The organism is Actinomycetospora sp. C-140 (assembly GCF_054796175.1).
In genome coordinates this window covers 56777-169042 of record NZ_JBTWNF010000012.1, presented here as the reverse complement: position 1 = coordinate 169042, position 112266 = coordinate 56777, and the positions used below count along the sequence as shown (strand labels likewise).

The following is a 112266-nucleotide window of genomic DNA, read 5'->3' as shown; positions in this document are numbered from 1 at the left end:
CGCCCGCAGGGCGGCGTCGCACCGGCGGAAGTACTCGTCGATGCTCTCCTCGATCAACGCGGCCAGCAGCTCCTGCTTGCCCGCGTGCCAGTGGTAGAGCGCCGAGAGCGACAGCCCCGCGCGGCGGGCGATGTCGCGGATCGACGTGCCGTGGTAGCCGCGCTCGGCGAAGCTCTCCCGGGCTGCCCGCGTGATGGCCTCCCGGCCACCGCCCCGCGGGACGGACGGCCCGACCTGCTCGGACGCCTCGGCAGGCTCGTCGTCGAGGGGCCCCGGGGACACGGGCTCAGCATAGGGCCGGTTGGCCGCCGAACGGACGATCGATAGGTTTCGAGGGCCGGTATCTCGGCCCCTCGACGCCCCGGGAGAGGACCCATGGACTCCGACGTCCTGCTCAGCAGCCACTCCGACGGCGTGCTCACCCTCACGCTCAACCGGCCGCAGCGGCGCAACGCGCTCGACGCCGCGTCGTGGCGGGAGCTGCACGCCGCGCTCTCCGCCGCGAGCCACGACACCGCCGTGCGCGCGCTGGTGATCACCGGCGCGGGCGGCGCGTTCTGCGCGGGCGCCGACGTCTCCGAGGCCCGTGCGGGCCACCCGCTGGAGCGCATGGCGTTCATCAACGAGATCGCGCTGATGCTCCACGAGCTGCCGATCCCGACGGTCGCCAAGGTCGACGGCGTCGCGGTGGGCGCCGGCTGGAACCTCGCGCTGGGCTGCGACCTCGTCGTCGCCACCCCGACCTCGCGGTTCTCGCAGATCTTCGCCAAGCGCGGGCTGTCGCTCGACTTCGGCGGCTCGTGGCTGCTGCCCCGCCTGGTCGGGATGCAGCAGGCCAAGCGGCTGGCCCTGCTCGCCGAGATGATCGACGCCGCGGAGGCCGAGCGGCTCGGGCTCGTGACGTGGGTGGTGGCGCCCGAGGAGCTCGACGGCTTCGTCGACGACCTCACCACCCGCCTCGTCGGCGCCGCGCCCGTCGCGGTCCGGCAGTCCAAGGCGCTGCTGCACGAGAACGCGGACCGCCCGCTGCGCGACGCGCTCGCGAGCGAGGCCCGCACGCAGGCGGTCAACTTCGCGACCGCCGACGCCCCCGAGGCGTTCCGGGCCTTCACCGAGAAGCGCGAGCCGGGCTTCACCGGCGAGTGGGCGGTCCGGTGAGCGGTCTGTTCGACCTCTCCGGGCACGTCGCGCTGGTCACCGGCGGGAACTCCGGGATCGGCCTCGGGATGGCCCGGGGCCTCGCGCGCTGCGGTGCCGACGTCGCGATCTGGGGGACCAACGCCGAGCGCAACGCGGAGGCCGCCGCCTCGCTGGCCGAGCACGGGACGCGGGTGCGGGCCTGGCGCTGCGACGTCGGCGACGAGGACGCCGTCACCGGGAGCTTCGCCGCGACGCTCGAGCACTTCGGCCGCGTCGACTCGTGCTTCGCCAACGCCGGCGTCGCCGGGTCGGGGGCGGCGTTCGTCGACACCACGCTCGACGACTGGCGGCGCGTCACGCGCGTCAACCTGGACGGGGCGTTCCTGACGCTGCGGGCCGCGGCGCGGCACATGGTCGCCCGGGGCGGGGGAGGGGTGCTCGTCGGCACCTCGAGCGTGTCCACCGTGCACGGGGCGCCGCGCAACGAGGCGTACGCGGCGAGCAAGGCCGGTCTCACCGCGATCATCAAGGGCGCGGCGGTGGAGCTCGCGCGGCACCGGATCAACGCGCACTCGATCGTCGCGGGCTGGACCGAGACGCCGCTCGCCTCGCCGCGCCTGCACGACGAGCGCTTCGAGGCCGCGGTGATGAAGCGGATGCCGCAGCGGCGCTGGGGCGACCCCGACGACTTCGCCCGCCTCGCCGTCTACCTCGCCGCCAACGTCGGCGGCTTCCACACCGGCGACGAGATCGTCGTCGACGGCGCCTACTCGATCTTCTGATGGAGATCCTCGACGACTACCTCGCCGCGCTCGACGCGGGCTCGGCCGACCGTGCCGTGGCCTGCTTCGCGCCGGGCGGCGAGGTCGTCTCCCCGCTCTACGGCACGGTGCCCGCGGCGGAGTTCTACCCGACGCTCTTCGCCGACTCGTCGCCCTCGCGCACCACGCTGCAGCGCGTCTACGTCGACCCGGACGACCCGCGCGAGGTGGCGCTGGCGTTCCGCTACGACTGGGTGCTGCGCGACGGGACGCCCGCGCCGTTCGACGTCGTCGACCTGATCACGCTGACCGACGACCGCTCGCGCATCGCGCGGCTGGTGATCTGCTACGACACGGCACCGCTGGCGTCCGCGTGGAGCCGTGCGCGTCATTGACCCTCGACGGGGGCTGGGAGAGCCTCGCGGACATGACTGCCGACGAGGTCGCCCGCGAGCAGGGCGAGCAGGACGCCTCCGCCGCCCTGGCCGACGAGGAGCACTGGCGCATCGCCGGCGGCGGCATGCTGACGGTGCACCCGGTGGAGCACTGGGTCCCGCGCGACCATCGCCGCGCCTACCTCGACGGCGCCGCCAGCGTCCTCGGCTACCGCCCCCTCGTCCTGGGCTGACCTCGTATGTGAGCGAACTTTGGTGCTATAGCCCCGAAGTTCGCTCACGTGGGCGCGCTGCAACCTGGGTGCAACCCCTGCCGCCCGCGCGCGTGAGCCGGTTCACTGTCTCCCACGCCACACGACCGTGGGCGGGTGCGGGCGGACGCCCACGGTCGGCCGACGCCGTCCGCGTGGAGGTAGCAGTGACCCAGACCGTCGAGAGCGCCACGGACGCGGGCACGCGGGTGGACTCCTGGCTGACCGAGTTCGCCGAGGCGATCTCGGCCGGCGACGGCGACCGCGCGGCGGCGCTGTTCGCCGCCGAGTCCTATTGGCGCGACCTCGTGTCGTTCACCTGGAACCTGATCACCGTCGAGGGCCCGGCGGGCGTCGCCGGGGTCGTGACGTCCGACGCTGCCCGCCAGATGGCCCCGGTGACCTTCGAGGTCAGCGGCGAGCCGACCGTCGCGGACGGCATCACCGAGGCATGGCTGACGTTCGAGACCGCGATCGGCCGGGGCACCGGCCACCTGCGGCTCGACGGTGAGAACAAGGCGTGGACGTTCCTCACCACGCTCGACGAGCTCAAGGGCCACGAGGAGCCGGCCAGCCCGAACGCCGAGCGGCCCTTCGGCACCGAGCACGGCGCCAACCCCGACCGCGTCACGTGGAAGGAGCGCCGCGAGGCCGAGGCGGCGGAGCTGGGCTACACCCGCCAGCCCGAGATCGTGATCATCGGCGGCGGCCAGGGCGGCATCGCGCTCGGCGCGCGCCTGCGCCAGCTCGGCATCGAGACGATCATCGTCGAGTCGAACGAGCGCCCCGGCGACTCCTGGCGCAAGCGCTACAAGAGCCTCGCCCTGCACGACCCGGTCTGGTACGACCACCTGCCCTACATCAAGTTCCCGGACAACTGGCCGGTGTTCTCGCCGAAGGACAAGATCGGCGACTGGCTCGAGATGTACACGAAGGTCATGGAGCTGAACTACTGGGGCTCCACGACGGCGAAGAGCGCCTCGTTCGACGAGGCGTCCGGCGAGTGGTCCGTGGTCGTCGACCGCGCCGGCGAAGAGGTCACGCTGCGCCCGAAGCAGCTGGTCTTCGCGCTCGGCGTCTCGGGCAAGCCGAACATCCCGTCGATCCCCGGTGATGACGTCTTCCAGGGCGAGATCCAGCACTCGTCGCAGCACCCCGGCCCCGACGCCTACAAGGGCAAGAAGGTCGTGGTCATCGGGTCGAACAACTCCGCGTTCGACATCTGCGGCTCGCTGTGGGAGGTGGGCGCCGACGTCACGATGGTGCAGCGCTCCTCCACCCACATCATCCGGTCCGAGACGCTGATGGAGTACGCCCTCGGCGACCTCTACTCCGAGCGCGCGGTCGCGGCCGGCATCGACACCTACACCGCCGACATGGTGTTCGCGTCGCTGCCGTACCGGATCATGCACACCTTCCAGAAGCCGGCCTACGACAAGGCCCGCGAGGTCGACGCCGACTTCTACCGGCGCCTGGAGGAGGCCGGCTTCGACCTCGACTTCGGCGACGACGACTCCGGCCTGTTCATGAAGTACCTGCGCCGCGGCTCGGGCTACTACATCGACGTGGGCGCCGCCGAGCTCGTGGCCGACGGCAAGGTGAAGCTCGCCAAGGGCCAGATCACCGAGTTCACGGAGAAGGAGGTCGTGCTCGACGACGGCACCCGCCTCGAGGCCGACCTCGTCGTCTTCGCCACCGGCTACGGCTCGATGAACCGGCGCGCCGCCGACATCATCGGCCAGGACATGGCCGACAAGGTCGGCAAGGTCTGGGGCCTCGGCTCGGACACCACCAAGGACCCCGGTCCCTGGGAGGGCGAGCAGCGCAACATGTGGAAGCCGACCCAGCAGGACAACCTCTGGTTCCACGGCGGCAACCTGCACCAGTCGCGCTTCTACTCGCTCTATCTCGCCCTGCAGCTCAAGGCGCGTCAGGTGGGCATCCCGACCCCGATCCACGGGCGTCAGGAGTCGCACCACCAGGCGTAGGTCCCGCGACGCCGAGGAGCGAGGGTCACCTTCGCTGCGTGGGGCGCAGCGAGGGTGACCTTCGCTGCGTCGCGAGGCCCCGCGCGCCGGGGAGCGAGGGTGACCTTCGCTGCGTAGGGCGCAGTGAAGGACGCCCTCGCGCCTCCCACGGCGATCAGGTGCGGGCGGGTTCCACGGCGAGGTCGAGGACGACGTCGCCCTGGGTCGTGCGCCCGTCGTGGAGCAGGATCCGCTGGGCGCTCGGGGCGAGGCCCGCCGCGCCGGCGACCAGCAGGTGGTCGCCCGGTCCGGCCGGCAGCGCGTAGTCGCCCGCCCCGTCGCTGACGGTCCGCCCGGCCTCGCGGCCGGTGGTGTCGACGAGCGTGAGCGTCGCCCCGGGGACGGGTCGGCCGGCGGCGTCGCGCACCGCGCCGACCAGGGCCGTCCCGACGGGCTCGACCTCCTCGGTGTGCTCGGTCCGCGTCGTCACCGCGCCGCGGCCGGCGGTGCGCCCGGCCGGGACGAGGATCCCGACGACCAGGGCGCCGACCACGAAGATGCCGGCCGCCACGAGGAAGGCGACCGTGTACCCGTGCAGCGCGACGGCCAGCGGCGAGCCCACGACGCCGACGGCGGCCGTGCCCGCGACGCTGGAGAGCAGCGCCGTGCCCACCGACCCGCCGACCTGCTGCATGGTGTTGACCGAGGCCGATGCCACGCCGGCGTCCCCGGGTGCCACGCCGAGGGTCGCGGTGTTGATCGACGTCGACATCGCGGTGCCCATGCCGAGGCCCATGAGGATCAGCGGACCCAGGATGTGCGCGGCGTACCCGGACTCCGGGGTGAGGAACGAGAACCAGAACAGGGCGCCTGCGCCGAGCAGCATCCCGGCCACGAGCAGGGGCTTCGGCCCGGTCCGGGGGAGCAGGTAGGTGGGCACGGTGTTCGCGGCGGTCACGATCGACGCGACCATCGGCAGGAACGCGACGCCGGTGATCAGCGGCGAGAAGCCGAAGACCTGCTGCAGCGTGTACGCGAGGAACAGCGAGACCCCGAACATGCCGGTGGTCAGCGTCAGGATCGTCAGGAACGACCCGCCGCGGAAGCGGTCGGTGACCACGCGCAGGGGCAGCAGCGGCGCCGCCACCCGGCGCTGGACGAGCACGAACGCGACGAGCAGGACGACCCCGGCGGCGAGGAACGCGTAGACCACGGGCGAGGTCCAGCTGTCGGTCTCGGCGCTGGCGAAGCCGTACACGACGGCGAACAGGCCGGCCGACGCGAGCAGGGTGCCGGCGACGTCGAGGCGCGGCCGGTGCTCGACGGGGTGCTTCGGGAGCAGCAGCGAGGCCCCGAGGAAGGCGACCGCGGCGAAGACGGCGTTGACGTACATGCACCAGCGCCAGTCGACGTACTCGGTCAGCGCGCCGCCGAGCAGCAGCCCGATCGCGGCGCCCGAGCCGGCGAGGGCGGCGAACACGCCGAACGCGCGCGCCCGGTCCCGTCCCTCGGTGAACGTCGTGGTCAGCAGCGAGAGCGCGGCCGGGGCCAGCAGCGCCCCGAACACGCCCTGCAGGGCGCGGGCCGCCACCAGCAGCTCGAATCCGGGGGCCAGCCCGCCGAGCACCGAGGCCGCCGCGAAGCCGACCAGGCCGACGAGGAAGGCGCGCTTGCGTCCGAAGAGGTCCGACAGGCGGCCACCGAGCAGCAGCAGGCTGCCGAAGGCGAGCGCGTAGGCCGTGACGATCCACTGGCGCTGCGCGTCGTCGAAGCCCAGGTCGGCCTGGGCCGAGGGCAGGGCGATGTTCACGATCGAGTTGTCGAGGATGACCATGAGCTGGGCGATCCCGATCACAGCCAGGATCAGCCAGCGTCGCCGATCCGGCGACGCAGGTGCTTCGACAGGTGAGCTCACGAGGCGCACGACCGTTCTGGGCGGAATTCTGGGAGGTTCGAGCAGATCGGGGACCGCGCTGTCCCCGGTTGTCCTCGACGCTATGACCTCGAGCGCTGTCGATGTCCAGCCGATTCCCGGCCGCGGGTGTGAATCGACCGACGGTCCAGGGGGCACGCTGGCGTCATGGAGTACACGAAGCTCGGCGCGACCGGTCTCGACGTCTCCCGGGTGTGCCTGGGGTGCATGAGCTACGGCGAGCCGAACGACCGCTGGCCCTGGGCGCTGCCCGCCGACCAGGCCGAGCCGTTCTTCCGCCAGGCGCTCGACGCCGGCATCAACTTCTTCGACACCGCCGACGTCTACTCCCAGGGCACGTCCGAGGAGATCACCGGGCGCTGGCTGAACCGGATGGCCGACCGCGACGAGATCGTCGTCGCCACGAAGGTCTTCAACCGGATGCGGAAGGGGCCCAACGGCGCCGGACTCTCGCGCAAGGCGATCATGACCGGGATCGACGCCTCGCTGCGCCGCCTCGGCATGGAGTACGTCGACCTTTACCAGATCCACCGCTGGGACCCCGAGACACCGATCGAGGAAACGCTCGAGGCGCTGCACGACGTCGTGAAGGCGGGCAAGGCCCGCTACATCGGCGCGTCGTCGATGTGGGCCTGGCAGTTCGCGAAGGCGCTGCACCTGCAGGACGGCAACGGGTGGACCCGGTTCGTCACGATGCAGAACCACTACAACCTGCTCTACCGCGAGGAGGAGCGGGAGATGTTCCCGCTCTGCGGGGAGGAGGGCATCGGGTCCATCCCCTGGAGCCCCCTGGCCCGCGGGCGGCTGACCCGGGACTGGGACGAGTCCACGAACCGCCTCGAGACCGACGAGGTCGGCAAGCGGCTCTACCGCGACACCGACCGGTACATCGTCGAGAAGGTCGCCGAGGTGGCCGAGAAGCGCGGGGTGTCGCGGGCCCAGGTCGCGCTCGCGTGGACGCTCGCCAACCCGGTCGTCGACTCACCCATCATCGGGGCGACGAAGTCCCACCACCTCGACGACGCCGTCGCGGCCGTCGACCTGCGTCTGGACGACGACGAGATCGCCGGTCTCGAGGAGCGCTACGAGCCCCGCGGGGTCGCCGGGCACCAGTGAGGGGAGTCAGCTCCCCGCCAGCGCCGCCCGCACGTCGGTCTTGAGGATCTTCCCGACGGTCGAGCGCGGGAGCGTGTCCCAGAACTCGATCTGCTTCGGCGTCTTCACGCTGCCGATCCGGCCCTTGACGAAGGCCATGAGGTCGTCGGCCGAGACGTCGGTGCCGCCCGCGCGCTCCACCACCGCGGTGACACGCTCGCCCCACTTCTCGTCGGGCAGGCCGATCACCGCGCAGTCGCGCACGGCCGGATGGGCCATGAGCGCCTGCTCGACCTCGGCGGAGTAGACGTTGAACCCGCCGGAGATGACCATGTCCTTGGCGCGGTCGACGATGAACAGGAAGCCCTCGGCGTCGAGGTAGCCGATGTCACCGGTGTGGTGCCAGCCGTGCGCCGAGACCTCGGCGGTGGCCTCCGGGTCGCGGTAGTACCCGGCCATCACCAGCGACCCGCGGACGACGATCTCGCCGCGCTCGCCACGGGGGAGCAGCTCCCCGTCCCGGGCCATGATCGCGACGGTGACCAGGGGCGACGGCCGGCCCGCCGAGGCCAGGCGCTCGCGGGCCACGGATCCGTCGGGCCGGCGGTGCTCGGCGGGCGACATCGTCGACACCATCATCGGCGCCTCGGACTGCCCGAACAGCTGCGCCATCGGCCCGATCCGCTCGAGCGCCTCCTCGAGCCGCGCCACCGACATCGGCGCCGCGCCGTACCAGAAGCACTGCAGGGAACCCAGGTCCCGCGAGACGAGGTCGGGGTGAGCCAGGACCATGTAGATCAGCGTCGGCGGCAGGAACGTGTGCGTCACGCGGTGGTGCTCGATCAGCTCCAGGAACCGCGCGACGTCGGGCTTCGCCATCACGACGATCTCCCCGCCGAGCGCCATGACCGGGAAGCACAGCACCCCGGCGGCGTGGGTCAGCGGCGCGAGGGCGAGGTAGACCGGCCGGCCCTCGAACGGATAGCTCATCAGCGTGACCGCGGACATCGTCTCGAGGTTCCGGTCGGTGAGCATCACGCCCCTTGGGCCGCCCCGTGGTCCCGCCGGTGCCCACGAGGGCGACGACGTCGTCGGGGGGCGGCGCCTCCGCCGGCGGGTCGTTCTCGGCGGCCGCGAGCCAGTCGGCGAACGACGGCGTCGTGCCGCGCGGGCCGTCGAGGCACACGATCGTCCGCAGCTGGGGCAGGGCGCCCGCGATCGTGTCCACGAGCTCGCCGAACGAGCCCTGGTGGATCAGCGCGGCGCAGTCGAACAGGTCCAGCAGCTCGCGGTTCTCGTCGCCGGCGTTGCGCGGGTTGATGGGGCACCACACCGCGCCGGCGCGCGCGATGCCGAACACGCACGCGAACGCGACCGGGTCGTTCGCCGACAGGATGCCGACCTTGTCGCCGGGCCGGACGCCGGAACGTCGCAGGGCCCGGGCCACCCGGTGGCTCAGGGCGACGACCTCGCGGTAGGACAGCGTCGCGCCGTCGAGGGTCAGGCAGGGGGCCTCGGGGTCGATCGAGGCCCCCTTGTCCAGCCAGGACGTCAGGGCCACGACTACATGCCCATCCCACCGTCGACCGGCAGGCCGACGCCGTTGACGAACCGGGCGGCGTCCGACGCGAGGAAGACCGCCGCGTCGGCGATGTCGGACACCTCGGCGAGGCGGCCGGACGGGGTCAGCTCGACGACCGCCGCGACGGCGGCGTCCGGGCTCTCGAACAGGCCCAGCCCGGAGGTCTCGACCGCGAGCTTCACGCCCATGTCGGTGGGCACGAGGCCGGGGTAGAGGCAGTTGACGCGCACGCCGTAGCCGAGCTTGCCCGACTCCATCGCCGCGACGCGGGTGAGCCGGTCGACGCCGGACTTCGTGGCCGAGTAGCCCGCGATGGCCGGGAACGCGATCGTCGCGGCGACCGACGCCACGTTGATGACCGCGCCGCCGGCACCCGCGGCGCCCCCCGGGCGCATCGCGCGGAACGCGTGCTTGATGCCGAGCATCGTGCCGAGCAGGTTGACCTCGAGCATGCGCCGGACGTCATCGGGCTCGGTGTCGACGAGCAGCGAGGTGACCTCGAGGCCGGCGTTGTTGACGACGACGTCGAGCCCGCCGAGCTCGGCGACGGTGTGCGCGACGGCGGACTCCCACGCGGCGTCGTCGGTGACGTCGAGCGCGACGAAGCGCGCGCCCGGGATCTCGCCGGCGGTCTGTTCACCGACGTCCTTGAGGACGTCGGCCAGCATCACCGAGGCGCCGGCCGCCGCCATGGCGCGCCCCATCCCGGCGCCGAGACCGCGGGCGCCGCCGGTGATCAGCACCCTCCGGCCGGCGAGTTCGTCACTCATCCGTCGTCCTCCCCGCCGGCGCCCCTGCCGGCCGACCCGTGATCGTGCTTCGCTGCTGCGACGCAGATCACAACGTAGGGACGTCTCTGGACAATCGTCAAGATTTCCCCGGACGGCCGTCCAGGCTCGGTACGCTGGGGCGTTCCGACCTCGACGGGAGATCCAGCCCGTGGCCCGCACGACCGACTCGACGGCACCGGCCGACCGCAGCGCGCGGCGGCGGGCGGACAGGATCGACGAGCGCCGCCGCGAGCTCGCCGACGCCGCGCTGCTGACGCTCTCCGAGCTCGGCTACGCCCGCACGAGCCTGCGCGAGATCGCGCAGAACTCGGCGTTCTCGCACGGCGTCCTGCACTACTACTTCCGCGACAAGGTCGAGCTGATCACCTACTGCGTGCGGCAGTACAAGACGCACTGCGTCGAGCGCTACGACGGCATCGTGGCGACCGCCGTGAGCCCGGAGGGCCTGCTGGAGGGGGTCGCCGACGGTCTCGCGGCCACGCTGGAGCAGGACACGCTGCTGCACCGGCTCTGGTACGACCTGCGCACCCAGTCACTGTTCGAGGAGTCGTTCCGCGCCGACGTCGCCGAGATCGACGGCAGCCTCGAGCGGATGATCTGGCGGACCGTCGAGGCCTACGCACACCTCGTCGGCGCCGCGCCGGCCTGCGCCCCGTCGTTCGCCTACGCCACGGTCGACGGCCTGTTCCACCAGGCGCTCCAGCGCCATCTCGCCGGCGCGGCGGACGCGCTCGACGACCTGCGCGCGGGGGTCCGGCGCCAGCTGGAGACGCTGGTCGGCTGAGGTCTCACGCCCCGCCCGGAGCGGCCCCCGAGGCGACGCGCTTGCGCAGCTCGCCGACCTCCGTGGGGTCGAACCCGTGGGCCGTCAGCCACGTCCGGACCGCCTCGCCCTCGGGGTGACGGGTGGGCACCACGTTGTAGACGTAGTTGAGCTGGCGGGACGCGGCCTCGCGCTCGAGGTGCTCCAGCACGAAGGCGCCGACGCCGGTGCCGCGCGCGTCCGGGGTGGTCACGATGAGGATCTCGGCGTCGCCCCAGGTGTCGTCCAGGCGCCCGTAGCCGAGCGCGCTGCCGGCGTCGTCCTCCACGCGCCACCACGCGTCACCCAGCGGGTGGCCCACCTCGGGGTACCCCAGTCCGAACAGCGTCGGCGGCAGGTCACCGAGCGCCGCGGCCTTGTCCTGGTCCCAGCGGGGCTCCTGCTCGGCGATCCAGTGCCACGTCATCGTGTCGCCCTCCCGAAAGTTCTACAGCTCTATGCATCGGCGTCGAATTCTCGTAGAGTGTGGCCCGTACGACAAGGGAGGACCACCACCGTGACCGTTCTCGAGGACGCGCCGGCCACCACGCACGCTACGGAGTCCGTGCCCCAGGTCGACTTCGACACCGACCCGGAGCGGTACCGCCACTGGCGACTCGAGGTCGAGGGCGAGACGGCCTGGGTCTACCTCGACGTCGCCGAGGACGGCGGTCTCGTCCCCGGCTACGAGCTCAAGCTCAACTCGTACGACCTCGGCGTCGACATCGAGCTCTACGACATCACCCAGCGCCTGCGGTTCTCCCACCCCGAGGTGCGCAGCGTGGTGCTCACCAGCGGCAAGGACTCGAACTTCTGCGCCGGCGCGAACATCCGGATGCTCGCCCAGTCGAGCCACCCGTGGAAGGTGAACTTCTGCAAGTTCACCAACGAGACGCGCAACGGCATCGAGGACATGACCGCGAACTCCGGTCAGACCTGGGTGGCGGCCCTCAACGGCACGGCCGCGGGCGGCGGCTACGAGATGGCGCTGGCCTGCGAGACGATCCTGCTGGTCAACGACCGCTCGAGCACCGTGGCGCTGCCCGAGGTGCCGCTGCTCGGCGTGCTGCCCGGCACCGGCGGGCTCACCCGCGTCACCGACAAGCGCCACGTCCGCAAGGACCGGGCCGACATCTTCGCCACGAAGTCCGAGGGCTTCCAGGGCCCGAAGGCCGTGGAGTGGAAGCTCGTCGACGAGACGGTCTCGCGCAAGCAGTGGGACGACACGGTGCGCGCGCGGGCCGCGGAGGCCGCCGAGGGCTCGACCCGCCCCACGGACGCGACCGGCATCGCCCTCCCGTCCCTGCGCCGCGAGGTCGCCGAGGACTCCATCACCTACCCGAACGTCCGCTGCGAGATCGACCGCGACGCCCGCACCGCGACGATCACCGTGCTCGGCCCCGAGCCCGGCACGGTGCCCGAGTCGCTGGAGCGCATCCACGCCCTCGGCGCCGACTTCTGGCCGCTCGCCATGACCCGCGAGCTCGACGACCTCATCCTGCGCCTGCGCACCAACGAGCTCGAGATCGGCACCTGGCTGGTCCGCACCCAGGGCTCGGTCGAGGGCGCGCTCGCGTTCGAGCGGGTCATCGCGGAGCACTCCGGCTCGGACTGGCTGGTCAACGAGATCCGGCACTACTTCAAGCGGACGCTCAAGCGTCTCGACGTCACCAGCCGCAGCCTCATCGCGCTGATCGAGCCCGGCAGCTGCTTCGCCGGGGCCCTGCTGGAGCTCGCGCTGGCCTGCGACCGGCAGTACATGCTCGAGGGCATCTTCGAGGACGCCGACGAGGAGCAGGAGGCGGCCCAGATCGTCCTCACCGCCTCGAACTTCGGGGCGTTCCCGATGGGCAACGGCCTGACCCGGCTGGCGTCGCGGTTCTACGGCTGCGACGAGCACGTCGCGGAGCTGCACGAGCGCGCGGGCGAGCGTCTCACCGGCGCCGACGCGGAGGAGGCGGGCCTGGTCACCGACGCCCCCGACGACATCGACTGGGAGGACGAGATCCGCATCCTGCTCGAGGAGCGGGCCTCGTTGTCCCCGGACGCCCTGACCGGCATGGAGGCCAACCACCGGTTCGTCGGCCCGGAGACCATGGAGACGCGGATCTTCGGGCGGCTCACGGCGTGGCAGAACTGGATCTTCGTCCGCCCCAACGCCAGCGGGCCCGACGGCGCCCTGCGCAAGTACGGCACGGGCCGCAAGGCCGACTTCGACAGGAAGCGGGTGTAAACCGGATGACCTCGGCACGTCCGAAGATCGACTTCGACGCCAAGATCCCCAACAACGTCGACCTCGCGTCCGACCGCAAGCTCCAGCGGGCCCTCGAGCGCTGGCAGCCCAACTTCCTCGACTGGTGGGGCGACATGGGCCCCGCGGTCGACACCAAGGACGTCTACCTGCGCACCGCCGTCGACGTGGGCCGCGAGGGGTGGGCCCACTTCGACCACGTGCCGATGAACGAGTACCGGTGGGGCGTCTTCCTCTCCGAGCACGACCCGGACCGCAAGATCGCGTTCGGCGAGCACAAGGGTGAGCCGGTGTGGCAGGAGGTGCCCGGCGAGTACCGCGCCGACCTGCAGCGCCTCATCGTCATCCAGGGCGACACCGAGCCCGCGTCGGTCGAGCAGCAGCGCTTCCTCGGCGCCACCGCGCCGTCGCTGTACGACATGCGCAACCTCTTCCAGGTCAACGTGGAGGAGGGCCGGCACCTCTGGGCGATGGTCTACCTGCTGCACGCCTACTTCGGCCGCGCCGGCCGCGAGGAGGCCGACCAGCTGCTCGCCCGCAACTCCGGCTCGGACGACTCGCCGCGCATCCTCGGGGCCTTCAACGAGGAGACCCCGGACTGGCTGTCGTTCTTCATGTTCACGTACTTCACCGACCGGGACGGCAAGTACCAGCTCGGGACGCTGAAGGAGTCGGGCTTCGACCCGCTGTCACGCACCTGCGAGTTCATGCTCAAGGAGGAGGCCCACCACATGTTCGTGGGCACCACCGGCATCGACCGCGTGGTCACCCGCACCGCCGAGCTGATGAACGACCACGACTCGGAGGAGGTCGCAGGCGCCGGCGGCATCCCGCTCGACATGATCCAGAAGTACATCAACTTCCACTACACGGTCTCGCTCGACCTGTTCGGCAACGAGTCGTCGACGAACGCCGCCAACTACTTCACCGCCGGGCTCAAGGGCCGCTGGCAGGAGGAGCGGCGCAAGGACGACCACGTGCTCACCGACGACGCCGGCGCGGTGGACGCCGTGCGCGACGGGTCGATCACCACCAACGAGGTGCCGGCGCTGCTGGCGCTCAACCAGGACCTGCGCAGCGAGTACATCGGCGACTGCCGCGGCGGGCTCAAGCGCTGGAACCGGATCCTCGAGAAGCACGGCATCGACGCCCGTCTCTCGCTGCCGCACGTCGGCTTCAACCGGCAGGTCGGGGCGTTCGCGGGCCAGCACATCGCGCCCGACGGCACGATGATCTCCGCGGAGGAGTGGGCGGCGAACGAGAGCCGCTGGCTGCCGACCGACGTGGACAAGTCCCACGTCCGCGGCCTCATGCACCCCGTCCTCGAGCCCGGGAAGATCGCGAGCTGGATCGCGCCGCCGAACAACGGGATCAACGACAAGCCCGTCGACTTCGAGTACGTGCACTTCAACTAGGGCGGTGGGCACTCCAGCGGCACGGTCGCCGTCAGGCCGTCCCGGCCACGTTGAGGACGGTGACGCTGCCGTCGTTGAGGTTGGTGACGTAGGCCTGGCGTCCGTCGGGGGTGATGGCGACGGACGTCGGCCCGCGTCCCACCGGCACGTTCGCGGTGATCTGCAGGGTCGAGGTGTCGAGCACCTGGATCGCGTTCGCGTCGACCGTGGCGAGGTAGGCGTGCCTGCCGTCGGCGCTGAGCGTGATGTCCTGGGGATGGCTCGCGGTGGCGATCGTGCCGACGACCGCGCCGGTGTCGGTGTTCGTCACCGACACCGAGCTGTCGTCGTAGTTGACGTTGAACACCAGCGGCTGCGTCGGGTGGCGCACGATGGAGTGCGGGCTACGGCCCACCGGGGTCGTGCCCAGCACGCGGTCGCCGTCGGTGTCGATCGTGGTGATCACGTTGGACTCGTGGTTGGCCGCGTAGAGCCGGGTGCCGTCCGGCGAGATGTCCAGCCAGTGCGGGTTCGGCGCCACCGCGACCGTGTCGACGACCTGGTTCGTGTCGGTGTCGGCCACGGTGATCGAGCCGGAGTCGTGGTTGGGCACGTAGAGGCGGCGGCCGTCGGGCGACAGGACGAGGGCGAACGGACGTTTCCCGGTCGGGATGCGGGCGGTGATCGCGGCGCTCGACGTGTCGATCACGGCGACCTCGTTGAGCGAGTAGTCCTGGTTGAAGATGCTGACGTAGGCCCGCGCGCTGTCTGGCGAGAAGGCGACGAACTGGGGTCCGCCGTCGGGCACGGGGATGGTGCCGATGGGCACGTTGCGCGTCGTGTCGAACACCGTGATCACGCCGGCGGCACGGTTGGCGATGTAGGCGAAGCGGCCGTTGGGCGCGACCTGCAGGTAGCCGGGCGTGGAACCCACCACCACGGTGCCACCGACCGTGGGTCGGGGAACGCTGGCCGCGGGTCGGCGCGGCCCGTCGAGATCGATCGCGCCACCCGGGGCGGCCGCCCCGACCGTCGACCCGGCGGTGTCCCCACCGCCGCTGCGGACCAGCAGGGCGACCCCCATGCTCGCGACGGCGAGCAACAGGACGGCGATCGCGACGAGGGCACCGGTGCGCACCCCGTGGCCCCGCGGCGTGCCGTCGGGACCGAATCCCGACCGGGGCGCGGGTCCCGCCGGGGGTGGGCCCGGCGGTGGCGTCGGGAACGCGCCGTGCGGTCCCGACGGCGGTCCCTGGCGGGGTGGTGCTTCGGCCGGCGTCCGCGGAGCCGGGGCGTCGAGCACCCCCACACCCGAGCCGCCCCACCGCGACGGCTCGACCTGCTCGGTCGGGCCCTCCGGTCCGGCCGTCGAGGACGGGGCGCCGGCGGACGTGGTGGGGGCGGACACCGAGGTCGCCGGGAGCGGCAGGTGCTCGGTGCGGCCCTCGACGGGTTCCGCGGGCCCGGGCACGGTCACCGACCAGGAGGTGGCGACGGTGCCCGCGGAGCGGGGTGCGGTGTCGGTGGCCCTCGCCGCGGGGCGGTGGACCGCCGCCTGCGCCGCCGCGGCCAGCTCGCCGGCCGTCGCGTAGCGGTCGTCGGGGTTCTTCGCCATCCCGCGCACGATCACGTCGTCGAGGGCCGGCGGTACCTCGGGGTTGAGCTCACCGGCGTGACGGGGCGCCAGGTAGAGGTGCCCGTACATCTGGGTCGGGAAGTCGTCGCCGGGGAAGGGCTTGGACGTGGTGACGCACTCGAAGAGGGTGCAGGCCAGCGAGTAGACATCGGTGCGGGCGTCGACGGGCCGGTTCTCGAACCGCTCGGGCGCCATGTAGTCGAGGGTCCCGAGCGTCACGCCGGTCATCGTCAACCGCGTGCGGCGGTGGCCCACGGTGTGGGCGAGACCGAAGTCGATGACGTAGACGAAGTCCTTCGTGGTGACCAGCACGTTGGACGGCTTGATGTCGCGGTGCACCAGCTCCTCGGCGTGCGCGGCGTCGAGCGCGTCGGCGACCTGCTCGACCATGCCCACCGCCCGCGCGGGCGCCAACGGGCCGCTCTGCTCGACCAGGGCGGCCAAGCTCTGGCCGTCGACGAGGCGCATGTCGATGTAGAGCCGGCCGTCGATCTCGCCGTAGTCGTGGATCGGGATGACGTGGGGGTCGCGCAGGCGCGCCACGGCGTAGGACTCGCGCCGGAACCGCTGCTGGAACTCCGGATCCTTCCCGAGGGCGTCCGGGAGCAGCTTGAGCGCGACGTCCCGGTCGCGCTCCGTGTCGTGGGCGCGCACGACCTGGCCCATGCCCCCGGCACCGATCTGCGCCACGATCTCGTACCGACCGAACCGCTCCATCGTCTGCTCCCCCCCGATGTTCCCGACCGGCTACGTCAGGACGATCTGTCCGCCATCCACCCGGACGTCGCGCGCCGGCAGAGCCCGGGGCGCGGGGCCGTGGGCCACGGAGCCGTCCAGATGGAAGCGGCTCCCGTGGCACGGGCACTCGATGACCCCGTCCGCGACGCGATTGATGATGCAGCCCGTGTGCGTGCACTCCGCGGAGAAGCCGCGGTAGTCACCGGCCGTCGGCTGGGTCACGACGAGCTGGAGGGCGTCGAACACCGCGCCCCCGCCCACCGGGACGGCACTCGCCGGCCCGACGACGCCGCCGACGCCGACACCGCCGCCGCTGGTGGCCGGCGGTCCGACGACGGCCGGAGGGCCCACCACGCCGGGCGTCGTGACGGGCGGGGCCGACGACGGGCTCGGCGCGCCGCACGCGGTGACGACCAGGCCTGCCGTCGCGCCCAGCAGGAGACCGCGCCGGGTCACCGGCCCCTCGTCGGTGCCGTCGGCGTCCATCCCGCCCCCCTCGGATACGCCCTCCGCCGTGGCGCATCCCGCGGACCTTCCCCCCAGGTCACTCACATAGTGTTACGACAACGCGGTCTTTTCTTGGGCCGAACGAGGGATATCTCCCGATTCGGTGGGTCAGAATGTCCCGACTCTGTCAGCGAACCACCGACCGACCCCCACCGACCGACGCGTCATTGCTCGTCCGGGGGTTCGCCGACCAGGGGTCCGGGTGGTAGTGATCGGCACCACGACGACGGGAGACGCCATGGCGGAGCTGTTCAACGCGACCGAGTACCTCGTCGGCCGCCGCCTCGCGGCGGGTGACGGCGACCGGGTGGCCGTGCGCGCGCCGTCGCGCTCGCTGACCTACGCCGAGCTCGACGCCGAGATCGGCCGGGTCGCGGCGGGGCTGGCGGCGCTGGGCGTGCACCCCGAGCAGCGGGTCGTGCTCTGCATGGTCGACGAGGTCGAGCTGTTCACCGGGATCCTGGCGACGATGCGCCTGGGCGCGGTGGCCGTGCCGGTGTCGACGATGCTGCGCGGGCCGGAGCTGGCGGTGCTGGTCGCCGACTCGCGCAGCCGCCTGCTGCTGTGCTCCGCGGAGTTCGCCGACACCTCGCGGATGGCGGTGGCCCAGGCGCGCGAGAAGGGCGGCGACGTGTCCGAGGTCGTCGTCACCGGCGACGACCCGTCGGGCTTCGGCGCCGCGGTGGGTGCCCGGACGTGGGACGAGATGCTCGCCGCGGGGGAGGCGCTCGGGGGGACCCCGCCGGCGTACGACACCTGGGACGAGTCGCAGGCGCTGTGGCTCTACACCTCGGGCACCACCGGCAAGCCGAAGGCGGCGATGCACCGGCACGCCGACATCCGCACGGTGTGCGAGACCTACGGCCAGCAGGTGCTCGGCATCGAGCGCGACGACCTCTGCCTGTCGGTGGCGAAGCTGTTCTTCGCCTACGGCATCGGCAACTCGATGTTCTTCCCGCTCTCCGTCGGCGCGGGTGCCGTGCTCGAGCCCTCCCGGCCGTCGCCGACCCTGCTCGCGGACCTCGCGTCGCGGTACCGGGTGACGATGTTCTTCGGCACCCCGAGCTCGTACGGCCCCCTGCTCGCCGCCGCGGAGTCCGGCCAGGTCGACCCGGCCGCGTTCGCGACGGTGCGCCGCGGCGCCTCGGCAGGCGAGGCGTTGCCCGCCCGCATGGTCAACGGGATGCGGGACCGCTACGGGGTCGAGGTGCTCGACGGCATCGGCTCCACCGAGGCCCTGCACATCTACCTGTCGAACCGGCCCGGCGAGGTCGTGCCCGGTACCTCCGGCGTCCCGGTCCCGGGTTACGACGTGGAGATCCGCGGCACCGACGGCCGCCCGGTGCCCGACGGCGAGACCGGCACGCTCTACGTCCGCGGCGACTCGATCTGCACCGGCTACTGGTGCCGCACCGCGACCAACCGCCTCGTGTTCGAGGGGGAGTGGCTCCGGACCGGCGACACCTACGTGCGCAACGCCGACGGCACGTACACCTGCCTCGGGCGCACCGACGACGTCCTCAAGGTCGGCGGCATCTGGGTCACGCCCGCCGAGGTGGAGGAACGCCTGGTCGCCCACCCGTCGGTGGCCGAGGTGGTGGTCGTCGCGGTGCCCGACGACGACGGGCTCGACCTGCCGGTGGCGTGCGTCGTCGCGCGCGAGGGACACACCGTCGACCCCGAGGCGCTGGTGGCGTGGTGTCGCGAGGGCCTCGCCTCGTTCAAGCGCCCACGCCACGTCATCGCCATCGACGAGGTCCCGCGCACGGCCACGGGCAAGGTCCAGCGCTTCCGGCTGCGGGAGCTCGCCGCGGAGGAGCTCGCGGGGACGCGCGCGGGCGCCGACCCCACCCTGGAAGCGGCGCACTGATGGCGGGACGACGCAGCGAGCAGACCGACCCCCTGGCGACGGCCGACCAGCCGCCGACCGAGGGCGAACCCGCCTACGAGCCCGAGGTCGAGCCCGGCGGCGACGTGCCCGGCGCGGTGCTCGGTTCGGACCACGAGGAGCCGATCGACGGACCCGAGCCGGACGCCTGAGACGGGGCGTCGTCGAACGCGTGCCAGACCGTGTGGGCCGCGGCCGGGTCGGGGGCGGTGAGGACGCCGTGGACCCGGGCGACGTGGGCCACCAGCCGCTCGGGCTCGCAGCCGTGGAGCGCGGCCTCGCGCCGGAGCGGTCCGGCAAGGGGGTCGTCGGTCCCGGTGGCCCGCCAGGCGGCCACCCGTGTCCCGAGGACACGGGCGGCCCGCCCGACGACCTCCAGGGCTCGCCCGTCGTCGGGCGCCGACCGCGTCGCGGTGTCCCAGGCGCGGAACGCCACCCCGCCGCCCAGCGGGGCGGGCAGGACCGCGCCGTCCCGGGTCTCGGCGGCGCGCGCCGCGACCAGCAGGCCCGCCACCTGGCCGCAGGTGACCGCCCACCCGGGGAGACCGGTGCCCGGCGATCCGGTCATGACCCGGCGGTCTCGGGTTCCCACACCGGCGCGGAGCCGCCGTCGTCGAGGGCGTGCCAGACCATCCCGGCCGAGACGGGGCCGGGCGCCGACAGCACGCCGTGGACCCGAGCGAGCTGCGCGACAAGCCACTCCGGATCCCGGCCGTGCATCGCGGCCTCGCAGCGCAGCACGGCGGTGAGGAGGTCGCCGCCCCGCCCGGCCCGCCACCGGGCCAGGGAGGCGCCGAGCGCGTGGGCCGTCGTGGCGAGGACGGCCAGGTCCTCGGGGCGGGCGTCGGGCAGGGTGACGCGATCGCGGTCGCGCAGGATCGGGCGGGTCGCCGCCGACCACGCCCGCAGCGCCCAGCCCCCGGCCAGGGGTTCCGGCGGGCTCGCCCCGTCGGCCTCGGTCTCGCGCAGGGTGAGCAGCAGCCCGGAGACCTGACCCAGCGCCGTGACCCACTCCCGGCGGGTCCCGGGTGGCGCGGTCGTGTCATCGTCCATGGTCGTCCCCCCGTGGTCGTCGAGCACGCGACGGTACGGAGACGGAGCACCGCGCGACGTCGGGGAACGCCCCTGAGAACAGCCTCGTCGGGGTCGTCAGGCGGCGGCCTGGGGGTACCAGGCGCTGATCTCGAGGTCGACCTCGGCGAGGTCCGGGTGCCCGAACAGCAGCGACTCGTCGGGGCTGAGGCGCTGGGGACGGCGCCCGCCGGTCGGGCAGCCGTCCTCGTGGCGGATCGGGTAGAGCCTCCACACGCGGACCGAGTCGCAGTAGTGGCACTCACCAGTGATCATCGTCGGTACTCCGGGCACGTCGGCGGCGGGGGAGCGGTGCCCGCACGCCGACGTGGAGCGCGGCACCGCGTGCCAGTGTGGTGCCCGCCCGTGCTCCGCCGACCCCGTTCCGTGACCGCGCCCACCTGTGACGCGCGTCGACCCCATGTGAGCGAACTTCGGGGCTATAGCCCCGAAGTTCGCTCACGTATCGGAGGTCAGCGGCCCTCGAGCTCCGCCAGGGCGGTCTCGGCCTGCTCGATGATGGCCGGCGGGCCGGTGACCTCGTCGGGGTCGGCCTCGGCGCCCATGTCGCCCGCGCGGTAGCGGGTCCAGACGCCGGCGTGGATGCACGCGGCGCGCCAGCGCGCGAACGCGAGGTAGTAAGCGATGTCGACGTCGCCGAGGCCGCGCGCCGCGGTGTAGCGCTCGATCAGCTCGCCGCGGGTGGGGTAGCCGCCGGCCGGGGTCGGGCTGGACAGGGCCTCCGCGACGGTGTCGCCGGGCTCGCTCCACGACACGAGCAGGTGCCCGAGGTCGCAGAGCGGGTCGCCGATCGTCGCGAGCTCCCAGTCGAACACCGCCACCGCGCGCCCTTCGGGGTCGTAGGCGATGTTGCCGGGCCGGAAGTCGCCGTGGACGATCCCGACCTCGCCCTCGGGCACGCGCGCGGCGAGCGCGTCGTGGGTGGCGTCGAGGGCCGTGAGGTCCTCCATCGCCGACGAGTGCGCCTGGCGGTGCCAGCGCTTGAGCTGGCGCTCGACGAAGTTGCCGGGGCGGGCGAGGTCGTCGAGGCCCACGGCGGACGGCTCGACCGCGTGCAGGGCGGCGAGCACGTCGACCGTCGTCGTGCCGACGTTCGTGCGGGCCGACTCCGGGACCGCGGCGCCCGACTCGGTGTCGTTGAGGACCTTGCCCGCCGCGAAGTCCATGACGTAGAGGTCGGCGCCCCAGACGTCGTGGTCGTCGCAGAACGCGCGCGGCGTCGGGACCGGCACGTCGGTCGGGTGCAGCGCCGCGAGGAAGCGCCACTCGCGACCCATGTCGTGGGCCGTCTCGAGCACGCCGCCCAGCGGCGGGCGTCGCAGCGCCCACGCGTGCCCGGCGTCGTCGGTGACGCGGAACGTGAGGTTCGAGCGCCCGCCCGCGATCCGGGTGAAGGTGAGGTCGCCGTCGATCTCGTCGATGTGCGACCGGAACCAGGCGACGACGGCATCGGGGATCTGGTCGTCGCTCACGCGGCACCTCCGGGACGCAGGACGATCTTGCCGACCTGGGCGTTGGACTCGAGATAGGTGTGGGCCTCGACGACCTGGTCCAGGCCGTCGAACACGCGGTCCACCTGCGGGGCGAAGGATCCGTCGCGCAGGCCGGCGCCGACGAAGGCGCCGGCGCGGCGCAGCCGCTGCTCGTCGTGGGTCATCGCGAACAACGTATAGGCGCGCATCCAGAGATCCGGCAGCGTCTCCGCCGGGAACGGCGTCGGCTGCCCGGACAGCAGCCCGTGGATGGTCAGCACGCCGCCCGGGGCGGTGACCTTCGCGAGGTCCGCCACGCCGGGCCCGGCGACCGCGTCGAAGACGTGCTCGCAGCCGCGCCCGCCCGTGATCTCCCCGACGCGCTCGACGAGGTCCTCCTCGCCGGTGGCGACCACGTGCGCGGCGCCCGCGGCCCGCAGCGCCGCGGCCTTGCTGCTCGAGCGGCTCGTGGCGATCGGGACCGCACCGACCCGGTGCGCGACGGCCAGCGACGCGAGCCCGACGCTCGAGGTCGCCGCCGTGATCAGCACGTGGTCACCGGGGCGCAGTCCGCCCGTCTCGACGAGCCCCCCGTACGCGACGAGGAACGGCATCCACACCGCGGCGCCGTCGACCCAGCTCGTCTCCCCGGGCAGCGGCACGACCGCCCGGGCCGGCACGACGGCCCGCTCGGCGTAGACGCCGTAGTCGTTCATGGAGAACGCCGGGACGACGCTGACGCGGTCGCCCACCGACCAGCGGGTGACGCCCTCGCCGAGCGCGGCCACCGTGCCCGAGCACTCGTAGCCCAGCCCGGCGGGCAGGCGGGTCTCCTCGATGTAGGTGCCGCGCCGGAACATCGACTCGGCCCGGTTGAGCCCGATGGCGGCGACGTCGACCGCCACCTCGCCGGGCCCCGGGGACGGGTCCGGTCCCTCCTCGACCCGCAGCACCTCGGGCTCGCCGAGCTCGGAGAACCGCACCGTCCTCGTCATGCCCGCAGCATGCCGTCCCGACGATCACCCTGCAGCCCTTGCCCCGGGGCGGGGAGGGGCGCACGCTGATCCGTGACCGGATGTCGAATCTGGTCACGAGTCACGAGGAGGTGCCCCGTGAGCCGGGTGACGCGGATGCTCGACGCGGCGGGCGACCTGCTGCTCGCGCACTCCTACCGGCGGGTGACCGTCGACGACGTGGCCCGGCGCGCGGACGTCGGCAAGGGCACCGTCTACCTGCACTTCGCGAGCAAGCTCGACCTGTTCGCCGCGGTGCTGGTCCGCGAGTCCGTGGACGTCACCCGTGACCTGCTCGACGCCCTGCGCGCCGACCCGGCCCAGGCGACGCTCGACGCCACGCTGCGGGCGTCGTTCCTGGCCGTGCAGCGCCGGCCCCTGACCCGCGCGCTGCTCGCGGGCGACGTCGAGCTGCTCGGCGCCATCGCCACCGACACGAAGGCCGGGCTCGAGATCGTCACCGACAAGTCGGCGTTCGCGGCCGAGCACTTCGCGCTGCTGCACCGGCACGGCCTGCTCGCCGACGACCCCGCGACGACGCCCGACCTGACCTACCGGCTCGGCGCGTCCGTGATCGGCTTCTTCCTCGACCACCTCGTCCCGGCCGCGGCCGGGATGGACGTGACGGCCCGGGCCGATGCCCTCGCCGCCGTCGTCCGGGCGGGCTTCACCCCGCCCGGCGACCCCGCCCCGGACGCGCTCGCCGCGGCCGCCGACGGGCTCGCCGCTCTCTACGAGCGCACCCTCGACCACCTCACCGCGGCCCTCCCGGAGGAGCCATGACCACCGACTCGTCGCTGCTCGACCGCGACCTGCCCCCCGACATCGCGGACCTGCCCGCCGTCCTCGACTGGCTCGCCCGCCTCCGCGCCGACGCGCCCGTGTGGCGCGACCGCTACGGGATGCACCACGTGACCCGCGCCGCCGACGTCGAGCGCGTGCTGCGCGACGTCGCGACGTTCAGCTCCGACTTCTCGGCGGTGATGCCGGGCTCGGAGCAGATGACCAAGGGCATGCTGACGCGGATCGACCCGCCGGAGCACAAGGCGCTGCGCCACCTGGTCAGCGCCTCGTTCACCCCGCGCCGCGTCGCCGGGCTCGAGCCGCGGATCCGGGAGCTGTGCGGGGAGATGCTGCCCGCGGCGCCGGGAGACGGAGCGCAGCGGAGCCCGACCCGTGGATCGGCCTCGTTCGACCTGGTCGAGGAGCTGGCGTTCCCGCTGCCGGTCACCGTCATCGCCGAGATGCTCGGCCTCCCGGCCGCCGACCGCGGGCGCTTCCGCGCGTGGGCCGACGGGTTGTTCTCGATGCAGGTGGACGACCCCAAGGAGGCGATGAACGACCCGCGCGTGGCCGACGCGATGGGGGAGATCACCGGCTACCTCGGCGACTGGTGCCGTGCCCGGCGCGCCGACCCGGCCGACGACCTGATCTCCGCGCTCGTCACCACCGAGGTCGACGGGCGGCGCCTCGACGACGAGGAGGCCGCGAACTTCTCCATGCTGCTGCTGTTCGCCGGGCACATCACGACGACGCTGCTGCTCGGCAACGCGGTCCGGGTGCTCGACGCGAACCCGGGCGCGTGGGAGGCCCTGCGCGCCGACCCGGCGACGATCCCGGCGACGATCGAGGAGGTCCTGCGCCTGCGCCCGCCGTTCCCGCTCACCGCGCGGGCCACCACGGCCGACGTCGAGATCGGGGGCGTGACCGTGCCGGCCCGGTCGGTGGTCATGCCCTGGCTCCTCTCGGCCACGCACGACCCCGACGCGCACCCGGATCCGGAGCGGTTCGACCCCGCGCGCACCGGGATCGGCGGCGGCGCCCAGACCGCGTTCGGCCACGGCATCCACTTCTGCCTCGGCGCCCCGCTCGCGCGCCTCGAGGCGCGCGTGGCGCTCGAGGAGATGACCGCTCGCTACGCTGGGCTGTCCGTGGGTGACGGGGACCAACGGCCGTACACGGGTCGTGTGCTCGGGACTCGCCGCCTGCCCGTGGTGGCGACCTGAACGGGTGACGCGCGCCCCTGGTGACCGAACGTCGACTACTGGTCACGATCGGTCACTATGTGGGCGTGTCCCGCGCCGCGCTCGCCCGCCTCGTCCTCGGCATCGCCGTCGCCGTCAGCGCGGCCGCCGCCGTGCTGACGCTGGCGACGCTGCGCGTCCCCGCCGCCGTGCCGACGCCCGCGTCGGACCCCGCGGCCGCGCTCTCCGACCTGCACGCCGCGCCCGAGGGGGAGCGGGTCGTCGTGGTGCGTGTGATCGACGCGGTGACGTTCGACGCGCGCCTGCCCGACGGCGGCCCGGTGATCCGCGTCCGCGCGCTCGGCGTGCAGCCGCCCGGCACCTGCTACGACGCCCAGGCCACCGCGTTCGCCTCGCGGGTCCTCGACCGCCGTGCGGTGACCCTGACCGGCGACCGCGCGAGCGACCGGTTCGACCGGCGCCTCGCGTCGGTGGCGATGAGCGGTGGCGCCGACTACGCGGTCCTCGCCGCCGAGGCCGGCATCGCCCGCGCCTACGCCACCGACGCCGCCCCGGCCGCCATGCCCGCGGTCCGCGCCGCGCAGGACCGCGCGCGCCTCGCCGAGCGCGGCGTCTGGGGCCCGCCCTGCCTCGGCGCCGCCACCCCGAACGACACGCGGTCCGCCCCGGGCACGGCGACCGACGCGGTGCGCTCCTCGCGCTCCGACGCCGCGGGCGGGCGCTGAGCGGGGTCCGGGGCCCGGGGGAGCGAGGGACGCCTTCGCTGCGTGGGGCGCAGTCAGGGCGTCCCTCGGTCCACGCCACCGCCGCCGCGGCGCCGGGCCTGCGGGAGCGAAGGACGCCCTCGCTGCGTGGGACGCAGTCAGGGCGTCCCTCGCTCCACGCCGCGCCGCCGGGCTCGGGGGAGCGAAGGACGCCCTCGCTGCGTGGGGCGCAGTCAGGGCGTCCCTCGGTCCACGCCGCGGCGCCGGGCTCGGGGGAGCGAAGGACGCCCTCGCTGCATGGGACGCAGTCAGGGCGTCCCTCGGTCCACACCGCGGCGCCGGGCCGGCCTCGACCGCGGGCGGAACGGTCAGACGACCTTGCCCGGGTTGAGGATCCCGTGCGGGTCGAGGGCGGCCTTGACCGCGCGCTGCATGGCGAGGACCTCGGGGCTCTGCTCACGCTCGAGGCCGTCGCGCTTGAGCAGGCCGACGCCGTGCTCCCCGGTGACGGTGCCGCCGAGGGCGAGCGCGTCGGCGAGGATCTCCTCGAACGCCGACTGCGCGCGCACACGCGCCGGTTCGTCGCCGATCGGGGTGATCAGCAGCGGGTGCAGGTTGCCGTCGCCGGCGTGGGCGAGGTTGGCGATCGTCGTCTCGTGCCGCCGCCCGATCTCCTGGATGCGGCCGAGCATCTCGGGGACGGCGGCCCGGGGCACGCACACGTCCTCGGTCAGCACCGGCCCGAGGCGCTCCAGGGCCGGGTACGCCAGCCGGCGGGCGGCGAAGAGCGCGTCGGCCTCCTCGGCGTCGGCGGCCTGCGCGGCGAACGTCGCCCCGGCGTCCGAGAAGTGCCGCAGCATCTCGCCGGCCTCGGCGTCCCCGGCCGCCCCCGGCGCGTCCGAGCGCCCCAGCAGCACGACGTCGGCCTCGGCGGCCAGCCCCATGTTCTTCCAGGCGTCGACGGCCTCGAGGCAGGTGCGGTCGACGAGCTCGAGCGCGGACGGGGTCAGCCCGGCCGCGGTGATCGCGGCGACCGCGCGGCCCGCGTCGACGACGGAGTCGAAGTACCCGGCGACGGTGTGCTCGGGGGCGCGGGCGGGCCGCAGCTTGACGGTGACCTCGGTGATCACGCCGAGCGTGCCCTCGGAGCCGACCATCAGCCCGGCCAGGTCGAGGCCCGCCACGCCCTTGGCGGTGCGCCGGCCCAGGCGCACCAGCTCGCCGAGCCCGTTGACGACCTGCATCCCGAGCACGTAGTCGCGGGTGACGCCGTACTTGACGCAGCAGACGCCGCCGGCGTTGGTGGCGACGTTGCCGCCGATGGTCGACCAGGGTGAGCTCGCCGGGTCCGGCGGATACCAGAGGCCCTGCTCCGCGCAGGCGGCGCGCAGGTCGTCGTTGACCACCCCGGGCTGCACGACGGCCAGGCGCTCGGCGCCGTCGATCTCGAGCACGTCGACCATGTGCTCGGTGGAGAGCACCACCGACCCCTCGGTGGCGTTGGCCCCGCCCGACAGTCCGGTGCCCGCCCCCCGCGGGACGAGCGGGGCCCGGTGCTCGAGGCACGCGCGCACCACGGCCTGGCACTGCGCCGCGTCGGTCGGACGCACCACCGCGACCGGCAGCGCGTGCGGCGCCCACTCCGCGTCGTCGTGGGCGTAGCTCGCCAGCACGTCGGGGTCGTCGAGCACCCGGCCGGCGGGCAGCGCGCCGTGCAGGGCGTCGACGACGGGTGCCCTCGAGATCGTGGTCACGGCGCCTCCTCGAGCGGTCACGACGACGGGACCCACGGTAACGCCGCGACGGGCCCCGAGGCGTCAGACGATCACGAGGTGCAGCAGCCAGAAGGCGGCCGCGGCGACGACCGCGGCCGCCGGGAGCGTGAGCACCCAGGCGACCGCGATGTTGCCCGCGACGTTCCACCGCACGGCCGAGACCCGGCGGGTGGCGCCGACGCCCAGGATCGACGCGGTGATCGTCTGCGTGGTGGAGATCGGCGCGGAGAAGGCGAAGGCCGTCGTGTAGAGCACGGCCGACGCGGTCGTCTCGGCGGCGAACCCGCGCGGCGGGTCGAGGTCGATGATGCGCCGGCCGAGGGTGCGCATGATCCGCCAGCCGCCGGAGTACGTGCCCGCCGACAGCGCGCCCGCCGAGAGCAGCACGACCCACCACGGGACCTCGAAGCCCTGGTGGTAACCGCCGACCACGAGCGCCAGCACGATGACGCCCATCGTCTTCTGGGCGTCCTGCAGGCCGTGCCCGAGCGCCATCGCCGCCGCGGACACCGTCTGGGCGTGCCGGAACCCGGAGGTGACCCGGCGGGGGCGCCCGTAGCGGAACGCCCAGAGGATGCCGGTCATCAGCAGCCCGGCCAGCACGAACCCGACGACCGGCGAGAGCACCATCGGGATGATCACCTTCTCGACGACCCCGTCCCACTGCACGGTCCCCGCCGCGGCGAGCGCGGCACCGACGAGACCGCCGATCAGCGCGTGCGACGACGACGACGGCAGCCCGAACCACCACGTCACGAGGTTCCAGGCGATCGCCCCGATGATGGCGGCGAGCACGACGACCAGGCCGCCGATGCCCTGGGGCGGGTCGATGATCCCGCTGCCCACGGTGGAGGCGACCTCGGTGCCGAGGAACGCGCCGATCAGGTTCATCACCGCGGCCATCAGCAGCGCCGTCCGCGGGGCGAGGGCCCGGGTGGCGACCGAGGTCGCGATGGCGTTGGCCGCGTCGTGGAACCCGTTGGTGTAGTCGAACGCGAGCGCCGCCACGACCACCACGACGATCACGGCGAGCTCCACGTCAGGACTCCTTGACCGCGATGCTCTCGACGGTGTTCGCGACCGTCTCGAAGGCGTCGGCGGCCTGTTCGAGGACCTCGACGACCTCCTTGACCTTCAGGACGGTCAGCACGTCCGACGGCGGGGCGTCGTCCGGCGGCGCCAGGAGCTCGCCGAGCAGGGCGCGGTAGACGTCGTCCGCCTCGTTCTCCAGCGAGTTGACGTGGATCCAGTACGGCTGGAGCTTGTCGACCTTCTCGAGCTTCGGCATCGCCTCGGCGGTGGCCGCGGCCGCGCGCCGGAGGATCTCGACCTGCTTCGGGATGCCCGTCGGGAGCACGTCGAGCCGGTAGAGCACGATCCGGTCGGCGGCCTCCTCGACGGCGTCGAGGACGTCGTCGAGCGAGGAGGCGAGCCGGTAGATGTCCTCGCGGTCGAACGGCGTCACGAAGGTCGAGTTCAGCTTGACCAGGATCTCGTGGGTCACGCTGTCGCCGTCGTGCTCGGTGTCCTTGACCTTCGCGGCGAGCGCGGGGCGAGCGTCGGAGCCGGCGGACACGAGATCGTCCAGCAGGTCGATCCCGATCACGATGTTCTCGGCGGCCCGGGTGAACAGCGGATAGAAGCCACGCTCGTGGGGCGTCAGGCGGAAAGCCATCGCGCGATGGTAGGCGTCGCTCCTCGGGCGTCGGCGGGTACTCCGGATCCATGAGCCCCACGAACGCCGAGCAACGGGTGGCGGTGCTCCTCGCACCCGAGCGCATGTCCGTCGAGACCCGTCCCGTGCCGGACCCCGGCCCGGCCGAGGTGCAGGTGGCGGTCCGGGCGGTGAGCGTCTGCGGCTCCGACGTGCACTACTACGACCACGGGCGCATCGGCGGCTTCGTCATGCACGGGCCGCTCGTGCTCGGCCACGAGACCTCCGGGGTCGTCACGGCGGTCGGCGACGGGGTCGACGCGCAGGCCGTCGGGACGCGGGTGGCCCTCGAGCCCCAGCGCAACTGCGGGCGCTGCGAGCAGTGCGTCCGCGGGCGCTACCACCTCTGCCCGTGGATCGAGTTCTTCGCGACGCCGCCGGTCGACGGGTCCTTCGCGCAGTACGTGACGGTCCCGGCGCACCGCGCCCACCCGGTGCCGGACACGCTCTCCGACGACGCCGCCGCGATGATCGAGCCGCTGGCCGTGGCCGTGCACGCCGCGGGTAAGGCGGACATCGGGCCGGGGACCCGCGTGCTCGTCACCGGCGGCGGGCCGGTCGGCCTGTTGTGCCTGCAGGTGGCGCGGGCTCGCGGCGCGGCCCACGTGACGGTGTCCGACCCGGTGGCGCGCCGCCGGGAGGTCGCGACGGGCTTCGGCGCCGACGCCGCCGTCGACCCGGGCGCCGGGACCGACCTCCCGCCCGCCGACGTCGTCCTGGAGTGCAGCGGCGTCCAGGCCGCCCTCGACCTCGCGATCGCCGCGACGGCGCCCGCCGCCACCGTCGTCCTCGTCGGCACCGGGGCGCAGGTGACGCTGCCGCTCGACGTCGTGCAGGCGCGGGAGCTCACCGTGAAGGGGACCTTCCGCTACGCCCACGTCTACCCGGCGGCGATCGCGCTGGCGGCCTCGGGCGCGGTGCGCCTCGACGACATGGTCACCTCGCACCACGACCTCGACGGCGCCGTCGACGCGCTGCTCGCCGCGCGCCGGGACCCGGGCGCCATCAAGGCCGTGGTGCGGCCCGGGTGACGTGAGCGGGATTCCCGGTCATCGCCGGGAATCCCGCTCACGAGGTCACGCGGCGAGGCTGCTGACGGCCTCGCCGGCGCGGCGGGCGATGCCCCGGATCTGGTCGCCGGGACGTTGCTGCTCGCCGGCCCGGGAGGAGAGCACCACCAGGGCGCCGGTCAGCGCGGGCACGGCCACCTGCAGGACGCGGAGCTGGCGCTGCGCGTGGTGGACGTCCATCGGCAGCTGCTCGGCGGCGGCGCTGGTGGCCTGGCCGGCACGCTTGTCGGCCTCGCGGGCGAGCTCGCCGACGTTCGAAGCTCCGCCGTGGCTCACCGTCGCGTCCGGGACGTGCGAGGTCGTCGCGGACCGGACACCGGCGTCGGCGTGGATCACCGCGTCCTCGATCTTCTTGCCGACGAGGCGGGTGTAGACCGAGGCCGCGACCGCGGCACCGGTCAGCGCGAACTTGGTGACCACCGTCGCGGTGTGGCCCTTCTGCGCGACGGCCCGCCGGCCGTTCGCGGCCAGCAGGCCGACCCCGCCGACGGTGTGCGCGGCCATCGCCGCGGTGTTGACCGGGCTCCACTTCGCCCAGCCGATGCTCTCGAGCTTGTCGGCGGTGCGGCGGTCGCCGGCCTCCTCGGCGGCGGCGTTCAGGCCGGTCAGGCCGAACAGCGAACCGCCGAACCAGGCGGCGAGGCCGACGTCGTGCAGCGCGCGGAGGGTGGTGTCGCGAGTGCTCATGACATCGGGCGTATCCGGCCCCCGCCGGGACACAACCGTGACGCCCGTGACGTCAGAAGTCGCGGGCGACCTCGTGGGGCATGCCCCGGGTGATCCGGCGCAGCTGCACGCGGCGGGCGAAGCGGATGCCCGGCCGGATCCCGAGCTGCACGCTGCCGATCACGAACAGCGTCACGCCCAGGTTGAACAGCTCGTGCCAGTAGAAGGCGACGCTGCCGACGGTGAAGAACAGGCAGATGCCGATGTCGTTGACGATGCTCATCAGCTCGTAGCGCTGGCGCAGGACCAGCTCCTGGGAGCCGATCGTCAGCGTGAGCGCTGCGCCACCGTCGCCGTCGGGGTCGTCGGTGTCACCGCTGCCGTCGGCCGTCTGCGGGTTCATGCTGCCCGTGATGGGTGATCCCGCGGCGCGGCAAACGTCACCCGACCCGGACCTCGACTCGCCGGCTCGCGTCGAGCGTCGCCAATGGCCGGGCCGGGCCCACGCCGACCGGGGTGAGACGGCCGGTGGGCACGCCGGCGGCCTCCAGCCGCCGGACGATCTCCTGGGCCCGCTGTTCGGAGAGCTGCTGCGCCCCGCCGGTCTGCTCGCCGGTCGGGGCGGTGTGGCCCTCGACGGTGACCCGCGGACCGGGTGTCGCCGCGAGCACGGCGGCGAGCCGTCCGATGGACCCGGAGGTGTCGGCGTTCGGGGTCGCGGAGTCGGCGGCGAAGCGCAGCGGGGCGGCGGCGAGGACCTCGTCGATCGTCGACTGGAGCACCGCCACGTCGGGGGTCGGCGCGGTGCGCGCCCCGGCGGACCGTCCGGTGGGCGTCGCAGCAGCAGGTGGCGCGGCGGCGGAGGCGGGGGTGGGGACGTCGGACCGTGTCGCGGTGACGGCTACCGCGATCCCGCCCGCGGCGAGGACGGCGATCAGGGCGAGGAGGAGCAGCAGGCCCCGGCGCCCGGCGCGTCGCACGGCGTGGGTCCCGCCGCCGGCGCGTCCCGTGCCGCCCCACCAGTGCGCGCCGCCGGGACGGTCCGTGACGCGCCCGCGGTGGTGCCCTCCACCTGTCACCGGCGCGTCACCCCCTTTCACCTCGCTCCGCATCGAGCGGTGCGCGCACTGTGCCCGCTTCGTGCCCCGACGCGCCCGCACGTGCCCGAGAAGCGGCCGGACGGCCCCGCGTCGCTGCGGCGACCGGCGTACGTGGGCGGACGTGGGGCCGTCAGGCCACCAAAGATCGCTCACCAGGGGCGCGTCGCGGGAGGCGGCGAACCGGTGACGCGGGAGGATCGCGCACCGTGAGCGCCCCATGACCTCCCCGAACGCCGAGCCGGCCCTGCGCGTCCTGCGTCGCGAGGACGTGCTGGCCGCGGCCGCCGACGTCGACCCCGTCGCCAGCGTGGAGGCGACGCTGCTCGCCCACGCACGCGGCGCCACGACGCTGCCCGACGAGGCCTACCTCCCCTGGCACACGCCGTCCTCCGGCGTCTTCGCGCGCAGCCTCGCCCTGCCCGGCGCCGTGTGGGGTGACCGGCCCGCGGTGGGCCTCAAGGTCATCAACTCCAGCCTCGACAACCCGTCGCGCGGGCTGCCGCGCGCGCAGGGCTGGACGTTCCTGTTCGACCCCGACACCGCACGCCCGGTCGCGATGCTCGAAGCCGCGTGGATCTCGGCCACCCGGACCGCGGCCTACACGGTGCTCTCCGCCCGCCGCCTCGCCCCGCCCGACGTCGGCCGCATCGCCGTCCTGGGCTGCGGCGCGCTCGCGGAGTCGCACCTCGACCTGCTGGCGCGCGAGTACCCCGAGGCGTCCGTGGTGGTCCACGACGTCGACCCCGCGCGGGCCCGGTCGTTCGCCGCGCTGCGCCGTGCCGACGTCGCCGACGACCCGCGGGCGGCGGTCGAGGGCGCCGCCCTCGTCGTCTGCACCACCACGACCACCACGGGCTACATCGCCCTGGACTGGCTCGCGCCCGGGGCGCTGGTCGCCCACGTCTCCCTCGACGACGTCCTGCCCGACGTGGTCACCGGCGCCGACCTGGTGGTGGTCGACGACTGGGGCCTCGTGGCCGCCGACGACCGCCGCCTGCTCGGCCGGATGCTGCGGGAGGGCACGCTCGCGGCGCCGGGGGAGACGCGGCCGGGCGCCCGGACGGTCGACGCGACGCTGGCCGAGATCGTCGCCGGCACCCACCCGGGCCGGGCGGACGCCTCCGACGTCGTCCTGAGCAACCCCTTCGGCATGGGCGTCCTCGACGTCGCCCTCGCCGCCGACGTCCACGACGCCGCCCTGGCCCGCGACCTCGGCACGGTCATCGAGCCGTAGCCATACGTGAGCGAACTTTGGTGCTATGGCACCAAAGTTCGCTCACGTACCTACTCGGCGCCGGTGCGCGGGGTGAGGCCGGCGGCGCGGATGCCGGCGACGACGGCCTCCTCGTCGGCGGTCGACGCGTCGCCGCTGGCGCCGACCGCGCCCAGCAGCGTCCCGGCGTCGTCGTGCACGAACACCCCGCCCGGCACCGAGAACACCTTGCCGCCGGTCAGCGACGCCACCGAGGTGAAGAACTCCGCCGAGTCGGCGGCACGGGCCGCGATCGCCCGGCTGTCCATGCCGAGACCGAGCACGCCGTAGGCCTTCGCCGTCGCCACGTCCGGGCGCAGGAAACCGGACCCGTCCTCGCGGCCGAGGGCGACGAGCGCGCCGCCCGGGTCGAGCACCGCGATCGTCAGCGGCTTGAACCCCTGCGCGCGGGCGTGCGCGAGGGCGGCGGACACGACGGTCTGGGCCTGCTCGAGGCTGATGCTCATGGCCGGGCCGTACCCGGCGGAGGTCCCCGGATATCACCGGAGACCGCACGTGAGCGCCCCGTCGCCGGTCCTCCCGCCGAGCCCGTCCGGGTGACACCGACCGGCGACCCCACGTCACCCACCGTTCGTCCGCGGTCACCGACGGCTCACCGCGGGACACGGTGCCTGCTCAGGACGGGGGTGATCAGGGTCGACTAGGGTGGATCCGTCCGTCACGGAGGGAGGGACGGCGGTGGAGTCACGGTTCGACGCTCCGGCACACGACGTGTCCGAGGCTCCCGCAGCTCCCGTCACGCCCCCCGCTCCGCCCGCCGCACCCGCGACCCCGGCGGTGCCGGCGGCCCCCGGCCCGCTGGACGGCTTCGAGGAGGGCGTGGTCATCTGCGACCGCGCCGGCCTCGTGCGCGCGGCCAACCCGGCGGCGCAGGAGCTCCTGCCGCACCTGCGGATCGGCGAGATCATCGACGTCGCCCGCTGCGAGGCCCTCGCGCGGGCCGTGCGCGACGGCGAACCGGAGGGCTTCGAGGCCGTCGTCGAGCACGGCACCGGTGAGCGCCACCTGCGCGGGCGCCGCGGCACGGCCATCGGTCCCGTCCCGCCGCTCCCGCCGGCGACCCGCGAGGGCGACCGGTACTGGTACCTGCGCGACGTCTCCGACGAGCAGGCGCGCACCGATTCCCTGCTGGCGGCCCAGGAGCGTGCCGCCTTCCTGGCCGAGGCCGGCCGGGCCCTGCACGGCGTCCTGCACCTCGACCGCACCGCGCGCCGCGTCGTCGCCCTGGCGGTGCCGCGCCTCGCCCCGGGGGCCGTACTCGTCGTGCGCCACGACGACACCGTCACCTGGGCCGCCGCCGAGCTCGGCGGCGGGCGCCCCCGCGTCGGCCACGCCGCGGCCGCCGACCTCGACCGCGTCCCGCACCTCGCCGCCGTCCTGGCCGGCGAGGGCGACGGCAGCGGCGACCCCCGGGTGAACGACCAGATCGAGACGCTGACGGGTCGCCGCCCGGCGACGGGCGACGCGACGCTGCGCGTGTGCCCGGTGCCGATCACCGGCGTCGTCGAGGCGTGCGTGGTGCTCACCGACCCGCGCGTGGAGGCGAACCAGGGCACGCTCGCCGCGGCGGAGGAGGACCTGCTCTCGTCCTACGTCGCCCGCGCCGGCACGGCGCTGGCCGCCGCGGCGCTGCACGAGGAGCAGTCCCACCTCGGCACCGTGCTGCAGGAGAGCCTCGCCGCGCCGCGGCTGCCCGAGACGCCCGGCGTGCTGTGGGGTGCGGCCTACCGCCCCGCCCGCGAGACGATGCGCGTCGGCGGCGACTTCTACGAGGTCGTGGGCACCAGCGAGCGGCCCGCGTTCCTGCTCGGCGACGTCTGCGGCAAGGGCATCGAGGCCGCGGTCCTGTCGGGCCGGGTGCGCCAGTCGTGGCACGCGCTGCGACTGCTCGAGGACCGGCCCGGCCACATCCTCCCGCTGCTCAACACCGCCCTGCTCGACGCCGTCGCCACCCGCGACGAGGACCCGCGCTTCGCGACGATGGTGCTCGGCGACGCCCGCCCGGCCGACGACGGCACGGTCGAGCTGCGCCTGGCCACGGGCGGGCACCCGCCGCCGCTCGTGCTGCGCGCGGACGGCGAGGTCGAGGCCGTGCCGGTGGCGGGCATGCTCGTCGGCGGGATCCGCGAGGCCCGCTTCGGCGAGGTCGAGGTGCGCCTCCGGCCGGGCGACACGTGCCTGCTCTACAGCGACGGCGTGCTCGAGGCCCGCGGCTCCGGCGACTTCTTCGGCGAGGAGCGCCTCGCCGCCGCCCTGCCGCCGTGCGCCGGCGCCCCGCCGCAGGTGCTCTGCGAGCACCTCGAGCAGGTGGTCGTCTCCTGGCTCGACGGGCACGACCACGACGACGTCGCGATGCTGGCGATCCAGGCACCGCACGACCCGGGGAGCCGGGCGTGACCGACATCGACGCGCGCCGCGCCGCGTACCTCGAGCGGCTCGCCGCCGCCGACGAGGCCGGCGCGGTCGCGGTGGCCGTCGACGCGCTCGACGCGGGCGTCGATCCCGAGTCCGTGCTGCTCGACGTCGTCGCCGGCGCCCAGCGCGAGGTGGGCGACCGCTGGGCCGCGGGGGAGTGGACCGTCGTCCAGGAGCACGTCGCCACCCACATCAGCGAACGGGTCGTGGCCGCGGTCGCGCGGCACTCGCCGGCCCCGCGCCCCTCCGGCGCGGGCACGGTCGCCGTCGCCTGCCTCGACGGCGAGTGGCACGGGCTGCCGGCGCGGCTGCTCGCCGAGGTCCTCGCCCGCCACGGCTGGTCGGTGGAGTTCCTCGGGGCGTCGGTGCCCGCCGCCCAGCTCGCCACGCACGTGCACCGCGTCGGACCGGACGTCGTCGCGATCTCCAGCTCGCTGCCGTCGCGGCTGCCCGCGGCGCGGCGCATGGTCGAGGCCTGCCGGGCCACGGACACGCCGGTGCTCGCCGGGGGACCCGCCTTCGGCGCCGACGGCCGCTGGGCGCGCGCGGTGGGCGCCGACGGCTGGGCCCCCGACGCCCGCGCCGCCGCCGCGATGCTCGCCGCCGACCCGGACGGACCGTGGCACGCCGACGCGGCCGAGGGCGGCACGACCGCGGGCGACCGCACCGGCCGCGAGGAGCAGGGCGTGCTGCACGCCCGCCGCGCCGAGCTCGTCCGCCTCGCCGCCGCCGCGGCCCGTCCCGACGGCGGCGACCCGACCGACGAGCTCGCCGACGACCTCGGCCACCTCGTCGACTTCCTCGCCGCGGCGGTCTTCGTCGACGACCCGGCACTGTTCGACGGGTTCGTCTCCTGGGTGGGCTCGGTCGCGATCCCGGCCGGGCTGCGGGTCGCCGAGCTCGCGCCGGTGCTCGACGCGCTCGCGGCCGCGCTGGCAGACTCCCCGCGCACGGTTCGGCTCCTCCGTGAAGCCCACGGAGGCCTGCCCGCCCCGGTGGGGTGAGAGAGGCGCGATGACCGAGCTGACCATCCGCACCGAGCGCAGCGGCGACGGCACCGTCGTGATCGTCGGTGGAGACCTCGACTACGACAGCCACGGCCGCCTCGACGACGCCGTCGGCGACGCGCTCGAGGCGCCGACGTCCGAGCTCGTCCTCGACCTCGAGGCGGTCACCTACTGCGACTCCTGCGGGCTGCGCGTGCTCATCGGCGCCCACCGCCGCGCCGAGGAGGTCGGTGCCTCCTTCGCGCTGCGCGGGGTGCACGGCCAGCCCGCCCGCGCGCTCAAGCTCACCGGGCTCGACCAGGTCTTCGGCTAGCCGATCACCTCGTCGGCCACCCACCGCGCGACGCCCTCGGGCCACGGCGCCGGCAGGCTCAGGACGACGTGGGTGACCCCGGCCCCGACCGCGTCGTCGACGGACTTGCGCGTCTCCTCCGGGCGGTCGTAGGACACGGGCAGGACGACCGAGCGCGTGATCTCCGACGGGTCGCGGCCGATCTCCGCGCAGTAGCGGTCGAGCAGGGCACTGCGCTCGACGACGTCGGCGATGTCGCCGCCGGGCATGTTCCAGCGGTCCGCGTGCCGCGCGACGACGCGCAGGGTCCTCGCCGCGCGGCCCCCGATGAGGATCGGCGGGTGCGGGCGCTGGACGGGCTTCGGGTTGCCGAACGCGCCGGTCAGCTGCACCGCCGAGCCGTGGAAGTCGAACGGCTCCTCCGCGGTCCACAGCTTCTTGATCACCGTGCAGGCCTCGTCGAGGGCGGCCACCGAGTCGCCGAAGTCGTGGTAGGGCAGCCCGTGGGCGTCGTACTCGCGCCGGGCCCACGGGATGCTCGGGCGCGAACCGGCGCCGATGCCGAGCTCGAGCCGTCCGCGCGAGACGACGTCGACGGTCGTCGCGATCTTGGCGAGGACGGCGGGCGGCCGGATGCGGTTGCTCGTCACGAGCAGGCCGAGACGCAGGCGCCCGGTCTGCGCGGCCACCGCCGCGAGCAACGTCCAGCCCTCGAGGATCGGCCCGTCGATGTCCCCGGCGATCGGCAGGAGGTGGTCGAAGAGCCACGCGTGCTCGATCGCGGGCACGGCGTCGGCCTCGCGCCAGACGCGCAGGACGTCGTCGTAGGCGACCTGCTGGGGCGCGGTCGCGATCCCGAAGCTGACGGTGGGTGCCATGGGAGTCCTCCCCGGGACGGGCGGCGTAGACGGAACTCTGTTCCGTCTACGATACGGAACACAGTTCCGGTGTGCCAGCCCCGCCGGGAGCTACCGCGCCTCGACGAAGGCGAAGAACGTCGCCGACCACCGGTCCGCGGCGTCGACGTGCGGGCCGTGGCCCGACTCCTCGAAGATCTCGATCTCGGCGCGGCCCCCGGCCGCCCGGTAGGCCTCCATCACGTCGCGGATCTGCGTGACCATCGGCTGCGGCGGGAAGACGTCCGCGCCGGGCCAGCCGGGCACGACGCCGCCGGCGCCGAGGGTGCCGAGCTCGAGCGCCGAGCCGTCGGCGACCACCACGTCCCGCCCGCCGTGGGTCCACAGCACCGGCGGCCTGTCGGGCAGCGTGGGCAGCCACGACCAGTCGCAGTACTTCGGGGACAGGGCGTTGAGCAGGCCGCGCGTGCCGGGCGCCGCCCCGGGCCAGTGCGCCGAGGTCACCGCGTCGCCCGGGTAGCCGTCGTCGGAGATCGTCGTCAGCAGGATCTCGTCGACGAGGACGTCCTCGCGGTCGCGGGGCTCGCGGTGCCCGGCGCGCCAGTACGTCGCGTTCATCACCGCGCGGGGCGAGAGCGGGCTGTCCTCGGTGCGGTCGCGGTCCCGGAGACGCTGCACGAACTCCGGGTTGGCGACCCCCGCGCCCGAGCCCGCGACGTCGGGCCAGCACGGGGTGCCGTCGCGGAACACGCCGCCGAACCCGTACGGCGAGACCGGGTCGAGGAAGGTCAGCGACGCCACCGGCCGCGCGCGGGCGACCAGCGCGATCGCCGCGCCCGCGGTGGACCAGCCGACGAGGTGCGGCGGCCGGTCGACGCCGAGCGCGTCGAGGAAGCCGACGAGGTCGTCGGCCCAGTCGCCGAGGCCCCGGGTGGCGTCGATCGGCGCGGGCTCGCTGCGCCCGAAGCAGCGCATGTCCGGGGCGAGCAGACGCCAGCGGTCGGGAGCGCCGGGCATGAGGTGCTCGAAGAACCGGCCGGTGGAGAGGTTGCCGTGCACGAACACGACCGGCTCGCCGTCCGACGGCCCGGACTCGAGGTAGTGCGTGCGGATGCGGCCCTGGACCTCGGCGGCCCGGACGCCGGGCAGGAGGTCCATCACGGGCTCACGGGCGTCGTGTCGGGGAGCCGCGCCAGCAGCGCGTCGGCGTCGGTGCCCGGCGGCAGGGTGCCGAAGGCGTACCCGCTCCCGCCCTCCACGCGTGCCGCGACGTAGGCGTCGGCGACGGGCGCGGGGGCGTGCCGGACGAGCAGCGCGCCCGAGAGCAGCACCGCCATCCGCTCGGTGAGCCGCCGGGCACTGCGCTCGTCGGCGTGGGCGAGCTCGGCCTCGACCTCCTTGCGCCCGGCGTCGATGCGGTCGTCGACGCCCGACACCTCGGCCCGCCAGGCCTCCAGCGAGGCCGGTTCGCGGGCCAGGATGCGCAGCAGGTCGAGCGCGTTGACGTTGCCCGAGCCCTCCCAGATGGAGTTCAGCGGCGACTCGCGGAACAGCCGCGGCATCCCGGACTCCTCGACGTAGCCGTTGCCGCCGAGGCACTCCAGCGCCTCGCCGACCACGGCCGTCTGGCGCTTGCAGATCCAGTACTTGCCGAGCGTGACGCCGATCCGCCGGAACGCGGCCTCGTGCTCGTCGTGGCCGCTGCGGTCCTGCGCCCCCGCCAGGCGCAGCGCCAGCGTCACCGCCGCCTCCGACTCGAGGGCCAGGTCGGCGAGCACCTCGCGCATCAGCGGCTGGGAGATCAGCGGACGTCCGAACGCCGACCGGTACCGCGCGTGGTGCGCCGCGCGCGACACCGCGGTCCGCATGCCCGCCGCCGAGCCCAGCGCGTTGTCCAGCCGCGTGCAGGCGACCATCTCGATGATCGTGCGGACCCCGCGGCCCTCGTCGCCGACGCGCCAGGCCACGGTCTCGTCGAACTCCGGCTCGGACGAGGCGTTCGAGCGGTTGCCGAGCTTGTCCTTGAGGCGCTGGATGCGGAACGTGTTGCGCGTGCCGTCGGGCAGCACCCGCGGCACCAGGAAGCAGGTCAGCCCGGCTCCCCCGCCCGTACCCGTCGCTCCGCTCGCCCCGCCAGCCTGCGCCAGCACGAGGAACAGGTCGCACATCGGGGCGCTCGTGAACCACTTGTGGCCGGTGAGCCGGTAGTGGTCCCCGTCGGGGCGGGCCACGGTGGCGTTGGCGCGGACGTCCGAGCCGCCCTGCTTCTCGGTCATCCCCATCCCGGCGAGCAGGCCGCGCTTGGCGTCCGGCGCCCGCAGACCCGGGTCGTACGTCCGGCTGGTCAGCCCGGGCCCGTACTGCGTGAGCAGCTCCGGCGCCGCGCGCAGGGCGGGCAGCACCGCGTAGGTCATGGAGATGGGGCAGCCGTGCCCGGCCTCGAGCTGCGACCAGGTGAGGAACCCGGCGGCGCGGGCGACGTGGGCGCCCGGCCGGGCGTCGGGTCCCTGGGCCCACGGGGTGCCCGCGAAGCCGTGGCCCACGGCCTCGGTCAGCAGCGCGTGGTAGCCGGGGTCGTAGTCGACCTCGTCGACGCGGTGCCCGACGCGGTCGTGGGTGCGCAGCCGGGGTTCGTTCCGGTGGGCGGCGTCGGCCCACTCCTGCGCGTCCGCCGAGCCGGCGAGCCGCCCGATCTCGCCGAGCTCGCCGCGGTACCACCCGGCCCCCTCGCGCTCCAGGGCCTCGAGCAGGGGCGGGTCGTCGGCCACGTCGTGACCGACGAGGTCGGGGACCTGGTTGGTGACCTCATGCGTCGCGGACACGGGCGGATCCGACCACGCCGCGCGCCCGGCTGCCAGGTCCGGGCGCCGGCCCGCCGCGGGCCAGCGCGACGAGGGCCGGCCGGTCGAGCAGGTGATAGACGCCCCGCCCGACGGCCTCGATGATGCCCCGCTGCCCGAGCGAGGCCAGCGCCTGGTTGACCGACTGGCGGGCGGCCCCGAGACGGCTCGCGATCTCGGCCTGGCGCAGCGGGACGACGACGAGGTCGGAGCCGGCCTGCTGGGAGGCGAGCAGGAACTTCGCGACCCGCCGCGTCACCGGCAGCGAGCCGAGGTCGGTCATCTGCTCGGTGAAGGCCTGCAGGCGCTCGGCGATGTGGCGGGCGATCGCGATCCCGAGCTCGCGGTCCGCCTCGAGCATGGCGGGCAGGACCGTCGCCGGGACGCGCAGCAGCCGCGTGGCGTCGAGGAGGCCGCGCATCGTGGCGAAGTACGGGATGTCGGCGACCACGTTCTCGAGGCAGAGGCTCTCGTGCCGCCGGTCGCTGACGAAGTACAGCATCGACTCGGGATCGGTCGGTTCCCCGCGCCACGCGCCGACACGTCCGTGCAGCAGCACGAAGAACGCGTCCGGCGCCTCGCCGGACCGGTAGAGCGCCTCGTCCCGCGCCAGCGTGACCACCGAGCAGGCGTCCGCGACGGCGGCGACGTGCGCCGGGGAGAGTCGCCGGAACCACTCGATCCCGGCGATCTCCTCGACCCTCGGCCGCATGGGCGAACCGTAGCGTGGTTTGCGATCACCGTCTCGGGGTCGGCGGGCCGGATTCGGTCAGGACCGGGACGAGCCCTGCAGCCGTCGCCGCGCGCCGCGGCGCAGGCCCTGTCCGACCGACCGGATCGCGGGCGGGGTGCCCGGGAGGCGGGCGTAGCGCGGTGGCATCCCGAGCACGACCCAGCGCCGCAGGAGATGCTCGGTCTCCGGGGCGGGCCGGCCGGCGACGATGTCATCGAACGCCGCGTGGCCGACGCGCTCGCCCGCCGACGTGTAGCTGCGCATCAGGCCGTTCTCGAACGCGTACCACGCCGAGGGGTAGCGGAAGACGAGGTGCACGTCCTCGGTGCCCCGTTCGACGCGGAAGAGCGGGTTGACCTGCAGGTCCCCGGCGCCGTGGGCCGGTGGACCCGGCCGCGGACCGGGGTCGTCGAAGACGGTCGTGTCGCGCGAGCTGACGAGCCCGAGCCATTTCTGCTCGTCGAGCCCGGCCGGGTCGCGCTCCGCGCCCAGGTCGAGCCCGTGACCGGCGCGGTAGGCCTCGATCAGCTCGTCCTCACAGGTCAGTCGGACGGGCGCGTCGGCCACGAGCACGGCGTAGCCCTCGGGGGTGCGCTCGTGGTCGCCGTCGTGGGGCTCGAGCAGCCGGTTGCCGACCCGGTCGATGACGACGGTGTCGTCGACCGCGACCCGTCGCATCTCGTCGGCCGCGCCCTGCTGGGCGTCGAAGAGGTGGAAGGCGTCCGAGCACAGCGACGCCGCGAACGTGTCGTCGGCGAAGGGCAGGGCGTCCACGCGGTCGGCGCACACGAAGGCCTGCTCCGGGGCGACGTAGCGGCGTCCGACCCAGAGCTGGAAGAAGTTGCGGTCGACCCCGATCGTCGCGACCGGCTCGTCGCGCACGCCCAGGTGGTACATGAGGTGCCCGAAGCCGCAGGCGAGGTCGAGGACGGGGCCGCGCCCGGCGGGCAGGTGGCGCGCCAGCTGGATCGACGCGACGTAGCGCGGCTGCCCGTAGCGGGCGAAGAAGTACGGGAAGATGTCGTCCGCGATCTGCTCGGAGGAGCGCGCGTAGCACAGCTCCATCCAGTCCTGCGCGGTCAGCGACTCGTGCTCGCCCAGCATCGCGGCGACCTCGCCCTTGCGGGCGGCGTGCGCCAGCAGCGGCCACGGCCCGCGGGTGAAGGGCACGCGCAGGCCCCGCCGCGTCCCGAGGGCGAAGGGCACGGGCGGCGGGAAGGCGAGCATCGCCACGAGGGCGTCGAAGCCGCGGTCGGCCCGGAGCATCGCCACGAGCTGGTGGTGATCGGGGCCCGCGACCTCGGTGCGTCCCGTGACGTGGTCCTGCACGTCGACGCGGCCGCGGCGCACGACCGGGATGGAGTCCAGCACCGGGTACTCGCTGCAGCGGCAGTGCAGGAGCCCGAAGCGGCCGCCGGCCAGCGGCTGGGTGGGCGTCGGGACGAAGGTCGGGGCAGCCCCGCACTCCGGGCAGCGCAGCACACCGCGGTCGGCGGGGTGCTCGAACAGCAGGGATTCGGACATCGCTCTCTTTCGTCGCAATATACGTTAGGCGCAATGGCTGTACATTCAGCGTACGACAAGAGGAGTGATCGGCGGCACACCCGGCCCCCCTCGTTGCGCCGGACGGCCGTACACCCTAGGTCGTGCTCTCGCGCGTCCCACGACCCCTTGTCGGTCCGGCCGCTGACCGGGCACCGTGGGCCGCGTCACGGTGATCTCGAGGAGGAGCTCATGGCCGACGTCCCGTCGATGCGGGAACTGCTGGGCGACAACCCCCCACAGAACTGGGGGAAATGGGGGCCCGACGACGAGGTCGGATCGCTGAACTACCTCGACGCCGCGCAGGTCCTGCGGGGCGTGGGCAGCGTGCGCGACGGCCAGGTCTTCACGCTCCAGTGCCCGATGGGGCACCCGCACGGCGACCCGGTCTTCCCCGGCCGCGAGGGCATCAAGCGCGAGATGGTGTGGGACCAGGAGCTGTTCGACTCCGGCAACGGCCCGAGCTTCCCCGGCGGCCTGCGGGCCTCCGACGACAAGGCCGAGATCTTCCTCCAGGGCTCGTCGCAGTACGACGCGCTCGGGCACGCCTGGTACGACGACACGATCTGGAACGGACGCTCGGCCGACACCACCAACGGCGGCGGCATGAGCTGGGCGTCGGTCCTCCCGATCGCGAACCGGGGCATCGCCGGGCGCGGCGTGCTGATCGACATGGCGCGCCACCGCGGCAAGGACTGGCTGGACAAGGGCGAGACGTTCACCCACCGCGACCTCGAGGAGGCCGCGACCCGGCAGGGCACGACGATCGAGGACCGCGACATCGTCTGCATCCGCACCGGCTTCCTGAAGTACTTCTACGCGACGCCCGCCGACGAGTTCTACGAGGGCTTCGTCGAGCCGGGTCTGACCTACTCGCGCGAGCTGGTCGAGTGGTTCCAGACCAAGGAGATCCCGAACCTCGTCACCGACACGATCGCGAACGAGGTGACCTCCGACCCCGAGTCCGGGGTGCTCCTGCCGCTGCACGCGTCGCTGCTGCGCAACCTCGGGGTCAGCCTCGCCGAGATCATCTGGCTCGACGACCTCGCCGACGCCTGCGCCGCCGACGGACGCTGGGACTTCCTCTACACCGCGGCGCCGCTGAAGATCCACGAGGCCACCGGCGCCCCGGTGAACCCGGTGGTGATCCGCTGATGGGCACCGCTGAGAAGTCCATCTATGGCGAACGCCCCTGGCTCGCCCGCTACCGCGAGGACTACCCGGCCGACATCGAGGTCGAGTACCCGAGCGCGCTGCACATGTTCCGCGCCGCCCTCGAGCGCGGCCCCGACGTCGAGATCGTGCGCTACTTCGACGGCACGCTGACCATGCGCGAGCTCGACCGGCTCTCCGACCAGTTCGCCGTGGCGCTCGCCGACCGCGGCTTCGAGAAGGGCCACCGCCTGGCCACGTACCTGCAGAACATCCCGCAGGTGCTCATCGCGGTCATCGGCACGTGGAAGGCCGGCGGCATCGTCGTCTCGATCAACCCGATGAGCCGGGTCCGCGAGCTGACGACGCTGCTCGGCGACTGCGAGGCGACGGCCCTGCTCGCCGAGGAGGACCTCTTCGGCCAGGTCGCGGCCGAGGTCGTGCCGACGATCCCCTCGCTGCGGATCGCGTGGACGACCTCGCCGCTGGAGTACCAGACCCGCCACGACGAGCGGCTGTTCAAGGGCGTGGAGCGCACCCGCCACGAGGGCACCGAGGACCTCGCCGAGGTGCTCGAGTCCGTCGGTGACCGGAAGCCCGAGCCGGTGGAGCTCGACGGCGACGACGTCGCGTTCCTCGGCTACACCTCGGGCACCACCGGCCCGCCCAAGGGCGCGATGAACACCCACCGCAACATCGTGTTCAACGCCCAGACCTACCGGGACTGGATCCAGCTCGGCCGCGAGGACTCGATCTTCGGCGTGGCGCCGCTGTTCCACATCACCGGCGTCGTCGGCCACATGGCGATCGCCCTGCTGCTGCCGGCGCCGCTCGTGCTGGCCTACCGGTTCGAGCCGGGCGTCGTCATCGACGCCATCCGGGAGCACCGGCCGACGTTCTCCATCGGGTCGATCACCGTGTTCATCGCGATGATGAACGCGCCGAACGCCGACCGGGACGCCCTGTCCTCGATGGTCAAGGTCTACTCCGGGGGCGCGCCGATCCCGCCGTCGACGGTCAAGGCCTTCCAGGAGCAGTTCGGCCACTACATCCACAACTTCTACGGCCTCACCGAGACCAACTCGCCCTCCCACGGCGTCCCGCTCGGCGGCGACGCGCCGGTCGACGAGGCCTCGGGCGCGCTGTCGGTCGGCGTGCCGATCTTCTCGACCGTCGTGCGGATCATGCGCGACGACGGCAGCGACGCCGACCCCGGCGAGGTGGGCGAGATCGTCACCCGCGGCCCGCAGGTGGTCCCCGGCTACTGGAACAAGCCCGAGGAGACGCAGAACGCGCTGCGCGCCCCCGACGGGTCGGTCGAGCTCAAGACCGGCGACGTCGGCTACATGGACGCCCAGGGCTGGTTCTACGTCGTCGACCGCAAGAAGGACCAGATCAACGCCGGCGGCTACAAGGTCTGGCCGCGCGAGGTCGAGGACGTGCTCTACGAGCACCCCGCGGTCCGCGAGGCCGCCGTCGTCGGCGTGCCCGACGAGTACCGCGGCGAGACGGTGAAGGCGTTCGTCTCGGTGCGCCCGGGCCAGAGCGTCGAGCCCGACGAGCTCATCGCGTTCTGCAAGGAGCGGATGTCCGCGTACAAGTACCCGCGCCAGGTCGAGCTCATGGACGAGATCCCCAAGACCGTCACGGGGAAGCTGCTGCGGCGCGCGCTGCGGTAGACCGCCAGGATGGACGGCGATGGTCCGCGCCCTCGTCGTCCTCCTGCTGTCCCTCGGAGCGCTGGCGGGGTGCGCGGACGAGCCCGTCACCCCGCCGGCGCCCTCCCCGGACGCCGCGTTCGTCGCCGGGATGGTGCCCCACCACCAGCAGGCGCTGGAGCTGACGGCGATGGTCGGCGGCCGCGGGGCGTCGTCGGCGCTCGAGGCGGTCGCGCTGCGCATCGACCGCGAGCAGGTCGAGGAGATCGGCCAGCTCCAGGGGCTGGCCCTCGCCCGCGGGCTGCCCGCCGTGCCCGTGCCGATGATGATGGGCATGGCCGCGCCGGAGACCCTCGCCGCGCTGCCCGGTCTGCGGGGCGCGGCGTTCGAACGGCTCTGGCTCGACACGATGATCCGCCACCACGAGGGCGCGCTGGCGATGGCGCGCGACTACCTGGCGACGGGCACGGACGACACCCTGCGGCGGTACAACCAGACCCTGATCGCGTCGCAGTCCGCCGAGATCACCACGATGGAGCAGCTGAGGACTACCATCGCCGGGCCATGAGCCCGACGTCGTGGCCCGCGGTGCCGATGCTCTTCGTCGAGGTCGAGGGCGTGCTGCGCAAGACGCCCGACGACCTGGGCCGCGACTGGCGCGGCCCGTTCGACATCGAGGTGTTCGGAGACGCCGTCGAACGCCTGCGGCTGTGGAAGGGCGCGGGCGGGCGCGTCGTCGGCTTCAGCCAGCAGCCCGGCGTCGCGCTGGGGGAGACCGACGAGCAGACCGCGGTCCGCACCCTCTGGACGGTCCGCGAACGCGTCGCCAACCTGCTCGACCTCGTCGTGCACTGCCCCCACCACCCCGACGCGACCATGCCGGACCAGGCGCGGTGCTGGTGCCGCCTGCCCAAGCCCGGGATGCTGATCGCGGCGCAGCACGAGGTCTCCCTGCGCCAGCAGGAGCACTACCCGCTCTGGATGTCGCTGCTCGTCGCCCGCTCACCGGCCGCTCTGCAGGCCGCCGCGGACCTCGATCTGGACCACCTCGACGGCGACGCCTGGCGCCGCGACGGGGGAGCGGTGGCGGCGGACTGAGGCGCGTCACGACGAGAAGCGCTGTTCCATCTCCCGGATCTCCGACAGACCCTCGCGGTCGGCGAACGCGTCGAGCCCGCCGATCTCGTCGAGCACCGCCGCCGGGGTGCCGTCGGCGCGCAGGCGGGCGAGCACCGAGCGCATGGCGGTGTCGGCGGCCAGGAGGGTCGAGACCGGGAAGAGCACCAGGGAGAAGCCGAGCTCGGCGAGGCGGTCGTACGACAGCGGCGGGGTGCGCCCGCCCTCGGCCCAGTTGAACAGCAGACGGTGCCCCGCGAGCTCCTTCGCGACGGTCTCGATGGCCTCCTCGGAGGTGGGGGCCTCGACGAACAGGACGTCCGCGCCGGCGTCGGCGAAGCGGCGCGCCCGCTCGATCGCGGCGTCCAGACCCTCGACGGCGGCCACGTCGGTGCGGGCGATGATCACCATGTCCGGGTCGGTGCGGGCCGCCACGGCCGCGCGGACCTTGGCCACCATGTCCTCGGCCGGCACCACGACCTTCCCGGCGAGGTGCCCGCAGCGCTTGGGCATCACCTGGTCCTCGAGGTGCAGCCCCGCGATGCCCGCCTGCTCGTACTCGCGGACGGTGCGCACGACGTTGATCGGGTTGCCGTAGCCGGTGTCGGCGTCGGCGATCAGCGGCACGTCGACCGCCGCGGTCATCCGCCGGGCGTTGTCGACCATCTCGGCCTGGCCGAGCAGCCCGACGTCGGGCCGGCCGAGGAGCGAGGCCGTCGTGCCGAAGCCGGTCATGTAGACGACGTCGAACCCGGCCTGCTCCACGAGACGCGCCGAGTGCGCGTCGAACGCCCCGGGCGCGAGCACGGGCCGGCCCTGGTCGAGCAGCTCCCGCAGGCGGGCGCGACGGTTGCCCGGACGGCTCAGCAGATCTCCCACGACACGGCTCCTTGTGCACAACAACGGGCGGACACGGGCGATCGTGCCTTGTCGAGGGAGTCATCGCACCCTACGTTGCGTACAACATCGTGGGGAGCGAGATGACGGGGACGGCCGAGCGGCGAGCGGGACGCGCCTCCGAGCGCGCCCTGGCCGACCTGCGCGAGGCCATCCTGACCGGCGACCTCGCCGCGGGCGCGCACCTCGGCGAGGTCGAGGTGGCCGAGCGGCTCGGGCTCTCGCGGACACCGGTCCGCGAGGCCCTGACCCGCCTCGCCGCCGAGGGCCTCGTCGAGCTGGAGGCGCACCGCGGGGCGCGGGTGACGTCGTTCTCCCGCGACGACCTCGACGGCATCTTCGACGTGCGTCTCGCCCTCGAGCCCCGGGCCACGTCCCGCGCGGCCGTGCACGCCACGGCGGGCGACCTCGACGCCCTCGACGACCTCGCCTCCCGGATGCTCGCGATCGGCGCGCCCGGACCCGACCAGGACCTCGACGCGCTGGTCGGGCTCAACCGCGACTTCCACGCCCGTCTGCTCGACCTCGCGCGGGCCCCCGCCCTCGCCGCCGGGCTCGCGAACGTCGTCCACACCCCCGTCGTGACGCGGACGTTCCACACCTACGACGCGGCCTCGCTCGCCCGCAGCCTCGCCCACCACGCCGAGATCGTCGCGGCGCTGCGCGCGGGCGACGGCGACTGGGCGGCCTCGGTCATGCGCTGCCACCTCGGCAACGCCCGCGCGGTGATGGTGGGACAGCGCTCGTGAACCCCCACGGCACCCCGTTCGCCCACCGCGTCGGCTGGGGAGCGCGCCCGGCGGTGGTCGTCGTCGACCTCGTCCGCGCCTACGTCGAGCCCGACGGCCCGTTCTGGCTCGGGTCGGCGGAGGTCCTGGGCCCCGCCGGGGACCTCGTCGGCGCCGCGCGGACGGCGGGCGTCCCGGTGCTCTGGACCGTCGTGCGCTACGCCGCCGACCTCGCCGACGCCGGCTTCTTCGCGGCCAAGGTGCCCGCCCTGGCGGCCTTCGCCGACGGCGCGGAGGGCGGGTGGGGCGAGCTCGCGCTGGAGCGGCGCGAGGCCGAGCCCGTCGTCGCCAAGCAGCACGCGTCCGCCTTCGCCGGCACCTCGCTCGCGGCGACCCTGCGCGCCCGTGGCGTCGACACGGTCGTCGTCGCCGGCGTCTCCACCTCGGGCTGCGTGCGGGCCACGGCCACCGACGCCCTCGCGCACGGCTTCCGTCCGATCGTCGTCGCCGACGCCTGCGCCGACCGCACCGCGGCCCTGCACGACCAGAACCTCGCCGATCTCGACGCCAAGTACGCCGACGTCGTCGACCTGGCCGCCGCCCGCACGACCCTGGGAGGTCTCTGACATGCAGTACGGCGTCTTCATCCCCAACGCCACCAACGGCTACATCCTGTCGACCGGCAGCCCGCAGTACCGGCCGAGCTTCGCCCACAACGTCGCCATCGCGCGGGAGGCGGAGAAGCAGGGGCTCGACTTCCTGCTCTCGATGATGAAGCACCGCGGCTCCGGCGGGCCGAGCGACTTCTGGGGCGAATGCCTGGAGTCGTTCACGCTCTTCGGCGGGCTCGCGGCGGTCACCGAGACGATCGGGCTCTACCCGTCGGTGACCACCCTCGCGACCCACCCGATCATGGCCGCCCGCATGGTCGCCACCATCGACGAGATGTCCGGCGGGCGCTGCGGGCTCAACATCGTCACCGGCTGGAACAAGCCGGAGTACACGCAGATGGGCCTGTGGCCGGGCGACGACTACTTCGACCGCCGCTACGCGTTCGCCGCCGAGTACGTCCAGGTGCTGCGCGCGCTCTGGAGCGAGGGGACGACGACGTTCCACGGCGAGTTCTTCGACTTCGACGACGCCGACATGCGCCCGAAGCCGGTGCACAGGCCGACGGTGGTGTGCGCGGGGCAGTCGCCGGCGGGGCAGGCGTTCACGGCCCGCCACGGCGACCGGAACTTCATCATGGCCGAGCGCTCGAAGGTGGGGTCGATCAGCGCGGGCGTGCGCGAGCTCGGCGCCGGCGAGGGCCGCGACGTCGGCACCTTCGCGCTCTACTGCGTGATCGCCGAGGAGACCGACGACGAGGCCGACCGGGTCTGCGACCACATCGTCGCGAACGCCGACCTCGAGGCGATCAGCTACATGACCACCGGCGCCTCGCTGGACACCAACCCCGACGGGACGTCGGCCCAGCTGCTCGCGTCGCTGGAGCGCCCGGCCGCCGAGGGCAACATGGCGTTCCTGTCGCTGCCGGTGATCAAGGGGTCGTACGAGCGCGTCGCGGCGCAGTTCGACGAGATCGCGGTGACCACGGGCATCGACGGCGCGCTGCTGACGTGGCCCGACTTCGTCGACGGCGTGACGAAGTTCGGCGAGCGTGTGAAGCCGCTGCTGCGCGACGCCGCCCAGCCCGTGCCGTCCTGAGCCCACTCGAGCGTTCCCGCACGTCACGGCCGCTTCGTCCCGCTCGACGTCGGTGCTCGGCGGGTGTATGCCGGGAACCGACGACCTCGGCGTGCACACCGTCGCGCCGGGCCGCCTCCGTCGCCGCGAGAGTGCGAGGAGCGTGATCGCCGTGAGCGAGCGTCCACTGTCCGACCGTCGTCGCCACGAGCACGCGGAGCTGGACTGGGAGGTCCGGGCCTGGGCCGACCCGCCGGGACGGCGGCCCGACGTCGAGGGCTGGCGCAGCCTGGGCTGGAGCGCCACCCACGACGACGCCGTCGTCCTCGCCCGGGCCGTCACCACCGCCGGCGCCTACGAGTTCGCCGAGGTGTGGGGGCCGGTCGACGACACCCCGGGCCGCCGGCCGGCCTGCGAGCGCTTCCCGGAACCCGACCGCGAGGAGCGGCGCGCCCTCTGGATGCGGGCGGCCGCGGAGTACTACACCGCCGACATCGACCTCCCGCACCGCACGACGGTGTAGCCGTCGGCCTGTCGTGATCTTCGTCGCCCAGGAACATAGGAGGTGCTACGTTCGGGGGGCGAGGGGGTGGCGACGTGACGGTGACCAACCGCGAGGGGTACTTCGTCGCGGCCATGACGCTCCTGGCGCGGGAGGGCCGGTCGGGCCTGCGCCTCGCGGCGCTGTGCCGGGGCGTCGGGGTGACGAGCGGGTCCTTCTACCACCACTTCGGCGGCTGGGACGACTTCGTCGACGCGCTGCTGGAGCACTGGGAGACCGTCGACACCCGGCGCCTGGCCGAGCTCGCCGACCGCGAGCCCGACCCCGAAGGGCGCCTCGACGTCGTCAAGCACCTCGCCCTGACGTTCCCGCACGAGGCCGAGACCGCCATCCGCGCGTGGGCCCACGGCGACACGCGCGTGGCCGCGGTGCAGGAGCGGGTCGACGCGCAGCGCCGGACCGTCGTCGCCGACGCGCTGGTCGCGACCGGCGTCGACGACGAACGCGCGGGCCGGCTCGCCGACCTCGCCCTCGCCGTCCTGATCGGCCGCCAGCAGCTCCTCGGGCCGACCGACGTCGGCGACCTCCTGACGCTGTTCGACGAGCTGATGGCGGCCGCCCAGATCACTCCCGCGGCGACCATCGCGGATCGTGCAGGAGATCCACGAAGTTCGGATTGTTGAGCGCGCCGGTGCGGGCCGCGCGCACGAGGGCGATGGCCTCGTCGGGGTCGTGCCCGCCGCGGATGAGCGCGGCGGCCGACAGCAGGCCGGACCGGTTGATGCCGGCCGCGCAGTGGATCAGCACCCGCTTGCCGTCACGGCGCATGTCGTCGACGAGGTCCGCGAGCCCGCGCAGGGTCGTGAAGTCCGGTGCCGGGCCGTCCTCGATGAGCCAGTGGACGTAGAACTCGACGTCCTCCAGCGGCAGGTCGCTGCCGTGCAGGTCGAACACCGCGTCCCAGTGCTCGCCGGGCTCGGGGTCGCCCGACTGCCAGACGCCCGGGACGATCTCGTGCGGCGGCCAGGGCGGGGGTTCGTCGTCGAGGTCGTCGCGCAGGTGCGCCGGGATGAAGTCGTCGTCCCGCAGATCCTCGGTCACCGGTGCTGCCTCCCGCTGCTGTCCCGTGCTGCCGCCGCGAACGCCCGCGCGGTGGCCGTCGGGGCCACCTGTCCCGACCATGCCAGCACGATCGGCAACGGTGCCGGGTCGTCGGCGATCGGGACGGCGACGATCTCGTCGCCCGCATGGGTCCGGGTGCCCGGAACGGCCTGTGCCAGCACGGTGAACCCGAGACCCTGACCGACGAGCGCCCGCGCCGTGTCCGGGTTCGCGGTGCGGTGGCGCACACGCGGGGACAGCCCGGCGGCGAGACACACCCCGAGGGCGTGCTCGGAGCTCGGCGGCAGGTCGAGGAGCACCATCGGCTCGTCGACGAGATCCGCGAGCGTCACCGGGCCGCCGCCGTGGGCCAGCGGGTGCCCGGCGGGCAGGACGAGGTACGGCGTGTTCGACGACAGCGGCGTGAGCTCGAGCGCCGGGTCGAGGCGGTGGTCGTAGAGCACGGCGACGTCGAGCTCGCCCTCGAGCAGCCCGCGCTGCAGCTGGTCCTGGGGGCCCTCGACGAACTCGACGCGCGCCCGCGGGTGCCGCGCGGCGAAGCGCCCGAGCGTCGCGGGCAGCAGCCCGGGCGCGAGCGTCGTGTAGCAGCCGGCGCGCACCGCCCCCGCGACGTCACCGGCCTCGCCGCCCGCGGCGTCGGCGAGCTCGCCCGCGTCGCGCAGCAACCGGCGGGCCCGGCGCAGCGTGTCGTGCCCGGCCGGCGTCAGGCGGATGCCGTGCGCGCGGCGGCGCACCGTGAGCTGCACGCCGAGCGCGCGCTCGAGCTCGTCGAGGGCCAGCGAGAGCGCCGACGCCGACACGTGCAGCGTCGCCGACGCGCCCGCCAGCGTCCCCGCCTCCGCGACCGCGACGAAGTACCCGAGCTGCCGCAGCGAATACTCAGGAGAACTCACGAATCAGCCTCGATATCTGAACTTTACAAGAGATGTGGCGCGGCGCACGGTGGTCGCATGACGAGCACGGTGACGCCCCGGGTCTTCGACGTCGGGGCCAGCGACGAGGTCGCCGAGCGGGGGCGTCTCGTCGTGACGCTCGGCGAGGGGCCGGACGCGGTGACGGTCGGGGTGTTCCGGTTCTCGGGACGGCTCTACGCCTACGAGAACGCCTGCGCGCACCAGGGGGGACCCGCCTGCCAGGGACGGATCGTCTCCCGCGTGCGGGAGCGCCTCGACGACGGGCAGCGCAGCCTCGGCCTGGTGTTCGACGACTCGGAGATGCACATCGTCTGCCCGTGGCACGGCTTCGAGTACGACGTCACCACCGGGCGCCACCCGGGACGTCCCGACTACGCGCTGCGTCCGGTGGACGTCGCCGAGGAGGGCGGGCGGGTCCGTGTCACGGTCTGAGCGCATCACCGCCCTCGTCGACGAGCTGACCACCGAGGTCGATGCCGGCCTCGGCGACGGGGCCGTCGCCGCGCTTGCCCCCGACGTCGCGCGCCGGCTCGTGTCGGTCGCGGCGCGGCTCTACGCCGTCGCGGCCGAGGAGGACGCCCGCCCCCTGGAGGGCACCGACCTCACCCCGACCGAGTCGGTCGTCCTCGCCACCGCCGCGCTGCGGGCCCACGACCTCAACCCGTTCGACCTCGCGCTGTGGTTCTCGAGGAGCGAGTCATGACCGATGTCCGTCGCCTGCCCACGCAGGAGATCACCACCCACACCGACAGCCGGGAGATCCTGGCCAACGCCGCCCGCGACACCGAGCGCTACGGGCTCGACGAGTACTTCATCGTCGACGTCGACTCCCACCACGTGGAGCTCGACTCCTGGCCGGAGATCCTCGAGTTCCTCGACTCGCCGGTGCTCAAGGACACCGCGCACCAGATGATGAAGAACTGGCCCCAGGCCTCCCACCTGGCGCTGCACAACCACCCGCCGGGGCTGACCATGCAGGACGTCTCCGGGCGCATCCCGCACCAGGCCTCGCTCGGCGAGGAGACGCCCGGGACGGGCTCGGGCGCCGAGCGCGACGTCACGCTCGTGCGCCGCGCGATGGACGCGATGAGCATCGACGTCCAGGTCGTCTTCCCGCAGCCGATGCTCGAGACCGGCCTGCACCCGCAGCCCCAGGTCGCGAGCGCGCTGCTGCAGGCCTACAACCGGTGGTTCACCAGCCAGATCCTGCCGCGCGAGCCGCGGATCAGGACGATGCTCGGGCTGCCGTTCGAGGACCCCGACGCGTGTCTCGCCACCGTGGAGGAGTTCGCCGACCACCCCGGCGTGATCGGCTTCCTCGTGACCAGCCAGCGCCACGCGGGCGTGCACCGCAACGCCTACATGCCGCTGTACCGGATGCTCGAGGAGCGCGGCCTGCCGATCGGCTTCCACGCCGGCCCGAACCAGGCCGACTCGATGACGTCGACGATGAACCGCTTCCTCTCGGCGCACGCCATGAGCTTCGTGACCTGCAACATGACCCACATGACCAACTGGGTCATCAACGGGATCCCCGAGCGGTTCCCCGGGCTCAAGACGATCTGGATCGAGAGCGGGCTGGCGTGGGTGCCGTTCATGATGCAGCGCCTCGACCACGAGTACTACATGCGCCAGTCCGACGCCCCGCTGCTCACGAAGCCGCCGTCGGCCTACATGCGCGAGATGTTCTACACCTCGCAGCCGATGGAGTGGACCGACGACGCGCTGCTCGAGGCGACGCTGCGCGCGATCGACGCCCCGAACTCGTTGATGTACAGCTCGGACTGGCCGCACTGGGACTTCGACGTCCCCGGCCGCATCGCGCGCCTGCCGTTCCTCGACGACCACGCCAAGCGCAACATCCTCGGCGAGACCGCCCGGAAGGTGTTCGGGTTGTAGGCGGCTGGGGTTTGTCAGCCTGGCGTCCACGCTGGCGTTCAACGACAGGAAAGGCCCCACGATCACCGTCGAGGGCCGCCCGACGCGTCGTACGTCTCGTTCAGCGCCACGATCGCGGGCAGGGGTGGATCGGTACGGGTTGGTGAGGCTAGCCTTCCTCGCATTCGGGTGAGGAGGGATCGCGCGTGACGAGGATGTCGGTGCTGCCGCCGCTGCACGTGGTGGCGACCGAGCGCGTCACGCCCCGCATGCAGCGCGTGACGCTGGGTGGCTCCCACGCCGAGGTGCTGGGCGGGCTCGAGACGATCCCGCCCGCCGCGCACGTCCGCCTGCTCTTCGCCGAGCCCGGCGCCCCCGTCGTCCTCCCCGTGCCCGGCCCCACCGGTCTGACCTGGCCGGACGACGACTCGCGGCCCTACGCGCGCAGCATGACCGTCCGCGCCCTCGACCGGGAGCGCGGCGAGATGGCCATCGACATCGCCCTGCACGGCGACTCGGCGGCCGGCCGCTGGGCCACGGCGGCGCGCCCCGGCGACCCCGCCGGCATCGTCGGCCCGGGCGGTGGCTGGACCCCGCCCGCGGAGGCCGACGAGATCCTGCTCGCCGGCGACGAGACGGCGCTGCCCGCCATCGCCGCGCTGCTCGAGTGGCTCCCGCGGCACACGCCCGTCCGCGTCGCCGTCGAGGTGCACGACGCCGCCGACGAGCAGGAGCTCGCCCGACCCGTGCGGTGGGTGCACCGGGCCGCGGGCGAGTCGCTGCTCGACGTCGTGCGCGCCCGGCCCGTGCCGGAGGGTGCCGCCGCCTGGGTCGCGGGGGAGGGGCACGTGGTCAAGGCGATCCGCGAGGACCTGCGCATCACCCAGGGCCTCGCGCGCAGCCACTGCCACGCCATCCGCTACTGGACGCTGGGTCGCTCCCACGAGGACTCCGACCGCACCTTCGGCGCCGCCCGCGCCGAGGCCGCGCGCCGGGGGATCACGCTCGTCACCACCCAGGACGTGCACGAGATGAGCTACGAGCTCATGACCGGAGGCTTCCCGCTCCCCACCGCGTAGCGGGCCCGGGGACATGACCCTCCCTCGTTCGGGGCAGACTCACCCGACCCGACGGACGAGGTGAGGGAGGCCGGGTGGCCGACGAGGACGAGCTGGTCGCGGCTCGCTACCGGCTGCGCGACCGCATCGGGCAGGGCGCGATGGGCGTGGTCTGGCGCGCCGAGGACGAGACGCTGCGCCGCCCCGTCGCGCTCAAGCAGGTCCTCCTGCCCTCGGGCGCCGACGCCGAGGCCCTCGCGCAGGCCCGGCGGCGCGTGATGCGAGAGGGCCGCATGATCGCCCGCCTGCACCACCCGCACGCGATCGCGCTCTACGACGTCGTCGAGGACGACGAGGCCCCGTGGCTCGTGATGGAGTACCTGCCCTCCCGCAGCCTCGCCGAGGTGCTCGCGCAGGACGGGCCCCTGCACCCGGACGCGGCCGCACGGCTGGGCCGCCAGGTCGCCGACGCCCTCGCCGCGGCCCACGACGCCGGGATCGTCCACCGCGACGTCAAGCCCGGGAACGTGCTCATCGACGAGTCCGGCACGGTCAAGGTCACCGACTTCGGCATCGCCCGCGCCGTCGACGACGTCACGATCACGTCCACCGGCCGCGTCGCCGGCACACCCGCCTACCTGGCGCCGGAGGTCGCGCGCGGCGCGGCCGCGGACTTCCGCTCCGACGTCTTCTCGCTCGGCTCCACGCTCTACGCCGCGACCGAGGGCGGGCCGCCGTTCGGCGCGGGCGACAACGCCCTCGCGGTGCTGCACCGCGTCGCGGGCGGCGAGCACGCCCCGGCCCGCCACGCCGGCCCGCTCGCCCCGCTGCTCGGCGGCATGCTCCAGACCGACCCGGACCGGCGGCTGCCGATGCACCGGGTGCGCGACGAGCTCGCCGCGCTGGTCTCCGGCAGCGCCGGGACGGAGGAGGGCCCGGTGACGCCGATCCTCCCGCGGCCCGCCGCGGGGAGCGCGCCGTCGCCGTCGCCCGACCCGCCGGCACCGCCGGACGTCCCGGAGCCCGTCCCCGATCCCGCGCCCGAGCAGCCCGTCGCGGTGGCCGCGCCGGTGGCCACGGCGCCCGACCCGGCACCCGGTCACCCTCCGCCGCCCGGTCACCCCCCGCCGCCCGACCACCTCCCGCTGCCCGGCCGGCCTCCCGCGGACGCCGACGAGGCCCGGCGCCCGGCCCGTCGACGGTGGCCCTACGCCGTCGCCGGTCTCGCCGTCGTCCTCGTGGGCGCGGTGGTCGTCGTCGCCCTGCTCGGCACCGGCGCCGGGTCGGGCGCCCGCGTGCCCTCCGGCGCGGGGTCCGCACCGGAGACGTCGTCGGCGACGGGAGGATCCGGCGGGGACGCCACGGCCGCGTCGCCTGCCTTCACCGGCAGCGCCGACGACCGGGCGCGGCAGCAGGCCGTCGTCGACTACTACGCGCTGCTGCCGAACCGCCTCGACGAGGGCTGGCAGCGGCTCACGCCGTCGTTCCAGCAGTCCACGGCGGGCGGGCTGGAGAACTACCGCAGCTTCTGGGGTTCGGTGCAGGAGGTCGCGGTGCTCGGGGTCACGCCCGCGGGCGGGGACGCCGTCGACGCGACCGTCTCCTACCGCTACGCCGACGGGCGCGCGGTCCGGGAGCGCACGGTGTTCGGGATGGTGCTCCAGGACGGCGTCTGGAAGATCGACAGCCAGCGCCAGGACTAGTCCGGCGACGGCCCGAGGAACACCCGGTCCGGGTGCGGGTGGCGCAGGAAGTCGTGGTGGGAGATGTCCCAGCCGTAGGCGCCCGCCGCCTCGAACACGACGACGTCGCCGGCGCGCAGGCGCCCGACCCGGGCGTGGGCGAGCGTGTCCTTCGGCGTGCAGAGCTCCCCGCAGATCGTGACCTCGTCGTCGGTGACCTCCGGACGCGGGCGTCCCGCGGGCCAGGCGTCGACCGGGACGACGTGGAACGGGTGGCTGTGCTGCCACGACGACGGCAGGCGGAAGTGGTGGGTGCCGCCGCGCAGGAGGGCGTAGGCGTGACCGTGGGTGCGCTTGACGTCGAGCACCTCGGCCGCGTAGACGCCGCAGCCCGCGACGAGGAAGCGTCCGCACTCGAAGTCGATCTCGCGCCAGTGCTCCGGGAAGGTGTCGAGCAGCTCGCCGAGTCCCCGGCAGAACGCGGGCCAGTCGAACGGGCGGTAGAGCGCGGCGTAGTCGACGCCGATGCCGCCGCCGACGTTCACGACCTCGGCCCGCACACCGAACTCCTCCTCCCACCCGCGGAGGACGTCACGGTAGTGGCCGAGCATCGCGAGGTGGCGCTCGGCGGAGAGGTTGTTCGACAGCGAGTGCAGGTGGAACCCGGCGAGGCGCAGCCCGGGCAGCGTGGTCGCGGCCTCGACGGCGTCGGGGAGATCGGTCTCGTCGATGCCGAACTGCGTGGGACGCCCGGCCATCGCGAGCGTCGCGTCGGGGAACGGGCCGGCGAGGTTGACGCGCAGCAGGACGTCGGCGGTGGTGTCCCTGGCCGTCGCCGCGTCGCTGAGCCGGTGCAGGCCCAGGACGCTCTCGACGTGGAAGCGCGTGACGCCGGCGGCGAGGCCCGCGGCGAGCTCGGCGTCGGTCGGCACCGGCCCGCCCATCAGCACCGGGGCGTCCGGGGCGGCGTCGCCGACCACGCGGAGCTCGCCGCCCGAGGCGACCTCGAACCCGGCGACGACGCCGTCGAGGGCGGCGACGACCCGCTCGTCGGCGTTGGCCTTCACCGCGTAGAACATCCGGCACCGCGCGGGCAGCGCCTCGACGACCCGGCGCGCGTGCCGGCGCAGCGCGTCGAGGTCGTAGGAGAACAGGCACACGGGCTCCGGTGCCTCGACGGCGGCCGCGATCACCTCCGTATGTGAGCGAACTTCGGTGCTATAGCCCCGAAGTTCGCTCACGTGGGACCGGAAGGCGGCCACGGCCAGGGAGCGCTCCTCGCCGTGCACGAGGTCGCTGACGCCGCGAGCGCGCCAACGGGCGCGGTCGGCGGGGACGCGGGGGATCGCGCAGAACCGCACCCCGGCGCGCACGCACGCGGCGTGGACCTCCTCGACGGCGCGGCGCACGCGCGGGTGCCGCGTCCGCCACGGGACCCCGAGCGACTGGGAGAGGTCGGCGGCGCCCTCGAGCACCATGTCCAGCCCGGGCGTCGTGACGATCTCGTCGATCACCGCCAGCGCTTCGGCGTCCTCGATCATCGCGACGATCGTGACCGCCGCGTCGGCCGTCGCCACGTGCGTCGCGAGGTCCGTGCGGCCGTAGCCGACCATCCGTCCCGAGTTCAGCGAGCGCCTGCCCTCGGGGGCGTAGCGGGCGGCACGGACGACGGCCTCGACGTCGGCGCGGGACCGCACGTGCGGGACGACGATCCCGGTCGCGCCCGCGTCGAGGACCCGCAGCACGAACCCCGGGTCGTGCTCGGGGACCCGTACCCACGGCGCGATCCCGGCCACCTCAGCGGCGCGGATCATCTCCTGCAGCGTGTCCGGGGAGACCAGCGCGTGCTCGGCGTCGAGGATCGCGACGTCGTACCCCGCCGCCCCGACCATCTCGACCAGCGCGGGCGACGGCGTCGCCACGAAGAGCCCGTCCACGCTGCGCGAGTCTGCCTCCGTTCCTTCGTGAGCAGTTGGCGCCCCCATCGGGGCGCCATCTGCTCACATGGGGTCAGCTCGCGAACCAGCCCGACGGGGCCAGGGCGCCGCCCTCGACGAGGTGCGGGACGTAGTGGTCGTTGTAGATCCGGGCGATGAGCTCGCGGCGGCTGCGCACGCCGACCTTCGCGAAGATCTTCTTGAGGTGGTCCTGGACGGTGTAGGCCGACAGGTGCAGGCGCGCGGCCACGTCGGCGGTGTCCACGCCGGCCAGCACGAGGCCCACGACGTCGCGCTCGCGGTCGGTGAGGCCGTACGACGCCACGACCAGCGGGATCACCTCGGGCGGGCGGGCGTCCTCGAGCGTGACGACGACGTCGGCGACCGTCCCGCCGCGCCCCACCATCGGTGACGCGTGCGCGACCACCCAGCGCCCCGACCGCGACCGCAGCCGGGCCCGCGGCATCGGCGCGCTCGGGTCGGCCGCGCGGCGCCGGGCCGCGCCGATGATCGTGTAGATGACCTGGGGCAGTGGCGCGGAGCCCAGCGGACCGCCGCGCAGATCGTCGATGCGCTCCTGCGCGCCGAGGTTCGCCTGCACCACCTCGTCGTCCGCGCCCACCACGAGCACCGCGGGACCGTCGCTGCCGCCCGCGACGGACAGGTCGGCCGCGCCGACGACGAGGCCGGTGCGCAGCCCGCGGGCGAACCCGGTGGACACCGAGCTCACGAACTCCTGCTCGGCCGGGGTGAAGGTGCGCCCGCCCTGGTGGAACAGGGCGATCCCGCCCCACGTCGCGCCGTCGGCGGCGAGGCCGGCGCGCAGCTCGTCGGAGTAGTCCCAGACCGGGGAGAACATCTCGGCGTAGCGCCGCGAGCGGGACGGGTCGCCGCCGGTCTCGGCGGCCAGCGCGGCGACGGCGCCGGGCCGGCGGGCGACGGCGCGGAAGTCGTAGACGTCGTCGACCTCGTACTCGTAGTACGACCACTCGAGGTCGTGCTCGTCGTCGACGTCGCCCCACTTGACCGTCGCGGTGACGAGCTCGGTCGCCGGGTCGACGGTGCACAGGCACGCCGCGGAGAACGGCAGGGCCCGGCGGAGGGTCTCGATGGCGGCGGCCCCGAAGGTCGGCCAGTCCAGGCCCGCCGCCGCGAGCCCGTCGATCTGCGTGCGGACGCGCTCGGCGCTCACCACGGTCACGTCACGCAATGTAGCAAGTGATCGAGCAAACGGGGGATCCCAGATTCCTGGGGTGGGAGGTCACCAGGGCGCTGGGATGGGCGCACCGAGGTCGGCGGCACAGGCTTCTCGGCATGACACAGCAGCTCACCGGCACCTACCGGATCAACCCGACGTCCTGGAACGCCGGCTTCCGCTACGACCAGGCCCAGCTCCGCCCGGCACCCGTCCAGCTACTCACCGTCGCTGGGCAGGGGTCGCTCGACGCCGACGGGCAGCTCCTCCACCTCGGGGACATGACGGCCCAGATGGCGCTCGCGATCGCGCACGTCGAGGACCTGCTCGCCCGCGGCGGCATGGACCTGCGCGACGTGACCCGCCTCGTCGTCCACGTGACCGACATGGACGCCGCGCTGGCCTCCTACGGCGCGATCACCGAGCGGCTCGACGCCGCCGGCGCCACCCCGCCCGCGACCCTCCTGCAGGTCGCCCGCCTCGCCGTCCCCGGCATGGCCGTCGAGATCGACGCCACCGCCGCCCGCTGACCACCTCCCCGTCCCCACAAGGAGCCCCGCCATGAGCACCCCGACCCTCGTCCCCGCCGCCCTCACCCCGCTCGACACCGGGTACGCCGCCGCCGTCGCGCCGTTCGTCACGACGACGACGCCACGCCCCGACCTGGTCGTGGAGGCCCGCAGTCCCGCCGACGTCGCGGCCGCGGTCCGGTGGGCGGGCGGTGAGGGCCGTGCCGTCACCGTCCAGGCCACCGGCCACCAGCTGGTCAGCGACCTCGCCGGCTCCGTGCTGATCTCCACCCGCCACCTCGACCAGGTCCGGATCGACCCCGAGGCCCGCACCGCGACCGTCGGCGGGGGCGCGCGGTGGCAGCAGGTGATCGCCGCGGCCACGCCGCACGGGCTCGCGCCGATCTGCGGGTCGTCGTCGCACGTCGGCGTCGTCGGCTTCTGCCTCGGCGGCGGGCACGGGCCGCTGTCCCGGGCGTTCGGCACCGGCGCGGACCAGGTCCGCCGGGTCCGCGTCGTCACCGCCGACGGCGTCGAGCGCGACGTCGACGACACCCGCGAGCCGGACCTGTTCGCCGCGCTGCTCGGCGGCAAGGCGGGCTTCGGCGTCGTCACCGAGATGGAGATCGCCCTGCACCCGGTGACCCGGCTCTTCGGCGGCGGGATCTTCTTCCCCGGCGAGGCCTCCCCGCAGCTGCTGCACGCGTGGCGGGAGTGGGTCGCGACCCTGCCCGAGGAGGCCTCGAGCTCGATCGCGCTGCTGCGCCTGCCCCCGGACCCGTCGCTGCCCCCGCCGCTGCAGGGCGCGTTCGTGACGCACCTGCGCTTCGCGCACCTCGGGACGGCCGAGGAGGGCGCGGCGATCCTGGCCCCGATGCGCGCGGTGGCGACACCGCTCGCCGACACGGTCGACGAGATGCCGTTCGCGGCGATCGACGCGATCCACGCGGACCCGACCGATCCCATGCCGATCTGGGACGACTCGGCGACGCTCGGCGCCCTGCCGGCCGAGGCCGTCGACGCGCTGCTGGCGGTGGCCGGCCCGGGCGTCGAGACCCCGCTGATCATGGCCGAGCTCCGCCACCTCGGTGGCGCGATCGCGCGCCGGCCGCAGCGGGACCACGACGCCGTCGCCGGCCGCGACGCTGCCTTCCACCTCTACGCGCTCGCGCCGATGTTCCCGCCGGTGGCGGCGATGGCTCCCGCCGCGGCGAGGTCCGTGATCGACGCCGTCCGGCCGTGGGTCACCGGCGGGCTGCCGAACTTCCAGGGCCCGGCCGCGGGAGGACGGCTGGGGGCGCTGTGGGACGACGCGACGCTCGCCTTCCTGACCGGCGTCCGCGAGTCCTGCGACCCGGACGGGATGTTCCGGACGGCAGGGCTGCGGTGACGGCGTGAGCGGAGTGGGATGGGTCGCCATGGCGACCCATCCCGCGCACGTGCGCAGCCTCGACCACCTCGTCCTGACCGTGGCCGACCTCCGGGCCACGGTCGACTTCTACACCCGGGTGCTGGGCATGGAGGAGCGGACGTTCTCCGGGCGCACCGCGCTCCACTTCGGCGACGAGAAGATCAACCTGCACGAGGCGGGGAACGAGTTCGAGCCCAAGGCGCTGCGTCCGACCCCCGGCAGCGGCGACCTGTGCTTCGTCGTGGGCGGGCCGATCGAGGACGTGGCCGCCGCGCTCACCGACGCGGGCGTGACGATCGAGGAGGGCCCGGTCGACCGCACCGGCGCCCTCGGCCCCATGCGCAGCGTCTACCTCCGCGACCCCGACCGGAACCTGGTGGAGCTGGCGGTCTACTGATCCCTACGTGAGCGAACTTTGGGGCTATAGCCCCGAAGTTCGCTCACATAGGGGGTTGGGGACCTCGTGGACCCGGAGCTCGGTGTCGGGCCAGAGGCGGCGGGTGGTGAGCTTCTCGACCTCGAGCGTCGGAGCGAAGACGTCGAACACCGCCAGACGCTCACGGAACGCCGGCACCCGGTCCGCGTGATCCCGGATCGCCCGCGCCGCGACCGCCCAGGACTCCTCCTCCGCGAACCCGTACTCGCCCGCCAACAGGTGGGCGATCTCGGCGAGGTTGACGAAGCACAGGCAGTCGAGCAGGAACCCGGTGACCTGGGTCGGGTCGTCGGTCTCCAGGAACGAGTTCGCGTTCGGGTGGTCGGCGGGCGGGGCCTCGAGCGCCGGTCCCGGCGCCGCCAGCAGCGACCGCGAGAAGCGCACGCCGTCGTGGAAGTCCTTCAGCGCCACGCGCGTGGGCAACCCGCCGGCGTGCACGAGCAGCATGTTCTGCGCGTGCGACTCCAGCGCCACGCCGTGCACCACCAGCAGGTGCACCAGCGGCAGCACCGTCGCCGTGACCAGGCGCTCGGTCCAGGCCCGCGCGCCCTGCTCCCGGATCCACGGGTCGATCAGGGGCACGCCCGCCGCGGACCGCGACGCCAGCCCCGGGAACGGCACCGCGCGCTCCCCGGGGTGCAGGTGCACGTGCAGGCTCTCCCGCCAGATCGCCCCCAGCCCGGGCTCGACGCTGACCCCCAGGATCTCGCGCAGGACGATCACGCGGGCCTTCTCGGCGAGCACCGGGTCGCCCGCGACGATCCCGGCCAGCCAGTCCGAGATCGGCGCGGCGTTGCGGACCGTGTGCGGCGCGAGGCCCCGTGAGGTCGAGGTGTTCGTGATCGCCAGCGGCAGCTTCACCGACGGCGCGCGGGGCTCGTCGAGGCGCGCCAGCGTCCGGATCGACGCCTGGGGGCGCCAGACACCCTCGTCGGTACCGGCCACCCGCAGCACCCCCGACGCCAGCGCCGTCGCGTGCGCCGCCGCCACGTGGTGCTCCCACTGCCACGGGTGCACCGGGATCCCCACCCGGCCCGCGGGCGCGTGCCACACCGAGGAGGGGTCGAGCCCCGCCGACGCCGAGACCGACACCAGCGACGGGTCGGCGTCGAGCAGCACCGGGTGCACGGTGGGGGCGAACTCGGGGGTGTAGGCGAGCAGGTCGCCCACCCCGAACCCCATCCGCGACTTGTACGCCGGGTGGTAGCGGTGCCCGTCGGCGACGAGGGCCTCGAGCACGTCGTGCCCGGCGTCGGGGTCGAGCGGGCCGGCGGGTCGCGCCCGCAGCGCCAGCGCGTCGCCCAGCACCGTCGCGGCCAGCTCCTGCCCCAGCCGCGCCCGGCACGCGGGGTCGGCGCGCACCGGGGCGTCGGCGAGGAACTCCCCGGGGGTGACGGCGGCGCCGTCCCGCGTCACCGGCGAGGTCAACCGCACCCGCCCGCACGACGGCGTCCGCACGAACTCCACCGCGAACGGCCCGGCGCGGGTCCCGGGCCCGCCGTCGCCCTCCACGTCGACGGCGTCCTCGAGGAGGAGGGACTCGACGAGCTGGGTCAGCACGCGCTGCCGGACCGGGTCGGCCGCGGCGAGCGCCGCGGCCACGTCGGACGGGGTCACGGACGCGGGGCGCCCCGGAGCCGGACCGTCGATCACCGCACGGCCCGCAACGGGTTCGGCACGTGGGCGACGCCGGCGGGCATGCTCGTCCCGGCGGAGGGACCGCGCTCGAGCAACGGACGCAGGACCGTGCGGTAGGGCCAGGTGTCGGCGTCGAGGAGCACGGTCTCCAGGGTGCCGCGCACGGTCGGGCTGCGGGTCGCCGCGACCGCGTCCTCGACCGCCCGGCGGATCACGGCCCACCACCGCGCCTCCGTCGTCCCGGTGTGCCGCACCAGCGCGTCGACGACGCCGCCGAGACCGACCTCGACGGCCAGGGTCGCGAAGAAGCCGATCAGGGCGCCGGGCGTGTCGAGCCGCAGCGACTGGGTGCCGCCCGGCGCGAGCCGGTAGGCGGGGTCGGGCACCGAGAGCCAGCGCGGGTGGACCCGCACGGCGTCGTGGTCGCGCAGCACGAGCCCGATCCGCTCGGACGACACGTCGAGCAGCACGTTCTGCCCGTGCATCTCCGGCAGCACGCCGTGGCGCAGGAACCCGACCCCGGTCGCGACGACCGCCTCGACGACCGCGGCGAACACCGCCTCCGTGTCGCCGAGCGCTGCCAGCGGGCCGTCCCACGCCGGCGCGGCCAGCGCCGCGAGCGGCAGCCGGACCGTCCCGGTCGGCGGGGGCAGACGGCGCAGCATCGCGGCGAGGTGCCCGGGCCGGTCGGTGAACTCGTCGCTGCCGTCGGGACGCGCGAAGCCCGCCCAGGCGGTCTCGTCGGCGACCGTGACCCGCCCGCGCAGGTCCGGGTCGGCGGCGAGCACGTCACGCAGGACGCGCTCGCCGCGCTGGGCGTGGTCGAGCGAGCGCGCGCCGAGCAGCCGCGCCGAGCCCAGCGTCGTCACCCCGAGGGGCAGCTTGAGGTGCCACCCGCCGCCGAGGTCGAGGGTGCGCAGCGACGCCGTCGCGCGCCCGGCCCCGACACCCCGCGCCAGGGGGATCACCGTGCCGTCGGCGAGCTCCCGCGCGAAGGCGACCGGCAGGACGTGCTCGCGGTCGAAGGGGTGCACGGGCAGGGCGACGTGGGTGTCGGGAACCTCCGGAGCGTGGTCGAGGTCGAGCGGTGACGCTCCCCGGCGCACGTGGTCCCGGCGCACCCCCACCCAGTCCAGCGGCACCTCCGCGCCCGGCCCCCAGCGGTCGAGGTCGTCCCGCGTCCACCCGGCGACGGCCCGCGCGGTCGGGTGGAACGGGCGCCCGCGCGCGGCCGCCAGCCGTTCGCCGACCTCCTCGCTCAGCTCCCTCGTCGGCAGCGGCAGGACGTGGCCGACCGCCGTCCGCAGATCGCGCGCGACGACGTCGACGCACGGCGCACCGGGCGCGAGCAGGCACAGCACCTGGGCCGGATCGGTGACCTCCCGCAGCGAGGCGCCGGCGAGCACCGGACCGTCCGCGTACCGCGTGCGCTGCAGGATCCCGCCCGGCCGGGCCTCCCAGGCGAGGCACCCGCCGTCGGCGGTCCGGAACCGCACCCACGTCCCCGGCCGGCCTCCGGGTCCGGGACCGAGCGACACCCGCCCGGCGCCCTCGACGTCCTCGGCCACCGCGGCGTCGAGGAGATCGCGCAGGACGAGGGTGGCGGGCTCGGTCACCTCGCTCACGAGGAGCCGCGCCGGGCGCGCGCCCGGTCGAGCCAGGCGTCGTCCCAGACGCGATCGAGGTAGCGGTCACCGCGGTCGGGGAAGATCGCGACGACGCGGGCGGGCGGGGTGACGTCGGCGACGACACGCCGCACGGCCGCCACCACGGCACCGGTGGAGCCACCCGCGAAGATCGCCTCGGTCGCCAGCAGCTCACGGCAGGCCTCGGCGGCGGTGGCGTCGTCGACGGCGACCACCCGGTCGATCTCGGCGGGGGAGTGGAGCTCGGGGACCCGGCTGGAGCCCAGCCCCGGCAGCTCCCGGCACCCGCCCGGTCCGCCGAAGATCACCGACCCGACGGCGTCGGCCGCGACGACCTCGAGCGGGTCGCAGACCTCCCGCAGGCGCCGCGCACACCCGAGCAGGCTTCCGCAGGTGGAGACGGCGCCGACGAGGTGCGTCGGCGGCACGGTCAGCGCCTCCGCGAGCTCGGCGCCGGTCCCGTGGTAGTGCGCGAGCCAGTTGCCGTCGTTCGCGTACTGGTTGATCCACACCGTGTCGGGCGTGGTCGCGAGGACCTCGTGCACGCGGGCGAGGCGCGTGTGCAGGTAGCCGCCGGCCAGGTCGGGCTCGTCGACGATCTCCACCTGTGCCCCGAGCCCGCGCATGATCGCGACGTTGGCGGGACTGGCGTGGGGGTCGACGACGCAGGTGAACGCGAGACCGTGCAGCCGGGCGGCCACGGCCACGGCGACGCCGAAGTTGCCCGAGCTCGACTCGACGAGGCGGCTGCCCCGGGGGATCGACCCGTCGGCGAGCCCGCGGTCGACGATGAACCGGGCGGAGCGGTCCTTCATGCTCCCGCCCGGGTTCATCAGCTCGAGCTTGGCGAGGACCTGCACACCGGGACGCGTGAACATCCGCCCGAGCTCCACCAGCGGCGTCGCGCCGACGGCTCCCTGCACCGAGTCGAGGATCGGTTCCGACCCCGGGTCGAGCCCGGGGAGTCCACCGGTGGGGCCCGGTCGGGGCCCACGGGCGAGGGTCACTCCCACCTCCGTCGCGACGTGGCCGGGCGGTCGCCCGGGTGGGGTCGACCCCGACCCAGGCAACCCTAACCACGCCCCACCCCGCGCCGATCGGGCGACCGCGAGGAGCCCGGAGTCGCCCGGATCAGCCCACGTTGTCGGGGTTGTCGGAGGCCTTGTGGGCGCCCCAGCCGTGCCAGCGGTCGACCTCGATCCACGCCGCCACCCGCTTGCGGTCACGGATGGGGTAGTCCTTGCCGGTGTAGTGCTGCGAGCACCGGTCGATGATCGCGAGGTCGGGATCGTCGGCCCACTCCACGACGTGGCCCTGCATGCTGACGTGGGTGTACCAGTCCTCCTCGGCGAGGACGGTGAGCGAGATCCGCGGGTCCTGGCGCAGGTACTCCACGCGCTTGCGCGCAGCGTCCATGTTCACCAGCACCCGGCCGTCCTCCCAGAGGTACCAGGTGGCCACGGACACCGGCTGGCCGTCGCCGCGGACCGAGGTGATGATGCTCGGGTTCGGCTTGCGCAGGAAGTCCTGGACCTCGTCGGGCAGCGGGGGGAGGGGCATGCGGCGTTCCTCTCGTCGGTCGGGTGGGCGCCCGTCAGCGACCGGTCTCGCCGGCCGCGGGGCAGGGCGTCGCCGGTGCCGTCACCGGGGCGGCGGCCCGCCGGGCGCGCAGCACCAGTACCCGCGCGGCCACGGCGGTGACACCGAGGACGACCACGACCAGGCCGTAGGCCTCCGCGACGGGCCGCAGCCCGACCTGCACGGCCGCGACGCCGGCGACGACCGCGGGCAGGCTGAACGCGAGGTAGGCGATCGTGTACGCGACGGCCATGAGCTCGCCGCGGGTGTCGGGACGGGCGATGCGCGCGAGCGTGCCGAAGCAGGCCAGCGACGCCGACCCGAACCCGACGCCGGCGACGACGGTGCCCAGGGCGGTCGCCGGCGCGGCGCCGAACGCGAGCCCGCCGAGGATGACGAGGGTGCCGAGGGCCAGCAGCCCGCTCGCGGGGGCGAGGAGCGTCTCGGGCGCCCGGCGGTAGAGGACGACCGCGCTGAGCGCCCCGACCCCGCAGAGCAGGGTGACGACGACGCCGCCGAGCAGGTGGCTGTGCAGCCCGAGGATCTCCGCGGCCACGGACGGGCCCAGCGAGAGGTAGAGGCCGCCGAGCGCCCAGCTCGCGGCCAGGGTCGGGGCGATGGCCAGCACGTCGGCGCGCAGCCCGGCGGGGATGCGGACACGCGGGCGCAGCGACGCCAGGGCGCCCGGCCGGCGGGGAGCGGTCTCGGGCAGGAGCGCGAGCACCACCGCGACGACCACGAACCCCGCGAGCAGCACGCCCCACACCAGCCGCGTCGGCGCCGGGGCGTACTCGACGAGCAGGCCGCACCCCAGTGCGCCGAGAGCGAGGCCGATCAGCGGCGTCGTCGCGTTGGCCAGCCCCGCGCGCTCCGGCCGCAGGTCGACGAGCGTCGCCGCCATCGCGGTGATCGCCGCCCCGGTGGCGGCGCCCTGCACGGCACGGGCGACCAGCAGCATCGTCACGTCGCTCGCGAGCAGGAACAGCACCACCGCGACCGTCTGCACCACCAGGGCGCCGGCGAGGACGGGGCGGCGCCCGAGGTGGTCGGACAGGCCGCCGACGACGAGCAGCGAGGCGAGCAGGAACAGGACGTAGACCGCGAAGATCACGGTCAGCGTCGCCGCCGAGAAGCCCCACTGCGCCTGGTAGACGACGTAGAGCGGGGACGGGACGCTCGACGCGGCCAGGAAGAGCACGACGACCCCGGCCACCGCGGCGAAGAGCCGGCCGCGGCGGACGGGGTCGAGGGCATCGGCGGGGGCGGTGCTCACAGTCGTGGCCAACGCCCCGTCGCCGGGTTCTATGTCCGTGCGTAGCGGGCGAGGTACTTGTCACGCTTCCGCGGGTGGATGTTGGCCAGGCCGACGTCGCCGTCGTAGTGGGCCAGCACCTTCCGGTCCATCATCGCCCGCCACACCGGCGGGAACAGCGCGACGACGATCATCGAGCCGTAGCCGCTGGGCAGCTGCGGGGACTCCTCGAAGTGGCGCAGGGTCTGGTAGCGGCGCAGCGGGTTGGCGTGGTGGTCGGAGTGGCGCTGCAGCTGGTAGAGCAGCAGGTTCGACACCGTGTGGTCGGCGTTCCAGCTGTGGCGGGGGTCGGTGCGCTCGTAGCGGCCGTCGTCGCGCTTCGCGCGCTTCAGGCCGTAGTGCTCCAGGTAGTTGACGACCTCGAGCAGGCTGAAGCCGACCATCGCCTGCAGCACGAGCCAGGGCAGGACGACCCAGCCGAAGGCCGCGACCAGCGCGACGAACAGCACGACGGTCATCGCCCAGGCGACGAGGATCTCGTGGTCGAGCGGGCTCTTGCGCCCCTTCGACCGGCGCTTGGTCTCGAGGTGCCACGACGAGCGCAGGCTGCCCCACACCGTGCGCGGCAGGAAGGTCCAGAAGCCCTCGCCGAGCCGTGAGCTCGCCGGGTCCTCCGGGGTGGCGACGCGGACGTGGTGGCCGCGGTTGTGCTCGACGTAGAAGTGGCCGTAGGCCGAGCTGGCGAGCGCGATCTTCGAGAGCCAGCGCTCGACGTCCTCGCGCTTGTGCCCCAGTTCGTGGGCGGTGTTGATGGCGACGCCGCTGACCACGCCCATCGTCAGGGCGAGGCCGAGGTCGGCGTGCCAGGGGAGGTCCCACGTCGCCCAGACCCAGCAGGAGAACACGAGGCTCGCGTACTGGATCGGCAGGAACAGGTAGGTGACCCAGCGGTAGTAGCGGTCGGCCTCGAGGCGCTCGCGCTCGGACTCCGGCGGGTTGTCGTCGGTGGCGCCGAAGATCAGGTCCAGGGCGGGCAGGACGACGAAGAGGATCATCGGCCCGACCCACCACCAGCCCGACCACCCGGTCGCGGTGACCAGCCCGGCGCCGAGGAACGGCATCCCGGGCATCACCGTGGCCAGCGGCCACAGGTAGCGCTTGCGGTCCCGCCAGGGGCGCTGGTCGGTGACGTCGGTGGTGACGTCCGTGGTCTCGGTCGTGCTCATGGGCCTGTCTCCCTCGACGTGACGGCTCGCGTCGAGGATGGGGTGTGAGCCGTTCAGAAACAAGACCCGATTTTTGTCTCAGTTCCGCGTTCGGGTGAGCGCTGCGACCAGATGGGCTACTCGCTGGCCGACGTCGACGGGATCGAGGGCCGGCGCCACCACGTGCGAGATGACCAGGCGCACGACCGCGTCGACGGTCTCCTCGATCTGTGTGGGCAACAGGTCCGGTCGCTGCTGCTCCAGCCACGTCGCGATCAGCGCGCGCGCCGACTCGCGGATCGACTCCGACCGCGAGGTGAGGAACGGCAGCAGGCCGGCGTCGCCCGACCGGCTGCCCGTCAGCACGGCCTTGAGCAGCGGGTTGTCCGACGCCTCCTCGAGCGTGAGCCGTGTGGCGGCGGCGACGGCGTCCGGGACCTCGGCGTGCTCCGAGAGCGCCTCGGCGATCGCGGCGAAGAACCGCTCGGCCTCGCGGGTCATGAGGGCCTCGCCGAGCCCGTCCTTGTTGCCGAACTCGCGGTAGAGCGTCGGCCGCGACACCCCGGAATCGACGGCGATCTCGCCGACGCGCACCCGCTCCCAGCCCCGCTCGACGGTGTGCTCGTGCGCGGTCGCGAGGACCCGCTCGCGCACCTGTCGCCGGAACTCCAGGCGCAGGGACTCCCCGGTCATGCTGCCAGTGTCACGCACCGCAACCGCCGAGGTGTGCGGAGCACGACGCTCACCCCCGGTCGGGCCCCTCGGGCGTCTGGTCCGGGCCCCTACGACCTGCGCATTCGGCGCTGTTGGTACGTCCGGAGAGCAGTCACTCGTTAGGCTGAACCGACGGACTTCGACCTCACGGGCAACTCACCGGTAACGACCGCGACCGAGCACCGATGAGCGCGCATACCGCCGGGCTCCCCGGCGTGGTTCAGCCGTTCGGCCGAAGGGGTCCGCGCATGATCGTCCGTCCCGCCCGCCCGCTGCCCAGCGTGATCGTCGGTGCCCTCCTCGTCGGTTCCCTCGGGCTCGGGGCGGGGTCGGCGGCGGCGGATCCGGAGACGTGCACGGCGGGCGGGCAGCGCTTCGAGGTTGCGCGCCTCCTCGAGCGCGCGCCCGACGGGCAGTGCCTGCTCGGCGGTGTCGCCGCACTCGCGGACTCTCTCGTCGGGCTGGGCTATCAGGTGGTCACCGAGACCACCGGGACGGCCGAGGCGGCGCGAACCGCGACAGAACAGGCCGCGAGCAACGCCGCGAACACCGTCGACGCCGCCGCGGGCGCTGGGGCATCGGCAGCTTCGCCGAGCTCGGCGTCGGTTCCCTCCGGAGCAGCCGCCGGGACCGACGGTGGCGCGAGCACCGACACCTCGGCCGGCGCCGTCTCGGGCGTCGGGGCCGTAGCCGGGAGTCAGGCCCCGGTCGCCCCCGCGTCCGCGGTCATCCCCGCGCCCGACGTCCGGGGCGCGCCCGTGGCGTTCGCCGCCGCCGGGGGTCTCGCGACCGCGCGGGTCCCGATGCTGAGCTTCGGCCCCGCGAACCCCGCCCTGCTCTTCGCGCCGCTGGGCAGCCCGCTGCGCACGCTCGCGGGGCAGGGCGCCGGCTCCCCGGTGACGACGTCGAGCGACGTCCAGGCGCTGGCGGTCGACGGCCTCCCGGGCGGGGTGGGGACGCCGACCGTCCTCGCGGTGCTGGTCCTCGCCTCGCTGGGTGCGTTCGCCCTGCGCCACGCGGTGCTGCGCCGGGTGCGGGGGGACGCCGGCGGCAGCTGATCGCGATCCGGGTGACGGACGCCTTCACTCCCGACGTCGTTCGTCACCGGGACGGCGATCCCGGAGCCCGCGCCGCGAAGATCCGGATGTGGTGAGCGAACGCTCCGCTCACCGGAGCGGTCGCTCACCAACTCCAGATCTTGCTGCGCCGGGCGCTCAGAACCTCGGGACCTCAGACCCCCCGCGCCGCGTCCGTCCCCGCGAGCGCGACGGGCAGGTGCTTGATCCCGTTGACGAAGATGCTGCGCAGGCGGTCCGGCTCGCCGACGACGCGCAGGTCGGGCATCCCGGCGAAGAGCTCGCGGAAGAGCACGGCGATCTCGCGGCGGGCGAGGTGCGCGCCGAGGCAGAAGTGCGGCCCGTGCGCGCCGAAGCCCTGGTGCGGGTTGGGGGAGCGGCGCAGGTCGAGCGCGTCGGGCTCCGGGAAGACATCGGAATCCCGGTTCGCGGCCCCGTAGACGAGCAGCAGCTTCTCGCCCGCCGCGACCGGCACGTCACCGATCACCGCATCGCTCACCGCCGTCCGGCGCATCCAGTTGATCGGCGAGGCCCAGCGCACGATCTCGTCGACCGCGGTCGGGGTCACCCCGTCGACGTCCGAGGACCACAGTTCCCACTGGGCGGGGTCGCCGTGCATCCCCCAGACGCCGTGGGTGATCGCGTTGCGCGTGGTCTCGTTGCCGGCGACGCAGAGCAGGATGAAGAACGACGCGATCTCCTGGTGCGTGAGCCGCTCGCCGTCGACCTCGCCGTGCACGAGCGCGGTGGTCACGTCGTCGGTCGGCGACTCCTCGCGCAGAGCAGCCAGCTCCGTCATCAGCCCCGAGAGCCCGGCGCCGGCGGCGAGGTAGTCGCCGAGGGGGTTCTCCGAGGTCACGTACTCCGGGTCGTCGCCGGCGAGGATGACGTTGGAGTGGGCGAAGACCTCGTCGCGACGCGACTCGGGGATGCCCATCATCTCGCAGATGATCAGCAGGGGCATCGGGGCGGAGACGTCGGCGACCAGGTCGAACGAGCCGTCGCCGGACAGCGCCTTCTCCCGCGCCGACGCCACCACCGACCGCGCCACGCGCGTGACGTCGGCGAGCAGGGCCTCGGTGCGCCTCGGGGTGAACGCCTGCGCGGCGATGCGCCGAATCTTGGTGTGGCGCGGGGCGTCCATGCTGATCAGCGAGCCGAAGAACTCGTGCGCCTCGGCGGGCAGGTCGAGGATCGACACCGCACCCTGCCCGGAGCAGAAGAGGTCCGGGTGCTTGCTGACGTACTCGACGTCGGCGTGCCGGGTCACCGCGCGGAAGCCCGAGCCCGTCGGGAAGCCCGGGAACTCGGGCTCGGCGAACCACGGCAGCCCAGAGTCCGCGCGCATCCCCGCGAACGCCTCGTAGCGCTGCGCCCACGGCGCCGCCCAGAACTCGCGGTTGCCCAGGTCCACGGTCGACATCGCCATAGTTGGCAGGCTGCCAAAAAGCCGGGCGCCCCGCCACGCGGCGCACGTGAGCCCCGCGACCCACGCGGGGCCGTCGGTTGTGCCCCACGCCCGGCGGCGGGAGGATCACCGGCGTGGTGCGGGTTGATCTCCAAGGGTTCTGGCCGAGTCGTCGCGTCGACGCGTTCGACGAGTGGTGTCGCTGAGGGGCAGCACCCCGCCGGACGACGAGCAGGACCCGTATCCCCGCATCACCGACGATGGAGTTGAGCACCTCATGACCGACGCGAGCGCCTGCTGGTCGTTCGAGACACAGCAGGTCCACGCGGGCGCGGCCCCCGACCCCGCCACGGGCGCCCGGGCCACGCCGATCTACCAGACGACGTCGTACGTCTTCCGCGACACCCAGCACGGCGCGGACCTGTTCAGCCTCGCCGAGCCGGGCAACATCTACACCCGGATCATGAACCCGACGCAGGACGTGCTCGAGCAGCGCGTCGCCGCCCTCGAGGGCGGTGTGGCCGGCCTGGCGTTCGCCTCGGGCAGCGCGGCCACGACGGCGGCGATCCTGAACATCGCGGAGGCCGGCGACCACTTCGTCTCCAGCCCGAGCCTCTACGGCGGCACGTACAACCTGTTCCACTACACGCTGCCGAAGCTCGGCATCGAGGTCTCGTTCGTCGAGGACCAGGACGACCTCGAGCAGTGGCGCCACGCTGCGCGGGAGAACACCAAGCTGTTCTTTGCCGAGACGATCGCCAACCCGGGCTCGAACGTGCTCGACGTCGCCGGCGTCGCCGGGGTCGCGCACGAGGTCGGCGTCCCGTTCGTCGTCGACAACACCGTCCCGACGCCCTACCTGCTCCGCCCGATCGAGCACGGCGCCGACGTCGTCGTCCACTCGGCCACGAAGTACCTGGGCGGGCACGGCACGACGATCGCGGGCGTCGTCGTCGACGCCGGCACCTTCGACTTCGGCGCGCACGGCGACCGCTTCCCCGGCTTCACCGAGCCCGACCCGAGCTACGGCGGCCTGAAGTACTGGGAGGCGCTCGGCCCGGGCGCGTACGCCGCGAAGATGCGGGTGCAGCACCTGCGCGACACCGGGCCGGCGATCAGCCCGTTCAACGCCTTCCTCATCCTGCAGGGCATCGAGACGCTCTCACTGCGCATCGAGCGACACGTGCAGAACGCCCAGGCCCTGGCGCAGTGGCTCGAGGCGCGCGACGAGGTCGAGCGCGTCTACTACGCCGGCCTGCCGTCGAGCCCGTGGTACGAGGCCGCGAAGAAGTACCTGCCGAAGGGCGTCGGCGCGATCGTGTCGTTCGACCTGCGCGGCGGGGTCGAGGCCGGGCGCGCGTTCGTCGACGGCACCAGCCTGCACTCCCAGCTGGTGAACATCGGCGACGTCCGCAGCCTCATCGCCCACCCGGCGTCGACCACGCACAGCCAGCTCTCCGAGAACGAGCAGGAGTCCGCGGGCGTGACCCCGGGACTCGTGCGGCTGGCCGTCGGCATCGAGAACGTCGAGGACCTCAAGGCCGACCTCGAGGCGGGCTTCACCGCGGCGAAGGCCGCCCAGTGATGGTCCTGGCTGCGTGACCGAGGCACTGGAGACGACCGTGACCGTCCTCCCTCCCGCCACCGGTGCGTGGCGGGAGGGGGACCCGGTCGGCGACCGGCGCTTCGTCGACATCGGCCCGGTCGCGCTCGAGAACGGCGAGACCCTTCCCGACGTCCGGGTGGCCTACGAGACGTGGGGCGAGTTCGACGGGTCGAACGCGGTGCTCGTGCTGCACGCGCTCACCGGCGACAGCCACGTCACCGGCGATGCCGGGCTCGGGCACCCGACGCCCGGCTGGTGGTCGGGGATGATCGGGCCGGGCCGGGCCGTGGACACCGACCGCTGGTTCGTCGTGGCGCCCAACGTCCTCGGCGGCTGCCAGGGCACGACGGGTCCCTCCAGCACGGCCGCGGACGGGCGGCCGTGGGGGTCGCGGTTCCCGCGGACGACGGTGCGCGACCAGGTCGCGGTGGAGGAGGAGGTCGCCGACGTCCTGGGCATCGAGCGCTGGGCGGCGGTGCTCGGCGGGTCCATGGGCGGGATGCGCGCCCTCGAGTGGGCCGTGATGCACCCGTCGCGGGTGGAGCGGCTGCTGCTGCTGTGCTCGCCGGCGGCGGCGTCGGCGGACCAGATCGCCTGGGCCGCCCCGCAGATCGCCGCCATCCGCGACGACCCGAACTGGCACGGCGGCGACTACCACGACCTGCCGCGGGGCCACGGCCCGCACCTCGGCCTGGGCGTCGCCCGGCGGATCGCGCACAACACCTACCGCAGCGCCGAGGAGTACGACACGCGCTTCGCCCGGCGGCCCCAGCCGGGCGAGGACCCCGACGCCGGCGGGCGCTACGCGATCGAGAGCTACCTCGACCACCACGCCGAGAAGCTCGTCCACCGCTTCGACGCCGCCAGCTACGTCGCGCTCACCGAGGCCATGAACGGCCACGACGTCGCCCGCGGTCGCGGCTCGCTGCGCGAGGCGCTCGAGCGGGTGACCGCGCGCACGGTCGTCGCGGGGTCGTCGTCGGACCGGCTCTACCCGCTGCACCAGCAGGAGGAGCTCGCCGCCCTCATCCCCGGGGCCACGGACGTCCGGCTCATCGACTCGCCGTACGGGCACGACGCGTTCCTCATCGAGGCGCGGCGTCTCGAGCAGATCCTGGCGGAGCTCTTGTCGCTATAAGGTCGCGGGCTGGTCGGCGACCTCGTGCAGCAGCGCGTGCACGGTCTCGTCGGCCAGCCGGTAGCGCACGACGCGCCCTGCCCGCTGGGTGGCGACGAGCCCCTGGGCGCGCAGGAGGCGCAGCGCCTGCGAGGTGGTCGTGTCCTTGAGGCCCGCGGCGACCGCGAGGTCGGACACGCAGATCTCGCCCGCCGTGTGGATGCAGAGCAGCAGCGTCAGGCGGGTGGGGTCCGCGAGCAGGGCGAACCGGGTGACCCAGGCGTGGATGGTGTCGCCCGCCGGCAGCGCGGCGACCGCGTCGCACACCTTGTGGTCCTCGTCGAGCGCGCGGTGGCGCTGCTCGGCGCGGGCGGCGTCCTCCGGGGTGCCGTCCGAGGGCTCGGTGAGGTGCACCGACCCATCGTGTCATCCTCACGCGGCGCCCGGGTGACGGCACGAGCAGTGGGGGGACGACCAGCGTGACCGGACCGACGGATCTCGCCGCACGACGCGTCACCCCGGACCTCGCCCGCGGGCTGATGCTGGCGCTGATCGCCGTGGCCAACGCGCACCTCTACCTCGTCGCGCGCCCGATCGGCTACCGCGGCTATCCGGCCGGGCTCACCGGCGGGGACGCGGTGCTCGCCGCGGTGCAGATGGTGCTCGTCGACGGGCGCGTCTACCCGCTGTTCGCCGCGCTCGTCGGCTACGGCGTTGCGCGGTTGGCCGAGCGGGCCACCTCCGACGGCGTGCTCAAGCGGCGCGGCCTCGCGCTGCTCGGGATCGGCGCCCTGCACGGGTTCCTGCTCTTCCCCGGCGACATCATCGGCGCCTACGGGCTGGTGGTCCTGCTGCTCGCGCCCTCGCTGGCCGGCCCGCGGCCGGTGTCGTCGCGGGCGCTGGGGGTGCTGGCCGCGGTGTTCGCGGGCCTCTCGGTACTGCTCGGGGCGGGCCAGGGCACGCCGCAGGGGGCGCCCACGGTGCCCTCGGTCGCCGCGCCGACCCTCGGCGCGTTCCTCGCGGCGCACCCGGGCGAGTGGCTGGTGACGGCCGTCTTCTCCGCGCTGCTCACGGCGCCGGCGGTGCTGGTCGGCGTCGTGATCGCGCGGACGAGGACGCTCGACGAGCCCGAGGCGCACCGGGGCCGGCTGGGGTGGTGGGCGCTGGGGGGCCTGCTGGGCTCGGTGGTGCTCGGGCTCCCGCTGGCCCTGGCCGTCGCCGGGGCCTGGGCGCCGTCCGGGACCGTCGGCGCGGTCGCGGGCGCGGCGCACACGGCCGGCGGCTACGCGGGCGCGCTCGGGCTGCTCGGGGTGACGGGCCTGCTCGGCTCGGTGCGCTGGCCCGGCCGGGACCTGATCGCCGCGTCGGGGACCTGGTCGATGACGCTGTACCTGTCGCAGTCGGTGGTGTTCGTGGCCGTGTTCGCGACGGTCGCCGGCGGGCTCGGTGCGACGGCGTCGCTGACGTCCGCGACGCTCGTGGGCCTGGCGACCTGGCTCGTCGGGCTGCTCGTCGCCGGCCCGCTCGCCCGCGCCGGTCATCGCGGCCCGGCCGAGCTGGTCGTCCGCCGTCTGACCTACGCCGGCGGGGCCGCCGGGAAGTCCACCGCGCTGTAGATCAACGGCAGCTCCCCGGAGCGGGGACCCGGCGCCGTGTCCGTGACCACGGACTCCGGGGTCACGCTGCCCACGTAGGTCAGCGTGTCGATCACCCACGGCAGGTTGGTCGCCGTGAGGGGCTGGGGGGAGTCCATGAGCTGGAAGTGCAGGTGGGACTCGCTGGTGTTGCCGGAGTTCCCGGTGCGCGCGATCTCCTGCCCGCGGCGGACGCGGTCGCCCACGCGGACCTCGGGCGACCCGGTCTCCAGGTGCGCGTAGAAGGCGAAGACCCCGTTGCCGAGGTCGAGGACGACCCGGTTCCCGCCCAGGTCGTTGGCGGGGAGCGGCAGGAACTGGTGCGGCGGCGCCTCCGGGAGGTCGCCGACGACCGCGACGACGGTGGCGTCCGCGACGGCGAGGACGGGCTGGTCGAACGTGAAGTAGCTCTCGTTGCGGGCCGGGTCGCCGGCGTAGGTGGCCTGGGTGCCCGCGGCCAGGTCGACGATGGGCCGGGCGCGCAGGTCGAAGCGCGACCAGTCGACCGCGTAGCGCTCGGCGCCGTTGATGCGCCCGTCGAGCGGCAGCATCGCGCCGCGGTGCGGTGACAGCTCGCAGCACGCGTTGACGGCGACCCAGCTCGGACCGGTGAGCGGCGGGCCGATCACGACCGGGGCGCGCCCGTCGACCCGCACGGGCAGGCCCGTGACCTGCTCGCTGGTGGCCGGGAAGTTCTCGGCGAACTCCGCCTGCCCGGCCGGCAGCGGCCCGAAGGTGGCCCGGACCCGGTGCACCATCGCGGCGGGCACCGCCTCCGGGCGGTCGTAGACATCCTCCAGGACCAGCAGGGCCGTCCGTCCGCCCGGGATCGAGGAGACCGGCACCGGCGGGAGCGTGTAGTCCCCGACGAGCAGCGACCGGGCCGTCACCTCGGCCCCGGAGACGGCGCCGACGACCCGGCCGGCGGGGCCATCGGCGAGCGACTCGATCGAGGTCAGGGTCGCGGCCCGCGGGCCGGCGTTGAGCACCTGCAGCTCGTAGACGACGTGGAAGCGGCCGTCCGTGCCGCGGACCGGCGCCGGGGGCTGGTCGAGCGGCGTGATCACCAGCGGCAGGAACGTCGCGGGGTCCTGGGGGGCGGGACCGGCCGGCGGAGGTCCGGTGCCGGCCGTGCCGCCGCACGCGGCGAGCGCCAGGGCCGTCACGAGGACGGAGGCGGCGAGGCGGGCGTGGCGCATACCGGCTCCTGGGGGTCGCGGGGCGGGCTGACGCAGGCCGACGCTAGGGAGTCCGGGGGCCGTGGGGCATGGACCCAGGTCCCGTACCGGGGCCGGGCCGACGTCCCTTCCCGGTGGGCGGCCCCCCGCCTACGGTTCGCGGGGTGCCGTCGGCGCACCGCGCCGCGGCGGCACCGCGGCTCCTCGTCGCGTCGCCGACGGACGTGCTCGACCCGGCACGGGCGGCGTGTCACGGTTCACCCGTGATCACCGGGGGGACGCGGTCGAGCGCGTCGACGCGGACGCTCCGCCTCGCCCTGGCCGTGCTCGTGGGCTCCACCCTGCTCACCGCGGCGATCGAGATGGTCCTGCTCGTGGGCAGCCGGGAGGCCCCCTACGGGCTGCTCGTCCTGCTCCCGTCGACCGGGGTCGTGTACGTCGCCGTGGGCGCGGTCGCGTGGGCGCGGCGCCCGAGCAACCGCACCGGCGTCCTCCTCGTCGCGGGCGGCCTCGCCTGGCTCGTCGCGGGGCTGGTCAACACGCTCGTGCCGCTGCTGATCGCCGCGGGCCAGATCGCCGCCTGGGTGCCCGTCGCCGTCGTCCTGCACGCGCTGCTGGCGTTCCCGTCGGGACGCCTGGGCGGCCGCGGTGCGCGCCTGCTCGCCGCGGCGGGCTACGTCACCGCCGTCGTGCCCCAGCCGGTGCGGTACGCGACCACGCCCCTGGCGCCGCCCTACGACCCGCTGTTCCTCGCCGACCGGCCGGACGTCGCGCACGCGGCCTCGGTGGCGCAGTCCGTCGTCGCGGCGCTCCTCGTCGGGGCCGTCGCCGGTGTGCTCGTGCGCCGGCTCGTCACCGCCGACCGGGCGCGGCGCCGGGCACTGTCGCCGGTCTACGCCTACGGGGCGGTCGCGGTGCTCGGGGTGGCGGTGCTCAGCGCGCTGAGCCGCTACGCCGGGGTCGACCCGATCGTCGTGCCCCTCGTGCAGCTGCTCGTGCAGGCCGGCGTCCCGGTGGCGTTCACCGCGGCGATGCTCCGCGGCGGGTTCGCCCGCACCGGCGAGCTCGAGGAGCTCGCGGCCTGGATCGCGCGCCCCGGACGCGAGGGCGACCTGCGCGGTGCCCTCGCCCGCGCGCTGGGCGACCCGTCGCTGACGCTCGCGTTCCGGGTGGACCGCCCCGAGGGGCCCGACGCCCGGTGGGTCGACGAGGCGGGGGCACCGGTCGCGGTGCCGGCCCCCGGCGCCGACCGTGTCGGTGCGCCGGTCGTGCTAGGGGCGCGCGAGGTCGCCGTCGTGGTCCACGACCGCGCTCTGCTGCCGGACCCGGAGCCGGTCCAGGCGGCGGGCCGGATCATCGCGCTCGCGGCCGACCGGGAGCGGCTCACCGCCGAGCTGCTCGCCAGCCGGGACGAGCTGCGCGCGTCACGGTCCCGGCTGCTCGCCGCCGAGGACGGCGAGCGGCGCCGGCTCGCGCGCGACCTGCACGACCGGCTCCAGAGCCGCCTGGTGATGCTCGCCGTCACCGCCTCCGGCGCCGCCGTCGCCTCGGTGGGCGTGGAGGGGTCGCTGGCCGCGGTGCGCCGGGGGGTCGACGACGTCATCACCGAGCTGCGCGACCTGGTCCAGGGCGTGCTGCCCGCCCTGCTGATCGAGCGCGGTCTGGTCGCCGCGGTGGAGGACCTCGCGGAGCGCAGCCCGCTCCCGCTGGTGCTCACCACCGCGCCGGGCGCCGACGACGCCCTGCCGCCGGCGGTCGAGAGCACCGCCTACCACGTGGTCGTCGAGGCGGTGACGAACGCGGTGAAGCACGCGCAGGCGACGTCGGTCGGCGTCGAGGTGCTGCGACGGGACGACCGGCTCCGGGTGGCCGTCCTCGACGACGGGACGGGCGGCGCCGTGGTCGGTGCGGGGGCCGGCCTGCGGGGCATCGCGGACCGCGCCGGGGCGCTCGGGGGCACGGTCGTGCTCGACAGCGTCCCGGGCCGCGGGACCAGGCTGGTCGTGGAGGTGCCGTGCGGGTCGTGATCGGTGAGGACGAGGCCCTCCTGCGCGAGGGGCTGGTCCTCGTCCTCGAGCGCGCCGGGATCGAGGTCGCGGGCAGCGCGGCGGACGCCGAGGAGGTCGTCGCCCTCGTGCGGCGGTGTCGGCCCGACGTGCTGCTCACCGACATCCGGATGCCGCCGCGGCACACCGACGACGGCCTGCGCGCCGCGGTGCGCGTCCGCGCGGAGGTCCCGGGAACGGGGGTCGTCGTCCTGTCCCAGCACGTCCAGCGCCGGTACGCGCTCGAGCTGCTCGGCGACCGGGCCGCCGGCGTCGGGTACCTGCTCAAGCACCGGATCGCCGACGGTGTGGGCTTCTGCGACGACCTGCGCCGCGTCGCGGCCGGCGGCACCGCGCTCGACCCGGAGGTCGTCGCGGCCATGATGTCCCGCCACGACGACGCCATCGAGCGCCTCGGGCCCCGGCGGCGGCAGGTCCTCGCCCTCCTCGCCGAGGGCCGGACGAACAGCGCGATCGCCCGCCGGCTGTCGATCACCGAGAAGGCCGTCGTCGCGCACTCGTCGGGGATCTACGACGCCCTCGGTCTCGTAGCGACCGACGACGACCACCGGCGGGTCCTCGCGGTCGTCCGCTACCTCACGCGGGCGCGCTGACGACCGCGGGAACCGTGGGTGAGCGGACGCTGGGCCCAACGGGTGACGGCCGACGCTCATCCGGGCTGCAGCGCTCACACTGGGCGACCCGTGGCGCTCGGAGCCGCGGAGAACAGGAGACCGCAGAGGAGACCACGATGTCCGCCATCGAGCACCGCGACATGTCCGCCCCCGACGAGACCCGCGCGCCGGAGAAGACCACGCTGCAGGTGGTGTCGCTCGGCGGCGCCTCCGTCGCCCGCCTCACGCTCCAGCCAGGGTGGCGCTGGTCGGCGTGCATCAAGCCGGTCGTGGGCGGGACGAGCTGCCAGGCCGCGCACCTCGGCTACCTGGTGTCGGGACGCATGCACGTGGTGGCCGACGACGGCACGGAGGCCGACCTCGGCGCGGGGGAGTGCTACCGGCTCGAGCCCGGGCACGATGCCTGGGTGGTCGGCGACGACCCCGTCGTCGGCCTGGAGTTCGAGACCAAGACCGCCGAGACGTACGCCCGCGGCTGACCCGATACGTGAGCGAACTTTGGGCCTATAGGCCCAAAGTTCGCTCACATAGGGTCGGGGGCGATGAGGGAACTGCCACCGCCGGTGCGCTGGTGGGGGCACCCGCTGGGCGAGGCGCGGGTGCACCTGGAGCTGGCGCGGCTCATGGTCAGCGACACGTGGCGCGGTGACGGCGTCCCGCACGGCGACGGCGACCCGGTCCTGCTCGTGCCAGGGTTCCTCGCCGGCGATCTGACGCTCACCGTCCTGCACGACTGGCTCCGCCGCGTCGGGCACCGCTCCTACCGCTCGGGGATCGCCTGGAACGTCGACTGCTCCGAGGCCGCCGTGCGTCGCCTGGACCGCAGGCTCACCGAGGTCGCCGAGCGCGCCGGCGCCCCGGTCACCCTCGTCGGGCACAGCCGCGGCGGCCTGCTCGCCCGCGCCCTGGCCGCCCGCAGCCCCGAGCGCGTGCGCCGCGTCGTGGCGCTCGGCAGCCCGCTGGCCTCCCAGCTCGACGCGTCGGTGCTGACGCTCGCGGCGGTCAGCGGCGCCCGCGTCGCCCAGAACCTCGTGCGCCCCCATCGCCCGCACTGCCTGACCGTCCGGTGCCCCTGCCCGTTCGGCGGCGACCTCGTCGCCCCCGCCGCACCCCCGCTCGTCACCATCTGGAGCGCCGAGGACGGGATCGTCCGACCCTCGTCGTGCCGGCCGGACGACGCCGAGAGCATCGAGGTCCGCGGCAGCCACGTCGGCCTCGGCGTCAACGTCGAGGTCTACCGCCGGCTGGCCGAGGTCCTCGTGCGACCCCCCGTGCGACCCTGACCACCGTTTGGTCCCCCGCCGGTCAGGGCACGATGGGCGCATGGCTGTGTGGACCCCCGCCGACATCGGAGACCAGACCGGGCGGACGTTCGTCGTCACCGGCGCCAACTCGGGGATCGGGCTCGAGGCCTCCCGGGAGCTGGCGCGGGCCGGCGCCCACGTGGTGCTCGCCGTGCGCGACACCGAGAAGGGGGCGCGGGCCGCGGCGGAGATCGGGGGCGACACCGACGTCCGCAGGCTCGACCTGGCGGACCTGGCCTCGGTGCGCGCGTTCGTCGCCGACCTCGACGGGCCCGTCGACGTCCTGATCAACAACGCCGGGCTGATGGCGATCCCCGAGCGGCGCACCGCCGACGGGTTCGAGATGCAGGTCGGCACCAACTTCCTCGGCCACTTCGCGCTCACCGGCCTGCTGCTCGACGTCATCACCGACCGGGTCGTGACGCTCTCCAGCGCCGTGCACCGGATGGGCAGCATCGACCTGTCCGACCTCAACTGGCGCCGCCGGCGCTACCAGCGCTGGCTCGCCTACGGGCAGTCCAAGCTCGCCGACCTGATGTTCGCCTACGAGCTCGAGCACCGGTTCGTCGCCGCCGGCTCGCCGCTGCGCTCGATGGCCGCCCACCCCGGCTACAGCGCCACGAACCTGCAGAGCCGCACCGAGTCGGTGCAGGACGCGGTGATGGGCCTGTTCAACAAGGTCGTCGCCCAGGGCCCGGAGATGGGGGCCCAGCCCACGCTCTACGCCGCGACGGTGCCCGACCTGCCCGGCGGCACCTACGTCGGCCCGAGCGGGTTCCAGGAGATCTCCGGGCCGCCCGTGCCGGTCGGCTCCACGGTCGCGTCCCACGACCGCGAGGTGCAGGCCGCGCTGTGGGACCTCGCGTCCGAGCTCACCGGGGTGACGCCGCGCATCCGCGCCGGCGCCCCGTCCTGACCACCTCGACGGAGGCGCCGTTGACGCAGCTGCAGCGCTGCGTCGACGGCGACCTCCCGCTCGCCCCCGTCCACGCCGTCGTGGGCGCCCGGCTGCGCGCGATCGAGCCGGGGCGGTCCGACGCGACGATGACGGCTCCCCCCGCGGGGCTGGACGCCGCCCTGTGGCTGCTCGCCGACTTCGTGTCGGGTCTCGCGGTCACCGGGACGCTCGGCGCCGGGGAACGGATCACCACCCTGCGCCTGACGCTGCACGTGCTCACCCGCGCGGTCGCCGGCGGGACGCTGCACGCCGTCGGCTGCCTCGACGAGCGCGGGCCGGACGTCGCGCTCTCCACCGCCGTGATCACCGACGCGGCCGGGGCGACCGTCGCCCGCGCGCACGGCCGCAACGCGATCCTGGCCGACGCGGTCGCCGCCGCCACCCGCGTCGGCGCCGCGCCGGACTGGTCGGCCCCCCCGCGGTCGGCCGCCGACCTCGTCGTCGAGGGCACGCCGCCGGACCCGCTCGCGGTCAACTACGCCGGCGTCGTGCAGGGCGGGGTGCTCGCGTCGCTGCCCGCGCGGGCGCTCGAGCCGCTGCTGGGCGGCCCGCCCGACGAGGCGACCGCGTCGTTCCTGCGCGCCGTGCCCGCCGACGGGCGGGCGGTCCACACGGAGGCCGAGCTCCAGCACGGGGGCCGGCGCCTGCGCACCGGCCGGGCCGCGCTGCGCGACGACGACGGCCGCACGGTGCTGACCGTCGAGGGCCTGCGCTACACGGCCTGAGCCATCGCGGCGGTCCGTGCCTCCCCGGCGCGCTGCGACCGGCGGGCCCACACGACCGTCGCCGTGACGAGCAGGCCGATGACCAATGGCGGCACGACGGCGTTGACGACGACCATCGTCGCCACCGGCAGCCGGTAGGTCAGCACCGCGCGGGCCACGGCCTCGAGGACGAACGTCGCGCCCCACATCAGGGTCAGCCCGCGCTGGGTGCGCCGGAAGCCCGGGTAGGCCCACAGCCCGTTCCACCACGCGACGCGCTCCGGGTCGCCGTTCGTGGCGAACCGCCGCCCGAACAGGAACATCAGCGGACGCGAGGTCGGCACCGTCACCAGCAGGACGAGGCCGAACAGGCCGGTCACCGCCGACTCCTTGAGCAGGATCAGCCGCGGGTCGTCGAGGAAGAGCGCCGCGACGACACCGAGCGCGAGGAAGACGAGCACGACGGTGCTGAACTCGTCGAGGCGCCGCCGCCACACGGCCGTGATCACCAGTTCGACCACGGGGCCGACCGCGCCGAGCAGCAGTGCCGGGACCTCGCCGACGCCGTGGTCGGTCGCGACGTCGTAGGCGACGATCGGGAACGCGACGCTGAGCAGCGCCGTGAGCGCCCAGGGAAGGATCTTCGCCACCGTCGGCCCCCACATGTGACGCTAGGATTCACGAGCGTGAGCGAGAGCGTAGCGCGTCGGAGCCCCACCGTGGGCCTCGTCGCGTACCTGTTCGCGATCTCCGGTCGCGAGGAGCTGCCCGGTGCGGCGCTGGTCGAGCTGCTCGGCGAGCTCGGTCTCTCGCCGGCGGCGGCCCGGCAGCTGTTCGCGCGGATGCGCGCGGCGGGCCAGCTGGCGGGGCGTCGCAGCGGTCGCCGCACCCACCACCGCCTCGTCGGGCCGATCGCGGCGCAGGTGGCGTCGCTGCAGTCGCCACCGCCGCCCCGGGAGCCGTGGGACGGGCAGCTCCACGCCGTGCTCCACCACGTCCCCGAGCGCGAGCGCGCGTTCCGCGACCGGCTGCGTCGCGTCGCCGGGCTCCTCGGGTACGGGTCGCTGCAGCCCGGGGTGCTGGTCGCCGCCGCCGACCGGTGGGCGGAGCTCGAGGCCGCGCTGGGTCCGGTGCCGCCGGACGCGGTGGTCCGCCGGGCGCGGCTGGCGCTGGACGCCCGTGACGTCCCCGGCGCGGTGTCGGCGGCGTGGGACCTGGAGGGCCTCGCGGCCGACCTGCGCGGCCACCACGCCGCCGTCCGTGCCGCGCTCGGGGAGGTCGACGACCCGCCGGCGACCGCGGACACGCTGCGCCGCCTCGCCGCGCTGACGAACCAGGCCAACGTCGACCTGCTGCGCGACCCCGGCCTGCCGCCCGAGCTCCGGCCGCAGCACTGGCCGGGCGACCCCTTGCGCCGCGACCTCGGCGCCCTCGCCGCGCGCTGGCTGCCGGCGGCGCGCGCGTTCGTCGCGGCGCGCGTCGCGGCGAACGGTGGGTGACGAGCCTCGCCTGCCCGCGTGGGCGCCGGCGTGATGAGGTGGCGCGGTGAGCGTGACCGTGGTCGGGATCGGCGCCGAGGGGTGGCCCGGGCTGGGCGAGCCCGCGCGCACCGCGCTGGGCAAGGCCGACGTGGTCCTGGGCGCGCCCCGTCAGCTCGCCCTGCTGCCGTCGCTGTCCGCCGAGCAGGTCATCTGGCCCACGCCGCTGATGCCCGCGCTGCCGGGCCTGCTCGCCGAGCACGCCGACCGGACGCTCGTCGTCCTCGCCAGCGGCGACCCCACGTTCTACGGCATCGGCTCCGCCGTCCTCGGTCACGCGCCCGACGCGACCGTGCTGCCCGCGCCCTCGTCGCTGGCGCTCGCGTGCGGGCGGCTGGGCTGGGCGGCGCAGGACGTGGAGGTCCTCTCGACGGTCGGGCGCCCGCTCGACGCGGTCCGGGCCGCGCTCGCGCCGCGGCGGCGCCTGCTCGTGCTCGTCCCCGACGCCGACGCCCCTGCCGCGCTCGCCGCCGCGCTGACCTCGTGGGGTTACGGCGAGGCGCGGCTGACGGTGCTGGCGTCGCTCGGCGCGCCGGAGGAGTCGCGGGTCGACGGCACCGCCGCGGACTGGACCCACGCCCCGGGCGACCCGCTCGCCGTCGTCGCCGTGACCTGCCCCGAGATCCCCGCCGACCCGCTGCTCGGACGTGCCCCGGGGTTGCCGGACGACGTCTACGACCACGACGGCCAGCTGACCAAGGCCGAGGTCCGCGCGCTCTCGGTGGCGGCGTTGCGCCCGGCGCCGGGCGCGCTGCTCTGGGACGTCGGGGGCGGCGCGGGCAGCATCGGGATCGAGTGGATGCGCCACCACCCCGCGTGCCGCGCCGTGAGCGTCGAGGTGCGGTCCGACCGGGCGACACGGATCTCGGCCAACGCCACGGCGCTGGGGGTGCCCGGGCTGCGCGTGGTCGTCGGGAAGGCTCCCGAGGCGCTCTCCGCCCTGGACCCGCCCGACGCGGTCTTCGTCGGCGGGGGCGCCTCGACCGACGGGATGCTCGACGCCGTCTGGGCCGCGCTGCGCCCGGGCGGCCGGCTCGTCGTCAACACCGTCACCGTCGAGGGTGAGGCCGCGCTCGTCGCGTTCCGGGCCGCGCACGGCGGCGCCCTGCGCCGGATCGGGATCGAGCGCGTCGCGCCGGTCGGGCGGTTCGGCGGCTGGCGCCCGCTGGCCGGCGTCACCCAGCTCGTCGCACGGAAGGACCCTGCGTGACCGTCCGCTTCGTCGGTGCCGGGCCCGGCGCCCCCGACCTCATCACCGTGCGCGGGCTGCGCGCGCTCGCGACCAGCCCGGTCTGCCTGTACGCGGGCTCGCTGGTGCCCGAGGAGCTGCTCGCGCAGTGCCCGCCGCACGCGCACAAGGTCGACACCGCGCGGATGACCCTCGACGAGATCACCGCGTCGCTCGTGGAGGCGCACGCGGCGGGCCACGACGTCGCGCGGCTGTGCTCCGGGGACCCGGCGGTGTTCTCGGCGGTCGCCGAGCAGACGCGCCGCCTCGACGACGCCGGCGTGCCGTGGGAGATCGTGCCCGGGGTGCCGGCGTTCGCCGCGGCGGCCGCCGCCCTGCGCACCGAGCTGACCGTGCCCGGCGTCGGCCAGTCCGTCGTGCTCACCCGCGACGCGGCGAACGCGACCCCGATGCCGGCGGGGGAGTCGCTCGACGTCTGGGCCGCGGCGGGCGGGACGCTCGTGCTGCACCTGGCCGTGCAGCGCTGCGACGCGGTGGTGGAGGCGCTCCGGCGGCACCGCCCCGCGACCGAACCCGTGGCGGTCGTGGCGCGGGCGTCGCGCGACGACGAGGTCGTGCTGCGCGGGACGCTCGCCGACATCGCCGCCCGCGTCGCGGAGGCCGGGGTGCAGCGGACGGCGGTGATCGTCGTGGGACCGGTCGTCGGTGAGGCCGGCGGCTGCGACTCGCACCTGTACTCCGCGGCGCGCGCGCGGCCGTGAGGGGTGTAGCGGCGCCGCGTGGAGATCAGGAGCGCGGTGTGCACGTCCGGGGACGCGTCAAGGTTCGTGGCGCGCTCCTGATCACGGTCGGGGCTCGCCGTCGGGTCCGCGGCATGTTCCTCCGTCCCGCGGCGAGACGCCCGTGACGCCCCGGGTCCTCGTCCTCGGCGGCACGGCCGAGGCGCGGGACCTGGCGTCGCGGCTCGCCGCCGACGGCGTCGACGTCACCACGTCCCTGGCCGGCCGGACGCGACATCCGCGGCTCCCCGACGGCGACGTGCGCACAGGCGGGTTCGGGGGCGTCGACGGGCTGGCCGCGGCGCTGGAGGACGTCGACGTCCTCGTCGACGCGACCCACCCCTTCGCCGCGACGATGAGCGCGCACGCCGCCGACGCCGCCGACCGCACCGGCACCCGGTTGATCGTGCTGCGACGGCCGGGGTGGACGGCCGGTCCGGGGGACCGGTGGACGCGGGTGCCGTCGCTCGAGGACGCCGCCGCGCGGATCGCTCCGGGGGAGCGCGTCCTGCTCGCCACCGGACGCCAGGGCGTCGAGGCCTTCGTCGACGTCGACGCGTGGTTCCTCGTGCGGGCGATCGAGACGCCCGACGTGCTCCCTGAGCGTTCCAAGCTCCTCCTCGCCTGCGGGCCCTTCGCCCTCGACGACGAGCGCGCGCTGCTCGACGAGCACCGCATCACCGTCGTCGTCGCCAAGGACTCCGGCGGTGCGACGGAGGCGAAGCTCGTCGCGGCGCGCGAGCGGGCGCTGCCGGTGATCCTCGTCGACCGCCCGCCCCTGCCCGAGCGCGTCGACGTCGTCGGCTCCGTCGACGAGGTGCTTAGCCGGATCGCGCCGGACGGCGTGTCGCGCGGGTGAGCGTGTGGCGATCCTGGCCCTGTCGGCGTGCTGTGTTGGATCTGCCAGGAAAGCCGCATCGCTCGACACGCCGGTGCTCTTGCGCCGGTGATCGAAGTACCGATACGGACGCTGAGCGTCTGTGACGGCACTTCGCTGACAACCCCTAGAACGCGAGGCCGACCGCGAGGATCGCCGCGACGACGAGGAGCAGGACGAGGTCCGGGCGGCCCGGGCGCTGGTCGGGGCCCGCGACCGCGCCGAGGCCGCCGCGGGCGGTGATCGCCTCGCCGGTCTCGGCGGCGCGGCGGGTGGCCATGGCGCAGGCGAGCATCGCCGTGCGGACGCCCTGGCGGACCTGCTCGCGCAGCGGCACCGAGACCCGTCCCACCGGCCGGCGCTGGCCGAGCAGGAGCCAGGCGGTGCGTCCCTCGGCGAGCAGGAGCGGGACCAGGCGCAGTCCCAGCGCGATCCCGGTCGCCGGGGTCCGCAGGGTCACGCCGACGCGACGCCCCAGCCGCACCAGGCGTTCGAGCAGCGGCGGGAAGGCGCCGAGCGGGGTGGTCGCGACGAGCAGGGCGGCACCGAGCAGCGAGACGAGCGTGGTGCCGAGGAACAGCACGACCCGCTCGAGGCCGCCGATGCTGAGCTCCGTGCCGAGCACGTCGATCAGCGGCGGGCGGGTGCTCACCGTCGAGAGCACGATCGCGGGCAGCCAGATCAGCAGCCAGCGGGGCGGGCGGGGGATCGCGCCGCGGGGCAGGCGGGCGACCAGCGCGCCGGTCAGCAGCACGGCCGTCGCGGCGCCGAGCGTCGGCCACGTCGGGTCGATCGCGAGCGCGAGGGCCATGGCGAGCAGCGCGGCGATCTTCGTCCCGGCCCACACCCGGTGCATCGGCGACGGCCCGGGCAGGGTGCGCACCGCGCCCAGCGCGCCGCGCCGCCGCCGCTCGGGGCCGGACGACGGGCGGGTCGTGACCATCTCGGGCGGCCCGTGCACGGCGCCGTCCTCGACGTGCAGGACTGCGTCGCCGAGATCGGCGAGCGGCGCGATGTCGTGGGTGACGACGACGAGCGTGGTCCCCGCCGCCCGCGCGGCGCGCAGCGCGTTCCGGACGGCCGCGGCGGCGTCGGTGTCGAGCCCGGCGAGCGGCTCGTCGAGCACCAGCACCCGCGGCCCGGCGCCCAGCAGCCCGGCGAGCAGGACGCGGCGCTGCTCGCCGCCCGAGAGCTCGTCGACGTTGCGGTCGCGGTAGGCGGCGGGGTCGAGCCCGAGCGCGGCGAGCGTGGTGTCGGCGGTGCGGGGCCCGACGCCGGCCGCGTCCTCGACCTCCTCGCCGACGGTCGGGCGCAGCAGCGCCGGGCGGGCGTGCTGCACGGCCAGCAGCGCCCCGTCGCGGCCGTTGCGCAGCGGTGCCCCGTCGAGGGTCGCGGTGCCGCGCGCGGGGGTGGCCAGGCCCGCGAGCAGCCAGGCGAGGCTCGTCTTCCCGGCGCCGTTGGGGCCGGTCACGAGCACCGTGTGCCCGGCGGGGATCCGCAGGTCGACCGCGGTGAGCACCGGGCGGCGCCACGGCGTGCCGGCGTCGTGGACGACGTCGACCCCGCGCAGCTGCAGCGTGCCGCCCGCGGGCGGCCGGGGCGGACCCCACGCCACGCCGGTCGGCGCGGGCCCCGCGGACGGGCCGGGCAGGGCGAGGGTCGCGTCGGCGGTGCCGGGGTCGTGGTGGGTGATGTGCAGGACCGCGACCCGCTCGGCGCGGGTGAGGCTGCGCAGCAGGTCGGTGACCTCGGTGCGCCCGTCGGGGTCGAGCATCGCGGTGCTCTCGTCGCTGACGACGACCGCGGGCCGGCGGGCGAGCAGCGCCGCGACCGCGAGGCGCTGCAGCTCGCCGCCCGAGAGCGTCGCGGTCTCCCGGTCCTCGGCGCCGCCGAGCCCGACACGGGCCAGCAGCTCGCCGACCGGGACGTCCTCGCCGGGCGGCAGCCCCCACCGCAGGTCGTCGGCGACGCGCACGCCCAGCACCTGGCTGTCCGGGCGCTGGAACACCATGCCCGTGCCGCCCACGACGCCCAGCCCGGCGTCCCCGGGGCGCTCGGCGGTGCCGGCGGCCGGCGCCCGCCCCGCCACCACGCGCCCGAGCGTCGATTTGCCGGCGCCGTTCGGGCCGGTGACGACGACGAAGCGCCCGGCGTCGAGGTCGAGGTCGACCGGCGGGCCCGACGGCAGCGCGACCCCCCGCAGCCGCAACGGCAGCGGGGCGACCTCCTCGGCGCTGCGCCCGGCGGGCAGGCGACCGGCGAGGTCGGTGGGCAGCAGCCGGCGCACCGCGCGCAGCGGGCGGGCCAGCACGAGCGCGGCCAGCGCCACGCCGATCAGCGAGCTGATCACGGCGATGGAGGGCAGCGTCACCCACCAGTAGTCGGTGATCGCCGCGACGGCACGGTCCCCGGCGGCCACGACCGGCTCGGGCACGCCGCCGCGCATCAGCCGCGCGAGCCCGCTCCACGAGGTCCGCAGCTGGTCGAGGACGAGCTCCCGGTACGCGGGGAACACCGCGAGCAGCGCGAGGCCCAGGAGCGACGCCGGCAGCGCGAGGGTGACGACGCCGGTCAGCGCGGTCCGCGGCGTCGACCAGCCGCGGCGGGCGGCGACCCCGATCAGCCAGCCGAGCGTCGCCGCGGACGCCGCCGACGTGGCCGGCCCGACGCCGCCGACGAGGAACGCGACCACGACGGCGACGAGCACCCCGACCGGCCCGGCGCGCCCCGGGCGCCGGGCCGTGAGGACGGCGAGCGGGAACGCGGCGATCACGACCCCGAGAGGGCCGATCGGGAAGAGGCGCGTCAGCACGCACACCACGGCCACGAGGTCGCCGAGGGCGGCCGACTCCGCCAGCTCCACCGCGTCGAGGGGCCGGCGCGGAGGCGACCGGCGGAAGCGCCGCACGGCGACAGTATGCCCGTCGCCAATCCGTGCGTTGACGCTAACGGAAGCGAGTACTAACGTTGTCGGTGTTCCCCTTCCCGACCGAGGAGGTCACCATGGGCGGTCCCGTCGCGTTCTTCGAGATCACCAGCACGGCCCCGGAGAAGATCCGGGACTTCTACACCGCGATGTTCGGGTGGTCGGCCGAGCCCGACCCGGCGATGGACGGCTACGCGATGGTCGACACCGGGGCGGGTGCCGACGCCATCGGCGGTGGCATCGGCCCGTCGCAGGCGCCGGGCGACACCGGTGTCAAGTTCTACGTCCGCGTCGACGACCTCGAGGCCGGCCTCGCGCGCGCCGGCGAGCTGGGTGCCGACACCCTCGCCCCGCCGATGGACCTGCCCGGCGACTACGGGCGCATCGCCGTCGTCGCCGACCCCGACGGGAACCCCGTGGGGCTCTGGGCGTGACGACGGGACTCTCGGGGCGCCGCGTCCTCACCACGCTGTGGGGCGCGGCGCTCGAGCACGCCCGCCGTCTCGTGCACGCCGCCGCCGTCGAACCCGGAGGAGTCCCCGTGTCCCGCGTCCTGTTCCAGGTCGTCCACTACCCCAGGCCCGAGCACCGCGCGGACATGATCGCCGCGATGGCCGTCATCCGCGAGACGTCCACCCACATCGCGGGCCTCGACGAGATCGGGGCCTTCGAGGAACCCGACGGCTCGCGGATCATCGCGCTGTCGGTCTGGGCGTCGGCCGAGGCGATGCAGGCGGGGATGGGCGAGCTGTTCGCCACGGTCGGCGACCTCCCGCTGGACCAGTGGGAGACCCGCCCGGCCGAGTCCGCGACGCTGACCCAGGTGGCCTGACACGATCACCCGGGTGAGCGACGATGACGAACGCTGGCTCTGCCTCGGCGGACGGCAGCACAGCTGGGTCGTGAGCGGTTACGACACCGGCAACGAGTACATGGCGGCCTACGAGCTGTTCTGCCCGACGTGCGGGCGGCTGGTCGGGCGCGACCGGGCCGACGAGACGTGGAACTGGGTGCCGCTCGAGGGGGACTGAGCTACCGGGGCCCCTCGTGGCGCCGCGGCGTGAACACGGTGCCGGCCGCGGGCCACTGCGTGCTCGACGACCCCACGATCAGCAGCGTGCGCATGTCGACCTCGCCCGGCTCGAGGTCGGCCAGGCGCACCACGCGCACGGTCTCCTCGGGGCCGTCGACGTCCCGGCCGACCACCACGGGCGTGGACGGGTCGCGGTACTTCAGCAGCACGTCGCGGGCCGCCTCGACCTGCCAGGTCCGTGACCGCGAGCCCGGGTTGTACAGCGCGACGGCCATGTCGGCGTCGGCCACCGCCGCGAGCCGGCGCTCGACGACGTCCCAGGGCTTGAGCCGGTCGGACAGCGAGATCATCGCGTAGTCGTGGCCCAGCGGGGCGCCGACGCGGGCGGCCACGGCCTGCGCCGCCGACACCCCGGGCACCACCCGGACCGGCACGTCGGGGTAGTCGGACGCGGCGACCTCGACCACCGCCGAGGCCATCGCGAACACCCCCGGGTCGCCGGAGGACACCACGGCCACCCGCCGCCCGCCGCGGGCCAGGTCGAGCGCGAACGCGGCCCGCTCGGACTCGACGCGGTTGTCCGAGGCGTGCACCCGCTGCCGCGGGTTCGGGGCGACGCGCGCGGTGTAGGTGGCGTAGCCGACGACGTCGTCGGCGGCCGCCAGGGCGGCGGAGGCCTCGGGCGTGAGGCGGTCGCGGGCGCCCGGACCGAGGCCGACGACGACGACCTCGCCCGCGGCACGACCGGCCATCGCCGACGCGGTCTCCGCGCGGGCGGCCGGGGTCGTGTCGGCGTGCACCCGCGAGGGGACCACCCCGACGGCGAAGTACGGCACCGACGCCGGGTCGACGTCCGCGAGCGGCGCGGTGCGCTCCGCGGCGGTCGAGGCCCGCTCGACGTAGCACGCCTCCTCGAGCCGGCCCGCGGTCGCGAGCGCGGCGCGGACGTTCGTGAACGTGCGCCCGAGCTTCATCACCGCCGCGGCGTCGGTGTCGGCGAGGCGGGCGGCCAGCTCGTCGGGCGGCAGCGTGCCGGGCAGCACCGTGAGCACCTCGTCCCGCTCGACCAGCGGCCGGCCCAGCGACGCGGCCGCGGCGGCCACCGAGGTCACGCCGGGCACCACCTCGGTGGGGTAGCGGTCGGCCAGCCGCTTGTGCAGGTGCATGTAGGAGCCGTAGAAGAACGGGTCGCCCTCGGCGACCACGACGACGTCGCGGCCGGCGTCGAGGTGCGCGGCGAGGCGGGCGGCGGCCTCGGCGTAGAAGGCGTCGAGGGCGCCCTGGTAGTCGCCGGTCGACTCCGTCGTGACGGGGTAGGTGAGCTGCTCCTCCACCTGCGTGCCGAGGTACTGCGCGACGATCGAGCGCGCGTGCGAGCGGCCGTGGCGCGCGCAGTGGTAGGCGACGACGTCGGCGCCGCGCACGAGGTCGACGGCGCGCACCGTCATCAGCGACGGGTCGCCGGGGCCGACCCCGACGCCGTAGAGGGTCCCGCTCATGCGGTGGTCCCGAGCGCCAGCGCGTTCACGGCGCCGACCGTCATGGCCGAGCCGCCGCGCCGTCCGTGGACGACGACGTGCTCGAGGCGGGACGTGTGCCCGACGAGCGCCGCCTTCGACTCCATCGCCCCGACGAACCCGACGGGCAGCCCGAGCACGACGGCGGGCCGCGGCGCGCCCTGCTCGATCATCTCCAGCAGCCGGAACAGGGCGGTCGGTGCGTTGCCGATGGCGACGACGGCGCCGTCGAGGTGCTCGCGCCACAGCTCGAGGGCGGCGGCGCTGCGCGTGGTCCCTTCCTTCGCGGCGAGGTCCGGGACGCGCGGGTCGTTGAGCGTGCAGAGCACCTCGTTGCCGGCGGGCAGGAAGCGCCGGGTGATCCCGCTGGCGACCATCTCGGCGTCGCAGAGCACCGGGGCGCCCGCGCGCAGCGCCCGCTGCGCCGCGGCGATCGCGCCGGGGGAGACCTCGGTGTCGGCGGCGAGGTCGACCATCCCGCACGAGTGGATCATGCGGATGACGACGTCGTGGGCGTCGCCGGGGAGGTGCGCGAGGTCCGCCTCGGCACGGATGATCGCGAAGGAGCGGCGGTAGATCTCCGGTCCGTCGGCGATGTACGCCGGGACGGACGACGTCGTGGGACCGGCGCTCACCGGCTCACCCTCCCTGCTCGGACGACCGTGCGATAGACACCGGAGGGCGTGCCCTCCACCACGGCGACGGGGCCGGCCGGCGTCCCGCAGGCGCGCTCGCAGCCGACCCAGTGCGCCGGGAGCAGGCCCCCCGCCTGCCCGCGGGCGACGGCGCGGGTGAGATCGCCCCGGACGTCGGTGTGCGACTTGGCACAGCGCGGCGCGCCGACGCACGCCGAGAGCGTCGACCACGGCGACGGCCCGGTCTCGACGTGCCCCTCGAGCCGCGTGCGGGCGTCCGCGGGGGCGTCGCGCAGGACCACCGTGCGCCACGGCGTGACCCGCAGCGTCGCGCCTTTGTCGACGAGGTCGGCGAGGATTCCGGCGGTCGTCGCCTCGACCTCGCCGAGCCGGGGGAGGACCTCGACGGTGCCCTGCGGGCTCGTGAGCACTTCGGAGTGCTCTGGCACTCCGAAGTGCTCACATGCCCGCAGGGCACCGAGGACCGGGGAGGCGCCGACCTCGGCTACCCGCCAGGCGTCGCCGCGCACGGCGAGGAACGCCTCGATCGCGGCGAGGGCCAGGGTGGCGGGGTCGCCCGTCAGGTCGGTCGGGGTGCCGGCGAGGTGCAGGACCCCGCCGAGGACGACCGTGACGTCGGCGTCGAGGCCCCGCACGTCGCCGGAGCCGTCGTCGACCGCGACGAGCAGGCGGCCCGGGACGTCGGTGCGGCCGCGCAGCGCGTCGGCGATCGCGCGGGCCGGGGCGTCGACGGCCGGCGTGCGGGGCGAGGCGACGACGCTGCAGGGGACGTCGCGCCCCCGCGCGTCCAGCAGGGGCGCCGTGCCGCCGACGCGCGACAACGCGGCGGCGAGATCGTCCGCGCCCTGGCCCGAGAGCCCCCGCACCTGCCAGGATCCCCGTGACGTCAGCTCGAGCGGAGCGGTGTCGGCGGCGGCGGCGAGCAGGCGGAGCTCGGCGGCGCCGGTCGCCCCGCCCACCGGACGGAAACGCGCGAGCGCCCCGTCGGCGGCCTCGTGGCGGCGCCAGGCGCCGGGGCACGCGTCCGGCCGGGCGCGCACCGGTGTGCCACCGTCACGTCGTCGGGTCGCGGGCATCCGTGACACAGTAGCCACGACTCGTTCTCAACATCTATCTAGGTGTTCAGACATTCACGCCTGGAGGCGCGGTGCTCCTGCTGCTCTCGACCTCGGACACCGACCTGCGCTCGGCGCGGGCCAGCGCCCCGGGCCAGGAAGGGGAGTGGCGCTGGGCCAACCCCGCCCGCGTCGACGTCGACGAGCTCGCCGACCTGCTCGAGGGCGTCGACCTCGTCGTCGTGCGCCTGCTCGGCGGGCGCCAGGCGTGGGAGGCCGGGCTGGACGCGCTGCTCGCGCCGTCGCAGCCCCGCCCGGTGGTCGTGCTCGGCGGGGAGCAGAGCCCGGACGCGCAGCTCATGGAGTCGTCGACGGTCCCGGTCGGCGTCGCCACCCAGGCGCACCTCTACCTCGCCCAGGGCGGGTCGGAGAACCTCACCCAGCTCCACCGCTTCCTCTCCGACACCGTCCTGCTCACCGGCCACGGCTTCGACCCGCCCGCCGAGATGCCGAGCTGGGGCCGCCTGGAGGGCTGGGAGTGCCCGGAGGACGCCGCGAACGGGGAGTTCGCGCGCAGAGAAGCAGCGAGTTCAGGGGAGCACGCCGATAGGCCGTTCGCTGCGAACCACGACGCGAGCCCCCGCGTCGCGATCGTCTACTACCGCGCGCACCACATGGCCGGGAACACGGCGTTCGTCGAGGGCCTGTGCCGCGCGGTCGTGGACGCGGGCGGCGTGCCCGAGCCGGTGTTCTGCTCGTCGCTGCGCAGCCCCGACGACGACCTCGTCGCCGTGCTCCGCAACGCCGACGTCCTGGTGACCACCGTGCTCGCGGCGGGCGGTTCCAAGCCCGCGAGCGCCAGCGCGGGCGAGGACGACGAGAGCTGGGACACCGGCGCGCTCGCCGCCCTCGACGTCCCCATCCTGCAGGCGCTGTGCCTGACGCGGAGCCGCGACGAGTGGCTCGGCGACGACGACGGCGTCAGCCCGCTCGACGCCGCGAACCAGGTGGCCGTCCCCGAGTTCGACGGCCGCGTCATCACGGTGCCGTTCAGCTTCAAGGAGACCGACGCCGACGGGCTGCCCGTCTACGTCGCCGACCCCGAGCGAGCCGCGCGGGTGGCAGGGCTGGCGGTGTCGCACGGTCGTCTGCGGCACGTGCCGAACGCCGAGAAGAAGATCGCCCTCGTCCTGAGCGCCTACCCCACGAAGCACGCCCGCATCGGCAACGCCGTCGGCCTCGACACCCCGGCCTCGGTGGTGCGACTGCTCGCGACCATGCAGGACCGCGGCTACGCGATCGGGGACGTGCCGGGCCTCGCCGAGCGGGACGGCGACCTGCTCATCCGGGCGCTCATCGACGCCGGCGGGTACGACCAGGACTGGCTCTCGGAGGACCAGCTCGCGGCCAATCCGGTCCGCGTGTCCGTCGACGACTACACGCGCTGGTTCGCGACCCTCCCCGAGGACTTCCGCGCCGGCGTCGAGGAGCACTGGGGCCCGCCGCCCGGCGAGATGTTCCTGCACGACGGCGCGATCACCGTCGCGGCGCTGCAGCGCGACAACGTCGTCGTGATGATGCAGCCGCCCCGCGGTTTCGGCGAGAACCCGATCGCGATCTACCACGACCCCGACCTGCCGCCCTCGCACCATTACCTCGCGGCGTACCGCTGGCTGCAGAGCGAGTTCGGCGCGCACGCGCTCGTGCACGTCGGCAAGCACGGCAACCTCGAGTGGCTGCCGGGCAAGACCGCGGCGCTCTCGGCCTCGTGCGCGCCCGACCCCATCCTCGGGGACCTGCCGCTGGTCTACCCCTTCCTCGTCAACGACCCGGGCGAGGGCACCCAGGCCAAGCGCCGGGCGCACGCGACGCTCGTCGACCACCTCGTGCCGCCGATGGCGCGCGCGGAGTCCTACGGCGACCTCGCCCGGCTCGAGCAGCTGCTCGACGAGTACGCCTCGATCCAGGCGATGGACCCCGGCAAGATCACCGCGATCCGCGGGCAGATCTGGCAGCTCATCCAGGCCGCGAAGCTCGACAGCGACCTCGGCGTCACCGACCAGCCCGACGACGAGCGCTTCGACGACTTCGTCATGCACCTCGACGGCTGGCTCTGCGAGATCAAGGACGCCCAGATCCGCGACGGCCTGCACGTGCTCGGCCGGGCGCCGGAGGGCCAGGAGCGCGTCGACATGGTGCTCGCCGTGCTGCGGGCGCGGCAGCTCTGGTCGGGGACGCAATCGCTGCCCGGGCTCCGCGAGGCCCTGGGGCTGGCCGAGAACGAGGCCCCGCGCACCGAGGTCGACCGCGTCGAGGAGCTGGCGCACTCGCTCGTGCTCGGCATGGAGAAGCGCGCCTGGAACGTCGGCGACGCCACAGACGTGACCCTGGAGGTGCTCGGCGCCGAGCACGGCACCGTCACCGACATCCTGACCTTCGCCGCCACCGAGGTCGTCCCGCGCCTGGCCGGCACCACCGGCGAGATCGACGGTGTCCTGCACGCCCTCGACGGCGGACACGTCAAGGCCGGGCCGAGCGGGTCGCCGCTGCGCGGGCTGGTCAACGTCCTGCCGACCGGGCGGAACTTCTACTCGATCGACCCGCGCGCGGTGCCGTCGCGGCTGGCCTGGGAGACCGGGCAGATGCTCGCCGACTCCCTGCTCGAGCGGTACCGCGCCGACCACGACGGCGAGTGGCCGACCTCGGTGGGCCTGAGCCTGTGGGGCACCGCGGCGATGCGCACGAGCGGCGACGACATCGCCGAGGCGCTCGCGCTGATGGGCGTGCGGCCGGTGTGGGACGAGGCGTCGCGGCGCGTGACGGGGCTCGAGGTCACGCCCGCCGAGGAGCTCGCGCGCCCGCGCGTCGACGTGGTGCTGCGGATCTCCGGCTTCTTCCGCGACGCGTTCCCGCACGTCGTGGCGACGATGGACGACGCGGTGCAGCTGGTGGCCTCGCTCGAGGAGCCGGACGAGGACAACTTCGTCGCGGCGCACGCGCGGGCGGACCAGGCGTCCGGCTCGGACTGGCAGCAGGCCACCACGAGGATCTTCGGCTCGCCCCCCGGCGCCTACGGCGCGGGCCTGCTGCAGGCGATGGACTCGCGTGACTGGCGCGGCGACGCCGACCTCGCCGAGATCTACACGACCTGGGGCGGGCACGCGTACGGCCGCGGCCGGAACGGCGAGTCGGCCGTCGGGGAGATGCAGGCGGCGTACCGGCGGATCGCGGTGGCGGCGAAGAACATCGACACCCGCGAGCACGACATCGCCGACTCCGACGACTACTACCAGTACCACGGCGGCATGATCGCCACGGTGCGCGCGCTGACCGGGGCGGCGCCGGCGGCGTACGTCGGCGACTCGACGCGGCCGGAGAGCGTGAAGACCCGGTCGCTGATCGAGGAGACCGCGCGGGTGTTCCGCAGCCGCGTCGTCAACCCGCGCTGGATGGCCGCCATGCGCCGCCACGGCTACAAGGGCGCGTTCGAGATGGCGGCGACCGTCGACTACCTCTTCGGCTGGGACGCCACCGCGGGCACCGTCAGCGACTGGATGTACGGCTCGCTGACCGAGAACTACGTGCTCGACCCCGAGAACCGCGCGTTCCTGCGCGAGGCGAACCCGTGGGCCCTGCACGGCATGGCGGAACGCCTGCTCGAGGCCGTCGACCGCGGGCTGTGGGAGTCACCGGACCCCGCCATGGTCGAACAGATCCGCGAGGCCTTCCTCGAGGCCGAGGGCGACGCGGAGGGCTGAGGTACCCATGTGAGCGAACTTTGGGGCTATAGCCCCAAAGTTCGCTCACATACCTCAGGGCTCGATCACCAGGCGGCCGAGGGCGGCGCGGGCGTCGAGGGCGGCGACGGCGTCGGCGGCGCGGTCCAGGGGGTAGACCGCGCCGACGGGCGGGTCGATCGCGCCGGACTCCATCAGCGGCAGCAGCCGGTCCCACTCGCGGCGCTGGCTGCCGGGCCGCGGGATCGCGTAGGCGCCCCAGCCGACGCCGCGGACGTCGATGTTGTTCAGCAGCAGGCGGTTGACCTTCACCGTCGGGATGTCGCCGCCCGTGAACCCGAGGACGAGCAGGCGGCCCAGCGGCGCCAGCGAGCGCAGCGAGTCGGTGAAGCGGTCGCCGCCGACCGGGTCGACCACCACGTCCACGCCGCGGCCCCCGGTCAGCTCGGCCACCGCCTCCTTGAAGCCCTCGGCGAGCACCGCTTCGTGCGAGCCGACCGAGCGCACGAAGTCGGCCTTCTCGGGAGTCGACACCACCGAGATCACGCGGGCGCCCCAGGCGCGGGCGAGCTGGATGGTCGCCGTCCCGATCCCGCCCGCGGCGCCGTGCACGAGGACGGTCTCGCCCTCCTGGAGCCCGCCCCGGATCACCAGCGCGAACGACATCGTCAGGTAGTTCATCGGCACGCAGGCGCCCGCGCGGAACGACATCGTGTCGGGCAGCGGATACACAGCCTCGGCCGACACGGCGACCTGCTCGGCGAAGGCGCCGACGGTGCTGGTGGCGGCGACGCGGTCGCCGGCGGCGAACCCGGTGCCGGGGTCGGCGGCCCGCACCGTCCCGGCCAGCTCGCCGCCGAGGACGAACGGGCGCTCGGGCTTGTACTGGTAGCGGTCCTGCGTGAGCAGGAGGTCGGGGAAGGTCACGCCGGCCGCGGCGACGTCGACGAGGACCGAGCCCTCGGCCGGCTCGGGAGCCGGGACGTCGCCGATCTCGAGGGCGGCGGGGCCGTCGGTACTGACGACGCGCACTGCACGCACTGCTGCCTCCTAGGGATAGCGGGGATTGGCCACGGCGAGACGGGTGAGCACCGCGGACCGGACCGCGGCGGCGACGGGCTCGTCGGCGGGGTCGAGGGTCCCGGAGCGCAGCGCGGCACCCAGCGCGGCGTCGTCGGAGCACCCGACGGCGGCCAGCGCCGCGCGGTGGGCCGACGGATCGGACGCCAGCTCCCGTCGCACGATGCCCAGCGCGTTGCGGGCGACGCGGGCGAGGTAGCGCGAGCGGTCGTCGCCGACGACGAGCTCGTCGGTGAGGAACCCGCCGACCGCCTCGAGCAGCTCGTCGACGGTGGGCCGCTCGGCGGTCCAGCGGGCGACGGTCGGCACCTCGGGGAGCCCGGACACCATCTCCAGCGCCAGCAGGGCGTCGTACTCCGCCTCCACGGCGCGCCGGCCGAGCACGGCGAGCTCCATCGACCGCTCGGTGCCGCCGAGGTGGCGCTCGGCCTGGACCCGGCAGATCACCGCCCAGTGCACGCAGCCGTAGACCTCCCACCAGCGCACGGCGTCGGGGTCCGGCGCGGCGCCCGCGACCTCGGCGTAGCCGGCGAGCAGCTCCTCGCGGCTCCCGAAGCCGCCGACCTCGGCCGCCGCGCCGAACCGCCAGGCCCGCGTGCAGAGCCATCCCAGGTCCTCGTGCGGGTCGCCGAGGTGGGCGAGCTCCCAGTCGAGCACCGCGGTGAGCCCGTCGGGGGCCACGAGGAGGTTGCCGTTGCGGAAGTCGCCGTGCACGACGGTCGGCGCGACGGCGGGCGGGCGGTGCGCGGCGAGCCACCGGAACGCGACCTCGAGGCCGGGCCGGGGCTCGCCGAAGCCGTCGTGGCGGGCCCGCAGGTCGGCCAGCGGGTCGGTCACGGTCGGCAGCGACGGGACCTCGCCCGGGTCGAGCGCGTGGATGCGGGCGAGGACGCGGCCCAGCGAGCGGGCGAGGCCGTCCCGAGCGGCGGCGAAGCGCTCGTCGCGCAGCAGCCGGCCCGGCAGCGACTCGCCGTCCACGTGCTCCATCACCAGGGACGGCGTGCCCACCGCGTCCGAGCCGTCGCCGGCCCGCACCAGCGGCGGCACCGGCAGCCCGGCGCGGGCGGCGGCGCGCAGGCACTCCGCCTCGCGGGCCATCTCCACCGGCCGCGGCGCGTCCGGGGGGTCGCGGCGCAGCACGAGCCGTCGCCCGCCGGCCTCGAACGTCCACGTCTCCCGGCTGGCGCCCGCGGAGAGCCGGCGCAGCTCGGTGACGCTGCTGCCGAGCACCTCGGCCAGTGCGGGAGCCAGCTCGTCCGAGGTCCGCGGCACCGTCACGGGCGGTGCACCACGGCGTCGAGGGCGATCTGCTGGTGGCGCGCGACGATCTCGTCCGCCGCCGTGGCCCCGCCCGGCCGGTACCAGTGCGCGACGCCGGTGCACGCCGTGGTGATGAAGCGGGAGGCGTCGTCCGGCTGGGCCGTGGCGAAGGCGCCGTTGCGCACGCCGTCGCGCACCACGCGGTCGAACAGCCGTTGCTGCGCGTCGCGCTTGGCGACGACGAGCGCCCGGCCCGGCGGCTCGAGCGCGCGGAGCTCGCTGTTGCCGATGAGGCTCTCGCGCTGCGACTCCATGTGGACACGGACGTGCGCGCCGACGATGGCCCGGAGCTTGTCGGCGTCGTCGGGCCCGGACGTGTCGAGCGCCTGCTCGGTGGCCTCGAGCAGCACGTCGAGCCCCCGGTCGCAGAGCATGACGAGCAGGCCCTGCTTCGACGCGTAGTGGTGGTAGAGCACGGCCGGGCTGGTGCCCGCGGCCGTGGCGATGTCGCGCACCGACGTGCCGTGGTAGCCGCTCGCGGCCATCACCTCGACCGCCGCGGCGAGCAGCGTCGCCGCCGTGGGCTCGTCGCCGGGGCGGACGAGCACGGTGGGCGGCGGCCCGGGCTTGGCGTCACGAGGGCGCCGGGGCGGCGCCGACGTGGCGGACTCCGTGCGAGGCATGGCGACAGCCTAGCGTGTCGAACAATCGTTCAACACGACGTTGACGTTGTGAGCTGGATCGACATAGGTTGCTTGAACGATCGTTCGACGGTGACTGGATCGGGTGGGAGGTGCTCGGATGGCGGGTCCCTACGCGGGGCTGCGGGTCTTCGACCTCAGCCACGTGATCGCCGGTCCGTTCTGCACGCGCATGCTCGCCGACATGGGCGCCGACGTCGTGCGCGTCGAGCAGCCGACCGGCGACCTCATGCGTGCCCTGCCGGTGCGCATCGGCGACCCCGACGACCGCGTCTCCAGCGCCTACGCGCAGTACAACTGCGGCAAGCGCTCGGTGGGGCTGGACCTCAAGGACCCGCACGGGCTCGAGCTCGCGCTGCGCCTGGCCGACTGGGCCGACGTCGTCGTCGAGAACTTCGCGCCCGGCGTGCTCGGCAAGCTGGGCCTGGGCTGGGACGTCCTGCACGCCCGCGACGCCCGCACGATCCTGTGCTCGCTCGCGACGTTCGGGGGCGAGGGCCCCTACGCGCACCTGTCGGGCTTCGGGCTGGTCGCCGAGGCCTACTCGGGGCTGATGTCGCTCACCGGGCAGGACGACGGACCGCCGATGCACTTCGGCACCGCGCTCGCCGACGTCAACTCCGCGGTCCACGCGCTGGCGGCCATCGGTGCCGCGCTGTACCGGCGGCACGCGACCGGTGAGGGCACGCACGTCGACGTCTCGGCGTTCGACTCGCTGTTCGCGATGATCGACCAGCAGCCCGCCGCCGGCGCCGTCGCCGGGGGAGCGGCGGTGGGCGGCAAGTACGGCGACCGCCACACGACGAGCGTCCCGAGCGGCGTCGCCACCTGTGCCGACGGCACCCACCTCGCGTACGGGATGGCCGGCGACGTCTTCTTCGAGCGGCTCGTCACGGCCATGGACGCTCCCGACCTGCGTGGCGCCTACGGGGACCTCGCGACCCGCCTGTCCGACCCCGGCCCGCTCTACGACCGGATCGAGGCGTGGGCGGCCACCTGGCCCACCGCCGACGACCTCGTCGCCCACCTCGTCGCCCACGGCCTGTCCGCCGCCCGCGTGCGCGGGGTCCGCGAGAACCTCGACGACCCCCACCTCGTCGCCCGCGGCACCCTGCAGCCGGTCGACTTCCCCGGCCACGGCGAGGCGCTCATGCCCACCGCGCCGTTCCGCTTCTCCGGCGCCGAGGTCCGGCCCGGCCGGGCGCCGGGGCCGGTCGCGGCGGACACCGACGGCGTCCTCGCCGACGTGCTCGGCCTCGACCGCGACGAGGTCGCCGCGCTGCACCGCGCCGGCGTCGTCCACGGACCACCCACCCGCGACACCGATGGAGGCACCCGGTGACCGTCACGCTGGAACGGTCGGAGGACGGGCACGTCGCGACGCTGCGCTTCGCGAGCGACCACCCGATGAACGTGTTCACCACCGCGACGCTCGAGAGCATGCTCGAGCGGGTCCGCGAGGTCGGGGCGGACCGCGACGTCCGCGTGCTGCTGGTGGCCGGTAAGGACTCGGTGTTCTCCGGCGGCGCCGACCTGAACGACCTCGGCGGGCTCGATGACGACGCCTACCGCCACTACATCGCGACGGAGTACCGGCTCTTCGCCGAGATCGAGGCGCTGCCGCTGGTCACCGTCGCCCTCGTCGCCGGACCGTGCGTGGGCAACGCCGCGGAGCTCGCGCTCGCCTGCGACTTCCGGATCGTCACCGCCGACGCCCGGATCGGCCTGCCCGAGATGCGGGTCGGGTTCGTCGCGCCCGCGCAGCGCCTGACGGCCTACGTCGGGATCGGCAAGGCCAAGGAGCTGCTCTACGGCGGACGCCTGCTGGCCGCCGCCGAGGCCCTCGAGCTCGGGCTGGTCACCACCGTCACCGACGACCTCCCCGGCGAGGCCGCGAAGGCCGCGTCGCGGTACGCCGCCTGCGCGGCCACCGCGCTCGCCCTCACCAAGCACGGCATCCACCGCTGCTACGGCATCGACGCCGACCCGCCCGGCCGGGCCTTCGACGACCGGGAGCAGGCCGCGGCGTTCGCCACCTTCCGCGGCCCCGACTACGCCGAGGGCGCCGCCGCGACCCTCGCGGGCCGCCGTCCCGTCTTCACCGCCCCGCGCGCCACCGGAGGGCCCACCGCATGATCGTCGACTTCCTGGCCGGCGCCGTCCCCGACGCCGAGGCGTTCGCCCTGTCCGAGGCCGTCACCCAGGGCCGCCTGCGCGGGTACGCGGAGCACTTCGGCGGCGAGCTCGCCCCCGCCCGCAGCCACGACGAGGTCACCGCGCGCTGGGCCGACGCCCGCGAGAGCGCCCGCGACCGCGCCCCCTCGGAGCAGGACTTCCTCGCCATGCTCGACGAGGGCGGCATCGGGCTCGCCGGGGTCTACACCGAGGCGTTCGGGTCCCGGCTCGGCGTGCCGACCGCCGGCAACGAGGTCGTCGCGGACTTCGTCGCCCGCCACCCGGACCGCGTCGTCGGCTTCGCCGGCATCGACCCGTGGGAGCTCGACGCGGCCCGTCGGGTGGACGAGGCCGTCGCGAGCGGCCTGTCCGGCGTGGTGCTCTCGCCGTTCAAGCAGCAGCTGCTGCCCGAGGACCCGCGGATGGCGCGGGTGTACGGGCGCTGCGAGGCCCTCGGCGTGCCGGTTCTGCTGCACACCGGCATCAACTGGTCGCTCGACGCCGCCTACGACGTCGGGCACCCGCGCCACATCGACGCCGTGGCCCGCGCGTTCCCCGACCTCACCGTCGTCTGCCTGCACGCCGGCTGGCCGTGGGTCGAGGACATGGTGATGGTGACCTGGCGGCACGCGAACGTGTACGTCGACCTGTCGGCACATCGGCCCCGCACGTTCGCCCGTCCCGGCTCGGGATGGGAGCCCCTGCTGCGCTTCGGCAACCGCCAGCTCGCCGACCGCGTGCTCTTCGCGTCCACCTGGACCCTGCTCGGCATCCCGCCCGCGACGCTCGCCGACGAGGTGCGCGAGCTGCCCCTCGACGACGCGGTCGTCGACAAGTGGCTCGGCGGCAACGCCCTGCGCCTGCTGGGGAGGTCGTAGTGCTCGTCGGAGACATCGTCCGCCACCACGCCCGCTCGCGTCCCGGCGCGGTCGCCCTGGTCGTCGAGGGCCGGGAGTACACGTACCGCGGGGTCCAGGACCTCGTCGAGCGGACCGCCGGCGCGCTCGCCGCGCGCGGCATCGGCCACGGCGACCGGGTCGCGGTGCTGGCCAAGAACAGCCTCGAGTACGTCCAGCTCTACTTCGCGACGGCCTCGCTCGGCGCGATCCTCGTGCCGCTGAACTTCTGGCACCGCGGTCCCGAGCACGCCTACACGATCGGCGACGCCGAGCCGGCTCTGTGGTTCGTCGAGGCCGGCTACGACGAGGTCGCGCAGGAGGCGCGCGCGGCGCACCCGTCGCTGCCCGTGCTGCGGATCCCGGGCCCCGAGGGCGACCGCGCGGACTGGGACGCGTTCCTGGCCGCCGCCGTCGAGCCGGCGTCGGTGCCGGTCGCCGACGACGACATCCACATGATCCTCTACACCTCGGGGACGACCGGGCGCCCGAAGGGCGCGATGCTGTCCCACCGGCGCACCGTCGACGACGCCTTCGCCATGGCCACGGTGCTGCGCGCCGACGACCGCGACGTCTTCATGAACTACTTCCCGCCGTTCCACGTCGGCAACTGGGACCACATGAAGCCGTTCCTGCTGGTCGGCGGCACGGTGATCCTGCTGCGCGAGTTCGACCCCGGTGTCGTCCTCGACCTCCTGCCGCAGTACCGGGTCTCGGTGGTGCTCGGCGTCCCGACGATGCTGCACGCGCTGATCACCCACGAGCGCTTCGCGGCCACCGACACCTCGTCGATCCGGCTGCTCTACTACGGCGCCTACGACCCCAGCGGCATCATGGACCGCACCGCGGACGCGCTCGGCGCCCGCGAGGGCACGGTGGCGTTCGCGCACACCTACGGGCTCACCGAGGGCGGGCCGTTCGTGACGTGGTGCCCGCCCGGGGACGTCTTCGCGCGCTGGGGCTCGATCGGGCGCCCGATGCCCGGCGTCGACGTCGCCCTGCTCGACGACGACGGCCGGGAGGTCGCCCCGGGCTCGCCCGGCGAGATCTGCGTGCGCGGACCGCGGATGAGCGGCTACTGGCGCAACGAGGAGGCCTCGGCGGCCGCGCTCGCCGGCGGGTGGCTGCACACCGGGGACATCGCGATCGCCGACGCCGACGGCTTCCTGACGATCGTCGACCGGAAGAAGGACATGATCCGCTCCGGTGGCCAGAACGTGTGGTCCAAGGAGGTCGAGGACTGCCTCGCCCGCCACCCCGGCGTCGTCGACGCCGCCGTCATCGGCCTGGCCGACCCGGTGTACGAGGAGCAGGTCGTCGCGGTCGTCGTCCCGACGGCGGAGGGCACTCCGGCGCTGGCCGAGGAGCTGACGACGTTCGTGCGGACCCACCTCGCCGGCTACAACACACCCCGGCAGGTGCACTTCGTGGCCGAGTTCCCGCGCACCGCGGTCGGCAAGATCCAGAAGCACGTGCTGCGCGAGAGGTTCGGCGGATGACCACAGCGGACCTCCTCGCCCGGCTGGACGCGTTCATCGAGACCGAGATCGACCCCCTGCAGGCGCAGGACGACAACGAGCGGTTCTTCGACCACCGCCGCGAGTGGGCCCGCACCGACTTCGAGGGCGGCGGCCTGCCCCGCCCGGAGTGGGAGGACCTGCTGGCCGAGGCCCGCCGCCGGGCCGACGCCGCGGGCTTCTACCGGCTCTCGTTGCCCGCCGAGCTCGGCGGCTCCGAGGCCGGCGACGCGGTCATGGCCGCGGTCCGCGAGCACCTCGCCCACCGCGGCCTCGGGCTGCACAACGACCTGCAGAACGAGCACTCGATCGTCGGCAACCTGGTGTTCGCCCACCTCCTCCACCTCTACGGCACGCCCGAGCAGCGCACCGAGCTGGTCGAGGCCTCGATCACCGGGGAGCGCGGGATCGCGTTCGGCCTCACCGAGCCCGACCACGGCAGCGACGCCACGTGGCTCGAGACCACCGCGCGCCGCGACGGCGACGACTGGGTGATCGACGGCGCCAAGCGCTGGAGCACCGGGGTGCACCGCGCGAGCCACGAGCTCGTCTTCGCGCGGACCTCCGGCGAGGCGGGCAGCGCGCGGGGCATCACGAGCTTCCTCGTCCCGACCGACGCGCCCGGGTTCGAGGTCCCGCGCTACTGGTGGACGCTCAACATGCCGACCGACCACGGCGAGGTCGTGCTGCGCGACGTGCGGGTGCCGGCGTCGGCGGTGTTCGGCGAGGAAGGGCAGGCGCTCGCCGTCGCCCAGACCTTCGTGCACCAGAACCGCATCCGCCAGGCGGCCTCGAGCCTCGGCGCGGCCCAGTACTGCATCGACCGGGCCGTCGCGTACGCGACCGAGCGCCACACCTTCGGTCGACCGCTGTCGACCCGCCAGGCGATCCAGTGGCCGCTCGTCGAGCTGCACACCGAGGCCGCCATGCTGCGGGCCCTGATCCGCGAGACGGCGGGAGAGCTCGACGCCTGCCGCCGCGAGGGCCGGCCCGAGGTGTCGATCGGCCACCAGGTCTCGATGGCCAACTACCGCGCCAACCGCCTGGTCTGCGACGCCGCCGACCGTGCCATGCAGGTCTTCGCCGGGATGGGTTACTCGCGCCACGAGCCGTTCGAGCACATCTACCGGCACCACCGTCGCTACCGGATCACCGAAGGGGCCGAGGAGGTCCAGATCCGCCGGGTCGCGGGCCGCCTGTTCGGTTTCCTCTGACCCCACCCGCTCGCCACCACCCGGCCGTCCCGCGACGGTCGGGCGGTCCGTGACGCCTCGATCACCCGGACACCTGGAGAGCCCATGGACGACCGTCCCGATCCCCGAGCCACGGCCGTCATCGCGACGCCGGCCTTCACCGAACTGGTCCGCAGCCGCCGCCGCTTCGTCGTCCCGGCGACGGTCGTGGGCTTCGGCGCCTACCTCGCGATCATCGTCGTGTCCGGCTTCACCGACGCCCTCAGCGGCCCGGCCCTCGGCGTCGTGAGCTGGACGTTCGTGCTCACGGCCCTCGTCTTCCCGCTGGTCTGGCTGCTCACCGGGCTCTACGTCCGCCGGGCCCGGCGCTGGGACGAGCTCGCCGACGAGGCGTTCGCCGAGGCGTCCGTCGACGCCGGGAGCGTCCGATGAGCGCCGACCCGATCACCATCACGATCTTCGTCGCCGTCATCGCCCTGACCCTCGGGATCACGTGGTGGGCCGGGCGCCGCAACCGCAGCGCCGCGTCCCACTACGTCGCCGGCGGCCAGATCACGGGCTGGCAGAACGGCCTGGCGATCGTCGGCGACCTGCTCTCGGCGTCGACGTTCCTCGGCGTCGCCGGCCTGCTGGCGCTGCAGGGCGTCTACGGCTTCTACCTGGTCGCGGGCGGCCTGGTGGCGTTCCTGCTGGTGCTGCTGCTGGTGGCCGAGCCGCTGCGCAACCTCGGGCGGTTCACCGTCGCCGACGTGCTCTCCAGCCGGTTCCGCTCGCGCGGGGTGCGCGCGGTGATGGCGGTGAACACGCTCGTCGTCACGATCTTCTACATGATCGCGCAGCTGGTGGGCGCGGGCGTGCTCATCGGCCTGCTGGTCGGCATCCCCTACTGGGTCGCCGTGATCGTCGTCGGCGTGCTCATGGCCGTCTACATCACGGTCGGCGGGATGCTGGCGACGACGTGGATCCAGATCGTCAAGGCCGCGATGCTCCTCGTCGCGATGGCCGTGCTCGTGGTCCTCACGCTCGCGCGCTTCGACTTCGACCTGGCCGACATGTTCCGCACGGTCGCCGAGTCGTCGGCGACGGACCTCTTCGCCCGCGCGAGCGGTGTGATGCCGGGTCTCGAGCTGGTGTCGGTCGCGGTGGCCCAGGTGCTGGGGACCGCGGCGCTGCCGCACATCCTCATCCGCTTCTTCACCGTGCCCGACGCGCGGGTGGCGCGGCGCTCGATGAGCGTGGCGCTGTGGATCCTCGGGCTCGCGTTCCTCGCCATGCCGTTCATCGGCTACGGCGCGGCGGCGCTGGTGGGCCAGGTGCAGATCAAGGCGGCGAACTCGGCGGGCAACCTCGCCGCGCCCCAGCTCGCCGAGCTCCTGGGCGGCCCGGTGCTCTTCGCGATCATCTCGGCGGTCGCGTTCGCGACCATCCTCGCCGTCGTGGCCGGGCTGGTCATCGCGGGCTCCGGAGCGGTCGCGCACGACCTCTACAGCTCGCTCTTCCGCCGTGGCCAGGCGAGCGACGCCGAGCAGATGAGGGCCGGGCGGATCGCGGCGGTGGCGATCGCCGCCGTGTCCATCGTGCTCGCCCTCGGCGCGCAGGACACCAACATCGCCCTGCTGGCGCTGATGGCCGTCGTGGTGGCGGCGAGCGCGAACGTGCCGGTGCTCGTGCTGCTGCTGTTCTGGCCGCGCCTGACGACCCGGGGCGCGATCACGGGCATCGTCGCGGGCCTGGTGAGCTCGGTGGTGCTCGTGCTGGTCGGGCCGGGCGTCATGGGCGACGCGGCGCCCTTCCCGCTGTCGTACCCGACCCTGGTGTCGGTGCCGATCGGCTTCCTCGGGTGCTGGCTCGGGACCGTCACCAGCCGGCCCGCGCCCGCCCGTGAGGTCCCCTACGAGGAGATGCACGTCCGGGCCATGACCGGCCGGGACGCGGTGGACGCCTGACCGGTACGTGAGCGAACTTTGGGGCTATGGCCCCAAAGTTCGCTCACATATGCTGGACGGCTCAGTAGGGGGCGTAGGCCCAGCCCAGCGGGTGCTGGAAGTGGTCGATCGGCACGATGCCGACGCGGCCGTGGGCGCTCGAGGACACCACGCGGCCGTCGCCGAGGCTCAGGGCGACGTGGCCGTTCGACGAGGTGTTGTAGAAGACCATCGCGCCGCGCGGGGCGTGCTGCCAGTCGCTGTGCTGGTCCTGGGAGTGCCAGTCCTGGATCGCGCTGCCGTAGTGGCCCTGGGTGCCGAAGGCGTTCTCGACGGCCCGCTCGCAGTAGCCCTCGTAGCGGGTCGTGCCGATCCGCGACTCGAACCGGTCGATCGCGCCCTCGATCTTCTGGTCGTGCGCCTGCGCCGCCTGCTGGCGCTGGGCGGCCTTGGTCAGTTCCGGGACGGTCGCCGACGCGGTGGTCGCGTCGGCGGCGACCGGGGCCACGGCCGCGGCACCGGAATGGGTGGTCGAGCTCGCGGCGAGGTTCAGCTCGGCGGTCGTGGCGCCGACGTCGGGGAGGGCGAGCTCACCGGCATGGGTCCCGACGACGGCCGCCCCGACGGCGCCGACGGCGACACCGAGCACGGCGGTCATCTGCTGCGGGGACCGGACGACACCGGGGGTGGAGACGGCAGCGGTCATGGCTCGGGGTCACCTCCGTCGACGGCCCGGTCGGGGGAGCGGGGGAGCGTGACCGGGCCGTGATGCCACGGAGATTAGCCCACGATTCTCGGCGCGCCACCGCGGCATGCATTCTTTCCGCACGTCGCGGTGGGATTTGAACAATTCTTGGGACCGAGACAGGAACCGTTTGTCCGATTCCTGCCCTTGTCGTCCGGAAACGTCGTTCCCGGTCCGGCGGGCCTACGAGCCGCAGGCGCCGCCGTACGTCGTGATCTTGTAGTCGACGACGGCGAGGGCACCCTGGAGATCACGCAGGCGGTGGAGGATGTCGTCGCGGTGGGCCTCGAGCAGCGCCAGGCGCTCGGGCTCGGTGCTCGGGCCCTGCTTCACCAGCGCGACGTAGCGCTGGATCGCCGCGATGGGCATGTCCGAGTCGCGCAGCCGGGACACGAACACGACCCGTCCCACGGCGTCGCGGTCGTAGGCCCGCCGGCCGGCGGCGTCGCGGGCGACCTCGACCAGTCCGATGCGCTCGTAGTACCGCAACGTGTGGGCGGTGACGCCGGTCAGCGCCGCCACCTCGGCGATCGGCATGTGCTCCGGGAGGTCGAGATCCCGGACGAGCTCGGTGGTGAGCGGCGGCAGCTCGCCCACCGTCGTCTCGATCAGGTCCCGCAGCCGGTCGGTCGTGACGCTCACGGGAACGACGGTAGGGCTTCGAGCGCGCTCGAAGGCAAGCGAGTCCGGGCAGGATGGCGGGCGTGACGGCCGCCACCGGTGTGTCACGGCCGGGGCGGCTCCGCCGTCGACCTCCGGACGGGGCGCGGACGCGAGGGAGGACACCATGACCGTGCTGGTGACCGGGGGGACCGGGACGTTGGGGCGCGCGCTCGTCCCGCTGCTCGACGGTCCGCGGGTCCTGAGTCGCCGCTCCGGTCCGAGGCGGGTCGTCGGCGACCTGCGCACGGGAGCGGGGCTGGACGACGCCGTCGCTGGCGCGTCGGTGATCGTGCACTGCGCGACCGCCCCGCGCGGCGACGCCGCGGCGACGGGCCGGCTCGTCGAGGCCGCCCGGCGCGCGGGCACCCCGCACCTCGTCCACATCTCGATCGTCGGGATCGACCGCATCCCGCTGCCGTACTACCGCGAGAAGGTCAACGCGGAGCGTCTCGTCAGCGGGTCGGGGCTGCCGTGGACGATCCTGCGGGCGACGCAGTTCCACGACCTGCTCGCCATGCTGTTCGCGACGACCGCGCGCGCCGGG

At 74.5% G+C, this 112266-nt stretch carries 109 protein-coding genes and 1 pseudogene (2 of these 110 only partly in view); 61 read left to right on the top strand and 49 right to left on the bottom strand.

Annotated elements, in window-relative coordinates:
* Window positions 1-282 carry the 5' end (the start) of a TetR/AcrR family transcriptional regulator gene (locus ACR9E3_RS20495; protein ID WP_460382371.1) on the bottom strand. 363 nt of this gene lie to the left of the window's left edge, so 282 of the gene's 645 nt are visible here — the first part of the coding sequence; its start codon is at window positions 280-282; its stop codon lies beyond the left edge, outside the window.
* Window positions 283-375: 93 nt separating this feature from the next.
* On the opposite strand from ACR9E3_RS20495, the gene ACR9E3_RS20490 reads away from it, so the two are divergent.
* The 5 genes from ACR9E3_RS20490 to ACR9E3_RS20470 all read left to right on the top strand — a co-directional run bounded on the left by ACR9E3_RS20490 (window position 376) and on the right by ACR9E3_RS20470 (window position 4535).
* Entirely contained in the window at window positions 376-1158 is a 783-nt protein-coding gene (locus ACR9E3_RS20490; protein ID WP_460382370.1) for an enoyl-CoA hydratase/isomerase family protein, read from the top strand.
* Complete coding sequence (locus ACR9E3_RS20485) at window positions 1155-1922, top strand: SDR family NAD(P)-dependent oxidoreductase (protein WP_460382369.1); 768 nt, start codon at window positions 1155-1157, stop codon at window positions 1920-1922. Before ACR9E3_RS20490 ends, ACR9E3_RS20485 begins: the two co-directional genes overlap by 4 nt.
* Window positions 1922-2296 carry a nuclear transport factor 2 family protein gene (locus ACR9E3_RS20480; protein WP_460382368.1) on the top strand — a complete coding sequence of 125 codons (375 nt, stop codon included), beginning with the start codon at window positions 1922-1924 and terminating at the stop codon, window positions 2294-2296. Before ACR9E3_RS20485 ends, ACR9E3_RS20480 begins: the two co-directional genes overlap by 1 nt.
* Before the next feature lie 32 nt (window positions 2297-2328).
* A complete protein-coding gene (locus tag ACR9E3_RS20475) occupies window positions 2329-2529 on the top strand; it encodes a hypothetical protein (protein ID WP_285653906.1) in 201 nt (66 codons plus the stop codon).
* Between the two features lie 185 nt (window positions 2530-2714).
* Window positions 2715-4535: a flavin-containing monooxygenase gene (locus ACR9E3_RS20470; protein ID WP_460382367.1), complete on the top strand. Its 1821-nt coding sequence runs from the start codon at window positions 2715-2717 to the stop codon at window positions 4533-4535.
* Between the two features lie 154 nt (window positions 4536-4689).
* Here ACR9E3_RS20470 and ACR9E3_RS20465 read toward each other — a convergent pair whose 3' ends face one another.
* Entirely contained in the window at window positions 4690-6369 is a 1680-nt protein-coding gene (locus ACR9E3_RS20465) for an MFS transporter (protein ID WP_460382366.1), read from the bottom strand.
* A 225-nt stretch (window positions 6370-6594) separates the two neighbouring features.
* On the opposite strand from ACR9E3_RS20465, the gene ACR9E3_RS20460 reads away from it, so the two are divergent.
* Window positions 6595-7563: an aldo/keto reductase gene (locus ACR9E3_RS20460; RefSeq protein WP_460382365.1), complete on the top strand. Its 969-nt coding sequence runs from the start codon at window positions 6595-6597 to the stop codon at window positions 7561-7563.
* A gap of 6 nt (window positions 7564-7569) precedes the next feature.
* Here the strand turns inward: ACR9E3_RS20460 and ACR9E3_RS20455 are convergent.
* Both ACR9E3_RS20455 and ACR9E3_RS20450 read right to left on the bottom strand, forming a co-directional pair.
* A pseudogene (locus tag ACR9E3_RS20455) lies at window positions 7570-9103 on the bottom strand (acyl-CoA synthetase).
* Between the two features lie 2 nt (window positions 9104-9105).
* Window positions 9106-9894: an SDR family NAD(P)-dependent oxidoreductase gene (locus ACR9E3_RS20450; protein ID WP_460382364.1), complete on the bottom strand. Its 789-nt coding sequence runs from the start codon at window positions 9892-9894 to the stop codon at window positions 9106-9108.
* A 169-nt stretch (window positions 9895-10063) separates the two neighbouring features.
* On the opposite strand from ACR9E3_RS20450, the gene ACR9E3_RS20445 reads away from it, so the two are divergent.
* A complete protein-coding gene (locus tag ACR9E3_RS20445) occupies window positions 10064-10699 on the top strand; it encodes a TetR/AcrR family transcriptional regulator (protein WP_460382363.1) in 636 nt (211 codons plus the stop codon).
* Window positions 10700-10703: 4 nt separating this feature from the next.
* Here ACR9E3_RS20445 and ACR9E3_RS20440 read toward each other — a convergent pair whose 3' ends face one another.
* Entirely contained in the window at window positions 10704-11144 is a 441-nt protein-coding gene (locus ACR9E3_RS20440; protein WP_460382362.1) for a GNAT family N-acetyltransferase, read from the bottom strand.
* A gap of 90 nt (window positions 11145-11234) precedes the next feature.
* On the opposite strand from ACR9E3_RS20440, the gene boxC reads away from it, so the two are divergent.
* Together boxC and boxB are read left to right on the top strand one after the other, a co-directional pair.
* Window positions 11235-12950 (top strand): 2,3-epoxybenzoyl-CoA dihydrolase, encoded by a 1716-nt coding sequence (boxC, locus tag ACR9E3_RS20435; RefSeq protein WP_460382361.1) that lies wholly within the window; start codon window positions 11235-11237, stop codon window positions 12948-12950.
* A gap of 5 nt (window positions 12951-12955) precedes the next feature.
* Window positions 12956-14383, top strand: coding sequence for a benzoyl-CoA 2,3-epoxidase subunit BoxB (gene boxB / locus ACR9E3_RS20430; RefSeq protein ID WP_460382360.1), 1428 nt, complete (start codon window positions 12956-12958; stop codon window positions 14381-14383).
* Between the two features lie 31 nt (window positions 14384-14414).
* Here boxB and ACR9E3_RS20425 read toward each other — a convergent pair whose 3' ends face one another.
* Complete coding sequence (locus ACR9E3_RS20425) at window positions 14415-16715, bottom strand: protein kinase domain-containing protein (protein WP_460382359.1); 2301 nt, start codon at window positions 16713-16715, stop codon at window positions 14415-14417.
* A 30-nt stretch (window positions 16716-16745) separates the two neighbouring features.
* Window positions 16746-17222 (bottom strand): QcrA and Rieske domain-containing protein, encoded by a 477-nt coding sequence (locus tag ACR9E3_RS20420; RefSeq protein WP_460382358.1) that lies wholly within the window; start codon window positions 17220-17222, stop codon window positions 16746-16748.
* 259 nt (window positions 17223-17481) lie between these two features.
* Between ACR9E3_RS20420 and ACR9E3_RS20415 the strand changes: the two genes are divergently transcribed.
* Window positions 17482-19113, top strand: coding sequence for a benzoate-CoA ligase family protein (locus ACR9E3_RS20415; RefSeq protein ID WP_460382357.1), 1632 nt, complete (start codon window positions 17482-17484; stop codon window positions 19111-19113).
* 73 nt (window positions 19114-19186) lie between these two features.
* Here the strand turns inward: ACR9E3_RS20415 and ACR9E3_RS20410 are convergent, their stop codons facing one another.
* From ACR9E3_RS20410 to ACR9E3_RS20390, 5 genes are all read right to left on the bottom strand, one after another.
* Window positions 19187-19699, bottom strand: a complete 513-nt coding sequence (locus ACR9E3_RS20410) for a hypothetical protein (RefSeq protein ID WP_460382356.1) — start codon at window positions 19697-19699, stop codon at window positions 19187-19189.
* The gene (locus tag ACR9E3_RS20405) at window positions 19696-20184 is read right to left on the bottom strand and encodes a hypothetical protein (RefSeq protein ID WP_460382355.1); all 489 of its coding nucleotides are present in this window, start codon (window positions 20182-20184) and stop codon (window positions 19696-19698) included. Before ACR9E3_RS20405 ends, ACR9E3_RS20410 begins: the two co-directional genes overlap by 4 nt.
* 96 nt (window positions 20185-20280) lie before the next feature.
* A complete protein-coding gene (locus tag ACR9E3_RS20400) occupies window positions 20281-20544 on the bottom strand; it encodes a hypothetical protein (protein ID WP_460382354.1) in 264 nt (87 codons plus the stop codon).
* A 131-nt stretch (window positions 20545-20675) separates the two neighbouring features.
* Window positions 20676-21695, bottom strand: a complete 1020-nt coding sequence (locus ACR9E3_RS20395; RefSeq protein ID WP_460382353.1) for a phosphotransferase family protein — start codon at window positions 21693-21695, stop codon at window positions 20676-20678.
* A complete protein-coding gene (locus tag ACR9E3_RS20390; RefSeq protein WP_460382352.1) occupies window positions 21692-22690 on the bottom strand; it encodes a zinc-dependent alcohol dehydrogenase family protein in 999 nt (332 codons plus the stop codon). The genes ACR9E3_RS20395 and ACR9E3_RS20390 overlap by 4 nt, the downstream gene beginning before the upstream one ends.
* A gap of 117 nt (window positions 22691-22807) precedes the next feature.
* On the opposite strand from ACR9E3_RS20390, the gene ACR9E3_RS20385 reads away from it, so the two are divergent.
* The 3 genes from ACR9E3_RS20385 (at window position 22808) to ACR9E3_RS20375 (ending at window position 25418) form a co-directional block, all read left to right on the top strand.
* Window positions 22808-23491 carry a TetR/AcrR family transcriptional regulator gene (locus tag ACR9E3_RS20385; protein WP_460382351.1) on the top strand — a complete coding sequence of 228 codons (684 nt, stop codon included), beginning with the start codon at window positions 22808-22810 and terminating at the stop codon, window positions 23489-23491.
* On the top strand, window positions 23488-24714 hold the full coding sequence (locus ACR9E3_RS20380) for a cytochrome P450 (RefSeq protein ID WP_460382350.1): 1227 nt from the start codon (window positions 23488-23490) through the stop codon (window positions 24712-24714). The genes ACR9E3_RS20385 and ACR9E3_RS20380 overlap by 4 nt, the downstream gene beginning before the upstream one ends.
* A 65-nt stretch (window positions 24715-24779) precedes the next feature.
* The gene (locus ACR9E3_RS20375) at window positions 24780-25418 is read left to right on the top strand and encodes a thermonuclease family protein (RefSeq protein WP_460382349.1); all 639 of its coding nucleotides are present in this window, start codon (window positions 24780-24782) and stop codon (window positions 25416-25418) included.
* A 347-nt stretch (window positions 25419-25765) separates the two neighbouring features.
* On the opposite strand, the gene ACR9E3_RS20370 is transcribed toward ACR9E3_RS20375, so the two are convergent.
* The 3 genes from ACR9E3_RS20370 to ACR9E3_RS20360 form a co-directional block, all read right to left on the bottom strand.
* Complete coding sequence (locus ACR9E3_RS20370) at window positions 25766-27151, bottom strand: FAD-binding oxidoreductase (protein WP_460382348.1); 1386 nt, start codon at window positions 27149-27151, stop codon at window positions 25766-25768.
* Between the two features lie 63 nt (window positions 27152-27214).
* Window positions 27215-28210, bottom strand: a complete 996-nt coding sequence (locus ACR9E3_RS20365) for an inorganic phosphate transporter (protein ID WP_460382347.1) — start codon at window positions 28208-28210, stop codon at window positions 27215-27217.
* A 1-nt stretch (window position 28211) separates the two neighbouring features.
* On the bottom strand, window positions 28212-28847 hold the full coding sequence (locus ACR9E3_RS20360; RefSeq protein ID WP_460382346.1) for a DUF47 domain-containing protein: 636 nt from the start codon (window positions 28845-28847) through the stop codon (window positions 28212-28214).
* A 50-nt stretch (window positions 28848-28897) separates the two neighbouring features.
* On the opposite strand from ACR9E3_RS20360, the gene ACR9E3_RS20355 reads away from it, so the two are divergent.
* Complete coding sequence (locus ACR9E3_RS20355; protein WP_460382345.1) at window positions 28898-29917, top strand: NAD(P)-dependent alcohol dehydrogenase; 1020 nt, start codon at window positions 28898-28900, stop codon at window positions 29915-29917.
* Window positions 29918-29962: 45 nt separating this feature from the next.
* Here ACR9E3_RS20355 and ACR9E3_RS20350 read toward each other — a convergent pair whose 3' ends face one another.
* From ACR9E3_RS20350 to ACR9E3_RS20340, 3 genes are read right to left on the bottom strand one after another with little or no spacing between them, the layout of a single operon-like run.
* Window positions 29963-30643 carry a hypothetical protein gene (locus ACR9E3_RS20350; protein WP_460382344.1) on the bottom strand — a complete coding sequence of 227 codons (681 nt, stop codon included), beginning with the start codon at window positions 30641-30643 and terminating at the stop codon, window positions 29963-29965.
* A 52-nt stretch (window positions 30644-30695) separates the two neighbouring features.
* On the bottom strand, window positions 30696-31025 hold the full coding sequence (locus tag ACR9E3_RS20345; RefSeq protein ID WP_460382343.1) for a YrhK family protein: 330 nt from the start codon (window positions 31023-31025) through the stop codon (window positions 30696-30698).
* Window positions 31026-31062: 37 nt separating this feature from the next.
* Window positions 31063-31701 (bottom strand): OmpA family protein, encoded by a 639-nt coding sequence (locus ACR9E3_RS20340; protein ID WP_460382342.1) that lies wholly within the window; start codon window positions 31699-31701, stop codon window positions 31063-31065.
* A gap of 238 nt (window positions 31702-31939) precedes the next feature.
* Between ACR9E3_RS20340 and ACR9E3_RS20335 the strand changes: the two genes are divergently transcribed.
* Window positions 31940-32956: an ornithine cyclodeaminase family protein gene (locus tag ACR9E3_RS20335; RefSeq protein WP_460382341.1), complete on the top strand. Its 1017-nt coding sequence runs from the start codon at window positions 31940-31942 to the stop codon at window positions 32954-32956.
* 50 nt (window positions 32957-33006) lie between these two features.
* On the opposite strand, the gene ACR9E3_RS20330 is transcribed toward ACR9E3_RS20335, so the two are convergent.
* Window positions 33007-33441: a GlcG/HbpS family heme-binding protein gene (locus ACR9E3_RS20330; RefSeq protein ID WP_460382340.1), complete on the bottom strand. Its 435-nt coding sequence runs from the start codon at window positions 33439-33441 to the stop codon at window positions 33007-33009.
* A 331-nt stretch (window positions 33442-33772) separates the two neighbouring features.
* On the opposite strand from ACR9E3_RS20330, the gene ACR9E3_RS20325 reads away from it, so the two are divergent.
* The 3 genes from ACR9E3_RS20325 to ACR9E3_RS20315 are packed head-to-tail and all read left to right on the top strand — an operon-like array spanning window position 33773 to window position 36730.
* Window positions 33773-35392, top strand: coding sequence for a PP2C family protein-serine/threonine phosphatase (locus ACR9E3_RS20325; protein WP_460382339.1), 1620 nt, complete (start codon window positions 33773-33775; stop codon window positions 35390-35392).
* A complete protein-coding gene (locus ACR9E3_RS20320; RefSeq protein ID WP_460382338.1) occupies window positions 35389-36414 on the top strand; it encodes a cobalamin B12-binding domain-containing protein in 1026 nt (341 codons plus the stop codon). Before ACR9E3_RS20325 ends, ACR9E3_RS20320 begins: the two co-directional genes overlap by 4 nt.
* Window positions 36415-36424: 10 nt before the next feature.
* Entirely contained in the window at window positions 36425-36730 is a 306-nt protein-coding gene (locus ACR9E3_RS20315) for an STAS domain-containing protein (RefSeq protein WP_460382337.1), read from the top strand.
* Here ACR9E3_RS20315 and ACR9E3_RS20310 read toward each other — a convergent pair.
* From ACR9E3_RS20310 to ACR9E3_RS20290, 5 genes are all read right to left on the bottom strand, one after another.
* Complete coding sequence (locus ACR9E3_RS20310; protein WP_460382336.1) at window positions 36727-37587, bottom strand: LLM class flavin-dependent oxidoreductase; 861 nt, start codon at window positions 37585-37587, stop codon at window positions 36727-36729. The two genes, ACR9E3_RS20315 and ACR9E3_RS20310, sit on opposite strands and share 4 nt — an antisense overlap.
* Window positions 37588-37677: 90 nt before the next feature.
* Window positions 37678-38724: an alpha/beta fold hydrolase gene (locus ACR9E3_RS20305; RefSeq protein WP_460382335.1), complete on the bottom strand. Its 1047-nt coding sequence runs from the start codon at window positions 38722-38724 to the stop codon at window positions 37678-37680.
* Window positions 38724-40388 (bottom strand): acyl-CoA dehydrogenase family protein, encoded by a 1665-nt coding sequence (locus ACR9E3_RS20300; RefSeq protein ID WP_460382334.1) that lies wholly within the window; start codon window positions 40386-40388, stop codon window positions 38724-38726. The genes ACR9E3_RS20305 and ACR9E3_RS20300 overlap by 1 nt, the downstream gene beginning before the upstream one ends.
* Entirely contained in the window at window positions 40372-41118 is a 747-nt protein-coding gene (locus ACR9E3_RS20295) for a Crp/Fnr family transcriptional regulator (protein ID WP_460382333.1), read from the bottom strand. The genes ACR9E3_RS20300 and ACR9E3_RS20295 overlap by 17 nt, the downstream gene beginning before the upstream one ends.
* 57 nt (window positions 41119-41175) lie before the next feature.
* The gene (locus ACR9E3_RS20290) at window positions 41176-42663 is read right to left on the bottom strand and encodes a class I SAM-dependent methyltransferase (RefSeq protein WP_460382332.1); all 1488 of its coding nucleotides are present in this window, start codon (window positions 42661-42663) and stop codon (window positions 41176-41178) included.
* 210 nt (window positions 42664-42873) lie between these two features.
* On the opposite strand from ACR9E3_RS20290, the gene ACR9E3_RS20285 reads away from it, so the two are divergent.
* From ACR9E3_RS20285 to ACR9E3_RS20270, 4 genes are read left to right on the top strand one after another with little or no spacing between them, the layout of a single operon-like run.
* Window positions 42874-43836, top strand: coding sequence for a cyclase family protein (locus ACR9E3_RS20285; RefSeq protein WP_460382331.1), 963 nt, complete (start codon window positions 42874-42876; stop codon window positions 43834-43836).
* Window positions 43836-45512 carry a class I adenylate-forming enzyme family protein gene (locus tag ACR9E3_RS20280; protein WP_460382330.1) on the top strand — a complete coding sequence of 559 codons (1677 nt, stop codon included), beginning with the start codon at window positions 43836-43838 and terminating at the stop codon, window positions 45510-45512. Before ACR9E3_RS20285 ends, ACR9E3_RS20280 begins: the two co-directional genes overlap by 1 nt.
* Before the next feature lie 19 nt (window positions 45513-45531).
* Window positions 45532-46059, top strand: a complete 528-nt coding sequence (locus tag ACR9E3_RS20275; RefSeq protein WP_460382329.1) for a DUF305 domain-containing protein — start codon at window positions 45532-45534, stop codon at window positions 46057-46059.
* The gene (locus tag ACR9E3_RS20270) at window positions 46056-46589 is read left to right on the top strand and encodes an HAD family hydrolase (protein ID WP_460382328.1); all 534 of its coding nucleotides are present in this window, start codon (window positions 46056-46058) and stop codon (window positions 46587-46589) included. The genes ACR9E3_RS20275 and ACR9E3_RS20270 overlap by 4 nt, the downstream gene beginning before the upstream one ends.
* A 6-nt stretch (window positions 46590-46595) precedes the next feature.
* On the opposite strand, the gene ACR9E3_RS20265 is transcribed toward ACR9E3_RS20270, so the two are convergent.
* Window positions 46596-47486: an isocitrate lyase/PEP mutase family protein gene (locus tag ACR9E3_RS20265; protein ID WP_460382327.1), complete on the bottom strand. Its 891-nt coding sequence runs from the start codon at window positions 47484-47486 to the stop codon at window positions 46596-46598.
* A gap of 101 nt (window positions 47487-47587) precedes the next feature.
* Between ACR9E3_RS20265 and ACR9E3_RS20260 the strand changes: the two genes are divergently transcribed.
* The 5 genes from ACR9E3_RS20260 to ACR9E3_RS20240 all read left to right on the top strand — a co-directional run bounded on the left by ACR9E3_RS20260 (window position 47588) and on the right by ACR9E3_RS20240 (window position 51103).
* Entirely contained in the window at window positions 47588-48253 is a 666-nt protein-coding gene (locus ACR9E3_RS20260) for a GntR family transcriptional regulator (protein WP_460382325.1), read from the top strand.
* Window positions 48250-48858 (top strand): isochorismatase family protein, encoded by a 609-nt coding sequence (locus tag ACR9E3_RS20255; protein WP_460382324.1) that lies wholly within the window; start codon window positions 48250-48252, stop codon window positions 48856-48858. The genes ACR9E3_RS20260 and ACR9E3_RS20255 overlap by 4 nt, the downstream gene beginning before the upstream one ends.
* 1 nt (window position 48859) lies before the next feature.
* Window positions 48860-49939, top strand: coding sequence for an LLM class flavin-dependent oxidoreductase (locus ACR9E3_RS20250; protein WP_460382323.1), 1080 nt, complete (start codon window positions 48860-48862; stop codon window positions 49937-49939).
* A 151-nt stretch (window positions 49940-50090) separates the two neighbouring features.
* On the top strand, window positions 50091-50441 hold the full coding sequence (locus ACR9E3_RS20245; RefSeq protein WP_460382322.1) for a hypothetical protein: 351 nt from the start codon (window positions 50091-50093) through the stop codon (window positions 50439-50441).
* A gap of 74 nt (window positions 50442-50515) precedes the next feature.
* Entirely contained in the window at window positions 50516-51103 is a 588-nt protein-coding gene (locus tag ACR9E3_RS20240; protein WP_460382320.1) for a TetR/AcrR family transcriptional regulator, read from the top strand.
* Here the strand turns inward: ACR9E3_RS20240 and ACR9E3_RS20235 are convergent.
* Together ACR9E3_RS20235 and ACR9E3_RS20230 are read right to left on the bottom strand one after the other, a co-directional pair.
* Window positions 51045-51521, bottom strand: coding sequence for a protein-tyrosine phosphatase family protein (locus ACR9E3_RS20235; protein ID WP_460382319.1), 477 nt, complete (start codon window positions 51519-51521; stop codon window positions 51045-51047). The two genes, ACR9E3_RS20240 and ACR9E3_RS20235, sit on opposite strands and share 59 nt — an antisense overlap.
* A complete protein-coding gene (locus ACR9E3_RS20230; RefSeq protein WP_460382318.1) occupies window positions 51518-52435 on the bottom strand; it encodes a LysR family transcriptional regulator in 918 nt (305 codons plus the stop codon). Before ACR9E3_RS20230 ends, ACR9E3_RS20235 begins: the two co-directional genes overlap by 4 nt.
* Before the next feature lie 57 nt (window positions 52436-52492).
* On the opposite strand from ACR9E3_RS20230, the gene ACR9E3_RS20225 reads away from it, so the two are divergent.
* The 5 genes from ACR9E3_RS20225 (at window position 52493) to ACR9E3_RS20205 (ending at window position 57095) form a co-directional block, all read left to right on the top strand.
* Window positions 52493-52888 (top strand): Rieske (2Fe-2S) protein, encoded by a 396-nt coding sequence (locus ACR9E3_RS20225; RefSeq protein WP_460382317.1) that lies wholly within the window; start codon window positions 52493-52495, stop codon window positions 52886-52888.
* Complete coding sequence (locus ACR9E3_RS20220; RefSeq protein WP_460382316.1) at window positions 52875-53159, top strand: hypothetical protein; 285 nt, start codon at window positions 52875-52877, stop codon at window positions 53157-53159. Before ACR9E3_RS20225 ends, ACR9E3_RS20220 begins: the two co-directional genes overlap by 14 nt.
* Window positions 53156-54355 (top strand): amidohydrolase family protein, encoded by a 1200-nt coding sequence (locus tag ACR9E3_RS20215; RefSeq protein ID WP_460382315.1) that lies wholly within the window; start codon window positions 53156-53158, stop codon window positions 54353-54355. Before ACR9E3_RS20220 ends, ACR9E3_RS20215 begins: the two co-directional genes overlap by 4 nt.
* A gap of 194 nt (window positions 54356-54549) precedes the next feature.
* Window positions 54550-55413 carry a siderophore-interacting protein gene (locus ACR9E3_RS20210; RefSeq protein WP_460382422.1) on the top strand — a complete coding sequence of 288 codons (864 nt, stop codon included), beginning with the start codon at window positions 54550-54552 and terminating at the stop codon, window positions 55411-55413.
* A gap of 74 nt (window positions 55414-55487) precedes the next feature.
* The gene (locus tag ACR9E3_RS20205) at window positions 55488-57095 is read left to right on the top strand and encodes a serine/threonine-protein kinase (RefSeq protein WP_460382314.1); all 1608 of its coding nucleotides are present in this window, start codon (window positions 55488-55490) and stop codon (window positions 57093-57095) included.
* On the opposite strand, the gene ACR9E3_RS20200 is transcribed toward ACR9E3_RS20205, so the two are convergent.
* Together ACR9E3_RS20200 and ACR9E3_RS20195 are read right to left on the bottom strand one after the other, a co-directional pair.
* On the bottom strand, window positions 57092-59011 hold the full coding sequence (locus ACR9E3_RS20200) for an aldolase/citrate lyase family protein (RefSeq protein WP_460382313.1): 1920 nt from the start codon (window positions 59009-59011) through the stop codon (window positions 57092-57094). The two genes, ACR9E3_RS20205 and ACR9E3_RS20200, sit on opposite strands and share 4 nt — an antisense overlap.
* A gap of 73 nt (window positions 59012-59084) precedes the next feature.
* Window positions 59085-60212 (bottom strand): response regulator transcription factor, encoded by a 1128-nt coding sequence (locus ACR9E3_RS20195; protein ID WP_460382312.1) that lies wholly within the window; start codon window positions 60210-60212, stop codon window positions 59085-59087.
* 113 nt (window positions 60213-60325) lie between these two features.
* Between ACR9E3_RS20195 and ACR9E3_RS20190 the strand changes: the two genes are divergently transcribed.
* The 3 genes from ACR9E3_RS20190 to ACR9E3_RS20180 are packed head-to-tail and all read left to right on the top strand — an operon-like array spanning window position 60326 to window position 62523.
* Window positions 60326-60736: a RidA family protein gene (locus tag ACR9E3_RS20190; RefSeq protein ID WP_460382311.1), complete on the top strand. Its 411-nt coding sequence runs from the start codon at window positions 60326-60328 to the stop codon at window positions 60734-60736.
* Between the two features lie 31 nt (window positions 60737-60767).
* Window positions 60768-62105, top strand: a complete 1338-nt coding sequence (locus tag ACR9E3_RS20185) for an FAD-binding oxidoreductase (RefSeq protein ID WP_460382309.1) — start codon at window positions 60768-60770, stop codon at window positions 62103-62105.
* Between the two features lie 4 nt (window positions 62106-62109).
* A complete protein-coding gene (locus tag ACR9E3_RS20180) occupies window positions 62110-62523 on the top strand; it encodes a VOC family protein (protein ID WP_460382308.1) in 414 nt (137 codons plus the stop codon).
* 24 nt (window positions 62524-62547) lie between these two features.
* Here the strand turns inward: ACR9E3_RS20180 and ACR9E3_RS20175 are convergent, their stop codons facing one another.
* From ACR9E3_RS20175 to ACR9E3_RS20145, 7 genes are all read right to left on the bottom strand, one after another.
* A complete protein-coding gene (locus ACR9E3_RS20175; RefSeq protein WP_460382307.1) occupies window positions 62548-64179 on the bottom strand; it encodes an IucA/IucC family protein in 1632 nt (543 codons plus the stop codon).
* A gap of 32 nt (window positions 64180-64211) precedes the next feature.
* Window positions 64212-65816 (bottom strand): IucA/IucC family protein, encoded by a 1605-nt coding sequence (locus ACR9E3_RS20170; protein WP_460382306.1) that lies wholly within the window; start codon window positions 65814-65816, stop codon window positions 64212-64214.
* A 5-nt stretch (window positions 65817-65821) separates the two neighbouring features.
* Window positions 65822-66769, bottom strand: a complete 948-nt coding sequence (sbnA, locus tag ACR9E3_RS20165) for a 2,3-diaminopropionate biosynthesis protein SbnA (RefSeq protein WP_460382305.1) — start codon at window positions 66767-66769, stop codon at window positions 65822-65824.
* Window positions 66770-66977: 208 nt separating this feature from the next.
* Window positions 66978-67406: a PPOX class F420-dependent oxidoreductase gene (locus ACR9E3_RS20160; protein ID WP_460382304.1), complete on the bottom strand. Its 429-nt coding sequence runs from the start codon at window positions 67404-67406 to the stop codon at window positions 66978-66980.
* 34 nt (window positions 67407-67440) lie between these two features.
* A complete protein-coding gene (locus ACR9E3_RS20155) occupies window positions 67441-68697 on the bottom strand; it encodes an MFS transporter (RefSeq protein ID WP_460382303.1) in 1257 nt (418 codons plus the stop codon).
* A gap of 29 nt (window positions 68698-68726) precedes the next feature.
* Window positions 68727-69902 carry an alkane 1-monooxygenase gene (locus ACR9E3_RS20150; protein WP_460382302.1) on the bottom strand — a complete coding sequence of 392 codons (1176 nt, stop codon included), beginning with the start codon at window positions 69900-69902 and terminating at the stop codon, window positions 68727-68729.
* 78 nt (window positions 69903-69980) lie between these two features.
* Window positions 69981-70574: a TetR family transcriptional regulator gene (locus tag ACR9E3_RS20145; RefSeq protein ID WP_460382301.1), complete on the bottom strand. Its 594-nt coding sequence runs from the start codon at window positions 70572-70574 to the stop codon at window positions 69981-69983.
* A gap of 269 nt (window positions 70575-70843) precedes the next feature.
* Between ACR9E3_RS20145 and ACR9E3_RS20140 the strand changes: the two genes are divergently transcribed.
* Window positions 70844-71653 carry a hypothetical protein gene (locus ACR9E3_RS20140; RefSeq protein WP_460382300.1) on the top strand — a complete coding sequence of 270 codons (810 nt, stop codon included), beginning with the start codon at window positions 70844-70846 and terminating at the stop codon, window positions 71651-71653.
* A gap of 172 nt (window positions 71654-71825) precedes the next feature.
* Here the strand turns inward: ACR9E3_RS20140 and ACR9E3_RS20135 are convergent, their stop codons facing one another.
* Complete coding sequence (locus tag ACR9E3_RS20135; protein WP_460382299.1) at window positions 71826-73100, bottom strand: cytochrome P450; 1275 nt, start codon at window positions 73098-73100, stop codon at window positions 71826-71828.
* 256 nt (window positions 73101-73356) lie between these two features.
* On the opposite strand from ACR9E3_RS20135, the gene ACR9E3_RS20130 reads away from it, so the two are divergent.
* Together ACR9E3_RS20130 and metX are read left to right on the top strand one after the other, a co-directional pair.
* On the top strand, window positions 73357-74664 hold the full coding sequence (locus ACR9E3_RS20130) for a bifunctional o-acetylhomoserine/o-acetylserine sulfhydrylase (RefSeq protein WP_460382298.1): 1308 nt from the start codon (window positions 73357-73359) through the stop codon (window positions 74662-74664).
* A gap of 13 nt (window positions 74665-74677) precedes the next feature.
* On the top strand, window positions 74678-75823 hold the full coding sequence (gene metX / locus ACR9E3_RS20125; protein WP_460382297.1) for a homoserine O-acetyltransferase MetX: 1146 nt from the start codon (window positions 74678-74680) through the stop codon (window positions 75821-75823).
* Here metX and ACR9E3_RS20120 read toward each other — a convergent pair.
* On the bottom strand, window positions 75818-76129 hold the full coding sequence (locus ACR9E3_RS20120; RefSeq protein WP_460382421.1) for an ArsR/SmtB family transcription factor: 312 nt from the start codon (window positions 76127-76129) through the stop codon (window positions 75818-75820). The two genes, metX and ACR9E3_RS20120, sit on opposite strands and share 6 nt — an antisense overlap.
* Window positions 76130-76281: 152 nt before the next feature.
* On the opposite strand from ACR9E3_RS20120, the gene ACR9E3_RS20115 reads away from it, so the two are divergent.
* Window positions 76282-77418: a DUF418 domain-containing protein gene (locus tag ACR9E3_RS20115; protein ID WP_460382296.1), complete on the top strand. Its 1137-nt coding sequence runs from the start codon at window positions 76282-76284 to the stop codon at window positions 77416-77418.
* On the opposite strand, the gene ACR9E3_RS20110 is transcribed toward ACR9E3_RS20115, so the two are convergent.
* Window positions 77379-78635, bottom strand: a complete 1257-nt coding sequence (locus tag ACR9E3_RS20110; protein WP_460382295.1) for a M23 family metallopeptidase — start codon at window positions 78633-78635, stop codon at window positions 77379-77381. The genes ACR9E3_RS20115 and ACR9E3_RS20110 overlap by 40 nt on opposite strands.
* 242 nt (window positions 78636-78877) lie before the next feature.
* On the opposite strand from ACR9E3_RS20110, the gene ACR9E3_RS20105 reads away from it, so the two are divergent.
* From ACR9E3_RS20105 to ACR9E3_RS20080, 6 genes are all read left to right on the top strand, one after another.
* On the top strand, window positions 78878-80641 hold the full coding sequence (locus ACR9E3_RS20105; RefSeq protein ID WP_460382294.1) for a sensor histidine kinase: 1764 nt from the start codon (window positions 78878-78880) through the stop codon (window positions 80639-80641).
* The gene (locus ACR9E3_RS20100; protein ID WP_460382293.1) at window positions 80629-81273 is read left to right on the top strand and encodes a response regulator transcription factor; all 645 of its coding nucleotides are present in this window, start codon (window positions 80629-80631) and stop codon (window positions 81271-81273) included. Before ACR9E3_RS20105 ends, ACR9E3_RS20100 begins: the two co-directional genes overlap by 13 nt.
* 137 nt (window positions 81274-81410) lie before the next feature.
* Window positions 81411-81773 carry a cupin domain-containing protein gene (locus tag ACR9E3_RS20095; protein ID WP_460382292.1) on the top strand — a complete coding sequence of 121 codons (363 nt, stop codon included), beginning with the start codon at window positions 81411-81413 and terminating at the stop codon, window positions 81771-81773.
* A gap of 63 nt (window positions 81774-81836) precedes the next feature.
* Window positions 81837-82577 (top strand): alpha/beta fold hydrolase, encoded by a 741-nt coding sequence (locus tag ACR9E3_RS20090; protein WP_460382291.1) that lies wholly within the window; start codon window positions 81837-81839, stop codon window positions 82575-82577.
* Window positions 82578-82617: 40 nt separating this feature from the next.
* Window positions 82618-83514: an oxidoreductase gene (locus ACR9E3_RS20085; protein WP_460382290.1), complete on the top strand. Its 897-nt coding sequence runs from the start codon at window positions 82618-82620 to the stop codon at window positions 83512-83514.
* Between the two features lie 20 nt (window positions 83515-83534).
* On the top strand, window positions 83535-84281 hold the full coding sequence (locus tag ACR9E3_RS20080) for a PaaI family thioesterase (protein WP_460382289.1): 747 nt from the start codon (window positions 83535-83537) through the stop codon (window positions 84279-84281).
* Here ACR9E3_RS20080 and ACR9E3_RS20075 read toward each other — a convergent pair.
* Window positions 84269-84925, bottom strand: a complete 657-nt coding sequence (locus ACR9E3_RS20075; RefSeq protein ID WP_460382288.1) for a VC0807 family protein — start codon at window positions 84923-84925, stop codon at window positions 84269-84271. The genes ACR9E3_RS20080 and ACR9E3_RS20075 overlap by 13 nt on opposite strands.
* 21 nt (window positions 84926-84946) lie before the next feature.
* Between ACR9E3_RS20075 and ACR9E3_RS20070 the strand changes: the two genes are divergently transcribed.
* The 4 genes from ACR9E3_RS20070 to ACR9E3_RS20055 all read left to right on the top strand — a co-directional run bounded on the left by ACR9E3_RS20070 (window position 84947) and on the right by ACR9E3_RS20055 (window position 88625).
* Entirely contained in the window at window positions 84947-85759 is an 813-nt protein-coding gene (locus ACR9E3_RS20070; RefSeq protein ID WP_460382287.1) for a PaaX family transcriptional regulator C-terminal domain-containing protein, read from the top strand.
* Between the two features lie 46 nt (window positions 85760-85805).
* Window positions 85806-87008 (top strand): precorrin-6y C5,15-methyltransferase (decarboxylating) subunit CbiE, encoded by a 1203-nt coding sequence (gene cbiE, locus ACR9E3_RS20065; protein WP_460382286.1) that lies wholly within the window; start codon window positions 85806-85808, stop codon window positions 87006-87008.
* Complete coding sequence (cobM, locus tag ACR9E3_RS20060; RefSeq protein WP_460382284.1) at window positions 87005-87748, top strand: precorrin-4 C(11)-methyltransferase; 744 nt, start codon at window positions 87005-87007, stop codon at window positions 87746-87748. The genes cbiE and cobM overlap by 4 nt, the downstream gene beginning before the upstream one ends.
* A gap of 142 nt (window positions 87749-87890) precedes the next feature.
* Window positions 87891-88625, top strand: a complete 735-nt coding sequence (locus ACR9E3_RS20055; RefSeq protein ID WP_460382283.1) for a cobalt-precorrin-6A reductase — start codon at window positions 87891-87893, stop codon at window positions 88623-88625.
* A gap of 145 nt (window positions 88626-88770) precedes the next feature.
* On the opposite strand, the gene ACR9E3_RS20050 is transcribed toward ACR9E3_RS20055, so the two are convergent.
* Window positions 88771-91551, bottom strand: coding sequence for a DUF2232 domain-containing protein (locus ACR9E3_RS20050; protein WP_460382282.1), 2781 nt, complete (start codon window positions 91549-91551; stop codon window positions 88771-88773).
* Window positions 91552-91646: 95 nt separating this feature from the next.
* On the opposite strand from ACR9E3_RS20050, the gene ACR9E3_RS20045 reads away from it, so the two are divergent.
* From ACR9E3_RS20045 to ACR9E3_RS20035, 3 genes are read left to right on the top strand one after another with little or no spacing between them, the layout of a single operon-like run.
* On the top strand, window positions 91647-92003 hold the full coding sequence (locus tag ACR9E3_RS20045; protein WP_285658836.1) for a VOC family protein: 357 nt from the start codon (window positions 91647-91649) through the stop codon (window positions 92001-92003).
* Window positions 92000-92401: a hypothetical protein gene (locus ACR9E3_RS20040; protein WP_460382281.1), complete on the top strand. Its 402-nt coding sequence runs from the start codon at window positions 92000-92002 to the stop codon at window positions 92399-92401. Before ACR9E3_RS20045 ends, ACR9E3_RS20040 begins: the two co-directional genes overlap by 4 nt.
* Window positions 92402-92414: 13 nt before the next feature.
* A complete protein-coding gene (locus ACR9E3_RS20035; protein WP_285658834.1) occupies window positions 92415-92600 on the top strand; it encodes a hypothetical protein in 186 nt (61 codons plus the stop codon).
* A gap of 1 nt (window position 92601) precedes the next feature.
* Here the strand turns inward: ACR9E3_RS20035 and ACR9E3_RS20030 are convergent, their stop codons facing one another.
* Genes ACR9E3_RS20030 through ACR9E3_RS20020 form a run of 3 tightly spaced genes read right to left on the bottom strand, consistent with a single transcriptional unit; the run spans window position 92602 to window position 95851 of the window.
* Window positions 92602-94101, bottom strand: a complete 1500-nt coding sequence (locus tag ACR9E3_RS20030) for a precorrin-2 C(20)-methyltransferase (RefSeq protein WP_460382280.1) — start codon at window positions 94099-94101, stop codon at window positions 92602-92604.
* Window positions 94098-94754 (bottom strand): precorrin-8X methylmutase, encoded by a 657-nt coding sequence (locus ACR9E3_RS20025; RefSeq protein WP_460382279.1) that lies wholly within the window; start codon window positions 94752-94754, stop codon window positions 94098-94100. The genes ACR9E3_RS20030 and ACR9E3_RS20025 overlap by 4 nt, the downstream gene beginning before the upstream one ends.
* The gene (locus tag ACR9E3_RS20020) at window positions 94751-95851 is read right to left on the bottom strand and encodes a precorrin-3B synthase (RefSeq protein WP_460382278.1); all 1101 of its coding nucleotides are present in this window, start codon (window positions 95849-95851) and stop codon (window positions 94751-94753) included. The genes ACR9E3_RS20025 and ACR9E3_RS20020 overlap by 4 nt, the downstream gene beginning before the upstream one ends.
* A 71-nt stretch (window positions 95852-95922) precedes the next feature.
* Here ACR9E3_RS20020 and cobN point away from each other — a divergent pair, with 71 nt between their 5' ends.
* Window positions 95923-99588, top strand: a complete 3666-nt coding sequence (cobN, locus tag ACR9E3_RS20015) for a cobaltochelatase subunit CobN (RefSeq protein WP_460382277.1) — start codon at window positions 95923-95925, stop codon at window positions 99586-99588.
* Window positions 99589-99642: 54 nt separating this feature from the next.
* Here the strand turns inward: cobN and ACR9E3_RS20010 are convergent, their stop codons facing one another.
* Genes ACR9E3_RS20010 through ACR9E3_RS20000 form a run of 3 tightly spaced genes read right to left on the bottom strand, consistent with a single transcriptional unit; the run spans window position 99643 to window position 102590 of the window.
* The gene (locus tag ACR9E3_RS20010) at window positions 99643-100608 is read right to left on the bottom strand and encodes an NADPH:quinone oxidoreductase family protein (RefSeq protein ID WP_460382276.1); all 966 of its coding nucleotides are present in this window, start codon (window positions 100606-100608) and stop codon (window positions 99643-99645) included.
* Window positions 100609-100617: 9 nt separating this feature from the next.
* Complete coding sequence (locus ACR9E3_RS20005; protein ID WP_460382275.1) at window positions 100618-101925, bottom strand: phosphotransferase family protein; 1308 nt, start codon at window positions 101923-101925, stop codon at window positions 100618-100620.
* The gene (locus tag ACR9E3_RS20000; protein ID WP_460382274.1) at window positions 101922-102590 is read right to left on the bottom strand and encodes a TetR/AcrR family transcriptional regulator; all 669 of its coding nucleotides are present in this window, start codon (window positions 102588-102590) and stop codon (window positions 101922-101924) included. The genes ACR9E3_RS20005 and ACR9E3_RS20000 overlap by 4 nt, the downstream gene beginning before the upstream one ends.
* A 118-nt stretch (window positions 102591-102708) precedes the next feature.
* On the opposite strand from ACR9E3_RS20000, the gene ACR9E3_RS19995 reads away from it, so the two are divergent.
* From ACR9E3_RS19995 to ACR9E3_RS19965, 7 genes are all read left to right on the top strand, one after another.
* Window positions 102709-103950 carry a CaiB/BaiF CoA transferase family protein gene (locus ACR9E3_RS19995; protein ID WP_460382273.1) on the top strand — a complete coding sequence of 414 codons (1242 nt, stop codon included), beginning with the start codon at window positions 102709-102711 and terminating at the stop codon, window positions 103948-103950.
* Window positions 103947-104744: an enoyl-CoA hydratase/isomerase family protein gene (locus ACR9E3_RS19990; RefSeq protein WP_460382272.1), complete on the top strand. Its 798-nt coding sequence runs from the start codon at window positions 103947-103949 to the stop codon at window positions 104742-104744. The genes ACR9E3_RS19995 and ACR9E3_RS19990 overlap by 4 nt, the downstream gene beginning before the upstream one ends.
* Entirely contained in the window at window positions 104741-105661 is a 921-nt protein-coding gene (locus tag ACR9E3_RS19985; protein WP_460382271.1) for an amidohydrolase family protein, read from the top strand. Before ACR9E3_RS19990 ends, ACR9E3_RS19985 begins: the two co-directional genes overlap by 4 nt.
* The gene (locus tag ACR9E3_RS19980; RefSeq protein ID WP_460382270.1) at window positions 105661-107178 is read left to right on the top strand and encodes a class I adenylate-forming enzyme family protein; all 1518 of its coding nucleotides are present in this window, start codon (window positions 105661-105663) and stop codon (window positions 107176-107178) included. The genes ACR9E3_RS19985 and ACR9E3_RS19980 overlap by 1 nt, the downstream gene beginning before the upstream one ends.
* A complete protein-coding gene (locus ACR9E3_RS19975) occupies window positions 107175-108410 on the top strand; it encodes an acyl-CoA dehydrogenase family protein (RefSeq protein WP_460382269.1) in 1236 nt (411 codons plus the stop codon). The genes ACR9E3_RS19980 and ACR9E3_RS19975 overlap by 4 nt, the downstream gene beginning before the upstream one ends.
* Before the next feature lie 84 nt (window positions 108411-108494).
* Window positions 108495-108821, top strand: coding sequence for a DUF485 domain-containing protein (locus ACR9E3_RS19970; protein ID WP_460382268.1), 327 nt, complete (start codon window positions 108495-108497; stop codon window positions 108819-108821).
* Complete coding sequence (locus ACR9E3_RS19965) at window positions 108818-110335, top strand: solute symporter family protein (RefSeq protein WP_460382267.1); 1518 nt, start codon at window positions 108818-108820, stop codon at window positions 110333-110335. Before ACR9E3_RS19970 ends, ACR9E3_RS19965 begins: the two co-directional genes overlap by 4 nt.
* Before the next feature lie 61 nt (window positions 110336-110396).
* Here the strand turns inward: ACR9E3_RS19965 and ACR9E3_RS19960 are convergent, their stop codons facing one another.
* Both ACR9E3_RS19960 and ACR9E3_RS19955 read right to left on the bottom strand, forming a co-directional pair.
* On the bottom strand, window positions 110397-111020 hold the full coding sequence (locus tag ACR9E3_RS19960; RefSeq protein WP_460382266.1) for a C40 family peptidase: 624 nt from the start codon (window positions 111018-111020) through the stop codon (window positions 110397-110399).
* Window positions 111021-111242: 222 nt separating this feature from the next.
* Window positions 111243-111701 (bottom strand): MerR family transcriptional regulator, encoded by a 459-nt coding sequence (locus ACR9E3_RS19955; protein ID WP_460382265.1) that lies wholly within the window; start codon window positions 111699-111701, stop codon window positions 111243-111245.
* Between the two features lie 145 nt (window positions 111702-111846).
* On the opposite strand from ACR9E3_RS19955, the gene ACR9E3_RS19950 reads away from it, so the two are divergent.
* Window positions 111847-112266, top strand: partial view of an SDR family oxidoreductase gene (locus tag ACR9E3_RS19950; protein ID WP_460382264.1) — the 5' portion only. It continues 315 nt past the right edge of the window; the window shows 420 of its 735 coding nt (coding positions 1-420); the start codon lies at window positions 111847-111849; its stop codon lies off the right edge, out of view.

Bases quoted from the DNA above. Each gene is read 5' to 3' on its own strand.
- ACR9E3_RS20020 (WP_460382278.1), bottom strand. From the start codon at position 95,851: ATGCCCGCGACCCGACGACGTGACGGTGGCACACCGGTGCGCGCCCGG.
- ACR9E3_RS20135 (WP_460382299.1), bottom strand. From the start codon at position 73,100: ATGGCGATGTCGACCGTGGACCTGGGCAACCGCGAGTTCTGGGCGGCG.
- ACR9E3_RS20085 (WP_460382290.1), top strand. From the start codon at position 82,618: ATGGCTGTGTGGACCCCCGCCGACATCGGAGACCAGACCGGGCGGACG.
- ACR9E3_RS20310 (WP_460382336.1), bottom strand. From the start codon at position 37,587: ATGGCACCCACCGTCAGCTTCGGGATCGCGACCGCGCCCCAGCAGGTC.
- ACR9E3_RS20405 (WP_460382355.1), bottom strand. From the start codon at position 20,184: ATGGACGATGACACGACCGCGCCACCCGGGACCCGCCGGGAGTGGGTC.
- ACR9E3_RS20295 (WP_460382333.1), bottom strand. From the start codon at position 41,118: ATGCGGCCGAGGGTCGAGGAGATCGCCGGGATCGAGTGGTTCCGGCGA.
- ACR9E3_RS20075 (WP_460382288.1), bottom strand. From the start codon at position 84,925: ATGTGGGGGCCGACGGTGGCGAAGATCCTTCCCTGGGCGCTCACGGCG.
- ACR9E3_RS20270 (WP_460382328.1), top strand. From the start codon at position 46,056: ATGAGCCCGACGTCGTGGCCCGCGGTGCCGATGCTCTTCGTCGAGGTC.
- ACR9E3_RS20045 (WP_285658836.1), top strand. From the start codon at position 91,647: ATGGGCGGTCCCGTCGCGTTCTTCGAGATCACCAGCACGGCCCCGGAG.
- ACR9E3_RS20390 (WP_460382352.1), bottom strand. From the start codon at position 22,690: ATGACGAGGACGGTGCGGTTCTCCGAGCTCGGCGAGCCCGAGGTGCTG.
- ACR9E3_RS20095 (WP_460382292.1), top strand. From the start codon at position 81,411: ATGTCCGCCATCGAGCACCGCGACATGTCCGCCCCCGACGAGACCCGC.
- ACR9E3_RS20335 (WP_460382341.1), top strand. From the start codon at position 31,940: ATGACCTCCCCGAACGCCGAGCCGGCCCTGCGCGTCCTGCGTCGCGAG.
- ACR9E3_RS20185 (WP_460382309.1), top strand. From the start codon at position 60,768: ATGAGCACCCCGACCCTCGTCCCCGCCGCCCTCACCCCGCTCGACACC.
- ACR9E3_RS20380 (WP_460382350.1), top strand. From the start codon at position 23,488: ATGACCACCGACTCGTCGCTGCTCGACCGCGACCTGCCCCCCGACATC.
- ACR9E3_RS20440 (WP_460382362.1), bottom strand. From the start codon at position 11,144: ATGACGTGGCACTGGATCGCCGAGCAGGAGCCCCGCTGGGACCAGGAC.
- ACR9E3_RS20330 (WP_460382340.1), bottom strand. From the start codon at position 33,441: ATGAGCATCAGCCTCGAGCAGGCCCAGACCGTCGTGTCCGCCGCCCTC.
- ACR9E3_RS20030 (WP_460382280.1), bottom strand. From the start codon at position 94,101: ATGAGCGGGACCCTCTACGGCGTCGGGGTCGGCCCCGGCGACCCGTCG.
- ACR9E3_RS20285 (WP_460382331.1), top strand. From the start codon at position 42,874: ATGGCCGACGTCCCGTCGATGCGGGAACTGCTGGGCGACAACCCCCCA.
- ACR9E3_RS20160 (WP_460382304.1), bottom strand. From the start codon at position 67,406: ATGCCCCTCCCCCCGCTGCCCGACGAGGTCCAGGACTTCCTGCGCAAG.
- ACR9E3_RS20225 (WP_460382317.1), top strand. From the start codon at position 52,493: ATGACGAGCACGGTGACGCCCCGGGTCTTCGACGTCGGGGCCAGCGAC.
- ACR9E3_RS20305 (WP_460382335.1), bottom strand. From the start codon at position 38,724: ATGGACCTCCTGCCCGGCGTCCGGGCCGCCGAGGTCCAGGGCCGCATC.
- ACR9E3_RS20215 (WP_460382315.1), top strand. From the start codon at position 53,156: ATGACCGATGTCCGTCGCCTGCCCACGCAGGAGATCACCACCCACACC.
- ACR9E3_RS20460 (WP_460382365.1), top strand. From the start codon at position 6,595: ATGGAGTACACGAAGCTCGGCGCGACCGGTCTCGACGTCTCCCGGGTG.
- ACR9E3_RS20280 (WP_460382330.1), top strand. From the start codon at position 43,836: ATGGGCACCGCTGAGAAGTCCATCTATGGCGAACGCCCCTGGCTCGCC.
- ACR9E3_RS20290 (WP_460382332.1), bottom strand. From the start codon at position 42,663: ATGTCCGAATCCCTGCTGTTCGAGCACCCCGCCGACCGCGGTGTGCTG.
- ACR9E3_RS19970 (WP_460382268.1), top strand. From the start codon at position 108,495: ATGGACGACCGTCCCGATCCCCGAGCCACGGCCGTCATCGCGACGCCG.
- ACR9E3_RS20480 (WP_460382368.1), top strand. From the start codon at position 1,922: ATGGAGATCCTCGACGACTACCTCGCCGCGCTCGACGCGGGCTCGGCC.
- ACR9E3_RS20000 (WP_460382274.1), bottom strand. From the start codon at position 102,590: ATGCCTCGCACGGAGTCCGCCACGTCGGCGCCGCCCCGGCGCCCTCGT.
- ACR9E3_RS19975 (WP_460382269.1), top strand. From the start codon at position 107,175: ATGACCACAGCGGACCTCCTCGCCCGGCTGGACGCGTTCATCGAGACC.
- ACR9E3_RS19960 (WP_460382266.1), bottom strand. From the start codon at position 111,020: ATGACCGCTGCCGTCTCCACCCCCGGTGTCGTCCGGTCCCCGCAGCAG.
- ACR9E3_RS20130 (WP_460382298.1), top strand. From the start codon at position 73,357: ATGACCGACGCGAGCGCCTGCTGGTCGTTCGAGACACAGCAGGTCCAC.
- boxB (WP_460382360.1), top strand. From the start codon at position 12,956: ATGACCTCGGCACGTCCGAAGATCGACTTCGACGCCAAGATCCCCAAC.
- ACR9E3_RS20345 (WP_460382343.1), bottom strand. From the start codon at position 31,025: ATGAACCCGCAGACGGCCGACGGCAGCGGTGACACCGACGACCCCGAC.
- ACR9E3_RS20260 (WP_460382325.1), top strand. From the start codon at position 47,588: ATGACGGGGACGGCCGAGCGGCGAGCGGGACGCGCCTCCGAGCGCGCC.
- ACR9E3_RS20360 (WP_460382346.1), bottom strand. From the start codon at position 28,847: ATGGCTTTCCGCCTGACGCCCCACGAGCGTGGCTTCTATCCGCTGTTC.
- ACR9E3_RS20140 (WP_460382300.1), top strand. From the start codon at position 70,844: ATGATCGTCCGTCCCGCCCGCCCGCTGCCCAGCGTGATCGTCGGTGCC.
- ACR9E3_RS20410 (WP_460382356.1), bottom strand. From the start codon at position 19,699: ATGACCGGATCGCCGGGCACCGGTCTCCCCGGGTGGGCGGTCACCTGC.
- ACR9E3_RS20420 (WP_460382358.1), bottom strand. From the start codon at position 17,222: ATGGACGCCGACGGCACCGACGAGGGGCCGGTGACCCGGCGCGGTCTC.
- ACR9E3_RS20315 (WP_460382337.1), top strand. From the start codon at position 36,425: ATGACCGAGCTGACCATCCGCACCGAGCGCAGCGGCGACGGCACCGTC.
- ACR9E3_RS20475 (WP_285653906.1), top strand. From the start codon at position 2,329: ATGACTGCCGACGAGGTCGCCCGCGAGCAGGGCGAGCAGGACGCCTCC.
- ACR9E3_RS20415 (WP_460382357.1), top strand. From the start codon at position 17,482: ATGGCGGAGCTGTTCAACGCGACCGAGTACCTCGTCGGCCGCCGCCTC.
- ACR9E3_RS20150 (WP_460382302.1), bottom strand. From the start codon at position 69,902: ATGAGCACGACCGAGACCACGGACGTCACCACCGACGTCACCGACCAG.
- ACR9E3_RS20425 (WP_460382359.1), bottom strand. From the start codon at position 16,715: ATGGAGCGGTTCGGTCGGTACGAGATCGTGGCGCAGATCGGTGCCGGG.
- ACR9E3_RS20145 (WP_460382301.1), bottom strand. From the start codon at position 70,574: ATGACCGGGGAGTCCCTGCGCCTGGAGTTCCGGCGACAGGTGCGCGAG.
- ACR9E3_RS19995 (WP_460382273.1), top strand. From the start codon at position 102,709: ATGGCGGGTCCCTACGCGGGGCTGCGGGTCTTCGACCTCAGCCACGTG.
- ACR9E3_RS20210 (WP_460382422.1), top strand. From the start codon at position 54,550: ATGTCGGTGCTGCCGCCGCTGCACGTGGTGGCGACCGAGCGCGTCACG.
- ACR9E3_RS20110 (WP_460382295.1), bottom strand. From the start codon at position 78,635: ATGCGCCACGCCCGCCTCGCCGCCTCCGTCCTCGTGACGGCCCTGGCG.
- ACR9E3_RS20190 (WP_460382311.1), top strand. From the start codon at position 60,326: ATGACACAGCAGCTCACCGGCACCTACCGGATCAACCCGACGTCCTGG.
- ACR9E3_RS20350 (WP_460382344.1), bottom strand. From the start codon at position 30,643: ATGAGCACTCGCGACACCACCCTCCGCGCGCTGCACGACGTCGGCCTC.
- ACR9E3_RS20450 (WP_460382364.1), bottom strand. From the start codon at position 9,894: ATGAGTGACGAACTCGCCGGCCGGAGGGTGCTGATCACCGGCGGCGCC.
- ACR9E3_RS19965 (WP_460382267.1), top strand. From the start codon at position 108,818: ATGAGCGCCGACCCGATCACCATCACGATCTTCGTCGCCGTCATCGCC.
- ACR9E3_RS20275 (WP_460382329.1), top strand. From the start codon at position 45,532: ATGGTCCGCGCCCTCGTCGTCCTCCTGCTGTCCCTCGGAGCGCTGGCG.
- ACR9E3_RS20490 (WP_460382370.1), top strand. From the start codon at position 376: ATGGACTCCGACGTCCTGCTCAGCAGCCACTCCGACGGCGTGCTCACC.
- ACR9E3_RS20355 (WP_460382345.1), top strand. From the start codon at position 28,898: ATGAGCCCCACGAACGCCGAGCAACGGGTGGCGGTGCTCCTCGCACCC.
- ACR9E3_RS20090 (WP_460382291.1), top strand. From the start codon at position 81,837: ATGAGGGAACTGCCACCGCCGGTGCGCTGGTGGGGGCACCCGCTGGGC.
- ACR9E3_RS19985 (WP_460382271.1), top strand. From the start codon at position 104,741: ATGATCGTCGACTTCCTGGCCGGCGCCGTCCCCGACGCCGAGGCGTTC.
- ACR9E3_RS20250 (WP_460382323.1), top strand. From the start codon at position 48,860: ATGCAGTACGGCGTCTTCATCCCCAACGCCACCAACGGCTACATCCTG.